Here is a 115,343-nt window from a genome sequence, read left to right as displayed (position 1 = left end):
TCGAAAAACTTACGCTGCATAGAACGGTTGTTCATCCCTTGTTAACTAGAAATGAAGGCTTGGTAAAATTTGCTGATGTCCCCCCGAAAATCAATCTTGCAGACATTATATCTACCATCATTGAAGGAAATACGATTGTTTATTTTCATACTAAAAATCTTTTCGCAATTGTGAATACATATAGCCCACCTACGAGTTCAATTATTGGATCTGATACTGAATCGAGTGTCATTGGCCCGCAAGATGCTTTTACGGAATCGCTGCAAACAAACTTGTCATTAATAAAAAGACGGATTCAAAATTCGGGTTTGAAAAGTGAGAACTATATTGTAGGAACGGAAACAAATACGAAAATCTCTGTCGTTTATATGGAGCATATTGTGAATATGGATAATTTGAATCGAGTATATACAAAAATAGCTGCCATAAAACATCCAGGATTCAATGACATCTCCATTTTACAACAGCTAATGGATGACCATCCATTCTCCCCAATCCCGCAATATCTTGCGACGGTAAGACCCGACGCTGTTGCATCCTATTTAATAGATGGTCGCATCGCAATATTTATGAATAATAGTCAGGCAGTCATGATTTGCCCCATTTCATTTTTTGAACTGTTTACTTCACCTGAGGATTCCTATAATCGTTGGACGACGGCCTCGCTTCTTAGGATTCTTCGTTTTTTTGGGTTCTTTTTATCCGTCATATTAACACCTACTTATATCTCCGTGCTGACCCATCATCCAGAAATGCTTCCTTTTAATGCATTATTAAACTTACAAGAATCCAGAGGTAGGGTGCCTTTTCCACCTATTCTGGAAGTCCTATTTATGGAGCTTGTAATTGAAATACTAAGAGAGGCCGGTACACGAATGCCGACAAAGATTGGACAAACGATTGGTATTGTTGGCGGGATTGTTATTGGAACCGCCGCCGTTGAAGCAAGTCTGGTGAGTAATGTACTCATCGTTATCGTTGCAATTTCGGCTTTGCTTTCCTTTTTATCGCCCAATTTTATTATGAGTAACTCGAATCGTTCTATTCGCTATATTTTTATAGTAGCCGCTGGCATGTTCGGACTATATGGTCAGATGATTGCATTCGCATGGCTTTTTCATCATTTATTAACCTTAACTTCTTTAGGTACACCCTTTATGGCACCTGTTTTACCAAGAAAATGGTCTGACCTTCCTAACAGCGTCATCCGTGCCCCCTTCTTTTTTGATAAAGGAAAGTCGGGTATTTCTAATGTACAAAGTAAAAAAGCACCTCCTGTAGAAAAGGAGGGGTAAGCAATGGACAAAGACAAATTAAAAGTTTTGAATCATTACCATGTTGTATTTCTTATTCAGAATGTGATGGTGGGAACGACAGTCTTATCATTGCCGAATCGATTAAGTTCAATGGGGTATAGTCAGTGGTGGATGCCGCTATTGTTTGGCGTTATTGCAAACATTGTACTCATTCCGATGATATGGCTTGGTCTACAATATCGTGATGATAATTTATTTGTTATTCATGAAAAACTACTTGGTAAATGGCTTGGGAAAAGTATAAATGTTTTTCTACTCGTCTATTTCATCGTAGTGATAGCAGCGGTCTGTGCAAGTTATCTTCAATTAATACAAGTTGTAGCACTTATAGACAGAACAATCACAGGACCCTTGATTATATTTTTACTTATGCTCATTTACATTGTAAACGGCGGCATTAAATCAGTCGCGCGGTTTTGTATCATGGCTTTTTTTCTAACAATAGGAACTGTTTTTATTTTGAAATGGGGATTTGTTGAAGGGGAAATTAGTCATATGTTTCCTATTTTTAACTTCAATTCACAGGAGTTTTACACAGCAACTAAAAAAGGCTTAATGGCGGTCGGTGGTTTCGAATTAATATCGTTTTATTTTCCACATATCATCCATCAAAACAAAGCTTTGAGACATGCATCACTTGGCATTTGGTTATGTGTCTTGTTCACCTTCCTCTTTACATTCATAAGTGTGATGTATTTTTCAGAGTGGCAACTTAGAGAACTATTGTATCCTGTTTTAAATTTGTTTAAAGAAGTTGAGTTATCTTTTCTGGAGCGAATCGACGTGCTAGGCATCACGTTATGGGTATTTCTTATTTTATCTACGACTGCTGCTTATTTATGGGTTGCAAAGAAAGGAGTAGATTCGATTCTTTCAAAATCGAAGAGTGCTCATATTTACATGATTGTGGTTGTTGTCTATCTAATCGTCCAAATTCCATTTATGCAAGAGTTTCAAAAGCTACTATTTGAACGTGTTTTTTACATCATGTATGCCATGTTTGTATGGCCAATCCTTTTGTGTACCATTCACGTTATGAAACCAAAAAGAACGAGGGGTTAAGATGAAGAAAATCATTTTATTACTGTGCGTACTATCAACACTATATACAGTGGGATGCACGCGGGAAGGTCAGCGTTCTTCCGTGGAAGATTTAGCATTGGTAAGTAGTGTGGGTCTTGACTATGTGAATGAAAAAGAAATCAGGATGACTGTATCAATACCACAACCAAGAGGAGAATCTCCAGTACTTACAGAAGTCTATTCAGTCAACACAGAAATGATTCAAGAGGGGCTTGTCAATATATCATCTGAAGCTGATAAAATGATTATTTTAAACCAGTTACGAACAATCTTATTCAATGAGGAGTTTGCAAAGAGTGGCAAAGTAACGAAAGTAATTGAACATTTTTATAGGGATTCAACGATCGGCAACAAAGTTCGTCTCGTCATTGTAAAAGATAAAGCGGAGGAAGTATTGAGGGCTGATTATCCAGAGAATGAACATATGGATGCTTATTTGAATGATTTATTTCAACCCAAACTTCATAATTCTTTTAGTCCCTTTACTTCGATTAATGATTATATAAGCGATCAGGAAAGTCCGATTTATCATACGATGATTCCTTACTTAGAAAAAAAGGAGAAATCACTTAAAATTATTGGTATCGCTTTATTTAATGATGAAAAAATGATTCAAACAATTTCGAATCAGGAATCGCTACTTATTCAGGCGTTGAAAGGACTTGAAAAACTTTCGCCTATCGCCATTAAATTTAAGGAAACTGAACAGGATCAACAACTTCTTGTCGAACAAATTGAAAACGTTTTAAAAGTGAAAAGCAATAAAAATATTGACTCTCCGAAATTAGATATATCCCTCAAATTAGAAGGAGTAATAGTTGAATATAAAGGGAAACGAGATTTAAGTAAAAATGAAGAAAATAAAAAGCTTGAAAAAGAAATTAATAAACATATTGCAAAAGAGATAGAAGACTTGCTAAAAAAACTTCAGGAATCGGAAGTTGACCCAGTTGGTTTTAGTGAGTATTTTAGAATGTATCACAAAGGAAAATGGACAGATGATTTAACAATGAAAGTGATTCGATCAGCAGAATATAAGGTGAATGTGAAATTTAAAATTCTTAACACAGGTACCTTGAAGTAAATAAAAAAACTTGGAAAGAACAATGATTGTCCTTTCCAAGTACGATTATCCCATGATATTATAGCCAGCATCGACGTAAATAATTTCGCCAGTCACACCGCGAGACAGATTGCTTAAAACAGCAATCGTCATATCCGCGACCTCTTCCTGTGTAACATTACGTTTAAGAGGTGCTTTCTCCTCGATTTGAGTCAAAATTGTATTAAAGGAAGGTACTCCTTTTGCTGACAATGTTCGAATGGCTCCTGCCGATATTGCATTGACACGAATATTTTCTTTTCCTAAATCATAGGCCAAGTATTTGACCGAGGATTCCAATGCTGCTTTCGCAACTCCCATCACGTTATAGCCATCCAATACACGTTCAGCGCCTAAATAGCTCATTGTGACAATTGAGCCACCCTCTGTCATAAATGGACGAGCTTGTTTTGCTGTCGCAATTAATGAATAAGCACTAGTATCCTGTGCAAATGCAAAACCACTTCTTGTCGTTTCTACAAAATCATTTTTCAAATCCTCAGCATGTGCAAAGGCGAGTGAATGTACAACTCCATGAATGGTACCAACTTCTGCACCAATTTGTGAAAATGCTGCATGAATACTGTCGTCTTCATTGACATCGCATTGCACAATTAGTTTAGCGTCGTAGCCATCTGCACTGATTAGTTTCTCCAATTTGACGAGCGAACGCTCTTTACGGTATGTGAAAATGACATTTGCACCGACAGTAAAGAGGGCTTTTGCAACTCCCCACGCAAGACTCCGTTCATTCGCAACACCCATGACAACTATATTTTTACCTTTTAATTTCAATAAATCTTCCATAGTAACCTCCCCAATAAATAGCTGATACCTATTATTAGTACCAGATGCTAATTGGATTATAACATATTTATGAAGAAAATGTGAATGTCTGTTTTGGACCACATCCTTGTAAAGGAACTCAAAGGTAATGACTCTTGAAAACGTATACAATATTGAAATGTTTGCAATAAATAAAAATACAGTTGACTTTATAATTATGCATACATATAATAAGTCTAACTTGTAATGAGGGGTGACTGTAATGAAGGTAGGAATCATTGGTGCTTCGGGGTATGGTGGGCTTGAACTCATCCGGCTATTGCATAATCATCCCGAAATTGAACAACTTGACTTATTCACGTCTTCGGAAGAAGGAACCGTGTTTTCGCATAAGTATTCACATCTTATGAATATAGTAGATCGGCCGCTTCAGAAAATAGAGCAGGAAAAACTAGTCCAATTCGATGTTGTTTTTTCGAGTGCACCTGCTGGCGTGGCGAGTCACTTGTTGCCACCGTTAATTGGCAAAGGACCAAAACTGATTGACTTGTCCGGTGATTTTAGATTAAAAGATGTAGCACAATATGAACAATGGTATAACAAGCAAGCTGCTCCACAGGAGGCCGTTGCGCAAAGTGTTTATGGTTTAACAGAATGGAACCGTGATGCGATTCAGGAGTCGCAGTTAATCGCAAATCCGGGTTGTTATCCAACAGCTGTCTTGTTGTCATTACTGCCATTACTCAAAAATAATTTAATTGATGCGAGTGGTTTGATCATCGATGCAAAAAGTGGTGTATCTGGTGCTGGAAACCAACCAAGTCAAATGACCCATTTTAGTGAAACGAATGAAAATACAGCAATCTATAAAATACATCAACATCAGCATATTCCTGAAATTGAACAAGCGTTTGGATTGTTTGCACAACAAGCACCACCGATTACATTTACAACGCATCTTGTACCGATGACACGGGGAATTTTGGCGACAAGTTATGCGCCAGTCCAGGATGGGGTCACAGAAGCACAGCTTGTCGAGTGCTTACAGCAAACTTATGCAAACCATCCATTTGTCCGTGTGTTACAAGAAACAACGAAATTTGGGACCAATCAAGTATACGGCTCCAATTATTGTGATCTGCACGTCAAAGTAGACCCACGGACGAATCGAGCCACCATTGTTTCCGTTATCGATAATTTAGTAAAAGGGGCGGCGGGGCAAGCGATTCAAAATATGAATGTCCAATTGGGCTTTGAAGAAATGACTGGTTTGGCTTTTGTCCCGGCATTCATTTGACCAACAAGGCGCATTTGATTTTAAAGGAGGAGTACTATGACAACGACGACGACCTCCCCAACTGTGAAGCGCATTTCGCGTAAAAATATCGTTTCACCAATTGGGTTTAAAGCGGCTGGCATTCATTGCGGCATTAAACATAAAAAGAATGATTTGGCTTTACTCATTAGTGAGGTACCAGCGAGTGTCGCAGGAGTTTTTACAACAAATGCGATAAAGGCGGCACCGCTGCTAGTTACAAAAGAAGTGGTTCAGCAGGTCGGAAAGATGCAGGCGATTATTGTGAACTCTGGCAATGCCAATGCGTGTACAGGACAGCAAGGCATGAAGGATGCATTACTGATGCAGCAAACGACAGCAGAAAAGCTAGGTATTGCACCAGAATTAGTCGGTGTCGCATCAACAGGCGTTATCGGTGAAATGATGCAGATGGAGCCAATAGTCAAAGGCATTCACAAAATCCAACCGATTAGTGAGTTAGAAGGATCTATTCTTTTTTCTCAAGCGATATTGACGACAGATACTGTGACAAAAAATACAGCGTATAGCGCGATGATTGATGGCAAAGAAATCATTATGGCGGGAACAGCAAAAGGCTCGGGTATGATTGCACCGAATATGGCCACAATGTTGGGCTTTATCACAACAGATGCAAATATTGAATCGGTCTACTTACAAGAAGCATTAAAACAAGTGACAGACAAAACGTTTAACTCCATTACGGTTGATGGCGATACATCGACTAACGATATGGTCGTCGTTATGGCGAACGGGATGGCTGGGAATGAACCATTGACACCTGCGCATCCAGATTGGTCACTATTCGTGCAAACATTGCATGCCGTTTCACAAGACTTGGCGAAAATGATTGCTAAAGACGGGGAAGGTGCGACGAAGCTAATTGAAGTCGAAGTGATGGGAGCTATTACAGATGATGAAGCACGTATGATTGCAAAATCTGTGGTCGGTTCACCACTTGTCAAAACAGCGGTCTTTGGTTGTGATGCGAACTGGGGGCGCATTATTGCAGCGGTTGGCTACAGCGGAGCAACGCTGGATCCGAATGCCATTACGATTAAAATAGGTACAACTACGGTTGTTGAAAACGGCGAGCCTATCGTATTTTCAGAGCAGCAATTACTCGTTTATTTAAAACAGCCAGAAGTGAAGTTTACGGTCGAATTGCATCAAGGAAACGGTCAAGGAATTGCATGGGGGTGTGACTTAACATATGACTACGTTCAAATCAACGCAACCTATCGCTCATAAGCGTATAGTGATCAAATTAGGTGGAAGTATGCTGGAGGGGTTAGACGATAGTTTTTTCACCAAGTTTAAACAGTTACAAAACGCAGGCAATGATCTAATCATTGTGCATGGCGGAGGGATTGCCATCAATCAACAACTCGCAAAAAATGGTGTCACTTCGACTGTCGTAAGTGGGATTCGCGTAACATCGGAGGAAGCCGTGGATATTGTACAGTCCACATTGGTAGGGCAAGTGAATCCAGCTCTTGTTCACCAATTGAATAAGGGAGGCATCGATGCAATTGGCCTTAGTGGTTATGATGGCAATTTGCTGACGTGCACATTATTAGATGAAAAGCTGTATGGTTCGGTTGGCCATATCGAGCATGTCCGTGCTGACCTATTAGAAACGTTTCTTGCAGTAGGTATTGTTCCAGTGATTGCCTGTATAGGGGCAACTGGTGATGGTGCCCCATTGAATATTAATGCGGATACCGTCGCAAGTAAGATTGCACTTGCCCTTAAAGCGGATAGCCTGCTTCTTGTCACGGACACGCCGGGCATTAAAATACAAGAAGAAGTCCAACGAGTTGTGACACCTTATAAGATTGCACAATGGATTGGAACGGGGGAAATTTACGGCGGCATGTTACCGAAAGTGAAAGCCGCACTAGATAGTTTAAGTGCAGGTATTCCTACGGTGCAAATTGTTGGTCAGCAATTAGAAGGGACGTCCATTAAATCCGAGGGGGTTTTCGCTTGAGTACATTATTTCAGAATTACGCACGACGTTCCGTTCATCTTGTGAAAGGGCAGGGAACTATTGTGACGGATGATAAAGGAAAAGATTACCTCGATTTCACAAGCGGAATCGCGGTTGTCAGTCTCGGTCATGCACATCCTGCAATCGTCAAGGCTCTCAAGCAACAAAGCGAAAAATTGTGGCATATCTCGAATTTATTTGCCAGTCCTGAGCAAGAACAGCTAGCGGCGTCAATTGTAAAGGATACACCGTTCGGTCAGGCTTTCTTTTGTAATAGTGGCGCTGAAGCGAATGAAGCGGCTATTAAATTAGCCCGTAAACATACACAGAAAAACGTCATTATTACATTCGAACAATCATTCCATGGTAGAACTTTCGGCGCTATGTCTGCGACTGGCCAAGAAAAAGTTCGTCAAGGATTTGGACCGCTATTAGAAACGTTCAGAACAATAGCCTTCAATGATCTACAACAACTTGAAGCAGCCATTGACGATGATGTAGCAGCAATTATGCTGGAGGTCATACAAGGAGAGGGGGGCGTTCATCAACTCAATCCAGATGTTGCCCAAGCGATTACGGATATTTGTCAGGAGAAGGGTATTTTATTGATTATCGACGAAGTACAGACGGGTATTAGTCGAACGGGCACTCGTTATGCTTATGAGCAGACAAATCTCCAACCCGATATTATTACCCTTGCGAAGGGGCTAGGTGGGGGATTCCCGATAGGCGCCATGCTAGGAACGAAAGCTCTTGCCGACTCATTCGGGCCTGGCACGCACGGAACAACATTCGGTGGAAACCCACTCGCGGTAGCTGTAGCACAAGCGGTAATCAATGTCGTTTTTGAAGAAGAATTTCTGCAACAGGTAAAGAGTAAATCTGATTATTTAATCGACAAATTACAAGCTACGTTACCGCAAGACCAGTTTACAATTCGTGGTGAAGGCTTGTTGCTTGGGATTGTGTGCCAAGATGAGGTTGCGCCTTTCATCCAGCAAGCAGAAGTAGCGGGCTTGTTACTCGTGCAAGCAGGAACGCATGTCATTCGTTTGCTACCGCCATTAACCGTAACAACTGAAGAAATCGACAAGGCAATAGTCATTCTTGCAAATATTTTGCTTCCCGAAAAATCAGTGATTTCTTAAGCGGAATTTGAATTAAGGCGTTCAGTGAAACGCCATTCAATTGACCTCTGTCTGAAGGTTTGAACAAACGGATCTGCCACTCATGGTAGATCCGTTTGTTTGTGTCAAAAATCAAGCCAATTCGACAATGAAAAATAGAAGACGAAAAAAAGTGTAACTTCTTCCAATATGCTCCGTCAAATACATTGAGTAACGAAAAGTGAGGAGAGAAAAACATGAAAAAGATCAGTACAATGGCATTAGCAGCACTATTAGCGGGTAGTACAGTAGGTAGCTATTCAGCACTTGCGCAGGAGGATATCACACCTAGTATGGCTGAGCATGAGCAGCACGTACAAAACACAACCAATTATATGAAAGCGACGGGTACTATTCAAGAAATTGAAAAAGAGGCAGATGGCCATCGTTTAACAATCGAAAATGAAGACAAAATGGTAACAATTTTACGCATCAACAATGAATCTCTTCTATTTGACGCAGGAACGACAAACGGTCTGAAGCAAGATGAGTTGCAAAAAGGTGCTATAGTTGAAGCTTACTATGATAAAAATAAACCGATGATCATGATTTATCCTGCAACAGTGACACCTGAAATCGTCATTGTTAAAAATGAAAAGAATTTTGGTGAAGTCAAAATTGGTCAGTTTGATAAAAACTTCCTAAGTCTTGACGGCAAATTAAAATTGAACATTGGCGAAGAAACACCACTTTTCAATCAGCAAGGAAAAGCAATTGAAATGAAAGAGTTACAAGGCAAAGAATTGATGGTCTTTTACTCAATTACAACAAAGAGTTTACCACCACAAACTCCGCCGACTAAAGTGATTGCTTTGGATTATGTATCAGAAGAAACAACGGTTGTTCAAGAAATTATTATGAACGATCATTACATGAAAAATGGTGTCAAAATGATTCCACTTCGTAAAGTAGCTGAGCGATTAGGCTACCATGTTCAACACGAACCAAAAATTAATGGTGCAATTGTTACATTACAAAATAGTTCATTTACGATTACACGTGGTGAAAAAATGTATGGTTATAATAAAAGCCTTCGTCAGTTTGAAGTGGCACCAGAACTCAAGGATATGAAAACATATGTCTCAGAAGATTTCCTTGAGCTATTGATCCAAAACTAACAACCAAAAAGCGTATGGCTAAGCTTGAAACGATGGGACTGTCTTGTAATGAGGCAGACGTTTCAAGCTTTTTTTGTTGTTCACACATGATTTTGCACCTAGCCTCTTTGCGATACATACAATAAAGCAATGGTCGATTTTCCTTGAAAAGGATGTGTTTAGACGTGTATTCCAATAACTTTAAACGCAATAATAATTCAACGTACACGCTAAATGATCTTTTGAAGGGCAAGGATCTTGAAATTGTTGCTGCGACTCTTCTGCTACTAGGTAAATTGAAAGTGGAGTCTGTCGAATTATTTAGGAATGAACCTGTTATAGCAGTATCTTTGTTAGGTGAATTTAAGAAAATAAATGGTCGAAAAGTGGATGAAATGGCCGAATTTCTAGAGAGAAATGGGGATATGACGATAGATGAGATATTTGAAGGGATTAAAAAGCGGATGAATAGGGAGGGGGGAAAGTAGTGTGGGCGACCTAACCGAATTTGATGGCGTAAAATTTCTCAATACAGTTATCTTAATCGTATTCCTATTACTGCTTGTTTTTGGCTCAACAAATATCAGCAAGCTGACGGAAGTAGAGGACATTGTTTAATTCGAATCAGCAGGGGCTGGACTCCCTGCTGAATCTTTGTGTGGATATAGAGTAAAACCAAAGCTAGTATCCCCTTGGTAATATACCTTTAGATAACATAATAAGGCTAAAAAATTTACTAGTGGTATATGTTGAATGAACTATCAAGGTGAAAGTTTTTTGCCCTTGATGAATGTATATCACATCTTAGCAAGAATCTTATTCACTGTATTTTGATTACGTGCAGTCGAGTGCATAGCTAACTTCTTTTCAAAAAAATTATTTGTGTATTTTGTCTGATGGTAGTTTTTCGAAAGAGCAAGAATGATATTCTTCTTATCGATGACGACAAATTCATCATCGACTAGTTCATCTAGCAACGCTTGTTGCTCATCAGAAATGCCCTTTTCCAGAAACATAACGTATACTTGTTCCTTTGAAAAAACAGGGTGCTGCTGAATCTTCAGTAGCTCCTGTTTCGTTCGTACAACAACAGGAATATCAAACCCGTATGTATCCCGTAAGTTTGTTTCAATGTGTGGAATGTTATAGGATATACCATCAAAAAGAACATTCCCTGTTTGAATATAAGTACGAACATTTTCATAGGCCATTTGCTCGAATAGGGATTTAAGTGATTGCATCTCTACTTTGTTTTTCTTCCCCAAATTAATGCCCCTAAGTAAAGCAACTGATGTCATATTATTCACTCCAAACACGGTTATTTAAATTTTCAAACCTTCTAATTGCCCCTTTATCCCCATTATAAGGTATTCTAGTAGTGTTGATCATAATTTGAGGGGGAATTTTTTTATGAAATATAACAAAATTAAACACACTGACCTAAACGTCTCTAATATTATTATGGGCAATATGCGTTTGCCACAGCTTACCCTACCAGAAATTGAGCAGCTAATCCGAACAGCACTTGATGAGGGCATTAACTTCTTTGATCACGCAGATATTTATGGGCAAGGCCGCAGCGAAGAATTGTTTGCCGAAGCGATCCAAATGAATTCAAGTATCCGTGAAAAAATGATTATCCAAAGTAAATGTGGCATTAAAGGCCAAGAAAACTACTTCGATTTTTCGAAAGGGCATATCCTTGACTCAGTCGATGGTATTTTAAAGCGTTTACAAACGGATTACCTGGATCTGTTATTACTACATCGACCTGATCCATTAATGGAGCCTGAAGAGGTGGCAGAAGCATTTGAAGTATTGCATAGTAGTGGAAAGGTAAAGTATTTCGGGGTATCCAATCATAATCCAGCACAGATTGAGCTTTTGCAAAAATATACGCCGCATAAATTAGTCGTCAATCAAGTTCAATTCAGTATCGCTCACACGCCAATCATTGACTCAGGGATTGCATTGAACATGAATACTGACCAAGCCATCAATCGTGATAGTAGTGTGCTCGAATATTGCCGTTTGCATGATATACAGCTACAAGCGTGGTCACCATTCCAAAGTGGCTTCTTTGAAGGCCCATTTCTCGGCGATTTAGAGAAGTTTGCAGAGTTGAATAAAGTGATTGATGAAATTGCTGCTCATTACAATGTAACGAATACAGCAATTGCGACAGCTTGGATTACTCGTCATCCGGCTAACATCCAAGTCGTGTTAGGCACAACGAATCCACAGCGTTTAAAAGATGCATGTGCAGGTGCGGAAATTACGTTAACAAGAAAAGAATGGTATGACATTTATAAAGCTGCTGGGAATATGGTTCCTTGATTATTTGATTGCATATTACACGGTAAAGAGAAAAATGAGTTGTTTCGGCAGCTCATTTTTTTATATACGTTCAATAAAATGCAATAAAAATGGAGGCTAGTATGATAAAGATAAGAGAAATCACACCAAGTGATTCGGAAAAATTGGTACAACTCATTGAGGAAGTAGAAAAGACTTCAGATTTTATGTTGTTTGAAGCGGGTGAAAGAAAAATATCGGGGGAACAGTTCCGGAAAAGGATTGAATCATTTGGTCAGGATGCATCAACTATTTTGGTGGCAGAGTGGCAAGGGAGATTAGTCGGTTATTTAATTGTAGTAGCAGGAAGTGCAAATAGGGCAAAACATTCCGCTTATCTGGTGATAGGCATTTCTGCCGAACATCGTGGACAAGGAATAGGAAGCCAATTATTTAAACAACTCAATGCTTGGGCAAAAGACCATCAACTTCACCGCCTTGAACTGACTGTGATGGAAAGTAATGCAGCGGGGATTGCATTGTATCAGAAAAATGGTTTTGAAATCGAAGGTATTAAAAAAGATTCCTTATTCGTAAATGGACAATATGAGCATGAATATTATATGGCAAAGCTTATTGGTTAGTAGGATTGAATGGTATTATTTTTTTGAAGAAAAGAAAAGGTGAAATGAAAATGAAGCGAATTGCAATTGTAATCACGCATTTTAGCGCGAGTTGTCTAGAATTATTCAATAAAGAATTTAACGAGAATTATACAATAGAAGACTTACAAGGGAAATTGTTAGTAGAGTTAGATGTTAGATTTGCAGACAGAGTAGATTATTATTTAGCAAATGAATCATTTTTTCTAGATCTACAAGTAATCAAAGATAGTCAAGATGTAATCCGAAAGTTAAGTGCTCACTATGATATTTATATCGTAACGGCGGCAATGGAATTTCCAGCATCTTTAGCTCCAAAATATCAATGGTTAAAACAGCATTTTAGTTTTTTGGATGACAAGAACTTCGTTTTTTGTGGAGATAAAAGTATTATTCATGCAGATTATTTAATTGATGATACGCCGAGTCATTTAGACACATTTTCGGGACAGGGCATACTATTTACAGCACCGCATAATCGCGATCTAACGGGCTATACTCGCCTCGACAATTGGCAAGAGATTGCAGCTTATTTTATGAAAATATAAAAAACCACCCAAGTCGAGTGGTTTTTAGCATGTCTTATTCGCCAGTTTCAGGAGAAAATTGACGTTGACCAAGTTCTTTTTCATAAATGAATAATGCGTTTTTATCTTCACCGATACGTTTCAAATACTCGATATGTGTATCAAAGGATGCTTCTTCTTCGACTTGCTCGTCCAAGAACCATCTTAAAAATGAAATTGTCGCATGTTCTTTTTCTTCCCATGCAAGATCAGTAAGCTCGTAGAAGTTTTTAGTCACTGCTTTTTCCTGTAGCAATCCAGACTCGAATGTATCTAAAATTGAGCTGAAATCGATTTTAGGCTCAGATGTAGCCGAAAACTTTGCTTGTATGCCACGGTCATTTAAATAATTATAGATTTTCATGCCATGAAAGCGTTCTTCTTCTGCTTGTTGGAGATAATAATTGGCAAAGCCACTGTAGTTATTATGTTCACAATAGGCGGCCATCGCCATATAAGATTGAGCGGCGTCAAATTCATTATTCAATTGTTTGTTAAGTGCGTCTGCTAATCGTTGACTGATCATATTATTCTTCCTCCATTTCATGGTGTATAACCTACTTTTATTATAAGCGATAGGTCTATGACAATCACTTAATATGTTCATGATAGTTGTGCCTATTGCAAGTATGCAGATTTTTTCGGAAAGAATAACATTGAATATCTACCAGGGGGAAGTAGTCCAGAACTACGGAGCATGTTCGCACAATATAGAGATTTGCATCCAGAAGCTGAACTTACATATATGGGCACTACTCCTAGTTTATTTATTCAAGAGCCAGATGTCGGTATTCCAGATGGGTATGATCCAAGGAAAATACCATGGTATATAGATGCAATGGCAAAAAAATCGATTTTATTATTTCCGATCCTTATATCTCCGCTAGTACAAATGAAATGGTTATGACTATTTCCCAGGCAATAAAAGATGGTTCAGGTGTAGTGGCAATAGATATTAACTTGAACTTGATTTAGCAAATTCTTTTGTACTGAAAGCGAAGTGTCAGCTACAGAAGTCGCCCATTTTTCCTTAGTGGTGGAATGAATGCCAGAAAAGCATTTCAATCAGAGGGAGTTCAAACTCCCTGCTGATTAAGGAGGAATGAAGTTCAATTCCTCCCTGTTAAGCCTCCGACGTACAGGACGTCGCGTTTTTGTTGGCCGGCGGATGTTAGGGATTTTGAGGAGAGTGGGAAAGGAAACTTAAGTTTGCGACGTTCTGCGGATGCCTTAATTTCTACAAAGTACGCAAAAATACGGCAAATCGAACCCTTCTCTGTTCGATTCGCAATTACGCCGAGGCGCAATTGATTTATTTGCAGGCACTAACCAATCAAGTGGAAATTAGTATATCAGCTGAATCTTTATCCTTTATGGCGGAAGAGTTGAAGGGACTAATCTCTAAGTTTAACTATTGACAATCAATATGACAGACTAAGTAACCATCCATAATTATGGATGGTTATTTATATATGGTTCATACTACGAATACGTTATGCTGTATGAAAGGAGCCAAGCAAATGGATCCAGAAAAACTACTTCAAGGACAACAATTACAACAACAACTACGACAATTAGAATTACAATTAGAAATCCATCAACAGCAGCTAGAGGAGCATCGGAAACCAAAGTCAAATTCGCAGGAGATGGAACAAAAACCAGCACAACCAGTACTGCAACAACAGGAGCCGGCACAACCAGAATCGCAACAACAGGAGCCGGTACAACCAGAATCGCAACAACAGGAGCCGGCACAACCAGAATCGCAGCAACAGGAGCCAGCACAACCAGAATCGCAGCAACAGGAGCCAGCACAACCAGAATCACAGCAACAAAAAGCACAAAAACAGTTGCCCACGTACTATACAGCTCCTGAGATGATATCTACGCAGGACATAGGCTATTTACGTGACATGCTCAGTTCGAATTTACTTGCTGTGAAACAGTATCGCCAAGCAATCAAAGACTGTCAACTGCCCGATTTAAAACTTCAATTTAAGGAAGCCAGCCAAATGCATTTGCAGCATTATAATTCTCTGTTGAGTTTCTTGAGTGAAAATGGAGGAGTGACGAAATGAATTCTTCGAACAAGATTGAAAATCCTCAAACTTCACCACCTGCCAAAAATTCAAAGTTAGATGATCAGGAAATCTTGCGAGCTGCTCTTGTAATTGAAAAAAACTTATGTAACACCTATACAATGGCCATGCTTAGCGCAAGCCATGAGAAATTATACAAACTTATTTTCGATTTATTCAATAAGACATCCCAACAGCATCAGAAATTAGTAGACTTACAATTCCAGCATGGCTGGGTATCGCTGACGCCGGCCCCTGCGGCAGAAGTTAAAGCACTTGAACAAGAGTTCACTGCTGCTGGTCAACAGATACAATGATATTTCAATATAGTGATTTAAAAATCGTAAATTGAATTGTCTTATGATACAATAGTGAATGTATAATAACACTTCAATCGATTCACTCGATAATATTATTCTAATATATCAATCTAATTAATCGTAAATCAAATTTGGTTATGCTACAATTATGAAAGTTCAACTAAGCATCACAATCAGTTGATTTGGGGATTTCAATTATCTATTCGTTACACATCAATCACGGCTCGGTGTGATTATATCCGGATTTTTCTAGAAAGCTCAAAAAAGCTAGCTTGAAAAATCTGGGACATCCGCCGAAGGCATTATCTGGAACCAGATAAAAAACACCCACTCCTCCACGAGTAGGTGCTTCAAGTTTAAACTATTTGCAAATGATACTGGCAACGTATCATTAAGGTATTACTTTTATAACTCCAACAGCGCCTTTTGTAGCATGATTAAACTGGTGTGTAACGAATGGATATTCCCCTTCTTCTGTAACAATGAATTCAACAACGGCTCCTCCGCTTGCAGGAAGCATAACTGTTTGTAAGCCTTTCATGTGGTTGGCGGGATTTCCATCAATATAAACATCGTCTAGAATTGTTCCAATGACGTGGAAAGAGCTTACTTCGTTTGGTCCCACGTTATTGATATAAATACGAACTTTTTCTCCAACTTTCGCGACTAGTGGCTGTTCTTTTAAAGTGAATGTATCACCATTTGTACTGCGGTCCCCTTCGTTTAATGCTTTTGTTGAAAAAACGACTTGGCTTGGAACACCGTTTGTCATATCATCCATATCATTTTCTTTGTACCATTCATTTTGTACAATCACAAATTCCCGATCGACTTCATGGTCAGTCGGATAACCATTTTTGGGTTTGACGATGATTACTCCATGCATTCCGTTCGCGATATGTTCCAGAACTGGGGCAGTTGCACAATGGTACATGAAAACGCCAGGTCTGTTGGCAGGGTAAGTAAATATACCTTCTTCATTTGGCATAACATCCGCGAACCCTACATTTGGTGCTACATGCATTGAATGGAAATCCATACTATGCGGGACGGCTGGGTCAATGTTGACAAGCTTGAAGTTGACAAGATCCCCTTCATTGACAACGAGGAGTGGTCCAGGTGCTTCGCCATTAAAAGTCCACGCCTTATACATTTCACCTTTCGCGATTTCAATGTCAGTAATCTGTGAAGTCATCTCAATATTGACTTCATGTTCTCCCACACGTTCAAATTTGACTGGGACAGGCGGTTGATTTAGTCCTTCATGAGGTGCATACACTTTAACATCCGCTGTAGAATTTCCCGCTTCTGATTTAGCCTCCACTTTGACTTTCTCTACATCCTTGACAGCCGCATTCGATCCACAAGCCCCCAATATCATAGATACGGATAACATTGCTGCAGTTACTGCCATGCCTTTTTTCATAATAAGCCCTCCTTGATATTTTTACCAGATACTAGATACTATCTGATACTTACATCATAGGTGGGCGATACAAGTCAAAGTGTGATTTTAATCACACTATTTTGCTTGTCAAAAATTGTTCATACTTGAAGCGGTTTACTGGGGTAAATGATGAACGATTCGTGAATAAAGTGAGTTGTCACAAATTATTCAATATAGAAGCAGGATAAAAAAATAGGTATTTACGATTAGGAAAGGACGTGCAGTCATGTGTTTGATTAATATTCATTATGGGGGGCATTCAAACTATAAATTGATTATCGCGGCAAACCGGGATGAGTCTTACGATCGGCCAACTGCTCAGGCAAGCTTTTGGGTGGATAATCCGAACCTATTGGCAGGTCGAGACTTAGTGCATAATGGAACATGGCTTGGTGTCACTAAGTCGGGTCGATTTGCAGCGTTAACAAATTATCGCGATCCTGCGGAATTTGGCGTAGAAAAAAAGTCGCGTGGGGATATTGTGAAGGACTTTTTGATGGAAAATAGTTCACCCGTCGAGTTTTTGAAAACATTACAGAATCATAGCAATGAGTATGCAGGTTTTAATTTAATTGTTGGTAATTTAGATGGATTGTTCTATTTTTCTAATAAAAAAGAGGGGATTAAAGAGATTCCAATGGGAACACATAGCTTGAGCAACGAATTTCTTAATACACCTTGGCCGAAAGTGGTAAAAGGCAAGGAGAGACTTCGTAATTATGTACAGCAACATGAAGTGATTGAAACAGATGCGCTATTTGATATTTTACACGATACGGAAATTGCTTCAGACGAGCTGTTACCAGATACAGGTGTAGGAATGGATCTTGAACGGATGCTTTCGCCGCTTTTTATTAAGACCCCGAATTATGGAACACGTTGTTCGACTGTAGTTCTAGTTGGTTATGATAATAGTATTACTTTCGTGGAACGAAGTTTTTCAAAAGGTGTTGAAGTGGATGAAGTGAGATTTGATTTCTAATTATACATCCGGATTAAAATGATCGTTTATGTAGATAAGGCATATAAATAAAGGGGATATCTATGTTTAGTTTTCTTAGTTCAAAATGCTCGATATGCAAACGGAAAGCAGGACCATATCGTTTATTCAGAAATCCAGAGGGGAAGAAGGTTAAGCTTTGTGCGCCATGTTCTGAGTATGCGGAACGTAGAGCGTATCGCAGAATGCAGTGAATGAAAGGTATCGATTAATACAATGTGAAATTGTATTTGTCGATACTTTTCATTTTATTATAAGTATTAAAATGAAGAACTAAGCCATAGTAATAGGAAACAACATTGTTGGTAAGGGAGGTTTTATTGTGGGAAAAAGAGAGGAAAAACAAAGTGCGGCGGCTTCAAGGAAAAAAACGAGTAAGATGAAGGAAGAAATCTCCCTGGAGTTAGCTGAACTTGGTAATCTAAATCCAAAGCAAGAGCCGATGACTCAAAATGATCGACAAAAAAGTGAATCGGAGCGAACGTATAAATAGAGCTTCTAAAGATGAGCTGCAGTCTTCGGATAGCAGCTTATTTTTTGTGCAAAATCATAATAATCTCTATACTTACGTATATAACCTGTTCATGGGATAATGTACGGAGAATGTGAGGTAGATACAATGTCATTTCAAAATTATCGATTAAGTAGTGAGATTATACGAGCGTTAGACGGGCTCGGCTATTCATCTCCAACAGAGGTGCAGGAGAAGGTACTTCCTGCTGCGTTAGACCGTAGTGATTTAGTTGTAAAATCGCAGACGGGGAGTGGTAAGACGGCGGCATTCGGCATTCCGATTTGTGAAATGGTTAATTGGGATGAGAATAAACCGCAGGCGCTTATTTTAACACCGACAAGAGAGCTGGCTGATCAGGTTAAAGAAGATATTACGAATATTGGTCGTTTTAAGCGTGTGAAAGCGGCTGCTGTTTACGGTAAGCATCCCTTTGCTTATCAAAAGGAAGAGTTGAAGCAAAAATGCCATGTCGTTGTTGGCACACCAGGACGTGTATTGGATCATATTGAGCGCGGGACGCTAGCATTTGAGAAAATTGAATATCTTGTATTAGATGAAGCCGATGAAATGTTGAATATGGGGTTTATCGATCAGGTCGAGGCGATTATTAGTCAGTTGCCGAAAAATAGAACGACTATGTTATTTTCTGCGACACTTCCTGAGAAAATAGCGACATTGAGCAGTAAATATATGGACAATCCGAAAAGCATTGAGATTGCGTCAACGGTTACGTTAACGGATCAAATTGATCATTCGTTAATTATTGTCAAGGAGCAGCAGAAGTTTGATCTTTTACGCGATGTGACAGTTGTTGAGAATCCAGATAGCTGTATAATCTTTTGCAGAACGAAGGATCAGGTGGATACCGTTACAGAACAACTTGAGAAGTTCTTTTACACTTGTGATAAACTGCATGGTGGCATGATGCAGGAAGATCGCTTTGCAGTGATGGATGCATTTAAGCGTGGGGAGTTCCGTTATTTAGTAGCGACAGATGTAGCGGCACGTGGGATTGATATTGATAGTATTACGCATGTCATTAACTACGATATACCGCTGGAAAATGAAAGTTATGTGCACCGAGTAGGAAGAACGGGGCGTGCGGGTAAAAGAGGGAAGGCGATTTCATTCGTCACACCTTATGAAGATAAATTCTTAGCGGACATTGAAGCCTATATTGGTTTTGAGATTCCACAACGAAATGCGCCATCTAAGCAAGCTGTTGAGGCTATGAAGGATGCGTTCATTGAAAAAATGGATCAATTGCCTAAGTTAAAAAGAGATAAAAGTGAGCTTGTCAGTAAAGATATTATGAAGTTATATTTTAATGGTGGTAAAAAGAAGAAACTGCGGGCATTTGATTTCGTTGGTACTATTACGAATATTCCTGGTGTGACGGGCGAGGATATTGGTATCATTAAAATCCAGGATACGGAGTCGTATGTGGATATTCTAAATGGTAAGGGTAAGCTCGTTTTAGATGCGATGCGCACGACGACGGTGAAAGGGAAGTTATTGAAGGTGCATAAGGCGAATAAATGATTGCAAAGAGGAAAACCAGTCTCCCTCCATTTCAGGTTTGAAATGGGGGAAGGCTGGTTTTTCAATGTGAGTTTATGAAAGGATGAGCGCGTTCGTCTGAATTACTCGCGAGTTCATCAATTACTTCTGCAAAATAGCGTAGCGTTCGCGCATTTTATTCGTAGCAACGACCATATTTTTCAATGCGGCAATTGTTTCCTCATGCTTTCTTGTTTTCAAACCGCAATCGGGGTTAATCCAAAATTGGTTTGGTTCAAGTACACCTAGTCCTTGTTCGATAACGTCGACCATTTCTTGGACTTCAGGTACCCGTGGGCTATGGATATCATAGACGCCTAGGCCAATGCCTTTGTCGTAGGAGAAGTCATTGAAGGCAGAAACAAGATCACCGTGGCTTCGTGATGTTTCAATGGAGATAACATCTGCATCAAGTCCGCTAATGGAGTCGATGAAGTCGTTGAATTCACAGTAGCACATATGCGTATGAATTTGCGTTGTATCCTGTACGGATGCAGTTGCCAGTCTGAAGGCATTGATAGCCCATTCTAGGTAATTGCTCCACTCCGATTTTTTAAGTGGTAAGCCTTCGCGAAGAGCAGGTTCGTCTACTTGAATGATGTGGATACCGGCAGCTTCCAATGCTTCAACTTCTTTACGAAGTGCAAGTGCAATCTGATACGTAACTTCTTTACGTGAAATATCATCGCGCACAAATGACCAGTTCAAAATAGTGACAGGCCCTGTCAGCATTCCTTTCATCGGCTTGTCAGTTAAAGATTGAGCATAGACGGATTCTTCCACAGTCATTGGGTCGATGAATGTCACATCTCCGTAAATCACCGGTGGTTTGACACAGCGCGAGCCGTAGGAAACAACCCAAGCCTTTTCAGTGAAGACAAAGCCGCCTAATTTTTCCCCGAAATACTCAACCATATCTGTCCGTTCGAATTCACCGTGAACGAAGACATCCAGTCCGATTTCTTCTTGAATCGCAACCCACTGTTTGATTTCCTCTTGGACGAAGTCACGGTATTGTGTATCTGTTGACTCGCCTTTACGCCATTTTGTTCGTGCACGGCGAACTTCCGGTGTTTGTGGGAAGCTCCCGATTGTTGTTGTTGGTAATAGCGGCAAATTGAATGTTTCTTGCTGCTTATCACGACGTTCTTTAAATGGCGATTTTCGCTTGCTGTCTTGTTCGCTGATGTTTTGCACAGCTTGCTGTAAGTCAGAGTGATTTCTTGCAGGTAAGTCCGCCAGATTTTGACGTGCTGTTATACTTTCAGTCACTGCATCAGCAATAGCTTGTTTCCCTTCACGCACACCTTTTACTAGTGTTGTCACTTCTACAAGTTTTTCATCTGCAAAAGCAAGAGCAGCTTTAATCGTTGCGTCTAGCTTTACCTCAGACTGAATCGTAACAGGAACATGGAGTAGACTACTCGAGGGCTGTACACAAATGCGATCTGCTGGCACGAGCTGTGTTATTGTATCGAGTAATGCAGCTTTTTCTTGCAAATCCGCACGCCATATATTGCGTCCATCGATTAAACCGGCAGCGAGTATTTTGTCCGTTGGGAATCCGTGCGCTTGTAATTGTTCAAGGTTTTTCTCAGTACCTTGTGCAAAATCAAGACCAATTCCGGCAACAGGTAAAGCAACAACTTCTTTATAGTGCTCAACGGCATCAAAATACGTTTGTAATAAAATATTGGCATTTGGAGCGGCTACACTTAGCTGTTTGTAAATCTCGATGACAGTTTGAATGTCTTCTTTTGTTAATGATGTAGATAGAATTGGTTCTTCAAGCTGGATCCACTGAGCTCCGGCATCTGCCAATTCATTAAGAATCTGACTATATAAAGGAATCAATTGCAAAATGAACGCTGGAATATCCTTTTTCGCATAGCCTTTTGATAGTTTCAAAAATGTATATGGGCCAATTAAAACAGGCTTGCCATCAATCGACAACTTCTCTTTTGCTTCGAGATAGGCAGTAAGGGGTTTATTTTCTGTGAGTACTAGTTTTTTCTGACTATATTCTGGCACAATATAGTGGTAGTTCGCGTTGAACCATTTCGTCATTTCTGATGCAACGGCTTGGTCATTACCCCGTGCAATCGAGAAATAGGTTGCGAGCGATACATCGCCGCCAGACCAATTGAAGCGTTCAGGGATCATGCCGAACATGACAGCTGTATCGAGCATCCTATCGTACAAAGTAAAATCACCGACAGGAATAAGATCAATGCCCGCATCTTTTTGTTTTTGAAGGCGTTCTAACCGAAGTTTTTCAATTTCCTCTAGGAATAGGCTTTCCTCTAACTTCCCAGCCCAAAAGGCCTCAAGCGCTTTTTTCCATTCCCTGTTACCCCCGATATATGGGTATCCGATCGTACTGCTGACAATTGACAAATCGTTTCCTCTCCTCTTTTTATGAAGTAAAGAAGTGTTATTAAGGAATAAAAAAACACTTCTAACGAAAGTTAGAAATGTTTACGCGCAGAAATAAAATAGATGCGTTGTCATCCTAACACTCCCTATCGACCGTAGGGTAGAGCGTTGCAAAAAGAGGCAGTTATCTGGCTTCAGCAAAATTGCTGTTACAGTGGCGGGACCGCGCCGGATTATCGTTTCACCGGCTTCACTTTTAAGATCTGGCAAATGTACAAATTACCAGACCACCTATTTCTATTGCTTTACTATATGATTGTCGATGTGTTCAAAGCTATCATGTATCTATTGTTCTGTCAAACAGAATATAAAGAATCATCAGATGGTTCAAATGTATTAACATATTGACAGGTCAAGTAGCAGATTAGGAGCATCATTCTACAGTGAATTTATATTTGTGGTCTCTTCTGTTGGATAAATATATTAATTAATTTATTAAAAAATATCATGCCTTTCCATATTGATTTTAACTGTTTTATTAATAAAAAATTGTGGAAGTGAGTTTGCAATGACTTGGAAACTCCTGTATTATTAAAAACTATAAATTAGATAGGTAGATTTTTTGTGGTTTATCTATTCTATTTGAAGGAATAGGAACCAAAATAAATTGAACAATTAGGAGGGAAGTGTATTTACACCGTCTAATTTAAAAAAGATGAAAAGGGGTAACAATTTCTTATGAAAAAAATTACTATCTTTCTCTCGTTTTGTATGCTTTTAATTCTTTCTGCGTGTAGTGGAGAGGCAAGTAAAGACAGCATTAAAGTTATTAAGTTTGCTGATGCTGGTTGGGATAGCATTCGTGTCCACAATAGTATTGCGCAACTCATTATTGAGGAAGGCTATGGTTATGATACGGAAGTAACAAGTGGTACGACGGCTGCAACGGTTCAGTCATTGGAAAAAGGAGATATTAACGTCTATATGGAATTATGGACAGATAATATTAAAGAAGTTTATGAAGCTGCAATTGAAAAAGGAAACATTGTTAATGTCTCTACTAACTTCGCTGACAATTCACAGGGGTTATACGTACCAACATATGTAATTGAAGGAGATGCAGAAAGAGGGATTGAGGCAATCGCGCCAGATTTGGAAACGGTTGAAGATTTAGCGAAGTATCCCGGGATTTTCGAAGATCCGGAAGATAAGACTAAAGGTCGTATTATTGGTGCTCCTTCTAGCTGGGCGGTTAGTGAACATTTAGAAACCAAGCTACAAGCATATGGCTTGGACGAGCAATATAATTACCTAGCACCAGGATCAGATTCTGCAATTGTGGCATCACTAGCAGGCGCATACAAAAATGGTGAGCCCTGGGTAGGGTATTATTGGTCGCCAACCTGGGTGACTGCAAGTTATGACTTAACATTACTTGCTGATAATGCGTACGATGAAACGATTTGGGAAGAAACAAAGGGAACTGAATTCCCGCCAAATGATGTTGTCGTTGCGGTCCATAAAGATTTACCAACTCAGGCAAAGGATGTTGTTGACTTCCTAAGTAACTACCAAACAAGCAATGAATTGACTGAGAATGCTCTTGATTATATGAATGAAAATGAAGCTGAACCGGTAGAAGCGGCTAAATGGTGGATGAAAGAACATGAAGATCTTTGGACAACATGGGTGCCAGATGATGTGGCAGAAAAAGTGAAAAAAGCTTTACAGTAATGATATTTTACTCAACGTAAAAAGAAAGAGGTGAGGAAGCGGCTGTCTGTTGAACAGTCCCAACCTTATGATTGAATTTCCCGATATACGTATACCAATAGGTAATGGTGTGGAAAAGTTCATAGATTTTTTAGCACAAAACTTTAGTGCATTTTTTGATTTTATTTTTGTCATTGCTTCAACTACAATTAAGGGGCTTGAATCAGCGCTCCTTTCAATTCCGTGGTGGGTATTTATCATCATCATCTTTGTATTGGGATGGTATTTTACTTCTATATACGGGGGACTACTATTCTCCTTTTTTATTTTCCTTATTGGTACATTTGATCTGTGGCCGGAAACGATGACTACAATATCAATTGTGTTAATCTCCGTATTGCTCTCCCTTGCAATTGGTATACCACTGGGCATTTTGACTGCCTTCAGTAAAGTGATGTCTGCCTTTATGCGTCCGATATTAGATGCGATGCAGACTATGCCAAGTTTTGTTTATTTGATCCCTGTTATTTTCTTTTTTCCATTGGGAAATGTACCAGCAGTGATTGCAACAATTATTTATGCCCTTCCTCCTGTCATTCGATTGACAGAGTTGGGAATTCGTAATGTTGATGAGGAAGTAGTGGAATCCGCACAATCATTTGGCTCATCGACTATGCAGATGTTAGTCAAAGTACAGTTACCGCAAGCGCTTCCAACGATTATGGCAGGCATTAACCAAACGACAATGATGGCCTTAGCAATGGCGGTTGTTGGATCGATGGTTGGCGCACAAGGACTTGGTGAACGAGTACTTTATGCGATTAATCGAATTGATATTTCACTAGGCTTTGAGGCAGGAATTAGTATTGTTTTCCTAGCTATTATTATCGACCGAATTACTGCGGGAATTGCTGAACGCCTTCAGAGACATGGGAGGAATGTGGCATGACTGTGAAATTAAAAGTTGAAAACGTCTCAAAGATTTTTGGATTAAGACCTAAACGAGCGATTCCTTTAATAGAGGCAGGTGTCTCAAAGGAACAAATATTGGCAGATACAGGTCATACTGTTGGGGTTTATGATGCATCGATGGAAATTATGGAAGGTGAAACATTTGTCATTATGGGTCTGTCGGGAAGTGGGAAATCGACCTTGATTCGCTGCTTGAATTTATTAAACAAGCCGACATCTGGAGCCATTTATGTGGATGGTGAAAATGTTGTAGACTATAACAAACAACAATTGAAATATTACCGCCAGAAAAAAATCGCCATGGTGTTTCAGCACTTCGGGTTATTTAGTCATCGGACTGTTTTAGAAAATATCGAGTATGGTTTAGAAATAAGAGGAATTGACAAAACGGAACGTAGACAAATTGCGCAGAAACATTTAGAAACAGTAGGGCTTAAAGGGTATGAGCATCAATATCCAGAGGAGTTATCTGGAGGAATGCGCCAGCGTGTAGGCATTGCAAGAGCACTTGCAAATGATCCAGACATCTTATTGATGGACGAGCCGTTTAGCGCGCTTGACCCACTAATTCGCCGTGAAATGCAGTTGGAGCTGCTTGATATTCAAAATAGGCTACAAAAAACGATTATTTTCATCACTCACGATGTGAATGAAGCATTTAAAATTGGTGATCGTGTCGCTGTGATGAAGGATGGAAAAGTTGAACAAATTGGTACACCTGAAGAGATTTTAGAAAGTCCAGCAAATGACTATATTTCAGAGTTTATAAGAGATATCGATCGCTCAAAAATTTTACAAGCCAATCATATTATGGTGAAGCCTTATGGTTTGGTTTCATTAAAAGATGGGCTAAATATGGCGATAAAGGTGATGCGTGAAAATGGTATTTCCAGTGTTTTTGTAACGGATCGGAAACGCCATTTGCATGGCTTGTTGACAATTGACCAGGCAATCGACGGGCTAAAAGAAAAAAAGACATTGCAAGATGTAATGTTCAAAGAGGTAAAAATAGTTAGCCCAGATGATTATGTACAAGATATTATTCCATTTGTACTAGATTCAAAATATCCACTTGTTGTTGTTAATGAAGACAATCAGATAGCCGGAATCATTTTAAGGGTTCATGTTTTGGCGAGTTTGATTAGTGATAATGTGGATGATTTTGACGCAAGTGAATAAATAGGAGCAAAAAATCGGCTGAGGAATAATCACTATTCCCTAGCCGTTTTTTCTATTTTTGCATGTTTAAACATCATTGATAAGTGCAATAGAGTAAGAATGGGATACTATGTCTTCTATACTAATAACACCAACTTTAGTCATGGCAACAATGAAGGTGACAGAATAGGGTTTAGATTAGATTGATTATAGAATGAAAACGCTTTATTGTTGTTGTTAACACCAATTAATGGGGAGAAGGGAGTTAGTAACGATGACAAACGAACAACAAAATTCTGGTTTCAAAGTCAAGGTTCAGCGTTTCGGAAGTTTTTTAAGTGGCATGATTATGCCGAATATCGGTGCATTTATCGCTTGGGGTATCATTACGGCATTATTTATTCCAACAGGTTGGTTTCCAAGAGCAGATTTTGCAGAACTTGTAGGACCAATGATCAATTACTTATTACCAATTTTAATCGGGTTTACGGGCGGACGCCTTGTCCATGATATTCGCGGAGGGGTCGTTGGTGCAATTGTCACAATGGGGGTTATTGTTGGGGCAGAAATTCCAATGTTCCTCGGTGCAATGATTGTAGGACCTTTAGGTGGAGTTGCTATTAAGTGGTTCGATAAATTAGTAGAAGGAAAAATTAAGTCAGGCTTTGAAATGCTTGTCAATAACTTTTCATCAGGCATTATTGGTTTCATTTTAGCTTTAGTTGCTTTTAAAGGAATTGGCCCAGTTGTAGAGGCGTTGAATAAAGCGCTTGGATCAGGTGTGCAAGCGATTGTCGATGCTAATCTATTACCATTTGCAAGTATATTGGTTGAGCCAGCAAAAGTATTATTTTTAAATAATGCCATTAACCATGGTGTGTTAGGTCCGCTTGGGCTTGAGCAAGCTGCAGAAACAGGTAAATCGATTCTCTTTCTATTAGAGGCTAATCCGGGACCTGGTTTTGGGATATTGCTTGCCTATATGATTTTTGGTAAAGGTATGGCGAGGCAAACGGCATCAGGGGCGGGAGTCATCCATTTCCTTGGAGGGATTCATGAAATTTACTTCCCGTACATTTTAATGAGACCATTGCTGTTGGTAGCTGCAATTGCAGGGGGCGCTACGGGCGTATTTACACTTCAATTATTCGGAGGCGGCTTGGTTGCCACTGCATCGCCAGGTAGTATTTTTGCCATCCTTGCGATGACGCCAAAAGGTAGCTTTGGAGCTGTTATCGCAGGCGTGTTCTTTGCAACACTCGTATCATTTGTTGTCGCATCTGTTATATTGAAAACAGGAAAACAAACTGATGAGGATGATCTTGCAAAAGCAACTGAAAAAACATCTGCACTTAAAGGAAAAGAAAGCCATGCAGCTGGCCTTCTACACCAATCAGCTGAAGGAGCAGTTCAGGAAGCATCACTTGCAAATGTCAAAGGAATTATTTTTGCCTGTGACGCGGGGATGGGTTCTAGTGCCATGGGTGCAGGCATTTTACGTAATAAAGTCAAGAAAGCTGGTATTGATGTGGCCGTTACAAATATGGCGATTGCTAATTTACCGGCAGATGCGGAAGTCATAATAACGCATAAAGATTTAACAGATCGGGCGAAAGAAAAAGCACCAAACGCCTATCATGTTTCAGTGGAAAACTTTCTAAATAGCCCGAAATACGATGAGTTACTTGAAAAGTTAGGGCAATAATAAGGAACAGCAGAACTCGGCCTAATTATGGGCTGAGTTTTGCTAATGGTAAGAAAATGCAACATCAATGGGGTGTTTACGATGTATATTTCAGCTCGTGAAAAAGCAATCATTGAGATGTTGATCGACAGACAGCAAGAAGTAACTATTAAAGAGTTATCTGAGGATATCGACGTTAGCTCTCGAACGATTCATCGTGATTTAGATAGAATCGAAGAGCTTTTACAAAGTGCTCACCTGGAATTGTCGAGAAAAGCTGGGGTAGGCATTCTGATAATCGGCTCACAGCAAAATAAGGAAGACTTAAAAAAAGAGTTAAACACGTTTACTTTTCGTGAATATACAGTAGATGAAAGACAAACAATGATACTTTGTATATTGTTCGAATCGTCCGAACCCGTGAAGCTTTTTGCTCTTGCCAATGAATTGAGAGTGACGATTGCAACGATTAGTTCAGATTTACTCAAGTTAGAGGAGCTAGTGAAACCATTTGAACTGTCGATTGTGAAAAGAAGAGGCTATGGTATTGAAATAAGTGGATCAGAGAAAGCGAAACGAAGGGCCATGAGCTATCTGATTGCCAAAACCCTCAAGGAAGACGAATTTTTATCACTGATTAAAGAGCGCATTGAAAAAAATTCTGTCAGTCAGGAAAATTCCATTTCAGAACGATTATTGCACTTGGTCGATCGGGAAAAATTATTAATTATCGAAAATGTTATGCAGGACTTACAGCGGGTGCTTCCATTTCCCATTACGGACAGCGCATATGTTGGCCTGCTTGTTCACCTAGCATTGGCTATTGAGCGGATTCTAGTAGGTGAAAATATTGAGATGGATCAGATGTATTTGCAGCAGTTAAAAATGGAGCCAGAATTTAGTATTGCACAGGAAATTATCGAAAAAATGGCAGTACGTTTTCAAATTGACATACCGGAAGCTGAAATTGGTTATATAACGATGCATCTTCAAGGAGCTAAACTTCGTCATCATAAGGGGGAGCTACTTGAAGCGTCCAATTTGCAAACGGTTATGCAAGCGAATAAATTGATGCACTTCATTGAAGAAGCAACAGGTTTCGAATTGTTGAACGACGAGCCTCTTTTAGAAGGGCTTGTTGCACATTTGAAACCAGCAATTTATCGAATCCGACAAAACATGGGTATTGCGAACCCGTTATTGCCAAGTATTCGCAAAGATTATGAGGACTTGTTTCAGCTTGTTAAAGAGGCAGTAGAAAAAGTGTTTCCGGAGTTACAAATTCCAGATGAAGAGATCGGCTTCTTAGTCATGCATTTCGGATCTGCATTGCTTAGCTCGAAAGGCGAAAGGGATTTAAAAGCATATGTTGTTTGTTCGAGTGGTATCGGAACTTCAAAAATGCTGATATCTCGACTTCAACGTGAAATTCCTGAAATTGTCGAAACCAAAAACGTTTCTTTATTCGAATTGAAAGAACTTCAAATTGAGGAAAGGGATTTGGTTCTTTCAACGATTTATTTGCATGACTTCCCAAGAGAGTATATGATTATTAGTCCATTTATGACACCAGAAGAAATTAAGAAAGTACAGCTGTATGCGAGAAGACAGATGCTGATTAAAAAAGTAGCTCCCGCATCGATAGAAAGTGATTCAACGATTGAAGAAATCATGAAGAAAATGAGCAAGATTCACTTATATTCAGGGGCTGCGTCTGTGTTATTGTCGAATTTTTTTCTGTCATCTTATTCAGAAGCAATGACTGCAAAACAGTGCATCGGTGAAGCATGTATAGAATTGGAAAAGCAAGAAATCCTAACAGATGCTGAAATGATTGTAAATGCCGTATTTGAAAGGGAAGCAATCGGAGGGATTGGTATCCCAGGAACAAAACTGGCTTTGTTCCATACTCGTCATGAGCAAGTGTTGAAGCCTTCTTTCACAATGCATTCACTTCAAAAGCCAGTTACTTTAAAAGCAATGGACGGGACAGATATTGAAGTGGACCAATTATTACTTTTGCTATCCCCCTCGCCTTATCATGAACCTGGCTTGGAAGTACTTAGTTTAATTAGTACAATGATTATTGAAAATGAAAAGAGTATTGAGTTGTTTGAAGTTGGCGAAGAAGCTATAATTCATACGTATATAGCTAAGAAATTTGAACAATTTCTATATGAAAAAACAAACTAATCGAGGAGCGTTTACAATGACTTTACCTATTTTATCAACTGACAATATTGTGTTAAATAAAGGACTTGCAACAAAGGAGGAGGCGATTCGTTTTACAGGCGAACTCCTTGTTGAGAGAGGCTATGTAGAATCAAGTTATGTAGAAAAAATGTTGGAACGCGAAGCGATGACATCGACGTATATGGGCAATTTTGTAGCAATCCCTCACGGAACAGATGATGCAAAGGAGCAAGTAAAGACATCAGGCATTGCCATTATTCAAGTGCCAGAGGGCGTTGACTTTGGAGATGGCAATATCGTGAAATTGATTTTCGGCATTGCTGGAAAAGGTGATGAGCATTTGGATATACTTTCAAATATTGCCATCGTTGTTTCTGAAGAGGAGAATGTCGAAGCGATCGTTAAAGCAACTTCAAAAGAAGATATCCTGGCGTTCTTTGAAGGAGTGAACTAATTATGAAGGCAGTTCACTTTGGGGCGGGGAATATTGGAAGAGGATTTATCGGTAGTCTATTGTATCAATCCGGATTTGAAACTTGCTTTATCGATGTGAATAGCGAGCTCGTTGATTTGATTAATGAAAAACAGCAATATCGTGTGCAACTTGCGAATGAGTCGCAGGAGGAATACCTTGTTAAAAATGTGCGAGCTATTAACAGTGCAACGAATCCTGATCTTGTTGTCGAAGCGATTGCCGAAGCGGATTTTGTGTCGGCAGCAGTTGGACCGAATGTGTTGCCTCATATCGCAGTTTTATTGGCAAAAGGGCTGAAGGAACGCCTTGTTCAATCAGATAAGCCATTAACGATTATTGCTTGTGAAAATATGATTGGTGGTAGTGCTTTGCTCAAGGAGAAAGTCTATGAGCAGTTAGATGAGGCGGAAAAAGTTTCATTTGATGAACGTTTTAGCTTCCCAAATGCGGCGGTAGACCGTATTGTTCCGAATCAAACGAATGAAGATAAACTATTGGTCAAAGTCGAACCGTTTTATGAGTGGGTTGTGGATGAATCACAGATTAAGGGAGAAAATCCCCCAATTGAAGGGATACTTTTTGTAAAGGATCTACAGCCGTATATTGAAAGAAAGCTGTATACCGTCAATACAGGTCACACGATGGCTGCTTATTTGGGCTATTTAGCAGGGATTGAGACCATTCATGGGACGTTGGCGAATGAAGAAATTAGAAGTTTTACGAAGAGTGCTCTGCAAGAAACAGGGAAGTTACTCATTGCCAAATATGATTTTAATGAGCAAGCGCATGAGGAGTATATTCAAAAAATCATTGGCCGTTTCGCTAATCCGTTTATCGTAGATGATACAACGCGCGTGGGTCGTTCGCCTGTTCGAAAACTACAAGCAAATGACCGATTTGTCGGACCTGCTCAGCAATATGTAGATTTGTTTAAGGAAACTCCGAAGTATTTGGTCATCGGCATTGCCGCTGCATTGCGCTACGATTATATGGAGGATCCAGATGCGAAAGTTGTACAAGAGGTCATTCAACAACAAGGTCTTCACCAGGCGATTGAAAGGTTTACAGGATTGAAACCGGGATCAATGTTATTTGAAGCGATTGTTGAACAATATGAGCGTTTGAAGTGAATAAAGGGTAAATGAAAGCCGGGAGATTTTTCTTCCGGCTTTTTTGAGGAGCAGTAAAGTCATGAATTGCTAATAACTTTAAATTACAAGGAAAAGTTAAGACCTAATTACGTTTAAATCGACTTGTTCTTTTTGATTTTAATCGTTGCATACGATCTTCAATGTCTTGCGAAATAGTCTGTGTTTTGTCCACATCTATCTGTAAAGCAATGATGCTATTGTCTTGAATATCGACCAAAAACCAAGTTCCCACACGACTGTCAACTGGCAGTAAAGCAGCTGGAACATGGAATTGCTGTTGCAATGCGTCAACGAGTATAAGTGCATCATTCGAATCTGTAAATCGATCGAGATAACCTGAATACATGCTTTAACCTCCTACGCAGGCCAGTCCCTGCGATTTAATATCATGCAAGCGTCCGGGACCAATGCCTTTAATATTGGAGAGTTCATCGACGGTACGATAAGGTCTCAGCTTGATTAATGCATTTGCAAGGGCGGGTCCGATATGTGTGATTTCTTGAAGCTCTTCCGCATTGGCTGTGTTAATATCCAGACAGGATTTTCCTGCTGATGGAAAAGGAAGCGTACCTTGTTTTTGCGTCATAACCGTATAGGTTTCTCCATCTGTTTCCACGATAATCGTGCCATGTGTATCTGTCCCATAAAGCGGAATATTACTCACATTGAAGCGATCAATAACTTCAACATCGGGATGTCCATAAGAGTTATCTACGCCGGCAGAATAAATCGCGATTTCGGGATTAACTGCTTGTACAAATTCAGGTGTACTTGATGTATTCGAACCGTGATGTCCGAGATGTAAAATCTTTGCTTGGATGTTTGCCCCGCTACTGAGGATCGCGTTTTCAGCCAATTGCTCAGCATCCCCAGTGAAGAGGAACGAAACTTCTCCATATTGTAACCGCATCGCGAGTGAATTATTATTGGTATTGGCTGATAAAGCGTCGGGATGAAGAATTGTTATTTCGAGTGGTCCGATATCAAAGATTTCACCAATTTCAGGTTCATAATAATCGACATCGTGTTTTTCGATGGCCTCCAATGACTTCGCAAACACTTGTGAATTAGCAGTTTCCCCATTCATCCACACTTCAGTAACAGAAAAGTTTTCAATAATTTTATCCAATTGACCGATATGATCTGCATGAGGATGGGTCACGGCAACGATGTCAATGTCTTTGATCTGTTGTGAATGTAGATAAGTGACCACATCAGAGGCGTTCCAATCTCCTGTATCAATGAGCAAATTGATGGTTTCATCTTGATCAATGAGCTGGAGCAAGGTTGCGTCTGCTTGTCCAACGTCTATGTAATGTACTTTCATTGTATCAGTTGGTTGTGAGACCTCTGTCGTGTCGCCAGTGTCTATCTCTACGTTGTCTAATTTAGATGCAGGTTCGATGTTGTTAGTTGAACAGCCAGAAAAAATAAGCAAACCAATAACTAGCGTAAGATAGGCGACTATGTTTTTGCACATAATAATAGTCCCCCTAAGTCATGATGTATTTTCTTCATTGTAACAGATAGGGGATAGTACGTTCCATTAATGTTGTGTTAAAGTTAATAGACAATTGAAAAGTCTGGGATTGGAGGGAGATGCGTGAATAACAAGTTGTTTATCATAGGAATCTTAAGCATTATTATCTTATTAAGTGGCTGCTTCAACAATGAAAAAACAAACGCCATCTATTTAATTCCTGAAGGCTATACGGGGCATGCAATGGCATTTTATGATGTCAAGGGTGCGCCACAACTGACGTATGAAGGAGATTTTGCAGTTCATATCATCAATGAAGAAGGCTATTTTGCAACCTCGAAAAGTGATATGACATATGGCACTGTGACAGATCAGTATTATTTTGTTGATGAAAATGGGACAAGGACGCTTGCGGATAATCGTTGCATTCGGGTCCTTGGGACAGGTGGCTATGAGTCTTATGGCGAGGGTGATGAAGCGTTGGTAGATATTAAATACACGGGTATTGTTATTACTGAAGATTGTTCTGACGAATTTCCGTATGCGGTTGACAATTTTGAGGATGAGAAAAAACAAGCTACTTTGAATCGGGTATTGGACAAATATTATTCGATTCAGGATGAAAATAGTGGGAGTGAATAAATATGAAAACCTATCACATGATCATTAATGGCGAAGAAGTTGGCGATGAGCTACCGGCTATCGAAGTAAGTAACCCTGCGACAGGACAAGTATTTGCGACTGTTCCGAAAGGAAGTAGCCAAGAAGCGACTTTAGCTGTTGATGCTGCTTATGCAGCATTTGAGGAGTGGTCGTGTTTGTCGGCTTATGAGCGAAGTGAATTGATTCGCAACTGGTATGATTTGATTAAGGAACAGACAGAAGACTTGGCAAGAACGATGACACAAGAGCAAGGGAAGCCACTTTCTGAAGCGCGTGGTGAAATCAATTACGCCAATGGATTTATGGCCTGGTATGCAGAGGAAGGTAAACGAATTTACGGTGAGATTATACCTGCTACACAGCGCAATAAGCGTCTTTTTGTTCATAAACAGCCAGTTGGAGTGGCGGCAGTGATTACACCTTGGAACTTTCCAGCGGCGATGATTACGAGGAAAGTAGGGCCGGCATTGGCGGCGGGTTGCACGGTTGTCATTAAGCCGGCAGGGCAAACACCACTGACAGCCATCAAATTAGTCCAATTGGCTAAGCAAGCAGGTATACCGGATGGGGTCGTTAATATGGTGACGGGGGATTCCAAAGCAATTGGGGAAGCATGGTTGAAGGATTCGCGTGTCCGCAAACTAACATTTACAGGTTCAACGGAAGTCGGAAAGACATTAATGCAAGGTGCGGCGGAAACCGTGAAAAAAGTATCGCTGGAACTCGGTGGGCATGCGCCGGCGATTGTTATGGAAGATTGCGATATGGATAAGGCGGTTGCAGGTGTGTTGGCAGCGAAATTCCGCAATGCGGGTCAAACCTGCGTTTGTATTAATCGCGTTTATGTGCAGGAATCAATTGCCGCGCTGTTTATTGACAAGCTTGTGGAAGCGACGAAGAAGCTGAAGGTAGGCAATGGATTAGATGCAGGTGTGGATATTGGTCCACTCATTGATGCTTCTGCGGTTGAAAAAGTACAACAGCATGTCGATGATGCACAAGAAAAAGGGGCAGCCGTTGAACTAGGTGGCAGTGGGAAAGGTGGTCTGTTCTTTGAACCAACGATTTTGACAAACGTCACGGATGACATGGTTTGTATGCAGGAGGAAACATTCGGTCCCGTACTGCCCATTAGTACGTTTGCGACGGAAGAGGAAGCCATCAGTCGGGCTAATGATTCGATTTATGGGCTGGCAGCTTATGTCTTTACAGAAAATATTACGCGAGGTATCCGAATAACTGAGAAGTTGGAATACGGTATTATTGGTTTGAATGACGGATTGCCCTCGACACCACAAGCTCCATTTGGAGGTTTTAAACAAAGCGGCCTAGGTCGTGAAGGTGGTCATCATGGCATCGATGAGTATGTAGAAGTAAAGTATGTTTCGCTTGGTTTATAGGCAACAAGAAAACCGGTCCAGCTCAATGGATCGGTTTTTTTGTCGTTGAATACTGTTCGAGAGCAGGTTGAAAGTTAGCCATAAGTATGATTGAAAATGGTATAGGGGCTGTCTTGAATTTCAGTTGGAGGTATAGATTGTCTTTTTTAAGTCAATTTTAGAAACAAAGTTAGTGATGAGGTGAATAATGTGTTTCGCAAAAGATTCAATTCGACTTTTACAAGAAAACAGTCAGCAGTATCAGGTAAAGAAAATAAAGAAAGTGAAGAGAAAATGGGGAGCACAGCCCCCCTCTCAAAGAATGATTTCACTCAGATGGTGAGTAACGCTGTTCATCACACAGCTGATTTAAATATTAAATCAATACCTCCGAATGTAACGCTTATTTATATAGATACTTTAGTGGATGGTGAAGTGTTAAAAAATCACATTATTCAGGATTTAACTAAAAGTGAGGATCCCTCACCTGAAAGTATCCTATCAAGCTTAGCTATTGCTCAAGTTAAGTTATCTTCCGACTTTGATAAAATCATTTCTGCAATGATGGACGGGAATGTGCTTATTCATGTTGAAGGGAACTCGGAAGTCGTATTAGCAAGTATCCCTACCAATGAATCTCGGGCTTTATCAGCACCAGAAAATGAGTCACAGGTAATTGGTTCGCAAGTCGCATTCAATGAAAGTCTGTCCACGAATGTTTCCTTGATTCGAAGGTATATAAAAAATCCGAATCTTTGCAATGAAAAAGTAGAAATCGGCAAGCGATCGAAGACAACGATTTCCATGCTATACATTAAAGATATTGCTTCTGAGGAAATGGTTAATACACTACGTCAAAGGATTACAGATCTTAATGTCGATTCTGTAGTAGATAGTGCAATTCTAGAACAGTTGATAAACGACAACACTCTTTCAATTTTTCCGCAAATGCTACTAACAGAAAGACCGGATAAGCTTTGTGCTGAACTATTGAACGGTAAATTAGGCGTCATCGTAGATGGAAGTTCCTTTGCAATTGTTTGCCCGCACTCATTTGTTGAGTTCTTCCAAAGTCAGGAAGATCTGAATCTTCGATGGCAGAATGCTTCATTTGTCCGGTTATTAAGATTCAGTGCTGTCGTCCTATCTGTATTCTTAACCCCTTTATATGTGGCAGCTTTAACATTTCATTATGAAGTCATTCCAGAAACGCTTGTAGTTCCACTAAGTGAATCAAGGGCTTTGGTTCCCTTCCCACCTTTACTAGAGGCACTGCTTATAGAAATTATTATTGAGCTCCTTAGAGAAGCTGGAGTTAGATTGCCGACAAAGGTTGGCCAAACTATTGGTATTGTTGGCGGTATTGTCATTGGGACGGCGGCTGTACAGGCCGGGATAACGAGCAATATTTTAATTATTATTGTTGCATTAGGGGCATTGTCATCCTTCACAACACCCAGTTACATGATGGGAAATGTCATCAGAATTATTCGATTTCCGTTAATATTATTAGCAGGATTTTGGGGCTTTTATGGCATTATGCTGGGGCTTTCTTTTATTTTAATTCACCTTTTGCGGCAATCCAGTTTGGGCTCTCCGTATACAGCACCATTTTATCCACCCCGACTACTTGATTGGCGGGATAGTCTTGTCAGATTACCGTTACCATTTACATTTAAGAGACCTTCAAATACCAGACCGAAAAATGAGGATAAATATGAGCCCGAACCGGTAAATCCTGAAAAAATTGAACAGAAGGTGAAATAAGTGAAAAGCTCTATGCAAATTAGTCCAAATGATACGATTAACGCTTTTCTACTTTTTTTTATCATTCAAGCGATTCAAATTGGGGTTGGTCTACATGGTTTTCAGCGAATTATATACGAGGATGCCAAACAAGATGCATGGATTTCTGTACTTCTTGCAGGTCTTGCCACAAATGTTATTGCTTTTTTTATGATTAAAACGTTGCAAATATATGGCTCGAATGATCTATACGGCATTCATCAAGATATATTTGGTAAATGGATAGGGAGCTTTTTCAATATACTCTTCATTCTTTATTGTTCAGGTTCATTCTTTACCGTGTTAAGAAACTATATTGAAGTCATTCAGACATGGGTTTTTCCTGACTTGAGTACCTGGTTTCTTGCTAGTACATTGCTGTTAATCGTAATTTATACGTTTACGGGTGGCTTGCGAGTGATTGTGGGTATTTCTTTTTTTAGTGTTGTACTGGCTGTATGGCTTATCCCGTTATTGGCTTTTCCACTAAAGTTTATGGAACCCCGAAATCTCCTTCCTGTTTTAGAGGCAAACATGGGCGAAATATTGAAAGGTGTGAAATCCATGACGTTTACCGTTATAGGATTTGAAATGATATATGTGATTTATCCCTTTGTTAAGGATAAAGAAAATACAAAAAAACATATTCATCTGGGCTTGTTCGTGACGACTCTGATTTACCTCACCGTCATGTTAATTTCGTTGACGTACTTCAGCGGCGAACAATTAACTAAAACTATATGGGGGACTTTGTCTTTATTCAGTATTGTTAAATTACTGTTCGTAGAGCGAATTGAGTATTTAGTAGTTTGCTTTTGGATGTTGATTATTTTACCGAACCTTTGCTTGTTTGTGTGGGCTGCATTTCGCGGAACGAGGCGCCTGATAAAGATAAGTGCGAATAAATTCGTCTGGATATTCGCTTTCATCATCTTCATGATTAGCTTAACTTTTAAAACTCGCACGCAAATAAATACGTTTAACGATTACTTTAGCCGATTAGCATTTTACATTGTTTTTGTGTATCCGATCCTCTTGTATGTTATTGCGGCGATAAAAAAGAAATTTAAATCACATAAGGAGCAAAGTGAATGAAAAAAAGAAACTTTTTTATACTACTGCTCGTACTCTGCGTTAGCTTAGTCGGATGTACAGAAACAAAAATCCTTGAAAGGGTGAGCTTAGTTACTTTGATCGGTTATGACGTGGGAAAAGAGGAAAGCGTAGAAACGACAGCGGTTGTTCGCCAAGTGGGTACAGAATTACAAAGTAAAGTTGCAATTATAACTACTGAAAACTCAACAAGTCAAGGGACACGAGCTAAGATTAACCTCAGGGCAGCTGAAAAATTAATGTCCGGACAATTGAGGGGGACCTTATTCGGAGAAGAGTTTGCCAAAGTTGGTATAGGCCATTATATTGACACGCTTATGAAAAATCATACCATAAGTGAAGGGATGCTTTTGGCGGTAGTGGAGGGCGAGACGAGACCACTACTTGAATATCAATACCCAGAAATCGATGAAATTGGTGAACATGTCTACAAGCTGTTAGATCAGAACATTAAAAGTGAGCAGGTGGTTTCATCTACGCTTCACGAAATCGCGTTTGATTATTATTCCCGAGGCAGAGACATTGCCATGCCGATTATAAAAAGAGATGAAGAGCTTGTAGCCGTTTCTGGCATTGCTTTATTTAGGAAAGACAAAATGATAGGGAAACTTTCTGTTGAGGATAGTTTTTACGTAAAGCTAAGCCGAGATAACTATCAAAACGGGACACTTGAAATAAAAATTAAAGGGGATGATTTCCCCTCAAGCTTAGTAGATGGCACTCCAGAAGAAATTGTTTTAGTGTTTGATCCGATTAAAACGCAAAAAGATGTAAAGCTAGTCAATCCGACAACGCCCGAATTTGATTTGAATTTCGTAGTACAGGCGAGGTTACTAGAAATAAAGCCGAGCATTGATACAACGAAACCCGAAAATCTTAAAAACTTTGAACAGGCAATTGGAAAGAACTTGGCGAATGAAATAGCGAGGGTAATTGCCTATTGTCAAGAGGTTGATTCGGATGTTTTTGGATATGGGGAATTTTACAGAAGCGCAGTACGTGACTCAAAATTGACGGAAGAGAAATGGCATGAAATGTATAAGGAAATGAAAGTCAACGTCGATGTTGACTTTACTCTCCTTAGAAGTGGGGTCTTTGAATAACTACTGTACAGGGAAAGGCCACCTTTTACTATTCCGTACGAGGTTTTGCAGGATTGCTTGTAGGTCGTGGAGTACCGGCTGTTTCAGATAATTTCATTAAGTAGTAACTTTCCTCCCGAGCTATATGATCAGCCATAAGGGCAGTAAAGGTTCCTAGTGCTTCTTTATTAAGTTCCATTTCTCTTTAGTGGCGGGATGAATGCCCGAAAAGCATTTTAATCAGAGAGAGTTCAAACTGACTATAGCTGACGCTTCGGTTTCAGTACAAATAGATTTGCTGATTAAGGAGGAATGAAGTTCAATTCCTCCCTGTTAAGCCTCCGACGTACAGGACGTACTAGTGCCGACAATGCCACAGGACGTGGCGTTATTGTCGGCCGGCAGATGTTAGGGATTTTGAGGGGAGTGGGAAAGGAAACTTAAGTTTGCGACGTCTGCGGGTGTCTTAATTTCTTCAAAGTACGCAGAAATACGGCAAATCGAACCCTTCGCTGTTCGATTCACAATTACGCCGAGGCGCAATTTATTTGAATCAAATGGGCGGTGCTGTCATAAGATAGCGCAAGGAGTGATTAAATATGGAACGTCCATTGTTCCGGGGGAGTTATAGACCTTACGTTTCACCGCTCGATCCTTGCCCACCTATACTGGTAAAGACTTTCGTTTTGCCACCACAAATTTTCATGAATTTTCAACCACCAGGACTACCGCAAAATTCACCTGAAGAAACACTACGTCAAGGTACACTTTGGCCCTCATTGGCAGATGGATTTTTTCGGGAAGAGGGGATTTCGTGAATGCGTTTGAAGAAGAAAGAGAAATGATGCTACGCGTACAGCAAGCGGATTTTGTTGTTGTCGAGTTAACCTTGTATACGGATACGCATCCAGAGGACGCGGAGGCGCTTGGTCAGTGGCGTGAAGCGATTAAAGAAGCAGCCCATGTACGACGTCAATATGAAAAGAGGTATGGCCCCTTATCTCTACTCTCAGTTCCTACTGAACAAGCGATTGAACTTGGATGGCGCTGGAATTCAACACCGTGGCCATGGCAACGATGAGGAGGGAGATACGTAATGTGGGTTTATGAAAAAAAACTGTTGTATCCAGTTGAGGTGGGTACGTGCAATCCAAAGCTCGCGAAATATCTCATGGAACAATACGGGGGGGCAGACGGGGAACTGGCTGCCGCGCTCCGGTATATGAATCAGCGCTATACGGTCCCAAGTAAAGTTATCGGCGTACTAACAGACATTGCAACAGAAGAATTCTCTCATCTAGAAATGCTAGCGACAATGATTTATAAATTAACGAAAGATGCAACGCCCGAACAGCTGGAAGAAGCAGGTCTTGGCGCACATTTCGTCAACCACGGTCATTCTCTTTTTTATGAAAATGCAGGTGGCGTACCCTTCACCGCAACGTATATTCAGGCGAAAGGTGATCCGATTGCTGATTTGTATGAAGATATCGCAGCCGAAGAAAAAGCGAGAGCGACATACCAGTGGCTGATCGATATTTCAGACGATCCGTTAATCAATGATTCTCTAAGGTTTTTAAGAGAAAGGGAAAATATTCATTCACTGCGCTTTAGAGAATCAGTTGAACTATTAAAAGATGAGCGAGATCGAAAAAAGATATTTTAATAGGTTATTCTATTTGTTCTTTGTTCAAAATAACTTCATCAAATATCCCTCGAATTGAAAGCTAATCGAGGGATATTTGCTCGTCCGCAAATTTTATGAAAGAATCTTGACTTGTTTGCTAGTATTGCTATACCAATAAGCTGCTCCAATGAATAGGGCACCCCCTATGATATTGCCGATAGTGACGGGTACTAAGTTTGCCGCCAACCCCATCATCGACACTGTTTCAGGGTGGGGAACCATTAGTGAAATAGAGAGTAGCGTCATGTTGGCAATACTATGCTCAAAACCAGAAGTGATGAAAGCAAATAAGCACCAGAAAATCATAATTAGTTTCGCTGTTTCATCTTTTAATTTGACAGAGCACCAGGCAGCTAAACAGACAAGAATATTACAAAGAATCCCACGGACAAACAACTCCATAAATGGCGTATTCATCTTACTGCTAGCCGTTGATGTGATGAAATCTGCTGTCACACCAGAAGCTAGACCAGAATAAAAAAATAGCGCTGCAACGACAATGGAGCCCGCGAAGTTACCGATATAACTAAAGATCCATACTTTTACTGTGTCATATTTTGTTGTTTTTTTCATCAATGTTCCAATGGTCATGATCATGTTATTACTCGTAAAAAGATCTGCGCCCGCCATAAGAACAAGACTAAGCGCAACCCCGAAAGCCATTCCCATAATAAGCTTTGTACCTGCAAAACCGGAAGCCCCGAGCATTCCGCCAATCGTATAAATGAGAATAACCCCTAATCCAACGAAAAATCCTGCCATCATTGTCACAGTGAAATATCTAGCTTTACTCGAGTTCAATAAATTAATTTTTGAAACAGCCATATCACTAAAAGTCGCGATTGTTTCTTTCATCTCATTTCCCTCCGGCTTTTTATCTTCTAAGTTGTAATCAGGAATACTGGTGAATCGGCTAAAGCTGCCTTTGTTAGATCGCTTCATGTTATAAGGTGTGAAGAAGTCGTGAAAAGTTTGTGAAGACTTTCACATGAGTAACGAAAAAAAAGAGCTGCTCCTGTTGTATTCTCCAAAATTATAGCGCAATTATTAAATTGCGCTATCCCTAAATATTACAAATTAATGAACAGATTGCCGATAAAAAAGATACAAGGCATTCATTTACTAAAGAATCATCCTACTTCGCTGATTCTCCTTATGCATTCTATTTTCACTTCGTCATCATTAACTCTTTAGTATCATGACCTTTAAATGTTACTTTCAATTTCAATGTTTTATAATCTAGTACCTCGAATGCTTCCGCGGCTTGTTTGATCAAATCTTCGTCGTCTGTATCAGCGGTCATCTCCATTTCCTGAAAGATTTCATCAAGCTTGTCCATTGCTTGGTCACCGTGAAAATAGGCATCCTCAATTTTATTCTCATACATCGCTTCAGTCTTATCAGGCTTTTCCTCGTAGTTAGCAATTACTGCTTCTTTCTTATCCTTCGTATCAATCGCAATATCAAAAGAAGTAAAGCCATATTGTTCACCTAGGGCTTGTTTTTCGTCTTCATCGGGCTTGTCCTTAACGACATTCTCATCGCTACAAGCACCGATGATGAATTGGCAAGCTAGTAGGGTGATAAGCAGCTTCCTCCATTTTACTTTCAACTCGCTCATCCTTTCATCGAAACTTATTAGTAACCTAACCGATGAACGAGGAAGTTATACACAAAAGAAATAAAGCACTAAGGGCTCTTCATTACGATTTTGGAATTCATTTAGAAACCACTTAAAAACTTCATATATGCCACTTATAATTTGAGAGATTATTGGCAATGTTAAAAGTTGGATGCCGATTTTAAATTCTAGTAAAATGGGGGAATGAATTTGTCGATTAAACGCTTATCTTTTTGGGTGGCAATCATCACTTTCGGTTTAGTTGTATTCGGAGGATATGTGGCTTCATCGCAATCAGGGTTAGGCTGCGGACCAGAATGGCCTTTATGTAATGGAGAAGTGATTCCAACGTTGCAAGGGGAGACATTGATTGAATTTGCGCATCGAGTTATTGGTGCTTTTCTTGGTGTTCTGACTATTATTCTATTTGTAAAAGTTGTCCGTGAAAGGACAAGTCCTGCAATCCGAAAGGCAGCTAACGGGATGGTGGCTTTGCTTGTTTTTCAACTAATACTTGGTGCAATCATTGTATGGTTTCATCTTCCTACCTTTATTATTGCCAGTCATTTAATTATAGCGATGCTCTTTCTTGCTTGTGTGTTAGTCATATGGCGTCGGTCGGAAGGGGTGGTAGTTCATCGTGCGGTGCTTGGCAATGAGCAACAGAAGAAAATAAGTAGGCATATTAAAGTGTTAGTAGGGTTAGTCCTTGCTATTCTTTTTGTAGGTGCTTATGTGAAGCATGATTTTATCGGGACGAGCTGTGGCTGGGCGACATGTGGTGACTCCGTTATACCAAGTACTGGTCCTGAAATCGTTCAAACGACACATCGACTTTTAGGAATTATTTTAGCGGTTTATAGTGTGTTGTTAACGTATTGGTCCTTTGCAAAACGCTGGGGCGCACCATTACAGAAACGGTTTACAGCTGTATTAGTGATAGTTGCGCTTCAAGTTATATTGGGTGTTTTAACAATTGTGACAGCAATTGATATTGTCTGGGCAATGCTGCATGTCGCTGTAGGAACATTGTTGTTTGCGATTATAACGGAGGCGTCTATTTATATGGCTGCTTTGGTGAAGGAGAAGGGGAGACTGGTTCCTTTTTCGACAAGACAGTTGTCGGTGAGAAATGGTAAGTCGGGTAGCTATTCTGGGCAACGGTGATAGATCTGAGAAACGCTGGGCATGTTTATAAATCAAGTCCAGCGTCACTTATATTCCGCTCTAATTCTTCTTTCAGAATGACCGCGTGATTCTGAATAGGATCTTTGGCGGCGAATACAAGTGTTATGGGTGTTGTGCTGGCCAACTGTCGCAATTCTGATACTTTATTAGTTTTAACAGCATCTGTACGAAGCTCATTTACATACTTTTCTTGAAAGACTAGAAATTTGTCAGGATCATGATCAAACCATTTTCGCAGTTCGCTACTAGGTGCAACATCCTTTGCCCAATCTGCTAAATGTGCATGTTCCTTTGAAATCCCACGTGGCCATAGCCTATCTATCAACACCCGATGACCATCTTCCGGTTTAAACGGCTCATAAATTCTTTTCAGCTGAAACCTTTCCATATAATCTGCCTCCCCTAGTTTGTCTACTACTAGTTTACCTTTTTTCTAGTGAATTTAACACTTATTCATTGGGACGCAGCGACTTTTCATGTAGAATGTATAAGTCATCACTTTAAAGATGTAGGGTCTCAAAAAAAATATTGGAGTGGAATATTTCTATGAAAAGTAGCACAAATAAGCCGTTTAAAAAACGTAATTACAAACCATTTATCATTGCTCTATCGGTGATTTTAATTGGTGCAATTGGAGCATTATCAGGAATGCGGGGCGAGAAAAATTTCGAAGCATCCGATTTAGCGATTTTGCCGTTGATGAATGCTATTTTGAACAGCTTTACTTTTGTATTTTTACTATGTGCGTTAGTTGCGATTTTAAAGCGCAATGTAAAAGTGCATCAGGGCTTCATTTACGCAGCATTTACGACGACGTTTTTGTTCTTAATCACGTATGTTAGCTATCATTACTTGGCACCTTCGACGTCTTTTGGGGGAGAAGGCTTTCTGGCAGGATTCTATTATTTCATCCTCATTACTCATATTGTTTTGGCGGCAGCCATCGTACCACTTGCGCTAACGAGCGTAGCACGTGCGTGGAATCAAGAAAATGCGCGTCATAAGAAAATCGCACGATGGACGATGCCGATATGGCTGTATGTTAGCTTTACAGGTGTGTTGGTCTATATTTTGATATCTCCTTATTATTGATGAGATTATTATAGGAAAAGGTGTCCAGCTGGTCGGGAAATCGACTAGTTGGACACCTTTTTGAGTTAATTAGTGCATGGCGGTGATAAACAGGCCCAAGGCCGGTGATAACTCACCCCGTGCCGGTGATAAACCTGTTCAAGGCGGTGATAAAACCACTGTGACAGGGAAACAGCAATTAAGGATTTGTCGACCACAATCCAGCCGATTTCACTAGAATACGTGGGTGCAATTTCAGCTGCATGACCATCACTTCAGCTAAATCTTCTGGTTGCATCACTTTATCAGGATTGCCATCCGTAAGATTACTTTCGACTGCTAGGTCAGTAGCGACTGTACTTGGCGTTAATGCGCTGACGCGGATATTATGCTTTCTTACTTCGAGCATAAGGGATTCTGTCAGACCAAGAACACCGAATTTCGATGCGCTGTATGCACTTGTAACAGGTGCGCCTTTTTGTCCAGCTGTTGATGAAATATTAATGATATCACCGGCTTGTCGCTCAATCATTTCAGGAAGCACAGCTCTTGTGACATAGTACACGCCCATTAAGTTAACGTCGATAATATTTTTAAATTCCTCTGGAGATAGCTCAAGGAATTTACCGAACTTGCCGATTCCCGCATTGTTAATCAAAATATCAATCGGGCCTAGTTCGGCTTTGACATGTTCAACTGCTGAGATGACAGATTCGTTATCCGATACATCGGCAGTCGCCATTGTGACGTTTACCCCATATTGACTAAGTTCTTTTGCTACTTCCTCAAGATGGGCAGCTGTTCTGCCTACAAGTCCTACATGGATACCTTCTTTAGCGAAAGCAATAGCCGTCGCACGACCAATACCTCTACCAGCTCCAGTGATTAACGCCGTTTTACCTGTTAGATTTTGCATGTTTTTTGCTCCTTTGTCGATAAGTATTTACCTTGATAAGTATAGCAAATGGAATGACTGTGACCTATTGAAAGAACTTCGCAAAATGAACAAACTATTGCGGGATCTGGACTAGGCAGTGTACAATGTTTCCCTGATTTCAGGGAAATGTTGAAAAGCTTGATTGTTCAAATAACCCAAACAATGCTATTATCATAGTTATCTGATTATTCGAAGGGGATTTTAGCTATGGAAAGTATCGTTTCATTGAAAAATGTTTCATTACATAGAGGAAATAAGGAAATCGTTCGCGATATCAATTGGTCTATTCGACCAAATGAGCATTGGGGCATACTTGGTCTGAATGGTTCGGGGAAAACGTCTTTGCTCAATATTGTGTCGGGCTATCATTTTCCATCATTGGGTGAAGTGACTGTGCTAGGGAATCGATTTGGTCGAACGAGTTTACCAGAGTTACGAAAAAAAATCGGCTTTGTTAGTAGTTCATTGGAGCGTTTTGCTGAGTTTTTTAATCGTGAAACGGTGGAGCGAGTAGTAGTTAGCGGTAAATTTGCGAGTTTTGGGATTTATGAGCAAGTGGTCCAAGAGGAATGGGACAAGGCAGATGCATTACTGGAAAGTTTGCGTTTGGCATTTTTGAAGGGCAAGCAGTACCATCAGTTGTCCGAGGGAGAGAAAAGGAGAGTACTCATTGCACGTTCTTTAATGAGTGATCCGAAAATGCTTATTTTGGATGAACCGTGTTCGGGATTGGATGTTTTGTCGCGCGAACAATTTCTTGGAGTGATGGAAGAGGTCGTCAACAATGGCTGTCATATTATTTATGTCACACATCATATTGAAGAGTTGGTGGAAGCCATGACGCATGTACTTCTATTGAAAGATGGAGAGATTGTGGCGGCTGGGCCGAAGCAAGACGTGTTGACGAATGATTATCTTTCGATAACCTATCAAGTTCCCGTCACAATTCGTTGGGAAGATGGGCGCCCCTGGCTTGCGATACATAAAGAATAAGTTCACAGAAAAGTGCCGTCATTAGAAGCACTTTTTTGTGTGGCTGGTATACAATTAGTATATAAGTCGAACATAATAAGGCTGATGGCGGTCATAAAGTCATTCATGCCGAGCATAACGGGGCTCAAGGCGGTCATAATCTCCTCTATGCCGAGCATAACACGGTCCATGGCGGTCATAACACGTCGTATGCCGGTCACAAATAGAAAGGACTCGAGTCCATTGCAATTGATCATCACTTTTATTATTTTGGGGATTAGTATTATTTTGTTTATGAGCAATCGCGTACGCGCAGATCTTGTTGCTGTGCTGGCGTTATTGGCATTCGTTTTAACAGGAATATTAGATGCGACAGAAGCACTTGTCGGCTTCTCTAACTCTGTCGTCATTATGATTGCGGGTTTATTTATTGTTGGAGCAGGTATTTTACGAACGGGCTTGGCTCAGATGGCGGGTAATGTCTTGTTACGTTCGTCGGGAGACAGCGAGAAGAAATTATTCATTCTGTTGCTCGTTATTGTAGCAGCTGTCGGAGCTTTCATGAGCAATACGGGGACGGTTGCGTTAATGCTGCCGATCGTCGTCAGTGTAGCGATTAGTATGAAGAGCAGTCCGTCGAAATTTTTAATTCCCCTATCATATATGGCGAGTTTTTCGGGTTTGTTGACACTGATTGCCTCACCACCGAACTTAATTGTCAGTCAACAGTTAGTGGACAATGGTTTTGAAAAGTTAGGCTTTTTTGAGATTACACCGATTGGAATTATCGGTGTCGTTGTCGGTATCATTTATTTATATGCTGTGCGAAATATTTTATTGCCTAATGAAAAACGAAGAAATAATTCGAAGGACGAGCATCAGTTGTCGCCGAAACAGCTGGCATCTGATTATCAATTAGGCGGCAATTTATTTCGCGTAAGCGTGCCGGAGGATTCGGAAATGATTGGTAAGCGGTTGGCACAATTAAAGATTCCAGGAGCTTACCAATTATGCATTTTGACAATTGAACGTAAATCAACAGAAGGTATCAATTTGCTGCCGATGACGTATCAGGAAATGGCGGGTCCGACGAGTGTTATTCAAGCGAAGGATATATTACGGATTCAAGGTTCATGGAGCAGTATGGAAAAGTTTGTAGCGGATTTTTTACTTGTGATTGAAGAGGAAGATTCAGAAGCCGATGAGTTAGTGTCAAAGCAGTTTGGTATCGCGGAAGTGCTGTTGACACCTCATTCCAGTTTAATTGGTGAAACGGTTCGGGGCATTAGCTTTCGAGAAAAATATAACTTGAACATTTTAGGTATTAATCGTCGGGGAGAATATGTGTTAAAAGAAATGTCGAAGGAACGTTTGCGTTTTGGTGATGCGTTACTCGTGCAAGGTTCGTGGGATGAAATTGAATTATTGGCAAGAGAAACGAGAGATGTTGTCGTTGTTGGCCAACCGAAAGAACATGCTAGTATGGCAGCAGCAAATGGTAAAGCGCCGATTGCTGGCGGTATTATGCTGTTGATGGTGTTATTGATGATTTTTGAAGTATTCCCGGTTGTTATTTCGGTGCTAATCGGTGCTGTATTGATGATTGTGACAGGCTGCGTGCGCAATATGGATGATGCGTATAGTAAAATTAACTGGGAAAGTATAGTGCTCATTGCGGCGATGCTACCCATGGCGACGGCTTTGGAAAAAACGGGCGGTATGGTCATGCTGTCAGAAGGCATTATTACTATGCTCGGCGGCTTTGGTGCAATTGGTGTACTCGCGGGTATTTATTTCATCACGATGGTGTTCGGGCAATTTATTAGTAATACGGCAACGGCTGTGTTATTTGCTCCTATTGCTATGAATGCGGCAATTAGCCTAGATGCTAGCCCGTATACATTTTTAATCGCCGTGGCAGTTGCTTCGAGTATGGCATTTGCAACACCTGTTGCATCTCCTACTAATGCGCTTGTCATGACGGCAGGTGGCTATAAGTTTTTCGATTTCGTTAAGATCGGCGTTCCATTACAAATTGTGATGTTTATCGTTATGATGATTGCGATTCCGATTGTATTTCCGTTTTAGAGATTGCCTACGTGCGTGCTACTCATTTGTTAAGAGTAGTATGTACGTAGGCTTTTTTGCTGTTTGTATCATTGGATTATTCGTCAACAAATATCACTCGGCTTTGTCTATCAAATTCATCTCATCCGACATACCGTTCACTAATTGTCCACAATTATGAGGTGGAAATTGGAAAGTGAGTGATTTTTATCACAGTCTGGCTAGGTGGAAAATCGTTAACTAGAGGAAGTCGGGCTTAATTAGCCGTTCAGTATAGAATGTGTTTTTTATGTGAAAATGTGAAGGAGGATTTACAATGGTCCAAACAGTGGCGTGGGTAGTAAGTTTAGTGTTCATTTTAATCATTGCATTTGTTTTCGGTTTCGTTGCATTAAAGTCAACACAAAAACAAGACTATGATCCTATCGTAAAAAAATGGTACAAAATCCGTAAAGTGTATGGGACTTTTATTGTTGTTTTAATGATAGTCGTTATGGTTTATACGCTAAGAGAGTTGCCTTTTAATCAGCCTGTGTACAGCGAAGGCAATGAGCCAGTCATTGTAGATGTTGAAGCCTTTCAATTTGGCTGGGCAATCAGTGATAAAGAGTTTGATGTAGGTCAGTCTATTGAATTTCATGTGACGACTGCAGATGTAACACATGGCTTCGGTATTTATGATGAAGAGATGAATTTAATAGCTCAAACACAAGCGATGCCGGAATATACGAATGTTGTCTACATAACGTTTGATAAGCCCGGTACTTATAAGATTCTATGTTTGGAGTATTGCGGTTTGGCGCACCATATCATGATGGATCAAATTGTAGTGAACTAGAAAGGGAGTGTATTAGAAATGGCTACTATTCATAAATATATGCCGTTAAAATCAAGAGACGATAAAGTTGTGACACAAATGATTATTTCAGGTGTCGTTGTCATTGTAGGAATGATTTTTGGAGTCCTGATGTTGGCGTCTCAAGGTGGGCTTATTGAACTATCGGGGGCATCTTTTTATCAATTTTTAACGATACATGGTACAGCCATGATTGGTTCGGCGGCACTTGCGACATCTGCAATCATGTGGTATTTCCTCAGCCATTATGTAGAGTTATCGAAGAAAATATTCAATCTTAATCTTGTGTTATTTTTAATAGGTGTTGTTATGACGATTATCGGGATATTCTCATTTGAATATGCCAGCGCATGGACATTCTTGTATCCGCTTCCAGCACTATCAGCAGGAGCTTGGGGTACGACAGGTGCTTTGCTTTATCTTGGGGGTATGCTTATTTTAGGAGTTGGCTTCCTGCTACTTTATATTGATACAGGTCGAGCAATTATTAAAAAGTATGGTAGCCTTGGAAAAGGTCTTGGCTGGGATGTTATTTCGGGAAAGAAAGCTGAAAAGGATGCACCACCTGCAACAGTTGTGGCGAGCACCATGGTAACAATCGTGAATATTTCAGCACTGACTGCTGGCGCAACGGTGCTTATTGTTAACATGATTAGTGTCGTCAATCCTGCCTTTACATTTAACCCGTTACTAGCTAAAAACTTAACATACGCATTCGGACATATTTTCGCCAACGCTACGATTTATATGGCAGTAATTGCAGTCTATGAAATTTTGGCCCGTTATACAAATAGACCTTGGAAGGCGAATAAACCATTTTTAATCGCGTGGACAATGTCAACGGTATTTACAATGATTGTTTACCCTCACCATCTTCTTATGGACGGTGTAATGCCGAAATGGATATTAATTCTTGGGCAAATCTTATCGTATGCGAATGGTTTACCAGTACTAATCATTACAGCTTATGGTGCTTTGATGATTGTTTATAAATCAGGCATCAAGTGGGATATGGGTTCATCTTTAATCTTTTTATCAATGTTTGGCTGGACGGCTGGTGTTGTTCCAGCACTTGTTGACTCAGCAATTGTCGTCAATCATGTCATGCACAATACGAAATGGGTTCCTGGACATTTCCATATGTATATGGGACTTGGCGTAATCGCGATGATGTTTGGTTTCATGTATTTCTTAGCCAAAAATGATAGTCAACTGAAAACAAATGGCTTGGATAAGTTTGCATTCGTCCTCTATGCATTGTCGATGTTTGGCGTTTGTGTATCATTCCTCGTTTCAGGAGCTATTAGTACACCAAGACGCTTCGCGACACATATTCCTGAATGGATGGGACCAGCACAGGTCGGAGCAGTTACAGGCGTATTTGTTGTCATTGGTATTTTGATATTTGTCATTCATTTTGTTCGCTATATTGTCGGAAGAAATAAAACATCGGTTAGTAGTGTAGCACAGCAAACAGAAGTTATCTAAATGGAAATTAAAGAAACGAAGTGGGGGATAAAGTGATGAAACAAACAATCGGCGGCATTGTTTTGTATATACTATTACTGATTCCCCCTATCGTTTCTATCCTGGAATCTATTATGATTTTGCATATGCTCGTTCAAATACCTTTACTAATCATTACAGGCTGGTTAGTCGGTCAGTTTGTGGTGGACAAGTACCGTTCCTTTTTTACAAAGTGGAATGATGACGGTGTGCCAGGTGTTTTAATCTTCGTCTTTATTACAATGTATTGGATGCTTCCAAGAGCGATGGATGAAGCATTAGGAATTTGGTATATCGAGCTGTTTAAATTTGTGAGCCTACCCTTGGCGGGATTAGTTTTCCATGATAGCTGGAGAAAGCTACAAATACCCGGGAAAAGTTTTATCTTTTTGAATTATATTTCGATGTTTGGCTTAATGGGCTGGTTGTATGTAGATTCTCCGATTCAATTATGTAATAACTACTTGGCGTTGGAGCAAAAAATACTAGGATGGGGTTTTTTATTCATCACTGCAGGAATGATTATTTACATTGTTCAACTAACCTTTATGGATCATTCAGAAGAAGTCGTCTAACAAATGTATTCCTTCCATGCGCTAGAAAAGCGAGGGGAAGGAATATTTTTGTTTCCTTGGTCCCAGATACGGTAGGTTTACTAGATAGTTAATCTGCCATGGCTGTTGACTACCCATTTACTTGAATAAATCGTAGGTAGGCAAAGGCTCGAAAGTTACCTTTTTCACTAGATCATTTTCGGTTCGCTTTCGGCGAACTATTCAAGACGATTTGTACGGACCATTAAATAGGGCTTTTTCCGTGTTTTTATTATACTTTTTTGATAATTCGGGTAAATTTTAATCATTAGTTTTTTAAAATGCAACCTTGGTGATATAGTTGTAAGTAATTAGTTCTATTTAATGTAGTTAAGAATATTATGAGATGGAGTGAATTTCAAATGAAATTATTTGGAAAAATGCTACTTGCATTTGGTAGTGTTATTGTAGTGTTTGTTTCATTAAATATCTATAACTTAGTTCAAATAAAACAATTAAATGAAAATAGTGAAACGATGTACACGAATGGAATGGTTCCTTCTACATATCTTATTAAAATTGGTAAGGATGCAGAAAATATACGTACTCAAATGGTAACAACTCTAGCATTTAAAGATACTAACATGCTGGAAAGAGCAGTGACTAATTTGGAAAAAATGAAGACATGGATTCAGAAGTATGAAGAAACCAATATGAATTCGGAAGAATTGGAAGCGTTTGAAGGATTTAATCGTAATTGGTTGTTATTTGATGAACGCGCTTACAAAAATATTCAACTAATGAGAGATGGCAACTGGATAGAGGCTGAACAAGGCATTAAAGAAGAAAAAATTATTTTTGATGAGTCTATGAGGTATTTCAATGAATTAGTAGTGCTGAATGAGCAACTTGCGGAGAAAATAAAGGAAGAGAATCAGCAAGTGTATGCGAGCACTCTTCTTTTGAGTGGTATTTTAATTGCGGTGAGTATTATCATCGCAGTGCTCATTACTTATCTTTTCAGCAAATCAATTATTCGACGATTAACAGCTGTTGTTGACCGGATGAGGGAATTTGAAGATGGTGATTTGCGTAGTGAGCCACTTGTGAGCACTGGGCAAGATGAAATTACAACACTTTCTGTTGGATTAAATAATATGCACAAGACACTTCGTGAAGTTGTAGACGGTGCTCAAAATTCTGGTGAGCAAGTGTCAGCTAGCTCTGAGGAATTATCCGCTAGTGCCCAGCAAAGTATGGCAGCAGCTGAATCAGTAGCCAATCTCTCGCAGCAATCAGCAGATGGCGCAGAAGATCAGCTCCGCAGTGTCAATGAAATATCACTCTCTATTGAAGAGATGATGTCGAATATACAGGGCATTTCTAAGAGCAGTGAGCAGATGAATGTCCAATCGCAAGGTGCATTTGATAAAACACAAGTTGGCGCAACTGCGGTTATGTCAGTAACCAGCCAAATGCTTTCCATCGCCGATGCTGTAAAATTAACGGCAGATTCAGTGCATAACTTAGATGAAAAATCAAAAGAGATTGGTAACATTGTTCAGATGATTACGGGTATTGCTGACCAAACCAATTTGCTAGCATTGAATGCGGCTATTGAAGCAGCACGTGCAGGAGAAGCGGGTAAGGGGTTTGCCGTTGTAGCAGATGAAGTTCGTAAACTGGCAGAAGAATCGCGTGTTTCAGCAGAACAAATTTATACTATGGTCAATGAAATTCAACATGAAATTCAACAGGTAACCATTTCTATGCAACAAGGGACAGAGCGAGTTCAAGACGGGCTTGTTAAAACTGAAGAGGTTAGTCAACTATTTGAAGAAATTGAAACGATGGTTGGGCAAGTGACAGGGAATGCAACAGAAGTAAATCGTTCCGTAGAGGTAATATCGTCCATTAGCGAAGCGATTTCTAGTGCTGCAGTCAATGTACATGGAGTTGCTGAATCTAGTGTATTGGCGTCACAGGAAAACAGTGCAGCCTCAGAGGAGCAACTGGCGACGATAGAAGAGATTTCAGCTGCCAGTGAATCTCTTGCACATCTAGCGGAGGATTTGCAAAGAATTATTCAGCAATTTAAGTTGTAAATAGCTAAAAGACTATAAAGGTCATGCCTGTTGATTAACCAAAAAATAACTTAATCAAACACTAGGTACTTTGTGTAAAGTTTTCTTTTGTTTCGCTCTGGATTGAACGATTTCTATACAATAGCCGTGATAGTTTATGTATAGGGATGCGACGAAGTCGCATCCCTATACATTCTGTTCGGTAATCGTATGGTGGTCGTTCATTCGTCACTCTACAAAAACGCAGATACACAAAGTGCTAATGCTTTTGGGGACGAGGAAATAGAGGGCTTCTTAACTGGAGAGGGCCGCCAAAGATACAATTTTGGCGGCTGAAGCTTCTACCATGGTCTTTTCCACTGTTATTTTAGGTAGTGTCACTTTCTGATAAAACTTGCTAAAAAGTAAAGTGAGAATACCTTGTTCAACGTGTAAGAGTGCCCGAAATTTCATCTTCGGGCACTTACAGCCTCTATAGAAAGTCATCTATTCTTATCTCCCCATACAACTGCATTTTTTACTTAAACATTGTAGGTACGCGACAGGCAACTATTAACAACAAAATGACCGAAAATAATGTATCTAGAAATGACTTCGTCATTTCTAGATACATTAACCTCCGCGGGGGAGGAATGAACTGCAATTCCTCCTTGGTAATGATGTCGAGAATAGTTAGCCGAGAGCGAACCGGAAACGACTTAGTGAAAAAAGTGGTTTTCAAGCCTTTATTTACTTTCGATTTATGCAAGTAAATGGTTAATCAACAGACGTGATAAAACGTCTATATATCTAAGTCTCTTAAACGAGCTAGGATATGTAGACGTTTATTTGTTTGTTGCTGATAGTAAATACTAAATCTGAAAACGCTTACAGAAAAAGTGGAAATGATATTGACTTTGAATGTGCAAACGTATATTATGCTAATAACGACTATATAGCGACACTCTGCAATAGTATTTCTATTCAGACTTGGGGGGGATATAAATGGAACAACAACAAGAGAAGAAAATTGGTTTTTTAATGGCTTTATTGCCGTTAGCTGTGATGATTTTCGTCATGATTTTTACAGTTGTTAAATTAGAGCAAGGACCACACATCCCATTGATTATTGGGACTTCAACTGCGGCATTAGTCGCTTGGAAATCGGGTTATACGTGGAAAGATATTGAGGAGATGATGTATAAGGGGATTCGGTTGGCGCTTCCAGCAGTCGTTATTATCATTTTGGTTGGTTTAACGATTGGCGCTTGGATGGGTGGCGGAATTGTTGCAACGATGATTTATTATGGCTTACAAATTATTACGCCAGCTTGGTTCCTTGTGACCATTTGTATCATTTGCTCCATTGTTTCGTTAGCGATTGGTAGTTCATGGTCGACGATGGGAACGATTGGTGTTGCAGGGATGGGTATTGGTTTAAGTATGGGTATTCCAGCAGGCATGATTGCAGGAGCAATTATTTCTGGTGCCTACTTTGGCGACAAAATGTCACCGCTTTCAGATACAACGAACTTAGCAGCGGGATTGACGGGGACGGATTTATTTGATCATATTAAGCATATGTTATACACGACGATTCCAGGGTTAACGATTGCGCTGGTGGCATATGGCTATTTAGGCAATAAGTTTGCAACCAATCAAATTGAAGCAGTTGAAATTGCTCAAACAGCAAAAGTATTACAGGAAAGCTTTCTCATTACACCATGGTTATTACTTGTACCACTTGCGGTAATCATGATGGTCGCTTTTAAAGTGCCAGCGATTCCTGCTTTGGTTATTGGAATTGTGCTTGGCTTCTTGTCACAAATTTTCATACAAGGCGGTTCGTTAATTGGGGGGCTTGAGGCATTACAAAGTGGATTTACTATTGCAACAGGTAACGAGATGGTGGATGCTCTCTTTAATGGCGGTGGACTGGATTCCATGATGTATACGGTTTCCATGACAATTGTTGCGATGACTTTTGGAGGGATTTTAGAATTCTCAGGGATGCTGAGAGCGATTATGAACCAGTTACTAAAAGTTGTTAAAACGACAGGTTCATTGGTTGCGTCGACGATTGCAGCTTGCTTTATGACCAATGCATCTTGTTCAGAGCAGTATATTTCAATAGTAGTACCTTCTCGGATGTTTAGTAAGGCGTACAAGGATATGGGATTGCATTCGAAGAACTTATCGCGTGCATTAGAAGATGGAGGAACATTAACGTCTGTTTTCATCCCATGGAATACATGTGGTGTGTTTATTTTGGGGACACTTGGCGTTGGGGTCGTTGAATATGGTCCATATGCAATTTTAAACTTGGTCATTCCGTTTATTTCAATTTTGTACGCGGTTACAGGATTTTCAATTGTGAAGCTAACAGAGCAGGAAAAGCTGGCACATGCTAAAGAAGAGTTAAAGAAAGAAGAGTTAAGTGTAGGGTAATAAAAAGGAAAGCTCATGCTAGAAATATGAGCTTTTCTTTTTGTAGAATTAGTAAATGGTAGGGAAGTTGAACTCGTAAAGGGCTCGTGGCCTACCTTGCCGATAAGTCATTTCTTCACCGACGATTGTTATATAATTAAATTCCACCATCTTTTTGAGTGTGCGCTCGGCTGTTCTTCTTGTCACATTTAGATGAAGTGCTAAGTCGGTTGCTGTAAATTGTTTGGCGTGTCGAGACTGGCTAAATTGAAGTAGCTTTGAAATATTTGCAGGACTCAATTTTGTTTTATCAGCCATTTCTACAAGAACCGGCTCATTAATTTTCATCGAAATTGCAGTGTTCGTTTGCGGAAATGGGCCATGTAACTTTTTGTTTGCATCTAATATATAAAATGAATGGGCATCACTTTCATGAATAAGATTAAGTGCAAAGCGTGCATTTTCAGTAGCATCTACAATCGTTTCACCACAACCAAATGCCATTTTAGCTTCCTTATCGAAACTTTGAAACAGTTTTAGGAATTCATTATTTTTTAATGAAAACTCGATGTTGCCCATCGTTGTGAATAATTTATATTCCCCATTATGTTCATTCAATTGTGCCTTCATGATGGTAGCCATCTTTTCGATGGATGTTTTAAGGTTATGGGGACGAGGAATTACCTTAATAAGTCCAACTGCAATTTGTGAGGCATTACTTTTTTGTAAAATAGCCTGTTGCCTTGCGGTTTCGATTGTACGTAAAATTGTACTTTCTGAGTCCATCATTTTATAGGCAACGATTTGCTGTTGCTGAAGCTGTTCGTAGACAGCATGAACGCTTGTAATCGCAATATCAGTCTTTCCTTCCATGGATAGCAGCTTATGATAGGTGACGATATCCTGAAGCTTATCATCGTCATTTAACGTATGAATAAATGGCAATTCGAGTACTTCGTTCAAATCATTTAAAACATTATCAATAAGTGATTTTTCACGTACATCAATGGAAATACGATGCAAGTCTACATGTTCCTTTGCAATTATATGAAGTAATGTAATGGCGATAGCTGTTTCGTCTTGTTTTAAGTAAAGTACTGGAATTGAAAAATCTACAAGTCGCTCTTTTGCATACAAATAAGGTAATGAGCCAGAAAACAGAATAGCATCGCATGGTTTGAGCGATTGTAAAAGACTAGGGGCGGCTTTTGGTTCGGAATACTCGTACCAATGGAACTCGATATCTTGTCGATTAGCAACAAGTAATTCGATTTTTTTGCAAAAATCATGTGAGCCGATGATAGCGATTTTAATTTTCATAATCTGGAGTCTCCTTAATAGCGACTATTTAACGACAATGATACAATGAATAAAAGTATTTGCCAATCGAAAGGACTTGATAACAATGAAAATTACTGAAATTGAGATTTATGCAATCCACTTACCTTTACACGAACCGTTTGTGATTAGCTATGCTAGTTACGATTATATGCCGTCTATCATTGTCAAAATGACGATGGATACTGGTCATGTAGGCTTTGGAGAAAGTGTTGCGGATGATCATGTGACAGGTGAAAGCTGGGCAGGAACTTTTGCCGTGCTGAAAAATACATTAGCACCTAAGCTCATTGGAGAAAATCCAAAAAATATGGAACGTATTCACGAATTGATGGACTCGGAAATTTATGGGGTGCCAACTGCTAAGGCAGCAATCGACATTGCTTGCTATGATGCGGTGGGAAAAGCGTTAGGCGTTCCAGTCTATGACCTTCTTGGGGGGAGATACCACGAGGAATTCCCAATTACACATGTGTTAAGCATTGGATCACCGGAAAAGATGGCGCAAGAGGCAGAAGACCGAGTAGCGGCTGGTTATCGTTCGTTGAAAATGAAAGTCGGCACGCAGGTGAGTGAGGACGTTAAACGCATCGAGGCAGTTCGTGCACGTGTAGGAGAAGATATTGCGATTCGGGTCGACGTCAACCAAGGATGGAAAAATAGTGCGAATACATTGCAAGGGCTTCAAAAGCTTGAGCATTGTTCCCTTGACTGGCTCGAGCAACCGGTGTTGGCAGATGATTTTGACGGAATGGTGGAAGTGAAATCTAAGTCCTCTGTTCCAATGATGATTGACGAAGGTTTGCGCGGTGTGCGTGATATGAGAGAGATTATTGCTAAGCGAGCAGCTGATAAAGTGAATATTAAGCTGATGAAGTGTGGCGGTATTTATCCGGCAACAAAGCTTGCACATATGGCGGAAATGGCAGGCATTGAGTGTCAGGTTGGTTCGATGGTGGAATCGTCAATTGGTTCGGCGGCGGGATTCCACGTGTCATTTTCCAAAAAAGTAATCACAAGTGTTGAATTGACAGGGCCGCTGAAGTTCAGCAAGGATGTCGGAAATTTACACTATGATGTGCCGTACATTCGCTTGACGGACAAGCCTGGATTAGGCATTGACATTGATGAACAGGTACTTCAAGAACTAACGGTGTTTTCAGAGAAGGTTAGCGGATGAATCCACGACAAATAGTGTTGAAAAATGGTGAAGCAATTGACGTTATTCAACTAGCGGTGAGCCATCTCAATGAAATTTTAGTACTGCAACAAAAAGTAATTGCATCATTGAAAACAGGCGCTTTTTTACAGCCATTGACGGAGGAAGAATTTCTTTATATTTTAAACGGTAAAGGAATGATGATTGGTGCTTATTATGAAGGCCAACTAATTGCATTTCGTGCGATGTTAGAACCTGAAGTGAATGAGGAAGGTCATTTAGGCATTGATGCAGGTGTACCAATAACCGAGTTATCTACCGTTATCTATTCAGAAATTTCGAATGTGGATCCTCATTTTCGAGGAAATAATTTGCAGGTATTGTTAGGGGAAATACTTATGCAAGAAGTCGATCGACAGCGATTTCGCTATGTATGTACAACCGTTGCTCCATTTAATATTGCTAGTTTGAAGGATAAATTTGCCCATGGTATGGAAATTGTTGCGCTCAAAGTGAAATATGGCGACTTACTAAGATATATTTTAATGAAAGATTTAACACAGAATCCACAAGAGAAATCCACACAAAGTTATGAAATCTTAATGGCTGATACAGCCCTGCAACAGCGTTATCTTCAAAATGGCTGGCGTGGGACAGCGATGAAACAAGTAGATGATCAGTGGATAGTCCACTTTGAAAAGAAATGATTTTATTTTCAGATAATAGTCTCAGCTTGCAGAAATATGCATGGTGGGATTATTTTTTTGTCGAAACAATCGTCTAAAACCACTCTATATACATGTTTTAGATATTAATGCCTATATGCGAAGAGCTATTTTTAAGAGAATATGACTATGATAGATATTGGATTTAAGTTATACTGATAAATGGATTTATTTTCATTCAGCGGAAGACGCTCACTTCTATAGGTGGTAAGAAGAATGCGATTTTGTTTTCCTGTTCAGCGTGTGTTCAAACGCCCACTGAACGAAGATAAAGCCTCCGGCGGATGTCACAGATTTTGAAGTGAGTTTTGCTCAATTCAAAATCTGGACGCAATTATGTCGGGTCGTAATTGATTATGTAGGAGGTAAAATAATGAAGTTTACAGTAGGCAGAAAGTTATGGAGCGGTTATGCTGCCGTTCTACTTTTATTGGTCATTGTTGGGGCGGTTGGTTTTTGGTCACAAACTAAAATGAGTAATGAGTACCGATCTATGATAGATAATCAGCTTGCAAAGACGGTCCTGCTTGAGAAGATGGGTTCTATACAGTATAGGATGTCAAACGATGTTCGAGGATTATTGTTATTTGAATCTATTTCCTATCAGAAAAATCTAGAAAAACTAGGTGAGGATTTTGGGGAGCAATGGGGAATAATTGACCAAATGTCTAGTACGCCAGCTGAAAGAGAGTTACTAAATGAATTAAATTCATCACGAGATATTTATGTTCAAAGTATTAATACAATCATTCAGGAATTTAATAGTGCCAATGATGAAAGAGCGTTTAATATTGCAATTGACGCGGCAATCTTTCAAGAACAAATGGAAAAAAGTATACATAAATTGATTGAATATCAAACGGAAGAAACGAAGCGAGTGGAAGCTGCAATTACTAATTTAAAACAAAGTTCAAACATGTTAACGTTTGTTCTAATTGCTGCAGCTATTTTGATAAGTATCGCTGTAGCTGTAGTCATTAGCCGAAGTATTGCACGTCCAGTTAGAAAAGTGACGGATGCACTTGAAGAAATCGCGGAGGGCAATTTTTCAATTGAACCAGTAGTAATTGGCAATAAAGATGAGATTGGGGATATGGCAGCTGCATTCAATGTGATGACGAAAGACCTTCGTGTGATTATTTCAAATGCGCATGAATCTGCGCTGCAGCTTGCTGCTCAAGCAGAAGAATTGTCTGCGAGCTCTGAGGAAAGTCTCGCTGCATCCGAGATGGTTGCGGAAACGACGGAAAAGAATCTACTGGGAAGTGAGTCTCAAGCGGCAATTGTTAGTGAGACAAATCGTGCCATTGGGGAAGTGGTTTCGGGTATTAACCAGATTACGGAAGATAATGAAGCGATGCTGTTATCCTCAGAGGACGTTGCACGCCTTGTTAAAGAGGGTGCCTCTCTTATGGAGGATGTTAACGGTCAAATGACAGTGATTAGTTCTGCGATTGGGCAATCAGCTGGCATTATGAGTGGCATGGCGAATTATTCAGAAGAAATCCGAAAAGTTACGTCATTGATTACGGATATTGCTGAACAGACGAACTTATTGGCATTGAACGCGGCGATTGAAGCAGCTCGTGCTGGAGAGCATGGTAAAGGCTTTGCGGTCGTAGCAGAAGAAGTGAGACATCTTGCAGAACAATCAAAACGTTCGGCAGGAGAAATTGGTAATATGATTGACACGATGATTAGTAATGTTGCGCAGGCTGTGACCAGCACAGAAGATGGCAGTCAGCGTGTAGAAGAAGGGCTTGTCGTGACAGAGCGTACTCGCGATGTTTTCAATCGTATTGAGCAAGCGGCGGGTGATGTCAGTGATAAAGTGACCACCGTTTCTGCTGCGATTGAGCAGATCCGGACAATGACGGACGAAGTATTAGCAGGTGCTGGAAAAGTACAAGACCTAGCTGTAGAATCATCAGAAGCCGCTCAGTCAACAAGTGCGGCGACAGAGCAACAGTTGGCTGCCAACCAAGAAATTTCTTCTAGCGCACAATTGCTAGCAGAGCTTTCTGAAAAACTACAAAGTGATATGGGACGATTTAACGTGTAATAATCAAGTGAACGAAGACATCCTTTAGCTCTAGTTTTAGTGGCGAAAGGGTGTCTTTTTACTGACTGTATTTTGTTGAATCAGTATAATAGTTATAGTTATTTACAAAGTATTTACGTGAACATTACATACTCTTCACATAGATGTTGCATTTATCCTATAAAATGAATGTAATGATCTATTTATTGAATGGAGAGAACTTTTTGATTATGTTGGAAGAAAATCATTTGGAAACATTACTTTTTACGATTCTGCGAAATAAAGATATTCAAACAGTCTTTCAACCGATTCTTTCCTTGGAAACGGGGAAGGTGTTTGGGTACGAAGCGCTAAGTCGAGGTCCGATCAATACGCCATTACAAAATCCGGAAAAGTTATTTACATATGCAATGGAAAGTGGCCAGCTTTGGGAGTTAGAATCTCTTTGTCGCACAAAGGCTTTAGAGTCAGCTCATAGACTTCATATAGAAGCTAAATTATTTTTAAACGTAAATCCAAATATCATGAGTGACGCGAAATTCAGACAAGGGTTTACAAAAGACTATTTAAGTCGGTTTAATATAGATGCCGAAACAATCGTTTTCGAAATTACTGAGAAAGAGGCAATTGGAAACTTAGCACATTTTAAGCAGACGGTCACTCATTATAAAGAGCAGCTTTATCAAATTGCAATTGATGATGTAGGGTCGGGCTACTCAGGCTTGAATATTTTAACAGATATTCATCCTCATTTTATGAAGCTGGATATGCAATTAATTCGAAATATTGATCGTGATCAAACGAAGCAATCGCTAGTGAAAAGCTTATGTGAATTTGCCGCGCATTCTCATATTCATATCATTGCAGAAGGGATTGAGACTGACAAGGAATTGGGAAAGCTCATTGAATTAGGCGTTCGTTTTGGACAAGGCTACTATATTCAAAAACCGAATTCGAACCTGCTACCGATTAAGGAAGAGGTCATTGCATTGATTGTAAATGAAAACAAGCATAAACAAAACCATATTTCCAATCGAAACACGGATAAGCTGGTAAAAAAAATGTCGACTGCTTTACAAACAATTGATGGTACGACGTTAGTCGACGAAGTAAAACTAATGATGAACCAAGACCATAATATACCAGGGTTTTGTATTGTTCAGCAAAATCAAGTGATTGGCGTCATTACCCGCAACCAGTTACATGTGAAAATTAGTGGTCTTTATGGATACAGTTTGCTCAGTAAAAAAGTGATAACAGAAATTATGGATACGGACTTTTTACAGGTAGACGTAAGTACGCCGATCCACACGGTGGCGAAACTTGCGATGATGAGAGATTCAAATCACTTGTATGACTTTATTACGGTGACGGAAGATGGCCGTTATTACGGGATTGTGACTGTAAAGGAACTGTTGGAGAAGACAATGGAAATTGAGGTTAATTTTGCGAAGCATATGAACCCGTTGACAGAGTTACCGGGTAATGTTCTGATTGAACAACAATTGCAACATTGTGTGGAGACGCATGGAGGATACGGTGTGCTCTATTTGGATTTGGATAATTTCAAGCCCTACAATGATGTATATGGTTTTGAAAAAGGGGATCAAGTATTAATGCATCTCGCAGAGCTGTTAAAAGAAATAGTGTCTCCGAATGATTTTATCGGTCATATTGGTGGGGATGATTTTATCATCGTAGCCACATCAGCACAAAGTGTTTTGTATTGTAAACAGATCATAGAACGGTTTGATGCATCCATCGAGCAATTTTATAAGAAACAGGACGTGGAGAACGGTTGGATTGCATCGAAAAATAGACATGGAAAAGATGAGTTGTTTCCGTTATTGACGATTTCCATCGCGGGTATTATGAATAATCATTTTCAGTCTACCTATGATTTGACGAGGAAAGCGACTGAAGTGAAGAAGCAATGTAAGCAGTTGGTTGGCAGCAATTATATATTCCTCGAAAGCTGAGCGGCGTTTAAAGAAGTCTTTGGATTCGGTAAATAAAAACGGTTAAGAATAAAGCTGTTTGCCTTTGGGCATTCGGCTTTTTATGGTTTAACGAAATAATTGGGGGAAACTGAATTATTCTACTATTATAGTTGCTACTATTCAGACTGAATGGTAAAATTCAATTCTGTCTAATTTGATTCAACAGGGGAAGCCCCCTGTTGAATCAAATTAGACCTCCGGTGGATGTCCCAAATTTTGAAGGGAGTTAATGGCGCAAGCGCAATTCAAATTTGGACGCAAATACGCCGAAGCGTAATTGATAAAAACCCCAACATCTCCTTGTCTAGTCATGCAGGACGCAAAATACGATAAATGGAGGATCTGTCTCATGCAGCAACATCCTGATTTTGAGTTTGAATTAGAGCGCCTTGACTACACCAAACACTACATGCAGCAATTATTAGTAGAATCACGACGTGACGTAAAATCCTCACAAGATGAAATTCGTAAATCGATGGCGGACTTGGAGTATTTGGACTCGAGTTTAAGCTACATCAATATTTTAACCAATGCCCGCTTTTTTGAAATGGCTCGTTCTCAAAAAGAAGGGCTAGAAGCGATTCAGATGAAACCTTATTTTGCCCGGATTCATTTCCAAAAGGAGGATGAGGAGGCGGAATTGCTCTATATCGGCAAGACGTCTTTATTCCACAGGGAAACGCAAGAACCGATCATTGTTGATTGGCGTTCGCCTGTGGCAAATGTCTATTACGATGGAAGGCTTGGTGACCTAACCTATCAAGTGCGGGAAGAAGAGTTTGAGGGTCATCTTTACTCCAAGCGGCAGTACCGAATTGAAGAGGGAGAGCTTCTGGATATTCGCGATATTGACCTGACAACGAATGACGAGTTACTTCAGGAAGCATTAGCTGGTAAAGCAGACACTCGTTTAACTGAAATTGTATCGACCATTCAAGCTGAACAGAATGCTATTATTCGGGCTAATTTGAAGCAACCGATTATTGTGCAAGGAGCGGCGGGCAGTGGGAAGACAACGATTGCACTGCATCGTATTTCCTATTTTTTATATACGATGGGTGAACATTTCCCGGCCAATAAATTGATGATTTTAGCACCAAGTAAATTGTTTATGGACTATATTGCAGACGTACTGCCCGAGCTTGGAGTGGGGCAAATTTGTCAGACGACGTATGCGGAATATGTTCTGGGTGCGACAGGTTTGAAGCTGAAGCTGACAGATCCCGATGCAAAGCTGGCGCAATTGGCACAATCCGCGACTTTGGACGTGGACAAGCTTTTTGTGACACGGGTCAAGGGGACACTCGACTATCGTGAAATTATGCAGCGTTATGTGTCGAAATTGGAACAAGATATGGCGGAGCTGTTTGAAGATGTCTTCATTGAAAAGTATCGGATTATAAAAGCTTCCCAACTGAAGAAGCTATTTCTTCAGGAGTTTGCCTATATGCCAGTTGAAAAAAGGTTGGAGCGTATTAAAATAGTTGTACAAAGTGATGTGAAGCGTAAGCATAAAAAATTGCTTGCTACTTTAACGACCAAATATGAGGAAGCGCTTGATAAAGCCTTATATGGTATCCGAGATGATGAACGACGGAAAGCTAAGCTGACGAGAATTTTAGACGAACGTGACGAGAGAATGCCAGCCATAGAAAAAGAAGGCAAGTCGACGACTTCTGTCTATATGCGTAGGTTTAAAAAATTCAATGTCAAGAAAGTGTATCGAGAATGGTTGACGAATGAACAGCTGCAAACAGCAATTGCCAGTCACTGGTCTGATCAGGAGAGAACTACTTTTTGGGAGTCGCATCAAAAGGAAACGTGGGAAATAGAGGATTTAGCAGCCATTTATTTTTTACAGGCCAAGTTAAAGGGTATTGCAGATGCCTGGAAAATGCGCGTGGTTTTCATTGATGAAGTACAGGATTACAGTGAATTTCAGCTGGCTGCATTGCAGGACGGACTGGAGACGGATATGTTTACGATGGTTGGTGATTTGGCGCAGGGAATTCATAGTTATCGCGCGTTAACGTCTTGGGAGCCAATCAAAGAAATGTTTCCAAGAGCAACCTATACAACCCTTCAAAAAAGCTATCGAACGACAATTGAAATAATGGATTTAGCCAATCAGGTGCTTGCCCAAATGGACGAGAATCTGCCTTTAGTAGAGCCGGTTGTTCGTCATGGGAGAGAGCCAAACTTTTACGACATGCCGACGTTTGATGCACATACAATTGCCCAGATTTATAATAAAATTACTGGACGTGGTCATAAGTCGGTAGCGTTGATTTGTAAAACGACAGCGGAGGCTACAAGAATTCATAAGAAACTGCGAGATTTCAATGTGCCTGTGCAATTATTAGGGGAGCAAACGGATATGAATGGGGCGTGCCTACTAATTGTTCCAAGTCATTTAGCAAAAGGACTGGAATTCGATGCAGTACTAGTTGTTGCGGTGGACGAGCCATTCCGGGACCATCCAATTGATCGGAAGTTGCTATACGTTGCCATGACAAGGCCGATGCATGAGCTACATATGGTTGGTGTGAATGTGTAAATTTAAGGGGGATTGGATGCGATGTTAACCTATAAGTCCTTTTGGGGAATACCTGATGGGGAAGTAGTGGTTGGCATTTTGAAGCTGCATGAAAGTGTCTTTGAAGAATCGGCTACGCTAGTCGATAAAATAAAGTCAAAACCGAAAGTCTTGATGAATATAGCCTTCGATCAATCGGTAGTAGTGGGCTATAAAATTGGGTATGAGATGGATGCGCATAAGTATTATAGTTGGTATGGGGCCGTTCATGAGGCGTATCGAGGGCAAGGAATTGCGGCAGAGCTAATGAAACAGCAACATTGTTTAATAGAGGAAGCCGGCTATACAATTGTTCAAACAAAGACTAGAAATAAGTGGCGTAGCATGCTGATTCTCAATATAAAAAACGGTTTCGATGTGATGGAAGTATTCACAGACGATGATGGCATTCATAGAATTGTGTTGGAGAAAAAACTAGTATAAGCGATGAAAAGCTTATACTAGTTTTTCTATACTATAAAATATAATTCAAGTACACCAACATAATTCCTAAATCAGCAAGGATATGACTAAGGATAGGGGCGGTGATGGAATTTAATTTGTATCTGAAATAGCCCCATAAGAGACCTGCTATAAACACGGGAATAACTGCGATGAAATTGAATGGAAATATGAAAATGAAAATGAGTGACACTAAGTGATAAAGACTATAAAAAAAGGAAGTAATGACAACAGTTTTTGCGATACTTACTTTATTTTCAAGGTGCTTGTACATAAAGTTTCTCCAGTATAGCTCTTCTAAAAAAGGATTGATGAAAATAAGAACTAAGACTAGCCAAATAACATTATCTCCAGTGAAATTCCAATCCATTAATAATTGACGCAGTGCAGTCAGATCGAATACCGTATCTTTCAGTACAGTCACCGCACCAAAAATAGCTAGTAAAGAAATAACTCCACTAATTAGGCCAACTACAATAGATTGACGACTGAATTGGTATTTTAGATTAAATTTGTGTTGTTTATTTCTAATCGAGCTGAACAGTGGAATAAAAAACAGCCAGCCATAAAAGAGCGCAAAAGTAATGAGGACACTTTTGAAGATGATTAAACCTATGTAAATCATAATTGTGGGTCCTACTAATAAGAGTGAGAGTTTCTTCATAATTCCTCCATTTACTTGATTCGCAAAAATGATGTTAGAAATAACTTCCTATTGTTAGTTATAATAGTAGTGGAAAATTGTGAGGAAAACAAGCCGACTGCTAAATGCAATCGGCTTGTTGTTAACCTGTGTGAACTTGGTCGTATGGAAAACGAAAGGACTCTTTTCTTTTTTTCAATAATAAAAAGAACAAGGTCAAAGGGCCAATTCTTCCGATAAACATAACGATGCACAGAAGTATTTTTCCGACATCACTCAGTTCAGCAGTGATGCCAACCGATAATCCAACAGTTCCGAAAGCGGAAAACACTTCAACGGCTAAGGCCAAGAGTGGAAGATTTTCAGAAATAGTCAATAGGAATAGTGAGCCCATCACCACAAAAATACTTAAAGTTGTGATAGCTAATGATCGAGTGAGCACATCGGTTTTAACAGACCTTCCAAATAGATGAGGCTCGGGTATACCTCTTACATATTGAATCGTAGCAAAAATAACGACTATAAATGTTGTCAGCTTAATGCCAGAGGCTGTCGAAGCACTTCCTCCCCCAATGAACATTAAAAGCATATTAAAGAGTAAAGAAGAATCTTCCATTTCACCGATCGAAACGGCATTAAACCCAGCAGTTCGCGGTGAAACAGCTTGAAAATAAGAAACAAGAAGCTTTTTAGCTAATGAAAAATCTCCAATCGTATGTGGGTTATGATATTCAAGAATGAACAACACAAGAGTCGCAACGGCATTGATGAGTAATGTCCCACTTATCATTATCTTCGTGTGTAACGTCCACTTACGAAAGGATTTCTTTGTGAAAATATCTGTAATAACGACAAAACCAATACCCCCTACGATAAATAAGGATGATAAAGTAAGGAGCACAACCGGGTCTCCAGAGAACTGGATTAGATTATCTGGAAATAGTGAAAACCCAGCATTGTTAAAAGCGGAAATAACATGAAAAACACTGTAATAAATTCCTTTGCCCCAGCCAAAATCAGCCGACCAGTAGACGGATAATAGACTGATCGCTACCCCCTCAGCAATAGCTACGAAAAGTAAGATCTGCTTAACGAGCTTTACCATGCCACCAATTGATTGTTCGTTGAACGATTCTTGAATGTAAATTCGGTTTTGCATGCCCACTTTTCTTCCGAACATGATGAGAATAGCAACTGCAAAGGTCATCAGACCAACGCCACCAAATTGAATAAGGATAAGCATAACGATTTGTCCAAACGATGTTAATGTAGTACCGATATCAAAAACGCTAAGTCCAGTCACGGTCGTCGCCGATGTAGCGGTAAATAAAGCGTCCGTCCATGTAATGGACTCAGTCGTTGCAAACGGTAATTTTAATAATAAAGTCCCCATGATAATAAGCAGAAGAAAACTCCCTGCAATCACAATAGGTGGAGATAATCGACGTCTTGAATGTTCTCTTGAATGCATCACGTATCTCCCCCATCTTTTTTATCCTATAAAATTCCCTTTTTACTAAAGAGTAAACATTGATTATCCAGAAGTTACATAACTAGACTAGGCGAAGGGGCTTTAACAAGGGGAGCGAATCATAAAAGTGATAGGATAGTATATGACGGTTACCAGCTTAGATGATTAGTATCACACAAAGGAACGTTTATTCGATATAATAGAATGTACAAAACCTAATTTATTTCACTTCAAATAGAAAGGAGGTTGAACGGATTGATAACCCAAAAGCAAATCCTAGACATGTGTGGAAACAGTTCGTTTAAAAGGGGAGAAGCTTTTCATCGTTCGGGAAAAGTGAAGATTAAACAATATAACGGCTCACACTGTCAAGCGGTCGTGATGGGAACGGAAAACTTTAATGTCACGATAGATGACGATGGAGAAGGGGGGATTCAGACGGAATGCAGTTGTCCTTCGCTACCTTACTATCCGTATAAATGCCAGCATGTGGCCGCAGCCATGCATGCCATCTCTAGGCTTGAGGAACCAACGGTGACTGACGGTCTGCTATCCCTTTTCAATGATAAACCTAAAAGGTCAACTGGACATCAACTTCATTTCGAGGACCGGGAAGTGCTTGACCTGCAGTTCACATGGATGCCTGTTGCCGTCAAGGGCGGGCATATGCTCGGTATCGAAATTCAAATCGCTTCAGTTCCAGTGGAGCATATTCGAAGCTTTTTGGGTCAGATAAATGAAGGAAAACCTATTCGCCTTTCGCCAACTTATACGTTTGATTCGAACCTCCATTGTTTTCCGAATGAAGCGGATGCTGTTCTTCAACAGCTCATTCTTATGAATCATGAGGAAAAGATGTACATAGTTGACGACTCAATCAGTCCGCAAACTTTACTCATCTCGCCAACGGCATGGGAAGGTCTACTGCCATTTTTAAATAACGCACCGTTAGTCAGATTAGGATATAACGGCAAATATATTGTAGGTATGCCTCTATCGCATGAAAGATTACCCGTAAAATTCCGTTTTGACAGGCTGGAAGGCAAGGGGCATTATTTAGAAATCAACGGATTGGCCAATATTCTTATCCTCCGGGATTATCAGTCTGTCCTATGCAATGGTCAATTGTTTCAGCTAGACCATGAGGATTGCAAACGTCTCGCTAATCTTAGGCAGATGGTCGAAGCTTCGGGGACTCGTCAACTACCAATTTCCAATGAACAAATTGGTTTTTTCCTAGAAAAGGTCGTCCCGGGGCTGCGGAGGATTGGTGAAGTTCAACTTGCCGAAACCATTTTGGACCAACTAGTGAAATCCCCGTTGCAAGCAATGCTTTACGTCGATCGTGTCAATAATCGCCTTTTAGCAAGCTTGGAGTTCCATTATGAACATATCGTTATTAATCCATTAACAGAAGACGACTTGCCGACGGGCTCTGTACTGGTTCGTGATTTAGAACAAGAAGAAAACATCCTTGCGTTAATGAAAGAAAGCTCATTTACGGAATACGATGAAGGTTATTTATTGCACAATGAACAATTGGAATATGAATTTCTACAGCATGTCCTGCCTAAATTGCAAAAGATTGTGAAGGTATATGCGACAACAGCGATCAAGAATCGGATTTTTAGAGGGAATGCCCGTCCGCGGATTCGCGTAAAGTCGCCGGAAGAGCGCACAAACTGGCTTGAGTTCAAATTTGAGCTGGACGGTATACCGGACAAGCAAATACGTGAAGTCCTTGAGGCATTGGAGGAGAAAAAAAAGTATTATCGTTTGCGCAATGGAGCACTTCTTTCATTAGAAACAAAGGAATTTGAAGAAATTCAACGTTTTTTGAATGAAATTCCTGCTGGGCTGGATGATTTGGAGAAAGGTTTGTCCGTTCCGATAGGGCGTGGAATCCGCATTCTCGCTGGTGCTGATGAGGAGGGAATGTTTTCTGTTGAAGCATCAGCACGTCAGTTCTTTGAACACCTCCTGAATCCAAGCAGCACAGGAATTGAGGTGCCACAGCAATTGGCAACGGTTCTACGTGATTATCAGAAACAAGGCTACCAGTGGATGAAAACCCTGGCATCCCATAGCTTAGGGGGTGTGCTGGCGGATGATATGGGGCTTGGCAAAACACTGCAGAGCATTGCGTTTATCTTGTCCATGCTGCCTGAAATTCGTGAGAAAAAGCGGCGGGTGTTAATTGTTTGTCCCTCTTCTTTAACATATAACTGGCTGAGTGAGTTTCAGACATTCACACCTGATATTTCTGCAGTAGTCATGGACGGACCAAAAAAGGTGAGGACAAAGCGGCGAACTGAATTAGAAGGCGTAGATGTTTTGATTACTTCTTATCCATTGATTCGCCAGGATATTCAGTGGTTTGAGAAACTAGACTTCCTGACAATCTTTTTTGACGAGGCACAGGCGTTCAAAAATCCATTTACGCAGACAGCACGAGCAATGAAAAAATTGCAGGCTGACAATCGATTTGCACTGACGGGGACACCTGTTGAAAATTCAGTGGAAGAACTGTGGTCCATCTTTCATGTCGTATTTCCTGAGTTGTTCATGGGCTTACGGGAATATAGTGAACTTACACCAAAAGCAATAGCCCGCCGGATTCGGCCGTTTTTGCTACGGCGGCTAAAAGAAGATGTTCTCGCGGAGCTACCGGGAAAAATCGAGTCAATAGAGACGACGGAATTGCTGCCAGAACAGAAGGAGCTCTACGCCGCCTATTTAGCAAAGCTGCGCCACGATACATTAAGACACTTGGATAAAAACACACTCCAGAAGAATAAAATCCAAATACTTGCTGGATTGACCCGATTACGACAAATTTGTTGTCACCCTGCATTGTTCGTGGACGGTTATCAAGGGAGTTCTGCGAAGTTTGAGCAGTTGAAACAGCTAATTGAGGAATCCAGGCTCGCCGGAAGAAGGGTATTGATCTTTTCCCAATTCACAAAAATGCTTGGCATTATTGGCAAGGAGTTAGCGGTGAGCGGGACTCCATTTTTCTATTTGGATGGAAAAACACCTTCAGAGGATCGGTTGGAAATATGCAATCGATTTAATGAGGGGGAGCGTGACTTGTTTTTAATTTCATTGAAAGCGGGCGGAGCCGGTCTCAATTTGACAGGAGCTGATACGGTTATTTTGTACGATCTTTGGTGGAATCCGGCAGTGGAGGAACAAGCTGCGGACCGTGCTCATCGCATGGGGCAGAAACGGGTTGTCCATGTCGTCAAACTAGTTGCCCGAGGGACGATTGAGGATAAAATGAATGAATTGCAGGAGAAGAAAAGAGATTTGATTGAAGAAATCATTGAGCCAAAAAATACGACCAGTACATTGCTAACTGAGGATGATATTCGGGAGCTGTTGGAAATATAAAGGCCGCTGTAGTCAATACGACTGCAGCGGTTTTGTGATTTACGAGTTATCAATCATTTCTATTCATATTTCACAAAATTGAAAGATGTAATTTCATAAATGAACGTGCTGTGTGATAAGATAGATATATAATGTATATTAGAAATTCTAAGGAGTGAATTCCTTTGGAGCAGTTAAAAGAGACGATTAGACAGTTTAGGATTTTTAAAGACTTATGTGATAAAGAAATTGCACCGTTCCTTGAAATCATCAAAAAGAAAAAACTCGACGATAAAAGCATGGTTTTCATGCATGATAATCCCATCACGCATGTCTATTTTGTTAGCACTGGAAAAGTGAAAGTATTCCGAAATGACATGTCGGGTAAAGAACAGATTGTTTGTGTCAAGCAGCCAGGTGATATGTTTCCGCATGTTGGTTTTTTCCGTAAAGGCGACTATCCTGCACATGCGCAAGTCATTGAGGATACTGAACTGTATTTTATTTCGATTCAAGATTTTGAAGAAGTGCTAATGGCGAATCCCCATTTGGCGATTAAATTATTTAGTGTTTTGGGCGATCAGATTGTGGATGTTCAGCAAAGGCTTGAAGAAATGGCGTTGCGTAGTACGAATGAAAGGATTTTATTGCTTCTTTTACGTCTTAGTGAGACACATAGAGAAGAGCAGGCGGATGGCTGGATTAAGTTAAATACAAAATTTACGAATTCAGACCTTGCCAATATGATTGGAACGACGCGGGAGTCCGTCAATCGGATGATTTCACATTTACGAAAAGAACAAGCGATTAAGTTAGTAGAAGGTAGTTACTTCATTTATCCTGAAAAGGTACAAGAGGAATTATCGATATAATTGTGTTCGAATTTTGAGGAGAGGAAAACATAGCTCTCTATTGAATGAAGTTTAAAAGCTATCTCCATTTTGTTTGCATGATTTAGATGCAAATCGAATGGAGATAGCTTTTTCTAATTGAGAATTGAAATAGGAGATTTAGCCGGAAAATGACTATGTTCGATAAGTTGTCACTATTTCAAAAGACCAAGTAATCCGCTTACTTTATATATGGAAAAATAATATAAAATGCGATACCTATGGGCTTTAAGGGGGTTAAATAATTAGTGCAAACATGTTTGATTAGTAACGAAAATATGAGCCTTTTACGAGATTTATCTGGGTGTGTGATTTTAATCACAAATGTGAGAAGCATTATCAACTAGAGTGAAGTTAAGGAAAAACACAGGAGGTGAAGTTGGATGGGAGCTCAAAAAGTGAACATCGAAGATAAGGAGAAGTTTGAACAAGAACATTCACTAAAAGGAACAGTATTTTCCGTAGGTGTTGTAGGGGCAGTTATTCTCGCAATGTGGGTTTTACTATTCGTATTATACATGGGAAGAGTATAGGGAGGGAAAAGACATGAAAATGCACCGTTATGAAGAATTATGGCTCATCATAAGTGGCGGCATGTTGGTTATCTTCATGTTGATCACGGGATATCAAACATTCGCACTAGGCATGGGACCACCAAGTCATAAAGAAACACTAGATCCACAAAAGGTTGATCAAACAGCGCCGTTCGATAACCCAGGTGTTTACGATCGGGGGAACAATGAATACGAAGTGATTATGACGTTACAAACATTCGGCTTTACACCAAGTAATATTGAAGTACCTGTGGGTGCAAATGTGACATTCACAATGACTTCTAAAGATGTGGTTCATGGATTCCAAGTAGTAGGTACTAACTTGAACGCGATGGTTATGCCAGGCTATATTCAAAAAATTACACAGAAGTTTGATGAACCTGGTGAATATTTAGTGTTATGTAATGAATACTGCGGAATCGGTCACCAGATGATGAGTACGACAATTACGGTTAAATAAAGGAGGGAAGGAAAATGGCAACAGCACAGTCACTAAGTCAAAAAACGAATAAAATATTAGGCGTTAACTCTCAAGATGCGAAGCTATCGAAATCATATATGTTTGTAGCATTTACAGCGTTATTAATTGGTGGATTTCTAGGATTAGCACAAGGTCTGGAACGCGCAGGACTAATCCAATTACCATCATGGTTTACCTATTACCAAGTGCTCACAGCACACGGAGTATTACTCGTTCTCGTATTAACAGCGTTCTTCACAATTGGTTACTTTTATGCAGGGCTTTCCCACACTTTAGGGGGACTTCTCCCGAAAGTAAGAACCATGGGCTGGATTGGCTTCTGGATGAAAATCGTGGGATTTGTTATTGCAGTTATACCTATCTTGTTGAATAAAGCAACAGTGCTCTATACATTTTACCCACCAATGGCAGCTTCTCCATTCTTCTATATTGGTTTAGCGTTCATTGTATTAGGAGTCTGGGTTTGTGCGTTTGGAGCATTTATCAACGTAGCAACTTGGAGAAAGCAGAATCCAGGACAAAGTATTCCAATTCTAGCCTTCTTCGCAACAGGTGTATTTGTACTTTTATTCTTCGGAAGTATCGGCGTTACAATTGAAGTCGTTATGCTGATTTTCTGGTCTGCAGGCTTCCTTGAAACAATCAACGTCATGGTCAGCCGAACACTATTTTGGGCTTTTGGCCATACACTGGTAAATATTTGGTATCTAACAGCCGTATCTGCTTGGTACGTCATTGTACCAAAAGTTATTGGTGGCAGACGCTTTAGTGATACGCTAACACGTATCGTTGTCATCATGCTGGTCATTACAAATATTCCTGGTGGGTTCCACCACCAAATTGTTGACCCAGGAATGGCGGAAACATTGAAATTCTTGCATGTCTTTATGAGTTTATCAATCGGTTTACCATCTCTTATGACAGCGTTCGCGATGTTCTCAGTATTTGAACGCACAGGTAGAAGAAAAGGCGGTAAAGGGCTACTTGGTTGGTATAAAAAATTGCCATGGGGAGATGTTCGCTTCCTCGCACCGATGATTGCGATGATTGCATTCATCCCAGCAGGAGCAGGTGGTATTGCACAAACAACAAACCAATTGAACCAAGTTGTTCACAATACATTATGGGTTGTTGGACACTTCCACTTAACAGTAGGTACATCCGTTATTCTAACATTCTTTGGAATTAGTTATTGGTTAGTGCCTTACTTATCCAAACGGGTATTAACACCGGCGATGAATAAATTAGGGGTTATCCAAACGATTATTTGGACAGCAGGTATGCTGTTCATGTCGGGTTCGATGCACTGGGTTGGCTTACTCGGCTCACCACGTCGAACATCTTATACAACATACGGCGATAACGCAACCGCGCTTGGTTGGGATCCATACATGATCCTACTCGCTATTGGTGGAACACTACTAATCATCGGTGTTGTAATCCAAGTATACGCAGTTTTCAATATGATGTTCCTAGCACCAAAAGGCGTAACAGAATTCCCAATTGCTGAGCCAGAGGAAAACGAAACAAAAACACCGCTTTGGACAGATCGCTGGGGACTATGGATTATCATTATGCTGTTAGTCGTATCAATGGGCTATGTCGTTCCGTTAGTAGACTTAATTGTAAATGCACCACCAGGTTCGCCGCCAATTAAAACTTGGTAACGGACTAAACGGAGAGATAGCCAGTACCAAAGGGGCTATCTCTTTTCGTTTATCTAAATTCAGATAAAGCCTCCGGCGGATGTCACAGATTAAACCATGAGGGAGTGATCGATTATGATCCACAAGCGACATAATGTACTAGCGACAATCATCGTTCTACTCTTTGGCTTTGTTCTATTTTATGTAGGAACTGATCAGTTCAGTGCATTTACTGCGGAAACGGCGCGGGTGAATAAGTTAGTGGAGGAAAAACCGCAATTTCCTGATGTTACATTTGAAGATAGTAAGGGGCGCACTTATTCAATTGATGAATTTAAAGGAAAATATGTTTTCATTACATTTATTTATTCGATGTGCACAACAGTTTGTATTGATTTGGAAATGAATATGGACCAGGTATATGATTTAATTCCAAAAGAGTATATCGGAAAAGACATACAGTTTTTAAGTATTAGCTTTGACCCTGAACGCGATGATCCCGAAAGATTAGATATTTATAAAAATCTATTTACGAATAGTGATGGAGAACTATGGCGAATGGCAAGGATTAAGGATCAGAAGGAACTACAATTCTTGTTGGATGAGTTTGGGGTTATTGTAATTCCCGATGAATATGGAAACTTCGCGCATAATTCAGCATTCTATTTAGTTGACAGGCAAGGTACTTTAGCGGAGGTCTTAGATTATAAGAAGATTGAGGAAGCAGCGAATGCAGTCATCAAAATCCTTGATGAAGAAGCAGGTGTGTAGGCTATGAAACAATTTAAGTACGGTTTGGTACTCTATCTATTTTTAGTCCTTCCTCCGGTCGCAAATGTGTTGGAGTCAATTATGATTATGCATATGCATATGCAAATGCCGTTATTTGTTATGGCAGGTTTTTTAATGGCGAAGCTATTCCAACAAAAGTTTCCACGCTTCTTTGACAAATGGAATGGTAATGGGATACCTGGTATTTTGCTATTTTCTATCATTATGATGTATTGGATGATTCCCCGAACAATGGACGAAGCATTGACTATGCAAAGTATAGAGTTATTTAAGTTCATCAGTTTACCTTTTTTAGCGGGGATTCCCCTGCGCGATAGCTGGGGAAAAGTGAGCTTACTCATAAAAAAGATTGTCTTTACTAGTTTTACAATTGTCTTTTTAGCGATGGGGATATTGTATATTATGGCACCTGTTCAATTATGTAATAATTATTTACTAATTGAGCAAATCATACTTGGGTGGGGCTTTTTAACGACCTCCTTCGTAATGATTATTTACTTATTCTATTTCCGATTTACTGATCGATCACCAGGGGAAGTATAATGTCGATGAAAAGCTGATTGCATAAAGCGGTCAGCTTTTTGCATTCTAATTATCTATTGAATAGGTCGTTCTACTCGTATATAATGATAAATAACTATCTGGAAGATTCAGATAATTTAAATTGATAGTAGCAAAAAAATTATGCAGGGGGGAATTATTATGAAGAAGACAGGTCGTTTCTTGTTATTCGGAGTTCTTTTAGTTAGTTTAAGTGTTGTATTGTTTGGATGTGGGACAAAGGATTCAGGTTCATCAACGAATGTTGGGGGGGGAGAAGTTGAGGAAGATGCTGAAGGCGTTCGCAAGCTGACTGTTGGAACTGATGCAACGTATGCGCCGATGGAATCGATGGACGAAAAAGGGAATATTGTTGGGATTGACATTGATATTGTGAAAGCGATTGCAGAGGCGGCAGGCTTTGAAGTGGAATTTAAAAATATAGGATGGGAACCACTATTTCCAGCAGTAGATAACGGTGAAGTAGATTTTGCTGTTTCTTCCATAACGATTACAGAAGACCGTCAGAAAACATATGACTTCACAGATCCATATTTTAGCGCCAACCAACTTATTCTAGTTCCTGAAGATTCTTCAGTAGAAAATTTTGAAGACTTGAAGGATAAGCGTGTAGCTGTTCAAATTAATACAACTGGCCATATTGTTACAAAGGGCTTGTTAGGGGACACAAGCTCTAAAATTGTGGCAGCAGAAACTATGCCATTGGCGATTAGTGAAATGATCAACGGTAATGCTGATGCTGCTGTAGGGGATAATGCTGTTATTATCGATTACAAAGCTAATAATCCGAAAGTACAATTGAAAACAATTGAGGATGCTAGTTTTGAAAAAGAATTTTACGGATTAATGGTTAAAAAAGGGAATACAGAAATTGTAGAATTGTTGAATGAAGGAATTCAAATCATCAAAGACAACGGGAAATTGAAAGAAATCACAGGTTTTGATTTAGAGTAAAGAGCTCTCTACATCAAGCTGTGATAGGGGAGTGGTAGATTTGGATTTCTTAGATATACGTTGGGATATGTGGGGGATTATTTGGAATTATCGTGAATTATTTATTCGCGGGATCGGAATTACAGTATCACTCACGCTAATTAGTTACGTATTAGGGCTTATCTTAGGGTTATTCGTCGGTATGGGGAAGCTGTCAAAAAAGAAATGGCTGTACTATCCATGTAAGTTCTATGTAGACTTTTTCCGTGGGACGCCGTTGTTAGTACAAATTTTATTAATTCATACAGCGGTGATCCCGGGGATTTTCGGTCATTCCTTAGGCTATTTCACATCAGGGGTCATTGCGTTAACCTTGAATAGTGCCGCTTATAATGCGGAAATTATTCGTGCAGGTATTCAGTCGATTGAAAAAGGGCAGATGGAAGCGGCAAGATCCCTCGGTATGACAACAGTGATTGCGATGAAGAATATTATTTTACCGCAAGCTTTTCGCCGCATGGTCCCACCACTGGGGAATGAATTGATTGCCTTGTTAAAAGATTCATCATTATTGATGGTCATCGCAGCAAATGATATATTGTTTGCAGGTAAAGTTGTTGCTGGAGCTACGCTAAGATTTTGGGAGCCATATATTATGGTTGCGATTCTTTACTTATGCTTAACCTTTGTACTAGGGAAATTGATTTCGTATGTGGAAAAACGCTTTAGTAATAGTTATATCCCGATGCGAAGAAAAAGCTCTTTTTTATCACGGCGTTCTTGAAAGTAGGAAGGTGAATAAGATGATCAAGGTCCAAGGGTTAGTGAAATCATTTGGGAAGTTGGAAGTGTTAAAGGGCATTGATTATGAAGTGAGAGAAAAAGAAATTATTTGTGTCATTGGCCCAAGTGGTTCAGGAAAAAGTACTTTTTTGCGATGCATTAATTTGCTGGAGGATATTACGGCTGGGGAAGTTTTTATTGACGGTGTGAAGGTCAATGATCCCAAAACGGATATTAATGAGATTCGCAAAGAAGTGGGGATGGTGTTTCAGCAGTTTAACCTGTTTCCGCATATGCGCGTCATAGATAACATTACAATTGCTCCGAAAAAAATTAAAAAAATGAATGCGGCGGATGCTGAGACGCTCGCTCATCAATTGCTAAAAAAGGTCGGACTTGCGGATAAGGCGAATGTTTATCCCGAGCAATTATCAGGTGGTCAAATGCAGCGTGTTGCGATTGCTAGGGCTTTGGCTATGCAACCGAAAATCATGCTATTCGACGAACCAACTTCGGCACTTGATCCAGAGATGGTCAATGAAGTGTTAGATGTGATGAAGCAGTTGGCGCAGGAAGGCATGACAATGGTTGTTGTTACGCATGAAATGGGCTTTGCGAAAGAAATGGGCGACCGTGTGTTATTCATGGATGGCGGTTATCTAGTAGAAGAGGGAACGCCTGACCAGGTGTTCAATGCGCCGAAAAATGAACGGACGAAAGCATTTCTGAGCAAAGTACTGTAAGGGAAAGCCGTACTATTTCAAAATGATTTGAGATAGTATGGCTTTTTGGCGTCGTTGTTTCTATTAGGTGTAGCATTAAATGATTGATGAATAGGACAAGGTGGTTGTTAGGATGAAAAAATGGACGAGCGAAGTTGAGATTAATGCATCGATTGAGAAGGTGTGGCAGTTATTTGACGGTTCTTTAGAAAATATGCAAAAAATTATGCCGAAAGTTGTTGAAAACAAGCCAGTAACGATAACGGAGGAAAAGGTTGGAAGTATCTATTTGCAACAATATCAAGAAGGTAAGCGTGTGATGGAATACGAGGTAAAAACGTTAGAGTATAGCGATTCTGCGGACGCAAAAAAGATGAAAGCCGGTTTTACACTCGCTAACATGTTTGATATAACAGCACGCTACGAATTGACCAAAATTGATAATACTACAACCTTGTTTACCTATACAACGACAAATCGCCCATTAAAATGGTTTGTGAAATTATTTTTACTATTTGGCAATGATAAAGTGGTTGTTGAATTTGTACAACGCGTAAAAAAAGTCGCTGAATCGGAAAACTAAAGTGTGGTTGACGTAAACGAGCCATTCCATCATTGAGATAGAATGGCTTTTACATATCTACTTATTTGGGAATATAGCGCTATAGCGGGGACTATATATATGACTCGCACTGGATCAGTGATATAAGTAAATCTTCAAATCATCATGGTCATCAAGTGTAGCAAGTAAAATATCCTGTGCATTCACGTTAAAGATTGAAAATTTATTGTCCAACCATACATTATCTTTACCCGATTGATGTAATGCGTTGAAGTCGATTTTTCCTTCTTTAATGATTATGTTTGGAAATGAAAATGGCTTTTTGACCAATTGCATATCCTCTGGGGTCAGTGCTTGTAGCTGAGGCGACAGGAAAAATGAAATGGTACCATCCGGTTCCCATTGTGCTAGAGTAACCTGACTGACAGCCTCGATTTTTTCCTTGCGTAATTCTGATAATAAATGATCGATTGTGATTCTTGCTTTTGCTAAGCTTGCATAAATTATTTCACCATTTTTGATCAAGGGATAAGGGGGAGGCTCAAACCACTTTCTGAAAGTATTCCATTTTAAACTCAAAAACACGAAAAAAATATATAAAATAATTAATACTGTCGTTGTGATCAAGGATCCTTTCATTCCTAATTTTTCGTCTGATAACGGGTGCGCAAGAATATTTCCGAGTATTAAAGCAATGGTAAAATCAATGAGTCGTAACTGTGAAATCGATCGTGCACCCATCATTTTCGTTGCGATTAGCAGGAAGAAGAATGAAATAATTGCTCGCAAAATCCATTGGATGGACGTCAGTGTCTCTTGTCCATAAAAAAATCCATAGATCCTCACATCCCTAATGATTGTTAGATTTCAGTCATTAGTCTTTCCGATAATCCGAAAATTATGTGATGAAATGTGAGATGATTTCAAATGACAGGTTATTGTTATGAAAAATCTCTCACTACGTATGGCATCATGTACAATCGAGAAGAACTATTGCATGAAGAGAAGTCGATGCTATACATAAAGGTGATCAATTGGACAAATAGGATTTGAAGTTATCGAGGTATCGTGACAATAGTGGAAAAGAGAGAAGGTGGAACAATGATTCGGACGATAGGACTTACACATAACGATGAATTTATTTTTGATTTTCCATTGGCCGAAATATCGACCCATTCATTGAAGTGGTACTGGGTGGATTTTGATCAGCCAGATACCGATGAGGAATTGATGCTTCATTCGGTCTTCAATTTTCATCCGCTTGCTATCGAAGATTGCCTACATCGTTTACAACGGCCGAAGCTAGATTACTATGATGAGTATGCATTCTTTGTACTGCATTCCCTACGTCATGACGATTTAGCAGCTGAAGAGTTAAATCTGTTTCTTGGTAAAAATTTTGTTGTGACGTTTCATTACGAGGATATACAAGAATTGACGCAAGTACGCGAAAAGATTGTGCACAATACGAAAAAGTGGGATCGGGATCATGTGTTTACTGCCTATCAAATCATTGATCAAGTCGTCGATCACTATTTCCCCATCCTTTATAAAATTGAAGACCATTTGAATGAAATCGAAGATCAGCTGTCGCCAACAACCGTTCATTTGTCAATGGATTATGTCTTTGAAGTTCGTAGTGACTTGTTGCGTTTACGGCGTACGATTTTTCCGATGCAGGAGCTTTTATATCGAATGCTCTATTCAGAGCGATTAGGCTTAACTTCAAATGAGCGAGCTTATTTCACAGATATTTACGATCATTTGCTGCGGTTAGGAGAAATCATAGAAGCGAATCGTGAACTAACGGCTGATATAAGGGATAGCCAGCTATCCATCAATTCGAATCGGATGAACAGTATTATGATGACCTTGACAATTATTTCGTCCATCTTTATCCCGTTAACATTCATAGCTGGTGTGTATGGGATGAATTTCGATTACATGCCGGAATTGCATTGGCGTTATGGCTATGGAATTGTCCTTGGAGTTATGCTCATGATAGGAGTAGCTATGGGGATGTTCTTTAGAAGCAAGGGATGGTTGCGCATATTTAAGTCTTAATCATCATTCCGGTTGTAAAAATAAATGCCATTGCATCCGTTTGAGATGTAATGGCATTTTTACTAGTATGGGAACATCTTTATTCGTCACTCACCATTTTTTATACGGCAAAAACTTACCGTCTAATGTGACAACGACACGATCGCCAGCAGGGTCTTCTTTTTTATCGATATCCATTGTGAAGTCGATTGCGCTCATAATGCCATCGCCAAACTTTTCGTGAATGACACCTTTGATAGTAGTACCATACACTTGCAAAATTTCATGGAAGCGATAGAGCAACGGGTCGACTGGAACACTTTCATCCAATGAACCTTTTAATGGGATTTGTTGCAGTGAAGCTGAAATGGATGCATCTAATTCTAGTAAGTTTACTAATTTATCGGCTTCTTCAGCACTCATCGTTGCCTGTCCCATAATTGCGGAGGCTGTCCAAACAGGGTGGCGTCCAACAGCTGCTGCAATCGCGTCGAACGTTAATCCTTTATCCCTTTTTGCTAATAAAATCGCTTCTGTTGCCATTTCTTTAGAAATATTCGTCATGGAAATTAGCTCCTTTGCTAGTAGAGGATTTGTTACTACTAGTTTACCATTTTGATAATTGTGGAAGCCATTCATTCGAGTGAAATGTGCATTTTAAATATAGATTTAGGGCGGAATTGTGACTTAGACCTTATTAGCTAAGTTCAAACGTTTGTATTGCCTCATATTTTGGTGATTGATTAGGATGTACAGCAAAAAGTGAAAATGACTCGACCGGCACTTCAATCGGGTGGATCTTCTTCTTTTGAATCGAAGAAGCCTCTGTCGTTTTACGTTTTTTGGCAATGGTGATATGGGGAGTGAAACGCTCTGAAATCGATTTCTCCAATTGTTGGGCAACGCTGTGCTCAATCTCATGCTGTAGAGAGGATAGAGTGATTGATTGTTCAACTGATAAATAGACTACGCGTGGGCCAGATGCAGCACCGAAATACGATAATCCGTTTACGGTGATAGGAAATGCACGATGTTGTACAGCAATTTTAGCAAGTCTACTCTTTAGCGAGGGTAGATGCTCATCCGACACCGCACCTAAATAAAGCAATGTCACATGTAAATCCTCCACATGTGGGATTACTTTATAAGCTGTCTCAAGTTGATATTTCATTTTAAACAATTCAACAGTGTCTTTAAAGGTTGATGGAATGGGAATCCCAATGAAATAATGTTGTTGCAAAAAAATACCTCCCAAGTTTAGAATTTTTTTTTTGGATAGGATAGCATATTGTTCGATATGTTGATATAATCTATATTATTAGAAAAATGAATTCCGCAAATCGCAATTAGGAAGGAATATCATTTAAGCTATCTAATTGAGCTTATCTTGGTATTCCTTTTTAGTACCAATTGATTGGAATGAAAAATAGGAAAAGGGAGATGCAACATCATGGGAAAACACATAATCGACATTACATTAAGTGAAACAAAAAAGCAAAAACCGTTATCCGATCAATTGGAATTTGGAAGAGTATTTACAGACCATATGTTTATTGCGGATTACACGGAAGGGCAAGGCTGGGGTGGGCATCGAATCGTTCCCTATGCACCGATTGCATTAGATCCAGCGGCTACTGTTTTTCACTACGGTCAATCTGTATTTGAAGGCATGAAAGCCTATGTAGGTAAGGATGGTAAGGTTCTCTTATTCCGTCCAGAGGAAAATATGCGTCGTATGAATCTGTCATGTGATCGCTTATGTATGCCTCAATTTACGGAGCAAAGTGCAATTGAAGCATTGGAGGAACTGTTAGTCATTGATAAAGAATGGATTCCTACAGCCGAGGGTACATCATTATACATACGCCCATACATGATCGCAACTGAGCCTTATTTAGGTGTAGCACCAGCGAGAAAATATCAATTCGTTATTATTCTTTCCCCAGTTGGATCGTATTATAAGGAAGGTATTCACCCGGTTAAAATTTTGGTTGAAGATGATTATGTGCGTGCGGTTGCAGGCGGAACTGGGATGGCGAAAACGGCTGGTAACTACGCATCTGGTTTAAGAGCGCAGGAAATTGCTGATCGAAAAGGCTATTCTCAGGTGCTATGGTTGGACGGAGTGGAACGAAAATATATTGAAGAAGTGGGTAGTATGAACGTCTTCTTTAAGATTAACGGCGAAGTAATAACACCTGCTTTGAATGGTAGTATTTTAGAGGGAATAACGAGAAAATCGATTATCCAGCTATTAAAGCATTGGGATATTCCGGTCATTGAGCGTAAAATTTCGGTTGAAGAAATTTACGAAGCAAACCGTGCAGGCACTTTAGAGGAAGCATTCGGAACTGGGACGGCAGCTGTCGTATCTCCGATTGGTGAGCTGAATTGGCGTGATGAAAAGCTAGTCGTTAATAACGGCGATATTGGCAGTTTATCGGAAAAACTATATAACGAGTTAACGGGTATTCAGTACGGTAAAATAGCAGATCCATTTGATTGGGTTGTTGAAGTTGTAGAACCGGCTAAGGCGTGATGAATATTGGACGAAAAGGGTAGCTCCATAGGGGGCTACCCTTTTGTTGTGCCAGTCGTTGGGTGAATTGCATATAGTAATGATGCATCTATAGGCAAAATGGAAGGGGATTACGTGGACAAATCATCTGAAAATGACAGGCAGATTGTCGCTGGAAATAGCAAGGATCGGCAGTTGGAACAGTATCGTGTGGATAACTTTGGCAAGAAGATGACGACCAATCAAGCGATGAAAGTTTCGAATGACGAGGAGTCGTTAAAAGCAGGGGTGCGCGGTCCGACGTTAATGGAGGATTTTCATTTCCGGGAAAAAGTGACGCATTTTGACCATGAACGAATTCCGGAGCGAGTTGTTCATGCGCGAGGATATGCGGCGCATGGGGAATTTGAATTGTATAAGTCGATGAAGGAATTTACAACAGCGGGATTTCTACAGGAACCTGGAACGATTACGCCTGTATTTACTCGTTTTTCGAATGTTGTAGGTAGCTCAGGATCGGCAGACACCGTACGGGATGTTAAGGGGTTCGCTGTAAAGTTTTATACGGAACAAGGGAATTATGATCTTGTTGGTAATAATATTCCGGTGTTTTTCATTCAGGATGGATTGAAGTTTCCAGATTTGATTCATGCAATTAAGCCTGAGCCCCATAATGAAATACCGCAAGCTTCCTCCGCACATGATACATTTTGGGATTTCGTTGCTAACAATCAAGAATCAGCACATATGATTATGTGGCTAATGTCAGACCGAACAATTGCAAAAAACTTTCGCATGATGGAAGGATTCGGCGTTCATACTTTTCGATTTGTCAATGCACAGGGAATATCTAGATTTGTGAAGTTTCACTGGAAGCCTTTGCTTGGCGTCCATTCACTTGTGTGGGATGAAGCACAAAAAATATCTGGTAAAGATCCTGACTTCCAACGACGTGATTTATGGGAGTCCATTGAACATGGCAATTTTGCTGAGTATGAGCTTGGCGTCCAAATGATCAATGAAGAAGACGAATTCATGTTTGATTTTGATATTTTGGATGCGACGAAACTATGGCCAGAAGAGATTGTCCCTGTTCAGATATTCGGCAAGATGACGCTAAATCGCAATGTAGATAATGTTTTTGCGGAAACAGAGCAAGTGGCTTTTCATCCTGGCAATGTAATCCCGGGCATTGATTTTACGAATGATCCGCTCCTGCAAGGAAGGCTGTTCTCTTATTTGGATACGCAGCTGATTCGACTTGGGGGACCAAACTTCACGGAAATTCCGATTAACCGCCCTGTTTGTCCATTTCATAACAATCAACGCAATGGGTACAGCCGGCAAACGATTAATGTTGGGCAAATCAGCTATCATAAAAATTCGCTTGCGGATAACACACCGTCGACATCTACGGCACAAGAAGGCGGATTTGTTCATTATGCAGAAAAAGTAGAGGGGCGTGTCATTCAAGCACGCAGTGAGTCGTTTAAGGATTTCTTTTCACAGGCGAGGCTTTTCTGGAACAGTATGTCGCCTTGGGAGAAGCAGCATATTATTGATGCGTTCACCTTCGAAGTTGGCAAAGTGAAAAGCAGGAGTGTCCGTCAGCAGGTAGTCGATATGTTTGCACATGTGGATAGGGAGATGGCAACGCTGATTGCAGAAGGCGTTGGCGTAAACCCACCAACTGCCGAACAGTCTACTGTCACAGCGTCATCACCAGCGCTGAGTCAGGCTAATACGCTACACGTGCCGCAGACGCTGAGGGTTGGTGTGCTAATCGGTAATGATTTTAATGGTGCGGAAGTGAAGGCAGCTGTGCGGACGTTTAGGGATTATGGAGTCACGGTTGATATTGTTGGTGAAAAGTTAGGGACTGTGCAAGGGGCAGATGGGCTAAAAGTAATGGTAAATGAGACGTTTTTGACGACGGATCCTGTGTTGTTTGATGCATTGTATGTTGTGGGCGGAACTGCGACTAATCAAGCAAAGTTTAACTATGATATTGAGTATTTTATTGATGAGGCATTTAAGCATTTCAAGCCGATTGGTTTTGCAACAACAGGTTTGCCATTTTTTGAAGCATCGGATGCAAAAGCAGGGCCGGGCATTGTCTTTGCGAGCGATAATCCAAATTTTGATCAAGAATTTGTGAAGGCAATTGCGCAGCAGCGGTTTTGGGATAGGCAGGTTTATTAGGGAGGAATGCAGTTCAATTCCTCCCTAATAAAGTCTCCGGCGGATGTCACGGATTAAAAGAAATGCCGCCCTAAGTAGGTATTTGGGGCGGTGTTTCTTTATCTCGCTAAAGAGTCTGAAAATGATGTATACTGGATTGTATATGAAAAAAAGGAGATGATTCAATATGATAACAACACTAATTTTCGATTTAGACGATACATTACTATGGGATAAAAAAAGTGTGGCGACGGCGTTTCGGAAGACGTGTGAACGGGCGGCGCAGGTGCATGCTGCTGTTGATCCGGTAGAGCTTGAAGAAGCGGTTCGGGCAGTGGCAAAGGATTTATATGCTGCATATGATACATATGAGTTTACAAAAATGATTGGCATTAATCCATTCGAAGGGCTTTGGGGTACGTTTGACGACGCTGCGGAATCCTTTCAGAAGATGAAGGAGATTGTGCCAGGGTATCGCCGCGAAGCATGGACAAAAGGATTGCAAAGGCTTGGAATTAAGGATATTGAGTTAGGTAGTGAGTTGGCGGAATTATTCCCTGCGGAGCGGAAAAAGTATCCTTTCTTATACGAAGAAACGTTTAGTGTGTTAGATAAGTTAAAGGGTGCCTATCAACTTGCATTATTAACGAATGGCTCGCCGAGCTTACAGCAGACAAAGCTAGAAATTACGCCTGAAATTGCTCCTTATTTTGACCATATCGTCATTTCGGGTGCATTCGGTAAAGGGAAGCCGGACGTGTCAATTTTTCATCATGTACTAGAAACTTGCGGTGTCACAGAAGGTGAAGCGTTGATGATTGGTGATAATTTGATGACGGATATTTTAGGTGCGTCACACGTAGGGATGCGCTCGGTTTGGATTAACCGAGAAGGTATGGAGCTGGCAGAGGGCAGCACGCCGACGTATGAGATTGATAATTTGGAGAAGCTGTTCCCAATTTTAGAGACGTTAACGAAGGAGGAGGCCATCCGATAAGGAGGCTTCTTTTTTTATGAGGGTATTCGCGGACTGTCAGAGTAATTTGGTGAACTGTAAGGGTCATTCGGTGAACTGTAAGAGAAAACGGTAAAACTATAAGAGAAAGTACCGAAACTGTAAGAGTATTCGCGGACTGTCAGAGTAATTTGGTGAACTGTAAGGGTAATTCGGTGAACTGTAAGAGAAAACGGTAAAACTGTAAGAGAAAGTACTGAAACTGTAAGAGTATTCGCGGACTGTCAGAGTAGTTCAGTGAACTGTAAGAGAAAACGATTAAACTGTATGAGCAGGTATTGAAACTGCAAGAGTATTCGCGGGCTGTCAGAGTAATTCGGTGAACTGTAAGAGACAACGGTAAAACTGTAAGAGAAAGTACAGAAACAGTAAGAGTATTCGCGGACTGTCAGAGTAATTCAGTGAACTGTAAGAGAAAACGATAAAACTGTATGAGCAGGTATTGAAACTGCAAGAGTATTCGCGGGCTGTCAGAGTAATTCGGTGAACTGTAAGAGAAAACGATTAAACTGTATGAGCAGGTATTGAAACTGCAAGAGGATTCGCGGGCTGTCAGAGTAATTTGGTGAACTGTAAGAGAAAGTGATAAAACTGTATGAGAAAGTACTGAAACTGCAAGAGTATAGACGGACTGTCATGGAAATCTATGATTCTACGCCAATACCTAATTCAACCCCATAAAACCCCACTTCATCGCCCAAAAGCATTCTTGGGGATGAAGTGGGGTTTTTCGATCAACACAAATTAAAGATCAATTGCAATTACATCATAAATATCTTCAAGCTCTTTTAATCGTTCGACGTTTGTTTTTTCTACATGATGATCGACAGTTAGCATCATGATTGCATTGCCGCCAACTGTTGACCGGCCAACTTGCATTGTTGCGATATTGATATTCTCGACGGCGAGCAATGTGCCAACGCGTCCTATTGCACCTGGTTGGTCCTTATGCTTGATGAACAGTAGGTGACCCTCAGGACTAATATCTACCAGATTATCGTCGACTTTGACGATACGAGCGCCTAGTCCGTTTAGTAGCGTTCCAGAAACGCGCCGCACGCCGCTTGCTGTTGTCACTTCAACAGTTACCAGGTTAGAGAAGCCTTTTGTCGTAGATGTCTTGTGTTCATTCACCTTGATACCAAAACGCTCTGTCAAAAACTTAGCATTGACGTCGTTAACATGGTTGCCTAGGTTACGTGTTAGCAAACCTTTCAAAGTGTTGCGTGTCAATGGACGAACGTCCGACTCAGCAAGATCACCAGAGTAGTAAATGTTCACTTCTTCAATTACTTTATTAGATAGACGAGATAAGAAAATCCCAAGTTTTTCTGCCAAGTCAAAGAAGGGCTCAATTTTAGCCAATACTTCCTTCGATACGGACGGTAGATTCACGGGATTGCGAACCGTACCTCCACTGAAGAAATTGACAACGTCGCGGCTGACATCGATTGCGACGCTTTCCTGTGCTTCGATTGTGCTTGCGCCTAAATGTGGTGTCGCAATGACTTCTGGCAATGTCAGTAGCTTGTGACCGACAAACGGCTCTGTTTCAAAGACGTCGAGTGCAGCTCCTGCTACTTTCTTCGCAACAATTGCATCGTACAATGCGTCTTCGTCGATAATACCACCGCGTGCACAGTTCACAATTTGCACGCCGTCCTTCATAATTTCAAATGCTTCTTTATTAATCATATGCTTTGTTTCTTTCAATAAAGGTGTATGGACGGTAATGAAATCAGCTGCTCTAAGCACTTCTTCGACTGTACCTAACGTGATACCCATTTTCTTCGCTTTTTCCTCTGTTAAAAATGGATCGTAAGCAATGACGCTCATTCGTTGTCCTTTCGCCCTTGCAGCTACTTCTGCACCGATTCGTCCAAGGCCAACAACACCGAGTGTTTTATTTTTTAATTCCACGCCGATGAATGATTTACGATCCCATTGCCCATTTTTTAATGAATTAAAGGCTTGTGGGATTTTACGAGCGAGTGACATAAGCATAGCGATTGTATGTTCAGCTGCTGAGTTTGTATTGCCATCAGGAGCGTTGACAACGATAATTCCTCGCTCCGTTGCGGCATCTAAGTCGATATTATCAACGCCAACACCTGCACGTCCAATGATTTTTAGATTAGTTGCTTTTTCGATGATTCCGCGTGTGACCTGTGTTTGGCTTCGGACGATTAATGCATCAAACTTTTCGATTTTTTCAGCGAGTTGTTCTGGTGTATTTGTTGTATCTATGACAATATTAAAACCTTCTGCTTGTCGTAATGGAAAAATACCGTCTTCACTTAGTGGGTCACTGATGAGTATATTAAAAGCCATTTAAACCAACACTCCTTCATTTACATAGATTTGTTGTGCCGCCGCAACGCCTGTGCCTAATGTAATTTGTTTGCCGACTTTGAGTAAGCCGATTTCAATCATACTAATCGTCTGAAGAACGTCTGCTGGCGAGCAATAGCCCATATGACCAACACGGAATATTTTGCCGCTTAAATGCTGTTGTCCGCCTGCTACTGTGAGCCCGAACTCTTGTTTAACTACTTTTCTGAATGCCTCAGCGTCAAAGTCCTCTGGTTGAACAGCCGTTACAGTAGGAGCAGCGTCGGCGTCAGTTGTTAATAAAGGAATACCGAGTGCTTTGAAAGCTGCACGTGTCATGTTCATCATTAATGTATGTCGCGCATACACTTGCTCCAAGCCTTCTGCCGCAATCAATTCAAGCACTTGCTGTAAGCCGAATAATAAAGAAACGGCCGGTGTAAAAGGTGTTGCATCATTTTGAAGATTATCACGGTATTTTGTGAGATCTAAGTAAAAGCCTCGTTTTGTATTTGATTCGATAACAGTCCATGCACGTTCACTTGCTGCGACGAACGTCAGACCAGCCGGTAGCATAAATGCTTTCTGAGAGCCCGTTACCATAATGTCGATTCCCCAAGCATCCATTTCTGTTTGCACACCGCCGACACAAGATACGCCATCGACGACGATGAGCGCATCTGATACTTCGCGGACTGCCGTTGCTAGCTCGTGGACAGGATTCAAAATACCTGTAGAAGTTTCGCAATATGTAGAGAAGACAGCTTTAATCGTTGGATTCGTCTGTACATATTGTTTAACGTCTTCTGCCTGGAGTGCTTGACCCCATTTCACATCTAAGCGATGGACTTTAATGCTATACGCGTTACAAATTTTCGTGAAACGATCACCAAATGCCCCTGTGACAACAACGAGTACTTCATCGCCTGGCTGAACGATATTGACAACAGCTGCTTCTAAGCCTGCTGTTCCACTGCCTGTAATGACTGCAACATCTTGTGTTGTACCAAAGATTTGTTGAAGGCCAGGTTTGACAGACTTCACTATAGCTGACACTTCTTTCCCACGGTGCCCAAGCATTGGTTGGCTCATCGCTCGTTGCACACTTGGCGGAATCGGACTTGGTCCTGGAATTCTTAGAAACTGTTGATCTTGTAACATACTGTTCTCCTCCTAATGAATGGTTTTATTAATAAAAATCAATTACGCCTCGGCGTAATTGCGTCTGGATTTTGAATTGAGCAAGCTCGATTAATTCCTTTCAAAATCCGTGACATCCGCCGGAGGCTTTATTTTTATTCAGCAGGAACTTGAACTTCTGCTGAATAAAAATAAAAAAAGCCTTCCGTCCCTTACAAATAATTGTAAGGGGCGAAAAGCTAGATTAGCTCACGCGGTACCACCCTGATTTACTGTCAGCAACTATATACACAATCTGACAGTCTTCGTTAGCATGCTTAACGGGCATGTGGCGGATTGGCTTACTGCAAATTTCAGCCTCTCAATTCCGAAGTGCTACTTTACGTTGAAATCACTGATTCACACCATCCATCAGCTCTCTTAAGATTTCATCACTTAAAGCCTGTCTTCATCATTACATTTTGAATTGTTATTGAATTTAGAACTTATCATAACAAATGAAAAACAAATGTCAAGCATCTATTTCACTTTAATGCGCTAAAACATTAAAAAAGTTTTTTGTAAGCGCTTTAAACGGAAAATATTCGAAAAAACGAATGTTAGAGTCGGATTGGTAGAGGAATTTTGTTAGGAGCGGTATCATTTTATATGACAATGAATTAAGGAGTGAATTCAAATAAAGACATTCAATTCGATTCCATTATCTGTGTTGGATCTTGCACCTATCAATGTGGGAAGCAATGCCACGCAGTCGTTTAAAAATAGTGTTGAACTTGCGCAACATGTAGAGAGCTGGGGATTTAATCGCTACTGGCTAGCTGAGCATCATAATATGCCGGGCATCGGCAGTTCCGCCACATCTGTACTGATTGGACATATTGCTGGTGCAACGAAAAAAATTCGTGTTGGCTCTGGAGGCATCATGTTGCCAAATCATGCACCGCTTGTCATAGCAGAGCAATTCGGTACGCTTGAATCAATGTATCCAGGGAGGATTGACTTAGGATTAGGACGTGCTCCTGGCTCAGATCAAGCTACAGCCTATGCGTTACGCCGTACTTTACAAAGTACTGGTGATGATTTTCCGGAACAGTTGGCTGAGCTACAAGCGTATTTTGAGCCGAATCGCGTCGCCCGTGTTCGCGCATTCCCTGGCGAAGGACTCGATATACCAATTTGGTTACTCGGTTCAAGTGGTTTCAGTGCACAGCTTGCCGCGCAGGAAGGCTTGCCATTTTCCTTTGCCAGCCATTTTGCACCGGCCTATGTATTACAGGCTTTGCAGCTGTATCATCAAAACTTTAAACCATCGAAATTTTTGCAAATACCTTACGCGATGCTTGGCATAAATGTCATTGCTGCAGAGACGGATGAAAAAGCTCACTGGCTGGCAACTTCACAACAGCAGCAATTCCTGAGTTTAACAAGAGGTATGCCAACACAATTACAACCACCAATCGATAACATTAACGAGGTATGGTCAGCGCAAGAGCGAGCCTCTGTTGAGCAAACCCTCGATCCACGTTCAACAATTGTCGGTAGTCCCGAAACGGTTAAGCGGAAATTGGAGAGCTTTATTCAAGAAACGAAGACCAATGAGTTAATTATTAATTCGCAAATTTTTGATCAGCAAGCTCGTTTACGCTCCTATGAAATTATTGCAGAGATGATGGACTGAAATATCAAATACAAAGCCCACAAGTCGTCATGGCCTGTGGGCTTTGTACTATTTTCCATTGTCTTGTCGTTCCCAAATCCGAAGCGAAGGATATGGATCGAAAGCCCACTCGGTTCGACCATTATTTTTGTACATGCCATAATGGAGGTGGGGAGGGAATCGACCAGATGTGCCTTCCTTGCCATAACCGGAACTACCGACAAACCCGATGATGGTCCTTGGCTCAACGATATCACCCACTTTGATGTCCTTATTGAAATAAGCTAAGTGGGCAAAGTAGTGGTACGTATTATGATTATCACGAATACCGACGCGCCAACCGCCAAATTCATTCCACCCCATTATTTCAATAACACCGTAGGATGTAGCTCGAACGGGAGTCCCATATCCTGCAAAAATATCGGTCCCTTCATGAATTCTTCTGCCGCCCCATCCTCTACTCGCACCCCATGTTCCCCTATAGCTATAATCGTAATTCGTGGGGACGGGAAAGGCATGCTCGTCCAATTCTAAGGTTTCAAAATGCTGGTACAATTTGGCGATCGTCATAATTTGGGTAACAGTTTCTTCTCGTTTATAATAATCCCATAATGCCAATTTGAAATCTTCTTCCTCTTGACCATATCCACTTAAAAAGGTTGTCATTGCAGAAAGCACGTCTTGGGGGTTATCTGAATCAGCAATGCCATCACCGTCTCCGTCCTGCCCTCTACCGTTAAAGAAAGCGATAGATGCGGGAGAAGTATCTGTTTTGTTAGGATTCAGTTCCCCAGCCCAAAACTCGTCAGCGTATTGAATAGCAATAGGTCCATCTCTGCTAGGAATATCATTGCGTACTTGTTGGATATTGCGCTCAAATTGATCAATAGCGGCTAAGTAGAACCAAGGAACAGTGATGCTGTCAAATTGTAAATACAGCTGCATGCGTTGTTCGTTTGTCGTTACTTCTTTGGCTACAACAACTGTATAAAACAGAAAGGATAACATGATGATATACGTTGGTAACAACAACCAGTGGCGCACGAAAAACCCTCCTTTAATACGTCTATATAGAATTCCCTAAACGGAATTTTTTATGACTACAAATTTTTCGAAGTGAAATTCACTGAAAATATGAACGAATCGTTCGGGTAATGATACAATTAAAATGCGTTAAATAATTAACTAACAGGAGTGATGACAAATGGAAAAACTACAGTCGATAGAACAATTTGAACAGCTGAAAAATGAGGAGCGCATAATTTTTATGTTTTCTGCGAATTGGTGCTCGGATTGCCGCGTGATTGAGCCGATTTTACCTGGTATTGAAGCGGATTACCCAGAGTATACTTTTATCGAAGTGGATCGCGATGAGTTTATTGACTTATGTGGAGAGCTCGATATTTTTGGTATTCCAAGTTTTCTAGGATTCCATAGTGGTGTAGAAGTCGGACGGTTTGTCAGCAAGGATCGCAAAACACAGGCAGAGATTGAGGAATTTATTAATAGTCTTACAGCATAATATAAGGAAATAGGTTTTGAAATTGTACGATCCATTAGTGTACAAGGGGATTTGTGGATGAAGCCGATAATTGGAGTTACACCAGATGTGGAGAAAGATGATAAGCACTTTCTAAGAAATGATTATATGCAGGCAATAATCCGAGCAGGGGGATTGCCTTTCATTATCCCGATAGGTCATCGTGAAGACATTGCTCAAGTGGTTAGTCTATTGGACGGTCTTCTTTTGACCGGCGGAAATGATATTAATCCAATATTGTTCAATGAAGAACCTCACGCACATCTGGGAGAAGTTTCACCAAGCAGAGATTTGTTTGAACTCGAGCTGGCGCGACAAATGCTTACTGTGGATAAACCGATTTTAGGTATTTGTAGGGGTCTTCAATTGTTGAATGTTGCAGCAGGAGGAACGTTATATCAGGACATTCATCAACAAAACACGGGACCTATTCTTCAACATATACAAAAAGCACCTGATGCTTATACTTCCCATTTTATTCAATTGGAAAAGGGCAGTTTACTGGAGGGAATTGCGGGGAGTGAACGCATTCAAGTGAACTCATTTCACCATCAAGCATTGAAGGACGTATCCACGGTGTTCAATGTTTCTGGTAGTGCGAGCGATGGCATTATCGAAGCAGTTGAAAGTATAGATAAAAAATTTGTCCTTGGTGTTCAGTGGCACCCTGAATTATTAGCTACAAAAGGGGATGCGGTTTCTCTGCGGATTTTTGATAGGTTTGTAGGTGCATGCGTAAATAAGAACAGCTGATTTACTCAGCTGTTCTTATTTAGATAGTTCAACATTTTTTCTGGAAAGTCAGTAAAAATAGCCGAGATACCGATATTTTGTAATGCCTTGGCGTATTGTTCTTCATTGACGGTGAAAGCACGTACTGCAGTACCGACTTCTAATGCTTGTTGAATAGATGGGCGAAGTGCTGTTGGAAAAAATAAATGCAGTGCATCCGCAGGAATGGCGCGAATATAATCGAGTGGTTCCACCAAAACTTCCATGAATAAAGCAGCCGTTTCTAAACGTGGTGCCAATTGTTTTGCAGTTCGGATAGCTCCATGATCAAAAGAAGACAAGACGACCCGTGTCTCGATTTTCATCTCTTCAAGCATTTCAATTACTTTCTCCACCATGCCCTCATATGGAAAAATATCCGATTTTAGTTCAATATTCAAATGATGTGTTGTATGGGCAAACAGTTGAAGTACTTCGTATAAGGTTGGAATCGTTTGTCCATTGAAATTTGGAGAAAACCAGCTACCAAAATCAAAGGACTTCAGTTCTGCAAGTGTCATGTCTTTGACGAATCCCGTTCCGTTTGACGTCCGATCAATTGTTTCATCATGGATGACGACAAGTTCGGTATCTTTTGTTAGATGGACATCAAATTCAACGCCGTGTACGGGAAGACGCGCAGCTTCAGTGAAAGCGGCGATTGTATTTTCAGGGTGTGTGCCAGATGAACCGCGGTGTGCGTAAATATCCATAGGTGAACCACCTTTTCTTTTTCGTTTATTGTAATACGTGTTAAAAAGCGAAGCAAATAACCATTGGAAAAGGGATGCTCTCAATTTGAGAACACCCCTTTATTTGGTCGGTAACATTTAAGTTTTGAATGTAATTTTTCATCCCGAATGTTCGGGGAATAATTTCCATAGAAAGGATAAGCTTTCAGTGCCGCGGTCATTGTTCCACTGGGTGTTCTCTAACCTAAGCAACGCAAACCCTACCTACTTTTGCGTCCTTGCGACCCTATAGTCGCGCCAGTGTGAATAAGTATTCTCAAAAACATTTGTAGAATGCCAGATATTCAAGTCTTGACAGTTACCTATTTGTTAACTGATTGACTATAGCACGAAGAGTTCAGTTTGTCAAATGAAATCGAGAAATCAATACCATTCACTCAGCTGTTCTTCTTCTGCTATGGCTTGCAAATCATCGGCAGTAATTGTGAATACTTGATAATCGGAACGTTCAGCATAGCTTTCAGCTGCTTTCTTGATAAATTTTGGTGAGCCATCGTTCTCTTCATCATAAATAATCAATATTCCATCGGAATTACGCATGAAAAACTTATCTTTTTCGATAAATTGCCATGGGGCTTCATAGGGTCTTTTCGTGAGACTTGTATGGTAATCGGCAAGGGCAACAATCCGGTGATACGTTTCTTTTTTCATGTCATTCCAATTTTTCTCTTGTTCAAGGAAAGGAGTGATAACAGCATATTTCAATTCGGTGTATTCTTTTTTTAAGTCGATAACCACTTCTGCAGCCCATAATTCAGTGCCTAACTGTCCACTGATAATAACCCACTCTAATCCTTCATCGATTAAGGCGACAAGTCGTTTTTCTAATGCTTTTTTAATAAAACGAATACCGGGGTGTTTATCATCAAATATGCCAAGCTCATGCTGTTTATACCCTGTGACAACTAAGCGTTTTACGATATTGTTTCACCTCCGACAATTATATAAAGTTAGAAAAATCAGCTTCCAATAGGAAACCGATTTTGATTGTTGAATGAACCTTTATGTTACCAGAAATAGAATGCTATCAGATAGTACTTCTACTTTATTATTCAACTTTCGAAATCTGTCCACTGACGCCAAAAATTTTTACCTCATCAATTTCTAAAGTGAGCTGTTCTATTTTCTGTTCCAATGAATGAAGGGCGAGAAGTTTGGTAGCCAATTTTTCTTCGTATTCCAACGATTGACTAAGTAATTTTTTAATTTGTGCATCGACTTGCAAAAATGTTTCAGTGTTAATCGGAGGTTCGCTATTCTGGGCTATTAGCTTGTCGTTTTCTTTTTGTAACAGCGATAATTCAAATTGAAGTTTAGCAATTATATTATTTTTAGCTTCTATCTCTTGTAGTACATACTGTTTATCTTGAGTAGACTCAGAATGTTCTTTATTTGCTTGCGCTAATTGATTGATTAGTGGTAGAAGTGGTTTCGTTGCATTTTGAATATGGTTCATCAGTCTATATTCAAGCTGTTTAAGCATCATTGAGGTGCTTTCGGTTTGTTGTAAAGCATCGATAGTTTCTAACTGCTTTTTACTTTGTATTTCATGCAAGTGTATACGTTCCTTATAATCACTCGTCCGTTTGACCAACTCTTTATTGAGTCTAAATAAATTCTCGGTAAGCTCATTTTTTTCTGCTGTTAATTGTTCATTGTCATAGGTTAATTTTTCTGCAAGGGAGTAATAATAATCGCTTTGAACTTTGTTCACTTCATTTTTATATTTAGCCAATTCCGCCCTTAAATAGATAATTGTTTGCTCAAGCTGATGTAAGCTGTTTCGTCTAGTGTTCTCACTAATCATGTTTATACCTCCAATCTTAGATGTTACCGAGGCAAATGCTGGATTAGGATCTTTCTTTAAGAAACGTGATAATCGCTTCAAACTCCTTTTGATTATCTGTGATAATTTGTTCTAGTACTTCTATCATTTTTACTTGTGAATCATCTGATGCTCTTTGTTTTGTATTGTTCAGTAGATGGTTCATCAACATATCCAACGTTTCTTTTTCCAAAAAAATAAAGCTGTTATCAGTTTCCGGGTTATCTTTTTTTCGGTCATGCAGTTGGTCTTTCATAAACTGCCGAATAACTTGCTCATCTTCAGTTAGATTACTCATTCTCCCGCCTCCTGCATAGGAATGGTGCCGTTGAGATTGATGGGATTAATGACAGCAATGCCTTCCTTCATCTGATCGCTATACGTAACCCCCATAATACTTCCGGCATAGGATTTTGTAGGAGTCCATTTAATCTGGAAATTTGAGAACGAAATGGTTTCATAGGGTTCAATAGAAGCATTCCCCATAGGTCTCAGCCAAAATTCCTCTGTATTTGTTTGTTCATTTATGCGCTCCCATTCGCTCGCATTTTTCAAAGATTGCTTGAAATTTTCATGAACATAGCGTCCAGAGAATGAGAAAGGGGACTCCGTGGGGACTTTTATGCAAATATAGGGATTTGTAATTGGTTGACTACCTAAATTATGTACGTGGTAAGAGCCGAGGCATAGGCTCTCTTGTTCTAGGTTATGGGAAATATTTAAAGAATAAGTAAAGTAGCTTATGATATTTAATTTGCTGGAATCATTTGGTCCATCTATTAATTTTTTAATTTCAATTAAGTAGGATTTTGTTTGTTGATGGAGTTCGGCAATCTTTTGTTCGACTTCATTATTCATGATGACTTCCTCCTATTCAAAAAAAATAAAGAGAGGGATATCCTCTCTTTATAATATGTTTGGTACTTCCTCATTATCACCATCAGTCGATATCATCCGCAGCAGTTGCCGCCGGCGTCGGGGAAAACGACAGAGCATTGCTGTGGACGTGTTGGTGCGGCACAGCCTGATACTATATCTGCCCTTGGGTCGCAGAAATCAGCTAAAAATTCAACAGTAACTGGGAATGTCGATTGAATGCTTTGACAAGTAGCTACTGAGATAGTTAGTGCAGAGAAGGTAATGGTGCCTTCGCCTGCGACAAGTGTACCAGTAGTACATACAAAACAATCTAGATTCGTGTATGTCACTTCAACATCAGTTCCTTCAGGAGCACATAAAGTGACTTGTTCACAACGAGAAACAGGGATATCCGCGCTTGTTAGCATTGTTCCATTTGGAAAAGTAAGAATAATTGTGACAACAAAATTCTTTTGGATATTAAGCTGTTGAAGGCATACGTTTGTTCCGTCAATGCAGAACGTGCGATCTTCTCGATGTAGGATAACGACCGGGTTCATTGCTGCCGGCGTTACTTCACATGTAACAGTTGCACCTACTAAACTTGTCGTTGCAGTAACGCCTGGGAAGGAAATTGGTCCTGTTGGAGTAATATCAAATGAGTTTTCTTTAACAATCCAGTCATATACCTTATCGACATTAATACAAATTAGTTCTTTGCCATCAAACGGCTTATTTTCTTGCATTTTTGCAGACACCTCCAAATTTTTTATCTTTCACCCGTAGCATATGATGGGGAAAAATGAGTGTCTGGGCAGGAAATAACTTATCGAGATATTTTTTAACTTTATTAACTAGAAAAGATATTTGTACAAACAATAGTTAGGAAGGGGTATTGATGGTTAAGAATCTGGCACATTATCCTATTAGTATTCAGCATTAAAGGTGATAATATGTCACGTAATGAAAGCATGAGCAATAGAATAGGTATGTACTGTAAAGGAGGAATAGTGATGGCTGATGCTCAGTTATACTCTGCTCAAGACATCGAAAAACTAAAACAGAAAATCGCGACCTATAGAGATACCTTAACAACATTGAAATCGGGAAATACAATTGATGACTATCTCTTCATGAAAAGTGAATTGACAGGCTTTAAAATGCAAGTCTCGCATTTAGAAGAGGTAATGGAACGACTGAATGACAAACGGAGTACGCAGTTAGAGGAGTATGAGCAACAAATTGACACATTTGCACAACAGATAGGCTCACTTAACAAAACTGTCGAGGAGTTAAACAAGGATTTTTCCGTAGTTATGAATCAATTAACAAATGATCGCAAAGAAAAAGTGAATACTTCTAGCGATATGCAAGATCCAGTGAATAGTCATCATAATACGGACGTATTGGAAGCCACGGAGGCATCTCGCCAATTGGAAGGGAAAACGTCCATTTCTTCGATTCAACAGTCGAATCGTCCACCCTCATATAAGTATTTGCAAAGCCTTGTAGCGGGGGCTAATGATATCCAAGACGCTTCAAGTACTGTTACGCCAACAGTAAGTAAGCATCAAGTGCATGTTAAACAAAGTTTCCCGGCAATTGGTAATCAGCCAAATCAAATCTATAATGGTTTGAATAGAAATTTAAATAGGGAACCAATGATTCATTTCAATAATGCTACAACAAAGAAGGCCATGCCAACAAATGGTGTTAATCTTGTCCCCGCCATATCCCAACCGATTTTAGAGGTTGAGAAAAACGAAGAAGCAGAAGTAGCATCTGAGGAAGTGTTTTATAAAGTAGCACTTGAGGAGATTGCGCCTCATATTGAGGAATTTGAAAGAGAAATAAGTCCAGAGGCTTCGATAGAAATCACTAGTGAAATGAAACGTCAGCAACATAAAAATAAAGAAGCATCATCATTGTTTAATTTTTTTCGAAGGAAGTCTTAAGATTAACTTCCGGGAATTATCAAAAGTAAAAATCATTTTATACCATTACGACAACCATTTTGACTTTCTTGTCAGGATGGTTGTTTTTTCTTGGAGATTCCCAGTCTTCGTTAGAAAGTATATTTTTAAAAATGCATGTCATGCTGTTTAAAAAACCGCTAAACGCAAGTGGTTGATAGCCCGTCCGCCCTGCTACTGGCTTGAATAGGATAGTGGAGAAAGGAGGTGTTAATATGAGTTTTAATCATGGATGTTGTGGTCGCCAGGCTCCTAGCAATGGAAGTGTCAATTGTACTGCGCTTGGACCATTCAGAGCGATTGACGCAGCCTGTATAGTTCCACCGGCATTAACGGGTTCAATCATCCCATTTGCCTCTGGTGCGACAGCTGTCGCTTTGACTTCTCTTGCAGGCGGATTAGTAGGTACGCCTAGTTTAATTGGATTTGGCACAGCGGTTCCCGGTGTGTTTCTTGCGGGTAATGCAATAGACTTGACAGGTTTAATAAACGAAGCCTTTTCGGTTCCAAGACCTGGTCTTCTAACAGCTATTTCAGCATCGTTTACGTTAACGGCAGCATTGACTTTAGCTGAATCTGCAACGGTTTCTGCAGAAATCTATCGCGCACCAGCAGGAAGTAATACTTTCACTCCGACGGGCGTAAGGGTAGATCTAGCCCCAACCTTAACACCGCTAATAACTGTAGGTACTACACTAAGTGGAGCATCATCGAATTTTGCACCCGTGCCGGTAGCGGTAGGGGACCGTTTGCTAATGGTGTTTACACTAGGCGGATCTGTTTTGGCTGGTGCGGTTACAGGTACTGCTAGTGCAGGTGTTACGATTGCGTAATTGGTAGATACAAAGATCAAAATAAAGTATACGAAACGATTGTTCTTTTGTGCAAGCCAGCCCTTTTCATGTAAACGATGAAAAGGGTTTTATGTATTTCTACCGGGTACGGCAGTTAAGTCGATTCCTCTAGATGTCAATATGAAAGTGGCTAACAAATCGTAATAAATAGCATTAGTTACGAAGAATTTTAACGCCAGTTTAACAACAAGAGGATTTAATAAAAAAACACCACCCTCTAGAGGATGATGTTTACTGATAAACCTTATAGGTATAATGTTTAAAAGAAAAGCCGCCTTTGCCGTACGGTCTTAGAAAGTTTTAAACCACCACTTCTCAAAGTGGGTGTTCGCAGAAACAATCCTGTTTGTCCTCGTTATCGAAAGAACGAGGTATGCCATTCCCGTTTCTAGAAAAAACTCCCGTTTACAGCTTAAAGGTTAAAACTTAATGTTGATACGCACAACGCAGCTTCTAGAACAAAGTCTACACCAATTGAAGTGAATTATCAAATGAAATAGTTGGAAATAGGACATTAAGTATGACTATGAATTAAAGTTTTTCACTATAATTCATAGTCTCTTAGCTGTTTTTTGCGATTTCCTCCAACACAATTTGCGCGCCTTTGGGGCTTAAATACATACCATTCGAGTACATTTTATTCTCAGGCGTAATTTCGCCTGTTACGATACAAGCTTCATTGACTGTATACTTTCGTAGAATAATTTTATCTTCTTCTACGAATATTTCCATAGGTGAATTAGTGCTTAGATGCAGTGTTTTTCTAAGTTCTTTTGGGATGACAATTCTTCCAAGCTGGTCAACCTTTCTTACGATACCTAAACTTCGCATAGAATCCTCCTTTAAATAATATTTTTAATATAACTTATGCCTATTATACTATAAAAAACTAATAAATCCAAAAGTAAGTTCGCGCTCTTATGTATGCTAATCTAGCTTTTGTTTTTTGAAAAAAGATGATGATTGGATGATTTTTTGTTAAAATGGAAAGGTTGAAGGTGAGGGTATTGAATAATGGCGATACAACAATTTAGAAAAACAGTTATTTTTGAATATATTCAAGTTATTTTTGGGGCAGCCCTCGTTGGTTTGGCATTTAATATTTTCTTCTTACCGGCGAGGCTGGCAGCAGGCGGAGTTTCAGGAATTAGTACGATTCTTTATGAACTTTTTCTATTCAATCCGGCTTACGTGCAGTGGCTTATTAATATCCCACTTTTACTACTCGGAGTTGTCCTTGTGGGAAAAGAGTTTAGCTTGAAAACATTAATCGGTACTTTTTTTGTGCCGTTCGTTATTTGGATAACCGCGGATATCAAGCTCTCTGTCGATAATCCCTTGCTGAGTGCAATTTACGGGGGAATTATGCTTGGTGTCGGGCTAGGGATTGTTTATCGAGGAAATGGTTCGACAGGTGGAACGGCTTTAATTGCTCAATTGGTGAAGAAATTCACCGGACTTTCGAGTGGTTTTTCACAGCTACTCGTTGATGGGCTCGTCGTCCTGACATCTGCGTTTGTTTTTAATTTTGAGCTTGCGCTATATGCGATGATTGCTATTTATGTGACAAGTAAAGTGATTGACTTTGTCCAACTGCAAACGTCTCCAACAAAATTGGTAATGATTATTACGGATAAAGAAGAGGAAGTACAAGCCATCATCAAAGATGAAATTAACCGTGGCTTAACGAAGATTAAATCAGTTGGCGGCTACTCGAATCAAGAAAAGACGATGATCCTCTGTGTCGTGGAGCAATCAGAGGCTGTTTATTTTAAAAAAGTACTTCAAAAGCTTGAACCAACTTCGTTTGTTATTTTCTTGAATGCGTCGGAAATTCTCGGTCGTGGTTTTTCAAGGGCACAAGTGGACGGAGATGTAGAGAAATAGTAATCGCAAAATAACTCACTACGTGATAAACGTATGTGGGTTATTTTTGTTTGTTGCGATAAAGGGAGGTTTTTTTAATGAAGTTGTTGAAAGGTACTAGTAGGAAAAATCACTTTATCTGAACTCAGATAAAGCCTTCGGCGGATGTCATGGATTTTTACGGGGTGCTTAAGAAGGCAGCCTAAGTGCGCGACGTCCTGTCGCAGTAAGGAAGGATCAGTTCAATCCTTCCCCCCTGTAGGCCTAAAGCTCGAAAAAATCCGGACGCAATTATGCCGGGCCATAATTGATTAAAGGGAGGAAAAAGCAATGACATTTTCAGTAGAACGGGTTGAGGATTTACAGGCAATTACGATTTCTCATTTAGTAAAAGAAAGTGAAACGGAAGGCTATCGTTTTTTATCACGCCTCGTTAATGATTTTCAAGATGGTACCAATCGGTTTAACAAACCTGGAGAGGCCTTATTCGCTGTTCAAAATGAAGCTGGCAATGTTGTTGCGATTGGTGGTGTCAATCAATCACCTTTTTCCGACGATACACAAGTTGCACGTTTGCAAAGGTTTTACGTGTTAGACGATGCGAGGCGGCAAGGTGTAGGCTCGCTTTTGCTTAAACAAATTATTGACCATTCTCGTGGTACATTCAATGAAATGACTGTTCGAACAGAATCCTCGAAGGCAGATGCTTTTTATCGGTCGAATGGGTTTGAATTAGATGATTCTGCTTCCGAGACAACGCATGTGATGCAGTTGAGGGGTTTTATCAATAAAGAAATGGAAAATGATTAAGTCAACCTATCCTTATAAAACTCCGTTTGGCAACTTAAAACAAGATACATGCCAGTTGCCAAACGGAGTCATGTCTTCAAAGAAGGGGTGAGTGCATGGAAAGTAATGGTCATGCGCTAGTGATTGGCGGAACGGGTATGCTTGCTGGGGTTTGTATCGATCTTGCACGTGATGGCTATTCCGTTTCTGTCATTGGTCGTGCAGTACCGAAATTTAAACGGTTACAAGTAGAAAGTCCACCGAATTCTATATTTCCACTTATAACTGATTATGATACAGACGCTGTCTTTGACGAAATTAATAAAGCGATTAGGAAACGCGGTCCGTTTAACCTTATTATCAGCTGGACACCCAATTACAGTGTGCTTGAGCATATTTGTGAGTTGAATCATGGGGCTAAATCTTTTCGGTTATTTCATGTAAAGGGTAGTCGGCGATATTTCGAAGATGAGCCCATTCAAATTCCTAGTCAGTGTAACTATCGAAAAGTCTTTTTAGGATTTGTAATGGAAGATAGGGGTTCACGTTGGCTCACACACGATGAGATTGCGCATGGAGTCATTCAACAAATCACCGCCGATGAAAAAGAGGGAATAATAGGTCAAATACATCCTTATGAAGCACGGCCGGGTTAAGTTTTCAATCGAAAGATATATCTGCGGAATAGGAGAATACGGAAATAATAAGAAATGAGGATATTGATGTTGAAGCGGAAATTTGGAAATAGGTATGATTGGAAACGGGTGAAAAAGAGGGCGTATACCGAGCTCTTCATTGAAACGGAAGCATTTAAGGGGTATGTTAGTCTGCTTCATATGAAGGAAGTTATGGAGCCCCTTTACATGAGCTACGAAGGTAGGACGGTTTGCATTGGAAATGACGGCTATTATTGGATGCAACATTTTCCGGAAGGGCAGCAATATTCGGTTACTACAGTATTTGATCCTTCTGGCAGCATTGTGCAATGGTATATCGATATCTGTAAAGAGATAGGGTACTGCACGAAAAATGGTCCGTGGATGGATGATTTGTATTTGGACCTCATTGTATTGCCAACTGGGGAAGTGATTGAAAAGGATATTGATGAGTTGGAAATCGCCTTTAAGAACAATGAGATTTCCGTTAGTGAATATGAAACTGCCTGGGCGGAGTTTAAAAGGCTGAAAATCTTATTGGCAGAGGGACGTTTGAAATTAAAGGAATTGACGATACCCCATTTCAAACTGTTAGCTCAAACGGTGAACGATAAGGAAAGGGACGGTTGACGTGTTAATTCGCAAGGCGGAATTAGAAGATGCGGTAGGTATTGCGAAAGTCCATGTGGATAGCTGGCGGACGACGTATAAGGGAATTGTGCCGGATACGTATTTAGCTAGTCTGTCGTACGAAAGCCGTGAGAAGATATGGATGAATGGCATAGAGCAAAATAATGTATACATAGTAGAAGATGATAATGGCCAGATTGTGGGATTTGCTTCAGGTGGCAAAGAGCGTACTGGTAAATATGAAGCCTATGTTGGTGAACTTTATGCTATTTACTTATTAGAAGCGCAGCAAGGGAATGGGCTTGGACGAAAGTTAGTCCAGACGGTAGTGGATGATTTAAAAGAGAAAAAGCTGAACTCGATGCTCATTTGGGCACTCAAAGAAAACCCTGCATGCCGTTTTTATGAAACGCTTGGAGGAAAGGAAGTCGACACTGCAGAAATCGAAATTGAAGGCAAGAAGTTGAGTGAAATCGCCTATGGATGGGATGATCTTACTAATTTGAAAGGGCGAGAATAATGGATGAACGTTTTTTAATTACGGATGAAGAAAGAGAAAAAGTGTTGGGGAATTATTTCAAGCAAGGTACAAATGGTCCGCTTGATGTATTTCCAAGTAAGGAAAAAAGAAAATACATTATTGCACAGGAAATTATTAAGCGTTTTGACGTTGGAAAAGTCTATTTGGAAAAAGAGGTAAATGAATTATTAATAACAATCCATGATGACTTTGCTACGATTAGACGATTTTTGATTGATTATCGTTTTATGAATCGCAGTGATGATGGTAGGGAGTATTGGATTGATGATGTTGATTCAAAATGAAGAAGATATTATTAACCTTATTCAAGAAGACGAATGGATGATGGACCTATTAAGTTGTGCTAAATCATTGAATTTACCTGATTGGTGGATTTGTGCGATCTAAAATTTGGGACGTGATGCATGTTTTCGATGAAAGAACTCCGCTTCCAGACATTGATGTAATCTATTACGATCAATTGAATGTTGAAGAGAGTGTAGAGAAGAATCACGAGGAAGCATTGAATAAACTACTTCCTACTGTCCACTGGTCAGTCAAAAATCAGGCAAGAATGCATATGACAAATCATATTCCTCCCTATTCATCATCCGCTGATGCAATTGCAAAATTTCCCGAAACGGCAACAGCTTTAGGTGTGAAGCTAGTTGAGAGAAACAATGTCATTTTGACGGCGCCTCATGGTATACAGGATGTTGTCAATTTGATAGTGAAGCCGACTCCTTATTTCTTGGAATCGCAGGACAGGTTGATGATTTATGAAAAAAGGGTTAGGAAAAAGAATTGGCAAGCTAGATGGAGTAATATTGAAGTGATGAACTTGGGGCTACTTAAATAGGGGGATCTGTATGGATTTTAAAGTAAATTGTTCTTTATTTATAAATGCGATGTCTGATATTAATAAAGTTATTTCATCAAGAAATGTTATTCCGATACTTGCTGGAATAAAAATAGAGGCCAACAAAAATGGCTTAACCTTAACGGGAAGCAATTCGGATGTAGTTATAGAAAGAACAATTCCTTCTTTCATTAATGAAGAAAAAGTTGTGGAAATAAGTGAATTTGGTAGTGTTGTTGTACTATCAAAATATTTAAATGAACTCATAAAAAAATTACCTGATGATATTCATATGAAAGCAGATTTCAATGGTTCAGTCACAATTAAATCAGGGACTATTGAAACGAGGCTAAATGGATTTGATTCGAATGAATATCCAAAACTCCCGGAGATGGACCGTGAGAATAACGTGAAGGTCCCGTTTGGAAAATTAACAGAGGCTATAAAACAAACTGTGTTTGCTGTTGCTAAAAGTGAGTCTAGACCCGTACTAACGGGTGTGAAAATGGAGTTTGAACAAAATAAGCTGATTTGTACCGCAACTGACTCACATAGATTAGCGCGGAGGGAAGTACATATACAATCGGACATACAAGAATCATTTATCGTTCCAAGTACGAGTCTGTCTGAATTGATGCATCTGAAAGAGTCTGAGTCTTCAACCTTAGATATCTATTATACAAATAGCTTCATCGTATTTAAGACTGCTAATAGTTCACTTTATTCGAGGTTAATAGAAGGAAGCTTTCCAAACGTCCAAGCCCTAGTACCTTCAGAATCAAAATCTACGGTAACAATTAACACGAAAGCACTAATGGAGGGGATTGACCGAGCTTGTGTTTTCTCGACTGAATGGAAAAATAACAACGTCAATTTAGAAATTGTAAATGATGCAAGGATTAAAATAGCATCAAATGCTACAGAAGTTGGAATGATTGAGGAATATCAAAAAATTATAGAAATGGATGGTCAGGACGACATCCAAATGACTTTTGATGGTCGCTTTATGCTGGATGCGCTGAAAGGGATACAAGAAGAAAATGTAACAATAAGTTTTGGTGGCATGATGAAGCCGATTGTCATTAAACCACAACATAGCGGGGCTTGTTTACACCTGATCTCGCCATTGCGGACTTATTAAAATAAGAATAAAAAAATTAAGAGAAATAGGCGGTAGTGAGCAATGAATAACGCAGCACAAAAATATTGGGATGAATTTTGGAAGGCGGAGGGGAAACCAACATCTGTTACTGCATGGATGTTTGGTGGTTTGCCTGATGAGCTTGCACAGCTTGTCATAGATGGGAAAAAGACAGCGACGTGTTCAGGACATGTACTCTATGAGCTGGAGAATGAGGCATTGCCTCGGGTAAATGACTACAGCATTATTTTAAATAGTGAGGAACAGCCGGTTGCCATTATTAAAACGGTTGAAGTGTCATTTGTGCCGATGAATCAAGTGTCGGAGGAATTCGCGGTAGCTGAAGGTGAAGGACCTTATGAAGCCTGGAAATCAGCGCACGTAACATTTTTCACTGGTGAATTAGAGAATCATGGACTTGAATTTTCAGAGGATATGCTTCTTGTTTGCGAACGATTTACGCTGATTGACGTAAAGAATAAGTAAGATGGAGAAAGTGCTTGTATGTAGCACTATTTAATAGGAGTGGAAATAGTAATGTTGACCACAACACTAGAAAGTTATCTCGATGATAGAATACCACAGTTAACGCCGGAAATTAGGCAAGAAATGTTGAGTGAGATTGGCAATCCAGATAGTTATTTGCGTGACAATCTAATTTATATAAGCTTCGGAAAATTGATTTTTTCGGATCAATTAACCTCGGAAGAAATCGAGGCGTTACTTGAAGTTGTAGTAGGGGAAGATTACCTGTGCTACAGTCTTGGAGAGTTTGGAACCGATTCCGTTTTCACAAGATCCTTTTCTGCACTTGTCATAGCAGCGATTATCGAATACGACATAGAGAAGAAAGTTGTGAAATCAGAACTTGTGCAACACACTGTAAATAAGGTCATTCACTATATGGTGGAAGAACAAGATACACGAGGGTTTATTGAAGGAAAAGGATGGGCGCATGCCGTTGCACATGGTGCGGACGTGTTGGATGCCTTAGCAAAACATCCTTTCCTTAATAAAGAAGACATCGGTCGAATTCTTCACGCGATTCAACATTGCCTATGTATGCAAGTGGATTATTTGGATGAAGAGGAGGAACGGCTGGCGAACATAATCGCTTCCTTACTGGAGCACCAAAATGCTGAACGGGATATCCAAGCCTGGATGGCAGGGTTGACTGGAATGGTCGAAACACACTTGGATGAAAATAAAGGGTCAATTGACGCCTATCATACTAAACGGACAGTAAAGAATTTCTTGAAAGCTGTGTATATTATGTTGAACTCAAAAGAGATTGGTGTAGAGAGTAACAAGAAGATTTTTCAAGTTCTAGAAAAATGGATGTACCTTCGTTAGAGACCATCGCAATTATCTTTTCCTGACATTGTGCATAGTATCTAATGAAACTAAATCCAGGTCAGGGAAGGTGAAAGCGCATGTATTACCCATATGTACAACAATATACACATCAGCAACGCCGAGTTATGACCGTTACAGGAATCGGCAATTTGCCAGTTGCACCGGATACTGTGCAAATTCAGTTGGAAGTACATACAGAAAGTCAACAACTGAGTCAGGCACAGCAGGAAATTGCTGCTGTGATGAACCAAGTGATTGAGTCATTATTGCAATTAGGAATTGGCAGAGAGAATATCCAAACTGTGTCTTACAATGTTTTTCCGCAGTACGATTATGTCGAAGGAAAGCAAGTGTTCAGGGGCTATGAGGTTACAAATGCAATTTCTATTAAAACGACTAACATCCAACAGGTCGGAAATGTGATAGATGTTGCCGTTCAAAACGGTGTGAATAATGTATCAAACATTCAATTCACGGTTGGGGATGAACAATTATACTATCAACGAGCATTGAGTTTAGCTTTAAAGAATGCTTTAGCAAAAGCGCAAACAATAGCTGATACGATGCAACTTCAGATTGACCCTACGCCGATTAAAATTGTCGAAGGGCATAGGGCTGAATCTGTGGCAACTCGAATGTTTGCGGCAAAAGAAATGAGAGGATCTACACCGATTGAACAAGGGGAAATCGTGATTAACGCTACAGTAGAGGTGCAATTTCAGTATTGAAGAAAAGGTAGTGAATGGAATGGAAGAATATTATTTCAAACGAATCAAATCCTATTTGGAAACGCATCGTCATGAATAATTTCTCTTGGGTTGGAAGTGAAAAAGCATTTGTTGATGAGCGTGATGTTCGGTGGATGAATCGTGTGGCAGTCGGACGTTTTGGTGGTAATTCATCAGCGGGTCAAACAAAGAATGAGGACGCTTGTATGGTCTGGCAAACTGATGATTGGGAATTCGCAGCTATTCTCGATGCACATAAAAGTGCTGAAAGCGCGGAACTTGTCATTCATACATTTGAACAGCATAGAGAAGGCTTGTCAGCGATTTTATCATTGGACGGTCCTCCAAATTTTAAGAAATTGGAAGACAAGCTGCTTGAAATTTTTCAATCCGATGAACTTTTGGCTGCATGTAGAAATGTCACAGGAGAAACGGCTTGTCTTGTCGTCGTACGGAAAGATAACTATATATGGTGGTTTTCCGTCGGAGATTGCTTGGTCTATCTATTGCATCCAGAATTAATGGCCCTCAACCAATTTCAACTGAATCAAAGGCAGTTCTTCGAGTGGATCGGGCAAGTGAATACATTTGAAAAAACCGTTCCATGCTATACATCTGGGACAAGGGAATTGAGAAAAGGGACAAATCACATTTTCATGACAACAGATGGCTTGGTAGAATGTCCAGGTGAACCTTATGCCAATCCGCAAAACTTGGTCGAAGCGTTGAATGTAGAAGCACTTGATGAAAGTATTTCACTGATGTTGAAGGAGATTGAAAAGCATAATGTCCGCGATAGCACGACAATCATTTCTTGGACTGTAGATGTAGAAAAGGAAGGTAGCATTCCAAGCGATTATGAGGGGGAAGTCCAATGATGGAAATACGACCTATTTCGGATTTAAGAAATAATATTGATGAAATATATATATAGTTAGCTGAAAGCGAAAGTACAAATCTGACGACCCTGAAAAAGACCCATCAAGAAGTAATGAATTGCTTGCGAGGAAGAATAAAAGAATTTAGAAATTAGGTGGAGAAAAACATGGAATCACCACAAGTAAATGAAATCAAAGCCCTTTATCAAAGCTTAATACAAGCATGGAACAATCGTCAGGCACAAGAAATGGCAGATCAATTTACAATGCAAGGAGAGCTAATTGGATTTGACGGGAGCCAAGTAATTGGTCGTGACAATATTTTTGCACATGTGTACCCGATATTTGCGGATCATCCAACTCCTCCATTCATTAGTGTTGTTAAAGATGTAAGACTTTTTACTACTGAAGTTGTACGATTACGTGCAATCGTCGGAATGATACCGCCTGGAACAACGGAACTAAACCCACAACTGAATGCGCATCAAACACTAATTGCGGTGAAAGAAAACGATGTATGGCGTATAGAGCTTTTTCAAAATACACCTGCCCAATTTCATGGAAGGCCTGATTTGGTTGAACAAATGACGAAAGAATTAAGCGAAGCCGTCATATAAGCTGACAATAAAGAATACCCCGCACGAGCATCATTGCTGCGCGGGGTACCGTCTTTTTCATGGTAAGTTAGGTGCTATCCTCGCAAAAAAATGTGTCACTTTCTTTTCCGTTCGTTTGGATTCATGCGTTCCCGCTTTGGAACGAGATTGCTCAATTCTTCAAACTCACGTGCCATTTCTTCTTTCATATCGCCCGGTTGAATTTTTTGCCTTTTCGGCGTTTGGGGTAATGAACGCGAATTGTTGGTGCTACCTTGTTTGTTATCTCTTCCCATGAAAAATCTCCTTTCAAACATGTAGTACGAAGTTAATATGGCTCGAAGCGATGATTTTATTCTGTGAAATTGGACGGAAGCTGCTACTTACAATTATCAAGAAAAGTAAAAAGACTGTTTACAATATAAAGTTAAAGCGTATAATAGAAACAAACTGAATACTCTTATCAAGAGAAGCTGAGGGATATGGCCCATTGAAGCTTCAGCAACCTCTGACGTTGTCAGAAAGGTGCTACCTCCAACAGGACTTTTTGTCTTGAGAGATAAGAACTGAGAGCCTAAAGCAAACCCTCTTTTCTTGTCATATAGAAAAGAAGGTTTTTCTTTTTACCCATTTAACATACATAGTAAATCCAAAAAGGAGAGATGAGTTATGCCAATTAACATACCTAAACAATTGCCAGCCGGAGAATTATTGAAAAAGGAAAAAATATTTATCATGGATGAGGAGCGTGCAACTTCCCAAGATATTCGACCGATAAATATTATTATTTTGAATTTAATGCCAGAAAAAGAACGTACAGAGTTACAACTTCTTCGCTTATTAGGTAATACACCGTTGCAAGTAGATGTGACATTTATGAATATGGCTACTCATGAATCGAAAAATGTTAGCAAGTCGCACTTAGATAAATTTTATACAACTTTTGGGCATGTTAAGCATCGTCGTTTTGACGGCATGATTATTACAGGTGCGCCAATCGAACATCTACAATTTGAAGATGTGAATTATTGGGACGAAATGAAGGAGATTATGGACTGGACAAAATCTCATGTGACGTCAGTACTGCATATTTGTTGGGGTGCACAAGCGGCATTGTATCACCATTACGGTATTGATAAGTTTGATTTGTCGAAGAAATGCTCAGGTGTATTTACGCATCGTCTATCTGATCCGACAATCAATTTAGCACGCGGATTTAACGATGAATTTAGAGTGCCGCATTCACGTTATACAGCTGTTTCAGTGGAGGAAATTGAAAATGATCCCCGTTTACACCTACTTGCAAAGTCTGATGAAGCGGGTGCATTCATTATCATTTCTAACGATAATAAACATATTATGATTACGGGTCATTTTGAATACGATGCAACGACGCTTGCTGAAGAGTATGCGCGTGATCTACAAAAAGGTATCGACATTGATCTGCCAGTGAACTATTTCCCGAACGATGATCCGAGCGAAGAGCCACTAAATACATGGCGTTCACATACTCATCTGCTCTTCTCAAACTGGTTGAATTACTATGTCTATCAAGAAACACCTTTTGTCTGGGAGTAACAACATGATAACCGCCTTGCCGACATTTGCATAAGATAGTACGACAAGGGGGCTTAGGTAAATGGGGTTATTTATTAACATTCAAAGTCATTCGGATGTTTTCAACAATGAAGCAAATCTTGTGGAGATAAACCAAAGTTATTCAAGAATAGATTCGTTAACGCAATGGATGCAAGAGCAGCATGAAGAAAACGCTTCGCTTCATCGTCATATAGGCGATCTTGAGATGCTTTTACAACAACAAAAAAAGGTACAGTCCAATCAATTAACTACAATCCGTAATCGTTTAAATGAACTACAAAAAATTGATTTTCAGCATGAGCAATTTAAAAATAATGTCATGAAATCGTTGAGGCAACTCGATGATCAACAGCAAGAACTGCATCAAATGTTAGTGGATGAACAGGTGCTGGAACAAGTATTCAGGATGCAAATCAGCGAGTCATCGAAAGAGATGGCCACTAAAATGAATGAACATATGGACCACCAACAACAATTATCCAAACAAATTTTACAGCAAGGGGATGCCCAAAAAGTCGTCATTAGTAGACTGGACAATCAAGAAGGTTTGACAGATAAAATGGCTAGGCAATTGGATCATCTTCGCGGAGTTCTTTATGAGCGAACTAATTTTCTGACAGAAAAAATAGAAAACAGCTATACGGTGACGGCTTCATATTTAGCAAAATTATTGACGAACCCAGAACAGCCAATGACGCGTTTTTTGATGAATCCAAAGTCTGAGGAGAAACAAAGAAGTTCTGATTGAAGTGGAAATCGACTACAAGAAAATGGACTTTATTATTGGAAAGCACTAGGTACAATTCATGTACTTTGTGCTTCTTTGTTTAAATATAAAAGAAAGGAATGGTGTACATGGATAAACAGCAATCAAAAAATAGGGTTCAATTGAGGGAATTAGTGAAAGACGATTGGCCTAGTGTACATAGATATGCATCTATGGAAATAGTCTCCCGATACCAACCGTGGGGACCAAACACCAAAGAGGAAACCTTGCTTTTTTTGGAAGCAGTACAAGAGGATGCAAAGAAAAAGCCCCGCAGTCGTTTTGTCTTTGCAGTTTTTGAAAAGAATACAGCTGTAATGATAGGTTCGGGAGAAATAAATATCAGAGATATTGTTAACCGCGAAGGAGAAATTGGCTACATCTTTCACCCTGATTATTGGGGGCAAGGATATGCAACTGAGGTAGCTCATTTACTCATAAATTTTGGTTTTCAAGAATTAAACCTGCACCGAATCTATGCAACCTGTGACCCACGTAATAGTGCTTCTGTAAAAGTGCTGGAGAAAGTCGGGATGGTGAAAGAGGGATGCCTTCGTGAAAACCTACTTAATAAAGATAGCTGGCGAGATTCATTCCTTTACGGCATATTAGAGCATGAGTGGAATGCATAACTTATATTTTTAAATACCCACGTCTGTTGATTAACCAAAAAATAACTTAATCAAACACTAGGTACTCTGTGTAAAGTTTTCTTTTGTCTCGCTCTGGATTGAATGACTTCTATAACAATAGCCGAGATATTTTATGTGTAGGATACGACTTCGTCGCATCCTACACATTCTGTTCGGTAATCGTATTGTGGTCGTTCATCCGTTACTCTACAAAAACATAGATACACAAAGTGCTAATGCTTTTGGAGACAAGGGAATAGAGGGCTTTTTAACTGGAGAGGGCCGCCAAAGATACAATTTTGGCGGCTGAATCTTCTACTATGGTCTTTTCCACTGTTATTTTAGGTAGTGTCACCTTCTGATAAAACTTGCTAAAAGTAAAGTGAGAATACCTTGTTCAACGTGTAAGAGTGCCCGAAATTTCATCTTCGGGCACTTACAGCCTCAATAGAAAGTCATCTATTCTTTTCTTCTCAAACAACTGCATTTTTCACTTAAACAGTGTAGGTACGCGACAGGCAACTATTCACAACAAAATGACCGAAAATAATGTATCTAGAAATGACAAAGTCATTTCTAGATACATTAACCACCGCGGGGGAGGAATGAACTGCAATTCCTCCTTGGTAATGATGTCGTGAATAGTTTGCCGAGAGCGAACCAGAAACGATTTAGTGAAAAAAATGATTTTCAAGCCTTTATTTACC

Annotated in this window: 111 protein-coding genes, 1 other RNA gene, 2 pseudogenes, 2 riboswitches and 1 other annotated feature (1 of these 117 running past the window's edge); of the genes and pseudogenes, 84 read left to right on the top strand and 30 right to left on the bottom strand. The window is 40.0% G+C overall.

What is annotated here, in order from left to right:
• The 3 genes in view from R2B77_RS06970 to R2B77_RS06960 are tightly spaced (at most 3 nt apart) and all read left to right on the top strand, a layout consistent with a single transcriptional unit that may run on beyond the window.
• Positions 1-1,295, top strand: partial view of a spore germination protein gene (locus tag R2B77_RS06970; protein ID WP_203247034.1) — the 3' portion only. The gene continues 178 nt to the left of window position 1, outside the view; 1,295 of the gene's 1,473 nt are visible here — the last part of the coding sequence; the start codon falls outside the window, past its left edge; it ends in the stop codon at positions 1,293-1,295.
• Positions 1,296-1,298: 3 nt separating this feature from the next.
• The gene (locus R2B77_RS06965) at positions 1,299-2,378 is read left to right on the top strand and encodes a GerAB/ArcD/ProY family transporter (protein WP_203247035.1); all 1,080 of its coding nucleotides are present in this window, start codon (positions 1,299-1,301) and stop codon (positions 2,376-2,378) included.
• A gap of 1 nt (position 2,379) precedes the next feature.
• Positions 2,380-3,483: a Ger(x)C family spore germination protein gene (locus tag R2B77_RS06960; RefSeq protein ID WP_203247036.1), complete on the top strand. Its 1,104-nt coding sequence runs from the start codon at positions 2,380-2,382 to the stop codon at positions 3,481-3,483.
• A 45-nt stretch (positions 3,484-3,528) separates the two neighbouring features.
• On the opposite strand, the gene R2B77_RS06955 is transcribed toward R2B77_RS06960, so the two are convergent.
• Positions 3,529-4,308, bottom strand: a complete 780-nt coding sequence (locus tag R2B77_RS06955) for an enoyl-ACP reductase FabI (RefSeq protein ID WP_203247037.1) — start codon at positions 4,306-4,308, stop codon at positions 3,529-3,531.
• A gap of 241 nt (positions 4,309-4,549) precedes the next feature.
• Between R2B77_RS06955 and argC the strand changes: the two genes are divergently transcribed.
• The 7 genes from argC to R2B77_RS06920 all read left to right on the top strand — a co-directional run bounded on the left by argC (position 4,550) and on the right by R2B77_RS06920 (position 10,476).
• Positions 4,550-5,584 (top strand): N-acetyl-gamma-glutamyl-phosphate reductase, encoded by a 1,035-nt coding sequence (gene argC, locus R2B77_RS06950; protein WP_203247038.1) that lies wholly within the window; start codon positions 4,550-4,552, stop codon positions 5,582-5,584.
• Between the two features lie 36 nt (positions 5,585-5,620).
• Positions 5,621-6,853 (top strand): bifunctional ornithine acetyltransferase/N-acetylglutamate synthase, encoded by a 1,233-nt coding sequence (gene argJ / locus R2B77_RS06945; protein ID WP_203247039.1) that lies wholly within the window; start codon positions 5,621-5,623, stop codon positions 6,851-6,853.
• On the top strand, positions 6,816-7,595 hold the full coding sequence (gene argB / locus R2B77_RS06940; protein WP_203247040.1) for an acetylglutamate kinase: 780 nt from the start codon (positions 6,816-6,818) through the stop codon (positions 7,593-7,595). Before argJ ends, argB begins: the two co-directional genes overlap by 38 nt.
• A complete protein-coding gene (locus R2B77_RS06935) occupies positions 7,592-8,743 on the top strand; it encodes an acetylornithine transaminase (protein ID WP_203247041.1) in 1,152 nt (383 codons plus the stop codon). The genes argB and R2B77_RS06935 overlap by 4 nt, the downstream gene beginning before the upstream one ends.
• Before the next feature lie 215 nt (positions 8,744-8,958).
• Positions 8,959-9,879, top strand: coding sequence for a stalk domain-containing protein (locus R2B77_RS06930; protein WP_203247042.1), 921 nt, complete (start codon positions 8,959-8,961; stop codon positions 9,877-9,879).
• Positions 9,880-10,043: 164 nt separating this feature from the next.
• Positions 10,044-10,346, top strand: a complete 303-nt coding sequence (locus R2B77_RS06925; RefSeq protein WP_203247043.1) for a hypothetical protein — start codon at positions 10,044-10,046, stop codon at positions 10,344-10,346.
• 1 nt (position 10,347) lies between these two features.
• Positions 10,348-10,476, top strand: a complete 129-nt coding sequence (locus R2B77_RS06920) for a hypothetical protein (RefSeq protein ID WP_322555664.1) — start codon at positions 10,348-10,350, stop codon at positions 10,474-10,476.
• 179 nt (positions 10,477-10,655) lie between these two features.
• Here the strand turns inward: R2B77_RS06920 and R2B77_RS06915 are convergent, their stop codons facing one another.
• Positions 10,656-11,156 carry a DUF1697 domain-containing protein gene (locus R2B77_RS06915; protein WP_203247044.1) on the bottom strand — a complete coding sequence of 167 codons (501 nt, stop codon included), beginning with the start codon at positions 11,154-11,156 and terminating at the stop codon, positions 10,656-10,658.
• A gap of 112 nt (positions 11,157-11,268) precedes the next feature.
• Between R2B77_RS06915 and R2B77_RS06910 the strand changes: the two genes are divergently transcribed.
• The 3 genes from R2B77_RS06910 to R2B77_RS06900 all read left to right on the top strand — a co-directional run bounded on the left by R2B77_RS06910 (position 11,269) and on the right by R2B77_RS06900 (position 13,363).
• Complete coding sequence (locus tag R2B77_RS06910; RefSeq protein ID WP_203247045.1) at positions 11,269-12,195, top strand: aldo/keto reductase; 927 nt, start codon at positions 11,269-11,271, stop codon at positions 12,193-12,195.
• Between the two features lie 101 nt (positions 12,196-12,296).
• On the top strand, positions 12,297-12,797 hold the full coding sequence (locus tag R2B77_RS06905) for a GNAT family N-acetyltransferase (protein ID WP_203247046.1): 501 nt from the start codon (positions 12,297-12,299) through the stop codon (positions 12,795-12,797).
• Between the two features lie 23 nt (positions 12,798-12,820).
• Entirely contained in the window at positions 12,821-13,363 is a 543-nt protein-coding gene (locus tag R2B77_RS06900) for a 5' nucleotidase, NT5C type (protein ID WP_203247047.1), read from the top strand.
• A 34-nt stretch (positions 13,364-13,397) separates the two neighbouring features.
• Here the strand turns inward: R2B77_RS06900 and R2B77_RS06895 are convergent, their stop codons facing one another.
• Positions 13,398-13,907, bottom strand: coding sequence for a ferritin (locus R2B77_RS06895; RefSeq protein ID WP_203247048.1), 510 nt, complete (start codon positions 13,905-13,907; stop codon positions 13,398-13,400).
• Positions 13,908-14,901: 994 nt separating this feature from the next.
• On the opposite strand from R2B77_RS06895, the gene R2B77_RS06890 reads away from it, so the two are divergent.
• Together R2B77_RS06890 and R2B77_RS06885 are read left to right on the top strand one after the other, a co-directional pair.
• The gene (locus R2B77_RS06890) at positions 14,902-15,459 is read left to right on the top strand and encodes a hypothetical protein (protein ID WP_203247049.1); all 558 of its coding nucleotides are present in this window, start codon (positions 14,902-14,904) and stop codon (positions 15,457-15,459) included.
• Positions 15,456-15,776, top strand: coding sequence for a spore coat protein (locus R2B77_RS06885; protein ID WP_203247050.1), 321 nt, complete (start codon positions 15,456-15,458; stop codon positions 15,774-15,776). Before R2B77_RS06890 ends, R2B77_RS06885 begins: the two co-directional genes overlap by 4 nt.
• A 394-nt stretch (positions 15,777-16,170) precedes the next feature.
• Here the strand turns inward: R2B77_RS06885 and R2B77_RS06880 are convergent, their stop codons facing one another.
• A complete protein-coding gene (locus R2B77_RS06880) occupies positions 16,171-17,205 on the bottom strand; it encodes a multicopper oxidase domain-containing protein (RefSeq protein ID WP_203247051.1) in 1,035 nt (344 codons plus the stop codon).
• A 247-nt stretch (positions 17,206-17,452) separates the two neighbouring features.
• Between R2B77_RS06880 and R2B77_RS06875 the strand changes: the two genes are divergently transcribed.
• From R2B77_RS06875 to R2B77_RS06865, 3 genes are all read left to right on the top strand, one after another.
• On the top strand, positions 17,453-18,208 hold the full coding sequence (locus R2B77_RS06875; RefSeq protein ID WP_203247052.1) for an NRDE family protein: 756 nt from the start codon (positions 17,453-17,455) through the stop codon (positions 18,206-18,208).
• Between the two features lie 340 nt (positions 18,209-18,548).
• Positions 18,549-18,719 (top strand): hypothetical protein, encoded by a 171-nt coding sequence (locus R2B77_RS06870; protein WP_203247053.1) that lies wholly within the window; start codon positions 18,549-18,551, stop codon positions 18,717-18,719.
• A gap of 126 nt (positions 18,720-18,845) precedes the next feature.
• Positions 18,846-20,282, top strand: coding sequence for a DEAD/DEAH box helicase (locus R2B77_RS06865; protein WP_203247054.1), 1,437 nt, complete (start codon positions 18,846-18,848; stop codon positions 20,280-20,282).
• Positions 20,283-20,402: 120 nt separating this feature from the next.
• On the opposite strand, the gene metE is transcribed toward R2B77_RS06865, so the two are convergent.
• Positions 20,403-22,691 (bottom strand): 5-methyltetrahydropteroyltriglutamate--homocysteine S-methyltransferase, encoded by a 2,289-nt coding sequence (gene metE / locus R2B77_RS06860; protein ID WP_404830742.1) that lies wholly within the window; start codon positions 22,689-22,691, stop codon positions 20,403-20,405.
• 147 nt (positions 22,692-22,838) lie between these two features.
• A riboswitch (cobalamin riboswitch) is annotated at positions 22,839-22,986 on the bottom strand.
• Positions 22,987-23,414: 428 nt separating this feature from the next.
• On the opposite strand from metE, the gene R2B77_RS06855 reads away from it, so the two are divergent.
• From R2B77_RS06855 to R2B77_RS06825, 7 genes are all read left to right on the top strand, one after another.
• A complete protein-coding gene (locus R2B77_RS06855) occupies positions 23,415-24,410 on the top strand; it encodes an ABC transporter substrate-binding protein (RefSeq protein WP_203247056.1) in 996 nt (331 codons plus the stop codon).
• 109 nt (positions 24,411-24,519) lie between these two features.
• Positions 24,520-25,338 carry an ABC transporter permease gene (locus tag R2B77_RS06850; RefSeq protein ID WP_203247057.1) on the top strand — a complete coding sequence of 273 codons (819 nt, stop codon included), beginning with the start codon at positions 24,520-24,522 and terminating at the stop codon, positions 25,336-25,338.
• Positions 25,335-26,540 carry a quaternary amine ABC transporter ATP-binding protein gene (locus R2B77_RS06845; RefSeq protein WP_203247058.1) on the top strand — a complete coding sequence of 402 codons (1,206 nt, stop codon included), beginning with the start codon at positions 25,335-25,337 and terminating at the stop codon, positions 26,538-26,540. The genes R2B77_RS06850 and R2B77_RS06845 overlap by 4 nt, the downstream gene beginning before the upstream one ends.
• Before the next feature lie 253 nt (positions 26,541-26,793).
• Complete coding sequence (locus R2B77_RS06840) at positions 26,794-28,224, top strand: PTS mannitol transporter subunit IICB (RefSeq protein WP_203247059.1); 1,431 nt, start codon at positions 26,794-26,796, stop codon at positions 28,222-28,224.
• Positions 28,225-28,305: 81 nt separating this feature from the next.
• Entirely contained in the window at positions 28,306-30,396 is a 2,091-nt protein-coding gene (locus tag R2B77_RS06835; RefSeq protein ID WP_203247060.1) for a BglG family transcription antiterminator, read from the top strand.
• Between the two features lie 16 nt (positions 30,397-30,412).
• Complete coding sequence (locus R2B77_RS06830; protein WP_203247061.1) at positions 30,413-30,850, top strand: PTS sugar transporter subunit IIA; 438 nt, start codon at positions 30,413-30,415, stop codon at positions 30,848-30,850.
• Between the two features lie 2 nt (positions 30,851-30,852).
• The gene (locus R2B77_RS06825; RefSeq protein WP_203247062.1) at positions 30,853-32,001 is read left to right on the top strand and encodes a mannitol-1-phosphate 5-dehydrogenase; all 1,149 of its coding nucleotides are present in this window, start codon (positions 30,853-30,855) and stop codon (positions 31,999-32,001) included.
• A 103-nt stretch (positions 32,002-32,104) separates the two neighbouring features.
• On the opposite strand, the gene R2B77_RS06820 is transcribed toward R2B77_RS06825, so the two are convergent.
• Together R2B77_RS06820 and R2B77_RS06815 are read right to left on the bottom strand one after the other, a co-directional pair.
• Positions 32,105-32,368 (bottom strand): DUF3006 domain-containing protein, encoded by a 264-nt coding sequence (locus tag R2B77_RS06820; RefSeq protein WP_203247063.1) that lies wholly within the window; start codon positions 32,366-32,368, stop codon positions 32,105-32,107.
• Positions 32,369-32,371: 3 nt separating this feature from the next.
• Positions 32,372-33,502: an MBL fold metallo-hydrolase gene (locus R2B77_RS06815; protein ID WP_203247064.1), complete on the bottom strand. Its 1,131-nt coding sequence runs from the start codon at positions 33,500-33,502 to the stop codon at positions 32,372-32,374.
• A 123-nt stretch (positions 33,503-33,625) separates the two neighbouring features.
• Here R2B77_RS06815 and R2B77_RS06810 point away from each other — a divergent pair, with 123 nt between their 5' ends.
• From R2B77_RS06810 to R2B77_RS06790, 5 genes are all read left to right on the top strand, one after another.
• Complete coding sequence (locus R2B77_RS06810) at positions 33,626-34,144, top strand: DUF6843 domain-containing protein (protein ID WP_203247065.1); 519 nt, start codon at positions 33,626-33,628, stop codon at positions 34,142-34,144.
• 2 nt (positions 34,145-34,146) lie between these two features.
• Entirely contained in the window at positions 34,147-35,565 is a 1,419-nt protein-coding gene (locus tag R2B77_RS06805) for an NAD-dependent succinate-semialdehyde dehydrogenase (protein ID WP_203247066.1), read from the top strand.
• Between the two features lie 273 nt (positions 35,566-35,838).
• Positions 35,839-37,311 (top strand): spore germination protein, encoded by a 1,473-nt coding sequence (locus R2B77_RS06800; protein ID WP_212391399.1) that lies wholly within the window; start codon positions 35,839-35,841, stop codon positions 37,309-37,311.
• Entirely contained in the window at positions 37,312-38,424 is a 1,113-nt protein-coding gene (locus tag R2B77_RS06795) for a GerAB/ArcD/ProY family transporter (protein WP_203247068.1), read from the top strand.
• Positions 38,421-39,545, top strand: coding sequence for a Ger(x)C family spore germination protein (locus R2B77_RS06790; RefSeq protein ID WP_203247069.1), 1,125 nt, complete (start codon positions 38,421-38,423; stop codon positions 39,543-39,545). The genes R2B77_RS06795 and R2B77_RS06790 overlap by 4 nt, the downstream gene beginning before the upstream one ends.
• Positions 39,546-39,573: 28 nt before the next feature.
• On the opposite strand, the pseudogene R2B77_RS06785 reads toward R2B77_RS06790, so the two are convergent.
• Positions 39,574-39,726 (bottom strand): annotated as a pseudogene (locus tag R2B77_RS06785) (DUF2935 domain-containing protein); the annotation flags it as partial.
• Between the two features lie 397 nt (positions 39,727-40,123).
• Between R2B77_RS06785 and R2B77_RS06780 the strand changes: the two are divergent.
• The 3 genes from R2B77_RS06780 to R2B77_RS06770 are packed head-to-tail and all read left to right on the top strand — an operon-like array spanning position 40,124 to position 41,190.
• Positions 40,124-40,342 (top strand): spore coat associated protein CotJA, encoded by a 219-nt coding sequence (locus R2B77_RS06780; RefSeq protein ID WP_203247071.1) that lies wholly within the window; start codon positions 40,124-40,126, stop codon positions 40,340-40,342.
• Complete coding sequence (locus tag R2B77_RS06775) at positions 40,339-40,605, top strand: spore coat protein CotJB (protein ID WP_203247072.1); 267 nt, start codon at positions 40,339-40,341, stop codon at positions 40,603-40,605. Before R2B77_RS06780 ends, R2B77_RS06775 begins: the two co-directional genes overlap by 4 nt.
• A 15-nt stretch (positions 40,606-40,620) precedes the next feature.
• Entirely contained in the window at positions 40,621-41,190 is a 570-nt protein-coding gene (locus tag R2B77_RS06770; protein ID WP_203247073.1) for a manganese catalase family protein, read from the top strand.
• 93 nt (positions 41,191-41,283) lie between these two features.
• Here R2B77_RS06770 and R2B77_RS06765 read toward each other — a convergent pair whose 3' ends face one another.
• Complete coding sequence (locus tag R2B77_RS06765) at positions 41,284-42,066, bottom strand: formate/nitrite transporter family protein (protein WP_203247074.1); 783 nt, start codon at positions 42,064-42,066, stop codon at positions 41,284-41,286.
• Positions 42,067-42,379: 313 nt separating this feature from the next.
• Entirely contained in the window at positions 42,380-42,823 is a 444-nt protein-coding gene (locus tag R2B77_RS06760) for a YusW family protein (protein WP_203247075.1), read from the bottom strand.
• 219 nt (positions 42,824-43,042) lie between these two features.
• Between R2B77_RS06760 and R2B77_RS06755 the strand changes: the two genes are divergently transcribed.
• Positions 43,043-43,999, top strand: a complete 957-nt coding sequence (locus tag R2B77_RS06755) for a COX15/CtaA family protein (protein WP_203247076.1) — start codon at positions 43,043-43,045, stop codon at positions 43,997-43,999.
• 25 nt (positions 44,000-44,024) lie between these two features.
• On the opposite strand, the gene R2B77_RS06750 is transcribed toward R2B77_RS06755, so the two are convergent.
• Positions 44,025-44,408 (bottom strand): DUF488 domain-containing protein, encoded by a 384-nt coding sequence (locus R2B77_RS06750; RefSeq protein ID WP_203247077.1) that lies wholly within the window; start codon positions 44,406-44,408, stop codon positions 44,025-44,027.
• Positions 44,409-44,566: 158 nt separating this feature from the next.
• Between R2B77_RS06750 and R2B77_RS06745 the strand changes: the two genes are divergently transcribed.
• Positions 44,567-45,112 (top strand): DUF420 domain-containing protein, encoded by a 546-nt coding sequence (locus R2B77_RS06745; protein ID WP_203247078.1) that lies wholly within the window; start codon positions 44,567-44,569, stop codon positions 45,110-45,112.
• A gap of 178 nt (positions 45,113-45,290) precedes the next feature.
• Here R2B77_RS06745 and R2B77_RS06740 read toward each other — a convergent pair whose 3' ends face one another.
• Complete coding sequence (locus R2B77_RS06740) at positions 45,291-46,007, bottom strand: 3-ketoacyl-ACP reductase (protein ID WP_203247079.1); 717 nt, start codon at positions 46,005-46,007, stop codon at positions 45,291-45,293.
• 228 nt (positions 46,008-46,235) lie between these two features.
• Between R2B77_RS06740 and R2B77_RS06735 the strand changes: the two genes are divergently transcribed.
• From R2B77_RS06735 to nhaC, 7 genes are all read left to right on the top strand, one after another.
• Complete coding sequence (locus R2B77_RS06735) at positions 46,236-47,021, top strand: ABC transporter ATP-binding protein (protein WP_203247080.1); 786 nt, start codon at positions 46,236-46,238, stop codon at positions 47,019-47,021.
• A gap of 189 nt (positions 47,022-47,210) precedes the next feature.
• Complete coding sequence (locus R2B77_RS06730) at positions 47,211-49,088, top strand: SLC13 family permease (protein ID WP_212391403.1); 1,878 nt, start codon at positions 47,211-47,213, stop codon at positions 49,086-49,088.
• 295 nt (positions 49,089-49,383) lie between these two features.
• Positions 49,384-49,905 (top strand): cupredoxin domain-containing protein, encoded by a 522-nt coding sequence (locus R2B77_RS06725; protein ID WP_203247082.1) that lies wholly within the window; start codon positions 49,384-49,386, stop codon positions 49,903-49,905.
• Positions 49,906-49,923: 18 nt separating this feature from the next.
• Positions 49,924-51,411 carry a cbb3-type cytochrome c oxidase subunit I gene (locus tag R2B77_RS06720; RefSeq protein WP_203247083.1) on the top strand — a complete coding sequence of 496 codons (1,488 nt, stop codon included), beginning with the start codon at positions 49,924-49,926 and terminating at the stop codon, positions 51,409-51,411.
• 35 nt (positions 51,412-51,446) lie between these two features.
• Positions 51,447-52,004: a hypothetical protein gene (locus R2B77_RS06715; protein WP_203247084.1), complete on the top strand. Its 558-nt coding sequence runs from the start codon at positions 51,447-51,449 to the stop codon at positions 52,002-52,004.
• Between the two features lie 380 nt (positions 52,005-52,384).
• Entirely contained in the window at positions 52,385-54,067 is a 1,683-nt protein-coding gene (locus tag R2B77_RS06710) for a methyl-accepting chemotaxis protein (protein ID WP_203247085.1), read from the top strand.
• A gap of 963 nt (positions 54,068-55,030) precedes the next feature.
• Positions 55,031-56,473: a Na+/H+ antiporter NhaC gene (gene nhaC / locus R2B77_RS06705; protein WP_203247086.1), complete on the top strand. Its 1,443-nt coding sequence runs from the start codon at positions 55,031-55,033 to the stop codon at positions 56,471-56,473.
• 48 nt (positions 56,474-56,521) lie between these two features.
• Here nhaC and R2B77_RS06700 read toward each other — a convergent pair whose 3' ends face one another.
• Complete coding sequence (locus R2B77_RS06700) at positions 56,522-57,772, bottom strand: hypothetical protein (protein WP_203247087.1); 1,251 nt, start codon at positions 57,770-57,772, stop codon at positions 56,522-56,524.
• 85 nt (positions 57,773-57,857) lie between these two features.
• On the opposite strand from R2B77_RS06700, the gene R2B77_RS06695 reads away from it, so the two are divergent.
• The 6 genes from R2B77_RS06695 (at position 57,858) to R2B77_RS06670 (ending at position 66,734) form a co-directional block, all read left to right on the top strand.
• The gene (locus tag R2B77_RS06695; RefSeq protein WP_203247088.1) at positions 57,858-58,970 is read left to right on the top strand and encodes a mandelate racemase/muconate lactonizing enzyme family protein; all 1,113 of its coding nucleotides are present in this window, start codon (positions 57,858-57,860) and stop codon (positions 58,968-58,970) included.
• On the top strand, positions 58,967-59,656 hold the full coding sequence (locus R2B77_RS06690; RefSeq protein WP_203247089.1) for a hypothetical protein: 690 nt from the start codon (positions 58,967-58,969) through the stop codon (positions 59,654-59,656). Before R2B77_RS06695 ends, R2B77_RS06690 begins: the two co-directional genes overlap by 4 nt.
• Positions 59,657-60,047: 391 nt before the next feature.
• Entirely contained in the window at positions 60,048-61,736 is a 1,689-nt protein-coding gene (locus R2B77_RS06685) for a methyl-accepting chemotaxis protein (RefSeq protein ID WP_203247090.1), read from the top strand.
• A gap of 209 nt (positions 61,737-61,945) precedes the next feature.
• A complete protein-coding gene (locus R2B77_RS06680) occupies positions 61,946-63,694 on the top strand; it encodes a GGDEF domain-containing protein (RefSeq protein WP_232843449.1) in 1,749 nt (582 codons plus the stop codon).
• Positions 63,695-64,064: 370 nt separating this feature from the next.
• Positions 64,065-66,272, top strand: a complete 2,208-nt coding sequence (gene helD / locus R2B77_RS06675) for an RNA polymerase recycling motor HelD (protein WP_203247092.1) — start codon at positions 64,065-64,067, stop codon at positions 66,270-66,272.
• 21 nt (positions 66,273-66,293) lie between these two features.
• On the top strand, positions 66,294-66,734 hold the full coding sequence (locus R2B77_RS06670) for a GNAT family N-acetyltransferase (RefSeq protein WP_203247093.1): 441 nt from the start codon (positions 66,294-66,296) through the stop codon (positions 66,732-66,734).
• A gap of 31 nt (positions 66,735-66,765) precedes the next feature.
• Here R2B77_RS06670 and R2B77_RS06665 read toward each other — a convergent pair whose 3' ends face one another.
• Both R2B77_RS06665 and R2B77_RS06660 read right to left on the bottom strand, forming a co-directional pair.
• Positions 66,766-67,416 carry a CPBP family intramembrane glutamic endopeptidase gene (locus R2B77_RS06665; RefSeq protein ID WP_212391344.1) on the bottom strand — a complete coding sequence of 217 codons (651 nt, stop codon included), beginning with the start codon at positions 67,414-67,416 and terminating at the stop codon, positions 66,766-66,768.
• Between the two features lie 121 nt (positions 67,417-67,537).
• Entirely contained in the window at positions 67,538-68,866 is a 1,329-nt protein-coding gene (locus tag R2B77_RS06660) for a TrkH family potassium uptake protein (RefSeq protein WP_203247095.1), read from the bottom strand.
• Positions 68,867-69,112: 246 nt separating this feature from the next.
• Between R2B77_RS06660 and R2B77_RS06655 the strand changes: the two genes are divergently transcribed.
• The 11 genes from R2B77_RS06655 to R2B77_RS06605 all read left to right on the top strand — a co-directional run bounded on the left by R2B77_RS06655 (position 69,113) and on the right by R2B77_RS06605 (position 80,183).
• Positions 69,113-72,259: a DEAD/DEAH box helicase gene (locus R2B77_RS06655; protein ID WP_212391346.1), complete on the top strand. Its 3,147-nt coding sequence runs from the start codon at positions 69,113-69,115 to the stop codon at positions 72,257-72,259.
• Positions 72,260-72,423: 164 nt separating this feature from the next.
• On the top strand, positions 72,424-73,110 hold the full coding sequence (locus R2B77_RS06650; RefSeq protein WP_203247097.1) for a Crp/Fnr family transcriptional regulator: 687 nt from the start codon (positions 72,424-72,426) through the stop codon (positions 73,108-73,110).
• Positions 73,111-73,511: 401 nt separating this feature from the next.
• The gene (locus R2B77_RS06645; protein WP_203247098.1) at positions 73,512-73,661 is read left to right on the top strand and encodes a hypothetical protein; all 150 of its coding nucleotides are present in this window, start codon (positions 73,512-73,514) and stop codon (positions 73,659-73,661) included.
• 13 nt (positions 73,662-73,674) lie between these two features.
• Positions 73,675-74,142 carry a cytochrome c oxidase subunit II gene (locus R2B77_RS06640; protein ID WP_203247099.1) on the top strand — a complete coding sequence of 156 codons (468 nt, stop codon included), beginning with the start codon at positions 73,675-73,677 and terminating at the stop codon, positions 74,140-74,142.
• A gap of 14 nt (positions 74,143-74,156) precedes the next feature.
• Entirely contained in the window at positions 74,157-75,830 is a 1,674-nt protein-coding gene (locus R2B77_RS06635) for a cbb3-type cytochrome c oxidase subunit I (RefSeq protein WP_203247100.1), read from the top strand.
• Between the two features lie 114 nt (positions 75,831-75,944).
• Positions 75,945-76,580 carry an SCO family protein gene (locus tag R2B77_RS06630; RefSeq protein WP_203247101.1) on the top strand — a complete coding sequence of 212 codons (636 nt, stop codon included), beginning with the start codon at positions 75,945-75,947 and terminating at the stop codon, positions 76,578-76,580.
• A 3-nt stretch (positions 76,581-76,583) separates the two neighbouring features.
• Positions 76,584-77,144, top strand: coding sequence for a hypothetical protein (locus R2B77_RS06625; RefSeq protein ID WP_203247102.1), 561 nt, complete (start codon positions 76,584-76,586; stop codon positions 77,142-77,144).
• A gap of 159 nt (positions 77,145-77,303) precedes the next feature.
• A complete protein-coding gene (locus R2B77_RS06620) occupies positions 77,304-78,116 on the top strand; it encodes a basic amino acid ABC transporter substrate-binding protein (protein WP_203247103.1) in 813 nt (270 codons plus the stop codon).
• 40 nt (positions 78,117-78,156) lie between these two features.
• Entirely contained in the window at positions 78,157-78,879 is a 723-nt protein-coding gene (locus R2B77_RS06615) for an amino acid ABC transporter permease (protein WP_203247104.1), read from the top strand.
• A 19-nt stretch (positions 78,880-78,898) separates the two neighbouring features.
• The gene (locus R2B77_RS06610) at positions 78,899-79,621 is read left to right on the top strand and encodes an amino acid ABC transporter ATP-binding protein (RefSeq protein WP_203247105.1); all 723 of its coding nucleotides are present in this window, start codon (positions 78,899-78,901) and stop codon (positions 79,619-79,621) included.
• A 112-nt stretch (positions 79,622-79,733) separates the two neighbouring features.
• Entirely contained in the window at positions 79,734-80,183 is a 450-nt protein-coding gene (locus R2B77_RS06605; protein WP_203247106.1) for an SRPBCC family protein, read from the top strand.
• A gap of 114 nt (positions 80,184-80,297) precedes the next feature.
• On the opposite strand, the gene R2B77_RS06600 is transcribed toward R2B77_RS06605, so the two are convergent.
• A complete protein-coding gene (locus R2B77_RS06600) occupies positions 80,298-81,008 on the bottom strand; it encodes a DUF421 domain-containing protein (RefSeq protein ID WP_203247107.1) in 711 nt (236 codons plus the stop codon).
• A 255-nt stretch (positions 81,009-81,263) separates the two neighbouring features.
• Here R2B77_RS06600 and corA point away from each other — a divergent pair, with 255 nt between their 5' ends.
• Positions 81,264-82,226 carry a magnesium/cobalt transporter CorA gene (gene corA, locus R2B77_RS06595; protein WP_203247108.1) on the top strand — a complete coding sequence of 321 codons (963 nt, stop codon included), beginning with the start codon at positions 81,264-81,266 and terminating at the stop codon, positions 82,224-82,226.
• A 90-nt stretch (positions 82,227-82,316) separates the two neighbouring features.
• Here the strand turns inward: corA and cynS are convergent, their stop codons facing one another.
• Both cynS and thpR read right to left on the bottom strand, forming a co-directional pair.
• A complete protein-coding gene (cynS, locus tag R2B77_RS06590) occupies positions 82,317-82,769 on the bottom strand; it encodes a cyanase (protein WP_203247109.1) in 453 nt (150 codons plus the stop codon).
• A 133-nt stretch (positions 82,770-82,902) separates the two neighbouring features.
• Positions 82,903-83,445: an RNA 2',3'-cyclic phosphodiesterase gene (thpR, locus tag R2B77_RS06585; protein WP_203247110.1), complete on the bottom strand. Its 543-nt coding sequence runs from the start codon at positions 83,443-83,445 to the stop codon at positions 82,903-82,905.
• 210 nt (positions 83,446-83,655) lie between these two features.
• On the opposite strand from thpR, the gene R2B77_RS06580 reads away from it, so the two are divergent.
• The 3 genes from R2B77_RS06580 (at position 83,656) to R2B77_RS06570 (ending at position 87,901) form a co-directional block, all read left to right on the top strand.
• Positions 83,656-84,744: a branched-chain amino acid aminotransferase gene (locus tag R2B77_RS06580; protein WP_203247111.1), complete on the top strand. Its 1,089-nt coding sequence runs from the start codon at positions 83,656-83,658 to the stop codon at positions 84,742-84,744.
• Between the two features lie 99 nt (positions 84,745-84,843).
• Positions 84,844-86,925, top strand: a complete 2,082-nt coding sequence (locus R2B77_RS06575; protein ID WP_212391347.1) for a catalase — start codon at positions 84,844-84,846, stop codon at positions 86,923-86,925.
• 166 nt (positions 86,926-87,091) lie between these two features.
• The gene (locus tag R2B77_RS06570; protein ID WP_203247113.1) at positions 87,092-87,901 is read left to right on the top strand and encodes an HAD family hydrolase; all 810 of its coding nucleotides are present in this window, start codon (positions 87,092-87,094) and stop codon (positions 87,899-87,901) included.
• A gap of 762 nt (positions 87,902-88,663) precedes the next feature.
• Here R2B77_RS06570 and serA read toward each other — a convergent pair.
• Together serA and R2B77_RS06560 are read right to left on the bottom strand one after the other, a co-directional pair.
• Positions 88,664-90,250 (bottom strand): phosphoglycerate dehydrogenase, encoded by a 1,587-nt coding sequence (serA, locus tag R2B77_RS06565; protein WP_203247114.1) that lies wholly within the window; start codon positions 90,248-90,250, stop codon positions 88,664-88,666.
• Complete coding sequence (locus R2B77_RS06560; RefSeq protein WP_203247115.1) at positions 90,251-91,411, bottom strand: pyridoxal-phosphate-dependent aminotransferase family protein; 1,161 nt, start codon at positions 91,409-91,411, stop codon at positions 90,251-90,253.
• Positions 91,412-91,614: 203 nt separating this feature from the next.
• Positions 91,615-91,854 (bottom strand) — a binding site (T-box leader).
• A 206-nt stretch (positions 91,855-92,060) separates the two neighbouring features.
• Here R2B77_RS06560 and R2B77_RS06555 point away from each other — a divergent pair.
• On the top strand, positions 92,061-93,068 hold the full coding sequence (locus R2B77_RS06555) for an LLM class flavin-dependent oxidoreductase (protein WP_322555667.1): 1,008 nt from the start codon (positions 92,061-92,063) through the stop codon (positions 93,066-93,068).
• Between the two features lie 48 nt (positions 93,069-93,116).
• Here R2B77_RS06555 and R2B77_RS06550 read toward each other — a convergent pair whose 3' ends face one another.
• Entirely contained in the window at positions 93,117-94,091 is a 975-nt protein-coding gene (locus R2B77_RS06550; RefSeq protein ID WP_203247116.1) for a M23 family metallopeptidase, read from the bottom strand.
• 160 nt (positions 94,092-94,251) lie between these two features.
• Between R2B77_RS06550 and R2B77_RS06545 the strand changes: the two genes are divergently transcribed.
• Positions 94,252-94,569: a thioredoxin family protein gene (locus R2B77_RS06545; RefSeq protein ID WP_203247117.1), complete on the top strand. Its 318-nt coding sequence runs from the start codon at positions 94,252-94,254 to the stop codon at positions 94,567-94,569.
• A gap of 57 nt (positions 94,570-94,626) precedes the next feature.
• Positions 94,627-95,340 (top strand): gamma-glutamyl-gamma-aminobutyrate hydrolase family protein, encoded by a 714-nt coding sequence (locus tag R2B77_RS06540; protein ID WP_212391349.1) that lies wholly within the window; start codon positions 94,627-94,629, stop codon positions 95,338-95,340.
• Positions 95,341-95,345: 5 nt separating this feature from the next.
• Here R2B77_RS06540 and R2B77_RS06535 read toward each other — a convergent pair whose 3' ends face one another.
• From R2B77_RS06535 to R2B77_RS06510, 6 genes are all read right to left on the bottom strand, one after another.
• The gene (locus tag R2B77_RS06535; RefSeq protein ID WP_203247119.1) at positions 95,346-96,071 is read right to left on the bottom strand and encodes a glycerophosphodiester phosphodiesterase; all 726 of its coding nucleotides are present in this window, start codon (positions 96,069-96,071) and stop codon (positions 95,346-95,348) included.
• Between the two features lie 402 nt (positions 96,072-96,473).
• Positions 96,474-97,031: an SLOG family protein gene (locus tag R2B77_RS06530; RefSeq protein WP_203247291.1), complete on the bottom strand. Its 558-nt coding sequence runs from the start codon at positions 97,029-97,031 to the stop codon at positions 96,474-96,476.
• A 127-nt stretch (positions 97,032-97,158) separates the two neighbouring features.
• Positions 97,159-97,917, bottom strand: coding sequence for a coiled-coil domain-containing protein (locus R2B77_RS06525; protein WP_203247120.1), 759 nt, complete (start codon positions 97,915-97,917; stop codon positions 97,159-97,161).
• Between the two features lie 43 nt (positions 97,918-97,960).
• On the bottom strand, positions 97,961-98,233 hold the full coding sequence (locus tag R2B77_RS06520; RefSeq protein ID WP_203247121.1) for a hypothetical protein: 273 nt from the start codon (positions 98,231-98,233) through the stop codon (positions 97,961-97,963).
• Positions 98,230-98,793: a hypothetical protein gene (locus tag R2B77_RS06515; protein WP_203247122.1), complete on the bottom strand. Its 564-nt coding sequence runs from the start codon at positions 98,791-98,793 to the stop codon at positions 98,230-98,232. The genes R2B77_RS06520 and R2B77_RS06515 overlap by 4 nt, the downstream gene beginning before the upstream one ends.
• Positions 98,794-98,885: 92 nt before the next feature.
• The gene (locus R2B77_RS06510) at positions 98,886-99,539 is read right to left on the bottom strand and encodes a BMQ_0737 family morphogenetic spore coat protein (protein WP_203247123.1); all 654 of its coding nucleotides are present in this window, start codon (positions 99,537-99,539) and stop codon (positions 98,886-98,888) included.
• Between the two features lie 267 nt (positions 99,540-99,806).
• Between R2B77_RS06510 and R2B77_RS06505 the strand changes: the two genes are divergently transcribed.
• Positions 99,807-100,748, top strand: coding sequence for a hypothetical protein (locus tag R2B77_RS06505; RefSeq protein ID WP_203247124.1), 942 nt, complete (start codon positions 99,807-99,809; stop codon positions 100,746-100,748).
• A gap of 233 nt (positions 100,749-100,981) precedes the next feature.
• Positions 100,982-101,599, top strand: coding sequence for an exosporium glycoprotein BclB-related protein (locus tag R2B77_RS06500; protein ID WP_203247125.1), 618 nt, complete (start codon positions 100,982-100,984; stop codon positions 101,597-101,599).
• A 285-nt stretch (positions 101,600-101,884) separates the two neighbouring features.
• Here the strand turns inward: R2B77_RS06500 and ssrS are convergent.
• Positions 101,885-102,076: non-coding RNA, 6S RNA (gene ssrS, locus R2B77_RS06495), on the bottom strand.
• A 105-nt stretch (positions 102,077-102,181) separates the two neighbouring features.
• Positions 102,182-102,451 carry an AbrB/MazE/SpoVT family DNA-binding domain-containing protein gene (locus R2B77_RS06490; RefSeq protein ID WP_203247126.1) on the bottom strand — a complete coding sequence of 90 codons (270 nt, stop codon included), beginning with the start codon at positions 102,449-102,451 and terminating at the stop codon, positions 102,182-102,184.
• Between the two features lie 183 nt (positions 102,452-102,634).
• Here R2B77_RS06490 and R2B77_RS06485 point away from each other — a divergent pair, with 183 nt between their 5' ends.
• The 13 genes and pseudogenes from R2B77_RS06485 to R2B77_RS06425 all read left to right on the top strand — a co-directional run bounded on the left by R2B77_RS06485 (position 102,635) and on the right by R2B77_RS06425 (position 111,660).
• Positions 102,635-103,507 (top strand): YitT family protein, encoded by an 873-nt coding sequence (locus R2B77_RS06485; RefSeq protein ID WP_203247127.1) that lies wholly within the window; start codon positions 102,635-102,637, stop codon positions 103,505-103,507.
• Between the two features lie 309 nt (positions 103,508-103,816).
• The gene (locus tag R2B77_RS06480) at positions 103,817-104,296 is read left to right on the top strand and encodes a GNAT family N-acetyltransferase (RefSeq protein WP_203247128.1); all 480 of its coding nucleotides are present in this window, start codon (positions 103,817-103,819) and stop codon (positions 104,294-104,296) included.
• Between the two features lie 95 nt (positions 104,297-104,391).
• Complete coding sequence (locus tag R2B77_RS06475) at positions 104,392-104,931, top strand: Rossmann-fold NAD(P)-binding domain-containing protein (protein WP_203247129.1); 540 nt, start codon at positions 104,392-104,394, stop codon at positions 104,929-104,931.
• A 66-nt stretch (positions 104,932-104,997) separates the two neighbouring features.
• The gene (locus tag R2B77_RS06470; RefSeq protein WP_203247130.1) at positions 104,998-105,561 is read left to right on the top strand and encodes a DUF402 domain-containing protein; all 564 of its coding nucleotides are present in this window, start codon (positions 104,998-105,000) and stop codon (positions 105,559-105,561) included.
• Between the two features lies 1 nt (position 105,562).
• On the top strand, positions 105,563-106,081 hold the full coding sequence (locus R2B77_RS06465; protein WP_203247131.1) for a GNAT family N-acetyltransferase: 519 nt from the start codon (positions 105,563-105,565) through the stop codon (positions 106,079-106,081).
• Positions 106,081-106,386, top strand: a complete 306-nt coding sequence (locus tag R2B77_RS06460) for a DUF2087 domain-containing protein (protein WP_203247132.1) — start codon at positions 106,081-106,083, stop codon at positions 106,384-106,386. Before R2B77_RS06465 ends, R2B77_RS06460 begins: the two co-directional genes overlap by 1 nt.
• A pseudogene (locus R2B77_RS06455) lies at positions 106,370-106,940 on the top strand (nucleotidyltransferase family protein). Before R2B77_RS06460 ends, R2B77_RS06455 begins: the two are co-directional and overlap by 17 nt.
• 10 nt (positions 106,941-106,950) lie before the next feature.
• Complete coding sequence (gene dnaN / locus R2B77_RS06450) at positions 106,951-108,081, top strand: DNA polymerase III subunit beta (protein WP_203247134.1); 1,131 nt, start codon at positions 106,951-106,953, stop codon at positions 108,079-108,081.
• Between the two features lie 42 nt (positions 108,082-108,123).
• Positions 108,124-108,567, top strand: a complete 444-nt coding sequence (locus R2B77_RS06445; protein ID WP_203247135.1) for an ASCH domain-containing protein — start codon at positions 108,124-108,126, stop codon at positions 108,565-108,567.
• 51 nt (positions 108,568-108,618) lie between these two features.
• Entirely contained in the window at positions 108,619-109,434 is an 816-nt protein-coding gene (locus R2B77_RS06440; protein ID WP_203247136.1) for a DUF2785 domain-containing protein, read from the top strand.
• An 80-nt stretch (positions 109,435-109,514) separates the two neighbouring features.
• A complete protein-coding gene (locus R2B77_RS06435; protein ID WP_203247137.1) occupies positions 109,515-110,165 on the top strand; it encodes an SIMPL domain-containing protein in 651 nt (216 codons plus the stop codon).
• A 14-nt stretch (positions 110,166-110,179) separates the two neighbouring features.
• The gene (locus tag R2B77_RS06430) at positions 110,180-111,043 is read left to right on the top strand and encodes a protein phosphatase 2C domain-containing protein (RefSeq protein WP_203247138.1); all 864 of its coding nucleotides are present in this window, start codon (positions 110,180-110,182) and stop codon (positions 111,041-111,043) included.
• Between the two features lie 167 nt (positions 111,044-111,210).
• Positions 111,211-111,660, top strand: a complete 450-nt coding sequence (locus R2B77_RS06425) for an SgcJ/EcaC family oxidoreductase (RefSeq protein WP_203247139.1) — start codon at positions 111,211-111,213, stop codon at positions 111,658-111,660.
• A gap of 95 nt (positions 111,661-111,755) precedes the next feature.
• On the opposite strand, the gene R2B77_RS06420 is transcribed toward R2B77_RS06425, so the two are convergent.
• The gene (locus R2B77_RS06420; protein ID WP_203247140.1) at positions 111,756-111,935 is read right to left on the bottom strand and encodes a hypothetical protein; all 180 of its coding nucleotides are present in this window, start codon (positions 111,933-111,935) and stop codon (positions 111,756-111,758) included.
• A 161-nt stretch (positions 111,936-112,096) separates the two neighbouring features.
• Positions 112,097-112,205, top strand: a riboswitch (SAM riboswitch).
• 103 nt (positions 112,206-112,308) lie between these two features.
• Between R2B77_RS06420 and metA the strand changes: the two genes are divergently transcribed.
• The 3 genes from metA to R2B77_RS06405 all read left to right on the top strand — a co-directional run bounded on the left by metA (position 112,309) and on the right by R2B77_RS06405 (position 114,636).
• Complete coding sequence (gene metA, locus R2B77_RS06415) at positions 112,309-113,217, top strand: homoserine O-acetyltransferase MetA (protein WP_203247141.1); 909 nt, start codon at positions 112,309-112,311, stop codon at positions 113,215-113,217.
• A 61-nt stretch (positions 113,218-113,278) separates the two neighbouring features.
• Positions 113,279-113,986: a hypothetical protein gene (locus R2B77_RS06410; RefSeq protein ID WP_203247142.1), complete on the top strand. Its 708-nt coding sequence runs from the start codon at positions 113,279-113,281 to the stop codon at positions 113,984-113,986.
• A gap of 107 nt (positions 113,987-114,093) precedes the next feature.
• The gene (locus tag R2B77_RS06405) at positions 114,094-114,636 is read left to right on the top strand and encodes a GNAT family N-acetyltransferase (RefSeq protein WP_203247143.1); all 543 of its coding nucleotides are present in this window, start codon (positions 114,094-114,096) and stop codon (positions 114,634-114,636) included.
• Positions 114,637-115,343: the final 707 nt, after the last annotated feature.

Origin of the sequence: Sporosarcina beigongshangi, assembly GCF_033485195.1 — a bacterium.
GTDB lineage: Bacteria > Bacillota > Bacilli > Bacillales_A > Planococcaceae > Sporosarcina > Sporosarcina beigongshangi.
The sequence above is the reverse complement of the archived record's forward strand: the minus strand, read 5'-3'. Positions and strand labels throughout refer to the sequence as shown.

Excerpts from the sequence above, each read along its gene's own strand:
- R2B77_RS06405 (WP_203247143.1), top strand. The coding sequence starts at position 114,094 with ATGGATAAACAGCAATCAAAAAATAGGGTTCAATTGAGGGAATTAGTG.
- R2B77_RS06720 (WP_203247083.1), top strand. The coding sequence starts at position 49,924 with ATGGCTACTATTCATAAATATATGCCGTTAAAATCAAGAGACGATAAA.
- dnaN (WP_203247134.1), top strand. The coding sequence starts at position 106,951 with ATGGATTTTAAAGTAAATTGTTCTTTATTTATAAATGCGATGTCTGAT.
- R2B77_RS06825 (WP_203247062.1), top strand. The coding sequence starts at position 30,853 with ATGAAGGCAGTTCACTTTGGGGCGGGGAATATTGGAAGAGGATTTATC.
- R2B77_RS06685 (WP_203247090.1), top strand. The coding sequence starts at position 60,048 with ATGAAGTTTACAGTAGGCAGAAAGTTATGGAGCGGTTATGCTGCCGTT.
- R2B77_RS06805 (WP_203247066.1), top strand. The coding sequence starts at position 34,147 with ATGAAAACCTATCACATGATCATTAATGGCGAAGAAGTTGGCGATGAG.
- R2B77_RS06710 (WP_203247085.1), top strand. The coding sequence starts at position 52,385 with ATGAAATTATTTGGAAAAATGCTACTTGCATTTGGTAGTGTTATTGTA.
- R2B77_RS06410 (WP_203247142.1), top strand. The coding sequence starts at position 113,279 with ATGGGGTTATTTATTAACATTCAAAGTCATTCGGATGTTTTCAACAAT.
- R2B77_RS06460 (WP_203247132.1), top strand. The coding sequence starts at position 106,081 with ATGGATGAACGTTTTTTAATTACGGATGAAGAAAGAGAAAAAGTGTTG.
- R2B77_RS06570 (WP_203247113.1), top strand. The coding sequence starts at position 87,092 with ATGATAACAACACTAATTTTCGATTTAGACGATACATTACTATGGGAT.
- R2B77_RS06830 (WP_203247061.1), top strand. The coding sequence starts at position 30,413 with ATGACTTTACCTATTTTATCAACTGACAATATTGTGTTAAATAAAGGA.
- metA (WP_203247141.1), top strand. The coding sequence starts at position 112,309 with ATGCCAATTAACATACCTAAACAATTGCCAGCCGGAGAATTATTGAAA.
- R2B77_RS06790 (WP_203247069.1), top strand. The coding sequence starts at position 38,421 with ATGAAAAAAAGAAACTTTTTTATACTACTGCTCGTACTCTGCGTTAGC.
- nhaC (WP_203247086.1), top strand. The coding sequence starts at position 55,031 with ATGGAACAACAACAAGAGAAGAAAATTGGTTTTTTAATGGCTTTATTG.
- R2B77_RS06715 (WP_203247084.1), top strand. The coding sequence starts at position 51,447 with ATGAAACAAACAATCGGCGGCATTGTTTTGTATATACTATTACTGATT.
- R2B77_RS06640 (WP_203247099.1), top strand. The coding sequence starts at position 73,675 with ATGAAAATGCACCGTTATGAAGAATTATGGCTCATCATAAGTGGCGGC.
- argC (WP_203247038.1), top strand. The coding sequence starts at position 4,550 with ATGAAGGTAGGAATCATTGGTGCTTCGGGGTATGGTGGGCTTGAACTC.
- helD (WP_203247092.1), top strand. The coding sequence starts at position 64,065 with ATGCAGCAACATCCTGATTTTGAGTTTGAATTAGAGCGCCTTGACTAC.
- R2B77_RS06725 (WP_203247082.1), top strand. The coding sequence starts at position 49,384 with ATGGTCCAAACAGTGGCGTGGGTAGTAAGTTTAGTGTTCATTTTAATC.
- R2B77_RS06670 (WP_203247093.1), top strand. The coding sequence starts at position 66,294 with ATGTTAACCTATAAGTCCTTTTGGGGAATACCTGATGGGGAAGTAGTG.
- R2B77_RS06475 (WP_203247129.1), top strand. The coding sequence starts at position 104,392 with ATGGAAAGTAATGGTCATGCGCTAGTGATTGGCGGAACGGGTATGCTT.
- R2B77_RS06910 (WP_203247045.1), top strand. The coding sequence starts at position 11,269 with ATGAAATATAACAAAATTAAACACACTGACCTAAACGTCTCTAATATT.
- R2B77_RS06515 (WP_203247122.1), bottom strand. The coding sequence starts at position 98,793 with ATGAATAATGAAGTCGAACAAAAGATTGCCGAACTCCATCAACAAACA.
- R2B77_RS06885 (WP_203247050.1), top strand. The coding sequence starts at position 15,456 with ATGAATTCTTCGAACAAGATTGAAAATCCTCAAACTTCACCACCTGCC.
- R2B77_RS06480 (WP_203247128.1), top strand. The coding sequence starts at position 103,817 with ATGACATTTTCAGTAGAACGGGTTGAGGATTTACAGGCAATTACGATT.
- R2B77_RS06955 (WP_203247037.1), bottom strand. The coding sequence starts at position 4,308 with ATGGAAGATTTATTGAAATTAAAAGGTAAAAATATAGTTGTCATGGGT.
- R2B77_RS06835 (WP_203247060.1), top strand. The coding sequence starts at position 28,306 with ATGTATATTTCAGCTCGTGAAAAAGCAATCATTGAGATGTTGATCGAC.
- R2B77_RS06730 (WP_212391403.1), top strand. The coding sequence starts at position 47,211 with ATGCCGGTCACAAATAGAAAGGACTCGAGTCCATTGCAATTGATCATC.
- R2B77_RS06660 (WP_203247095.1), bottom strand. The coding sequence starts at position 68,866 with ATGCATTCAAGAGAACATTCAAGACGTCGATTATCTCCACCTATTGTG.
- R2B77_RS06620 (WP_203247103.1), top strand. The coding sequence starts at position 77,304 with ATGAAGAAGACAGGTCGTTTCTTGTTATTCGGAGTTCTTTTAGTTAGT.
- R2B77_RS06855 (WP_203247056.1), top strand. The coding sequence starts at position 23,415 with ATGAAAAAAATTACTATCTTTCTCTCGTTTTGTATGCTTTTAATTCTT.
- R2B77_RS06735 (WP_203247080.1), top strand. The coding sequence starts at position 46,236 with ATGGAAAGTATCGTTTCATTGAAAAATGTTTCATTACATAGAGGAAAT.
- R2B77_RS06745 (WP_203247078.1), top strand. The coding sequence starts at position 44,567 with ATGAAAAGTAGCACAAATAAGCCGTTTAAAAAACGTAATTACAAACCA.
- argJ (WP_203247039.1), top strand. The coding sequence starts at position 5,621 with ATGACAACGACGACGACCTCCCCAACTGTGAAGCGCATTTCGCGTAAA.
- cynS (WP_203247109.1), bottom strand. The coding sequence starts at position 82,769 with ATGACGAATATTTCTAAAGAAATGGCAACAGAAGCGATTTTATTAGCA.
- R2B77_RS06765 (WP_203247074.1), bottom strand. The coding sequence starts at position 42,066 with ATGAAAGAAACAATCGCGACTTTTAGTGATATGGCTGTTTCAAAAATT.
- R2B77_RS06425 (WP_203247139.1), top strand. The coding sequence starts at position 111,211 with ATGGAATCACCACAAGTAAATGAAATCAAAGCCCTTTATCAAAGCTTA.
- R2B77_RS06695 (WP_203247088.1), top strand. The coding sequence starts at position 57,858 with ATGAAAATTACTGAAATTGAGATTTATGCAATCCACTTACCTTTACAC.
- R2B77_RS06560 (WP_203247115.1), bottom strand. The coding sequence starts at position 91,411 with ATGTTACAAGATCAACAGTTTCTAAGAATTCCAGGACCAAGTCCGATT.
- R2B77_RS06580 (WP_203247111.1), top strand. The coding sequence starts at position 83,656 with ATGGGAAAACACATAATCGACATTACATTAAGTGAAACAAAAAAGCAA.
- R2B77_RS06635 (WP_203247100.1), top strand. The coding sequence starts at position 74,157 with ATGGCAACAGCACAGTCACTAAGTCAAAAAACGAATAAAATATTAGGC.
- R2B77_RS06665 (WP_212391344.1), bottom strand. The coding sequence starts at position 67,416 with ATGAAGAAACTCTCACTCTTATTAGTAGGACCCACAATTATGATTTAC.
- R2B77_RS06420 (WP_203247140.1), bottom strand. The coding sequence starts at position 111,935 with ATGGGAAGAGATAACAAACAAGGTAGCACCAACAATTCGCGTTCATTA.
- R2B77_RS06965 (WP_203247035.1), top strand. The coding sequence starts at position 1,299 with ATGGACAAAGACAAATTAAAAGTTTTGAATCATTACCATGTTGTATTT.
- R2B77_RS06750 (WP_203247077.1), bottom strand. The coding sequence starts at position 44,408 with ATGGAAAGGTTTCAGCTGAAAAGAATTTATGAGCCGTTTAAACCGGAA.
- R2B77_RS06525 (WP_203247120.1), bottom strand. The coding sequence starts at position 97,917 with ATGATTAGTGAGAACACTAGACGAAACAGCTTACATCAGCTTGAGCAA.
- R2B77_RS06865 (WP_203247054.1), top strand. The coding sequence starts at position 18,846 with ATGTCATTTCAAAATTATCGATTAAGTAGTGAGATTATACGAGCGTTA.
- R2B77_RS06430 (WP_203247138.1), top strand. The coding sequence starts at position 110,180 with ATGGAATGGAAGAATATTATTTCAAACGAATCAAATCCTATTTGGAAA.
- R2B77_RS06845 (WP_203247058.1), top strand. The coding sequence starts at position 25,335 with ATGACTGTGAAATTAAAAGTTGAAAACGTCTCAAAGATTTTTGGATTA.
- R2B77_RS06815 (WP_203247064.1), bottom strand. The coding sequence starts at position 33,502 with ATGTGCAAAAACATAGTCGCCTATCTTACGCTAGTTATTGGTTTGCTT.
- R2B77_RS06700 (WP_203247087.1), bottom strand. The coding sequence starts at position 57,772 with ATGAAAATTAAAATCGCTATCATCGGCTCACATGATTTTTGCAAAAAA.
- R2B77_RS06800 (WP_212391399.1), top strand. The coding sequence starts at position 35,839 with ATGGGGAGCACAGCCCCCCTCTCAAAGAATGATTTCACTCAGATGGTG.
- R2B77_RS06435 (WP_203247137.1), top strand. The coding sequence starts at position 109,515 with ATGTATTACCCATATGTACAACAATATACACATCAGCAACGCCGAGTT.
- R2B77_RS06840 (WP_203247059.1), top strand. The coding sequence starts at position 26,794 with ATGACAAACGAACAACAAAATTCTGGTTTCAAAGTCAAGGTTCAGCGT.
- R2B77_RS06880 (WP_203247051.1), bottom strand. The coding sequence starts at position 17,205 with ATGAAAAAAGGCATGGCAGTAACTGCAGCAATGTTATCCGTATCTATG.
- R2B77_RS06575 (WP_212391347.1), top strand. The coding sequence starts at position 84,844 with ATGGAAGGGGATTACGTGGACAAATCATCTGAAAATGACAGGCAGATT.
- R2B77_RS06740 (WP_203247079.1), bottom strand. The coding sequence starts at position 46,007 with ATGCAAAATCTAACAGGTAAAACGGCGTTAATCACTGGAGCTGGTAGA.
- R2B77_RS06500 (WP_203247125.1), top strand. The coding sequence starts at position 100,982 with ATGAGTTTTAATCATGGATGTTGTGGTCGCCAGGCTCCTAGCAATGGA.
- R2B77_RS06630 (WP_203247101.1), top strand. The coding sequence starts at position 75,945 with ATGATCCACAAGCGACATAATGTACTAGCGACAATCATCGTTCTACTC.
- R2B77_RS06625 (WP_203247102.1), top strand. The coding sequence starts at position 76,584 with ATGAAACAATTTAAGTACGGTTTGGTACTCTATCTATTTTTAGTCCTT.
- R2B77_RS06770 (WP_203247073.1), top strand. The coding sequence starts at position 40,621 with ATGTGGGTTTATGAAAAAAAACTGTTGTATCCAGTTGAGGTGGGTACG.
- R2B77_RS06545 (WP_203247117.1), top strand. The coding sequence starts at position 94,252 with ATGGAAAAACTACAGTCGATAGAACAATTTGAACAGCTGAAAAATGAG.
- R2B77_RS06540 (WP_212391349.1), top strand. The coding sequence starts at position 94,627 with ATGAAGCCGATAATTGGAGTTACACCAGATGTGGAGAAAGATGATAAG.
- R2B77_RS06915 (WP_203247044.1), bottom strand. The coding sequence starts at position 11,156 with ATGACATCAGTTGCTTTACTTAGGGGCATTAATTTGGGGAAGAAAAAC.
- R2B77_RS06610 (WP_203247105.1), top strand. The coding sequence starts at position 78,899 with ATGATCAAGGTCCAAGGGTTAGTGAAATCATTTGGGAAGTTGGAAGTG.
- R2B77_RS06445 (WP_203247135.1), top strand. The coding sequence starts at position 108,124 with ATGAATAACGCAGCACAAAAATATTGGGATGAATTTTGGAAGGCGGAG.
- R2B77_RS06605 (WP_203247106.1), top strand. The coding sequence starts at position 79,734 with ATGAAAAAATGGACGAGCGAAGTTGAGATTAATGCATCGATTGAGAAG.
- R2B77_RS06510 (WP_203247123.1), bottom strand. The coding sequence starts at position 99,539 with ATGCAAGAAAATAAGCCGTTTGATGGCAAAGAACTAATTTGTATTAAT.
- R2B77_RS06485 (WP_203247127.1), top strand. The coding sequence starts at position 102,635 with ATGGCGATACAACAATTTAGAAAAACAGTTATTTTTGAATATATTCAA.
- R2B77_RS06875 (WP_203247052.1), top strand. The coding sequence starts at position 17,453 with ATGTGTTTGATTAATATTCATTATGGGGGGCATTCAAACTATAAATTG.
- R2B77_RS06490 (WP_203247126.1), bottom strand. The coding sequence starts at position 102,451 with ATGCGAAGTTTAGGTATCGTAAGAAAGGTTGACCAGCTTGGAAGAATT.
- R2B77_RS06690 (WP_203247089.1), top strand. The coding sequence starts at position 58,967 with ATGAATCCACGACAAATAGTGTTGAAAAATGGTGAAGCAATTGACGTT.
- R2B77_RS06780 (WP_203247071.1), top strand. The coding sequence starts at position 40,124 with ATGGAACGTCCATTGTTCCGGGGGAGTTATAGACCTTACGTTTCACCG.
- R2B77_RS06440 (WP_203247136.1), top strand. The coding sequence starts at position 108,619 with ATGTTGACCACAACACTAGAAAGTTATCTCGATGATAGAATACCACAG.
- corA (WP_203247108.1), top strand. The coding sequence starts at position 81,264 with ATGATTCGGACGATAGGACTTACACATAACGATGAATTTATTTTTGAT.
- serA (WP_203247114.1), bottom strand. The coding sequence starts at position 90,250 with ATGGCTTTTAATATACTCATCAGTGACCCACTAAGTGAAGACGGTATT.
- R2B77_RS06960 (WP_203247036.1), top strand. The coding sequence starts at position 2,380 with ATGAAGAAAATCATTTTATTACTGTGCGTACTATCAACACTATATACA.
- R2B77_RS06820 (WP_203247063.1), bottom strand. The coding sequence starts at position 32,368 with ATGTATTCAGGTTATCTCGATCGATTTACAGATTCGAATGATGCACTT.
- argB (WP_203247040.1), top strand. The coding sequence starts at position 6,816 with ATGACTACGTTCAAATCAACGCAACCTATCGCTCATAAGCGTATAGTG.
- R2B77_RS06470 (WP_203247130.1), top strand. The coding sequence starts at position 104,998 with ATGTTGAAGCGGAAATTTGGAAATAGGTATGATTGGAAACGGGTGAAA.
- R2B77_RS06905 (WP_203247046.1), top strand. The coding sequence starts at position 12,297 with ATGATAAAGATAAGAGAAATCACACCAAGTGATTCGGAAAAATTGGTA.
- R2B77_RS06890 (WP_203247049.1), top strand. The coding sequence starts at position 14,902 with ATGGATCCAGAAAAACTACTTCAAGGACAACAATTACAACAACAACTA.
- R2B77_RS06680 (WP_232843449.1), top strand. The coding sequence starts at position 61,946 with ATGTTGGAAGAAAATCATTTGGAAACATTACTTTTTACGATTCTGCGA.
- R2B77_RS06895 (WP_203247048.1), bottom strand. The coding sequence starts at position 13,907 with ATGATCAGTCAACGATTAGCAGACGCACTTAACAAACAATTGAATAAT.
- R2B77_RS06505 (WP_203247124.1), top strand. The coding sequence starts at position 99,807 with ATGGCTGATGCTCAGTTATACTCTGCTCAAGACATCGAAAAACTAAAA.
- R2B77_RS06645 (WP_203247098.1), top strand. The coding sequence starts at position 73,512 with ATGGGAGCTCAAAAAGTGAACATCGAAGATAAGGAGAAGTTTGAACAA.
- R2B77_RS06535 (WP_203247119.1), bottom strand. The coding sequence starts at position 96,071 with ATGGATATTTACGCACACCGCGGTTCATCTGGCACACACCCTGAAAAT.
- R2B77_RS06930 (WP_203247042.1), top strand. The coding sequence starts at position 8,959 with ATGAAAAAGATCAGTACAATGGCATTAGCAGCACTATTAGCGGGTAGT.
- R2B77_RS06520 (WP_203247121.1), bottom strand. The coding sequence starts at position 98,233 with ATGAGTAATCTAACTGAAGATGAGCAAGTTATTCGGCAGTTTATGAAA.